Annotated in this window: 104 protein-coding genes and 1 pseudogene (1 of these 105 cut by a window edge); 63 read left to right on the top strand and 42 right to left on the bottom strand. The window is 71.5% G+C overall.

All coding sequences use genetic code 11. The features are described 5' to 3' along the window. A protein-coding gene (locus IF54_RS0100525) for a phospholipase D-like domain-containing protein (protein WP_030313245.1) crosses the window boundary here: on the bottom strand, window positions 1–968 show its 5' portion. It extends 28 nt beyond the left edge of the window; only the first 968 of its 996 coding nucleotides appear in the window; its start codon is at window positions 966–968; its stop codon lies beyond the left edge, outside the window. Between the two features lie 274 nt (window positions 969–1,242). On the opposite strand from IF54_RS0100525, the gene IF54_RS0100520 reads away from it, so the two are divergent. The 6 genes from IF54_RS0100520 to IF54_RS0100495 all read left to right on the top strand — a co-directional run bounded on the left by IF54_RS0100520 (window position 1,243) and on the right by IF54_RS0100495 (window position 11,252). Further along, window positions 1,243–3,126 (top strand): gamma-glutamyltransferase family protein, encoded by a 1,884-nt coding sequence (locus IF54_RS0100520; RefSeq protein ID WP_030313244.1) that lies wholly within the window; start codon window positions 1,243–1,245, stop codon window positions 3,124–3,126. Window positions 3,127–3,329: 203 nt separating this feature from the next. Then, window positions 3,330–4,175, top strand: coding sequence for an inositol monophosphatase family protein (locus IF54_RS0100515; protein ID WP_030313243.1), 846 nt, complete (start codon window positions 3,330–3,332; stop codon window positions 4,173–4,175). Between the two features lie 201 nt (window positions 4,176–4,376). After that, complete coding sequence (locus IF54_RS0100510) at window positions 4,377–5,789, top strand: phytoene desaturase family protein (protein WP_030313242.1); 1,413 nt, start codon at window positions 4,377–4,379, stop codon at window positions 5,787–5,789. Between the two features lie 71 nt (window positions 5,790–5,860). Beyond that, window positions 5,861–6,364 (top strand): O-acetyl-ADP-ribose deacetylase, encoded by a 504-nt coding sequence (locus tag IF54_RS0100505; protein ID WP_030313239.1) that lies wholly within the window; start codon window positions 5,861–5,863, stop codon window positions 6,362–6,364. Window positions 6,365–6,569: 205 nt separating this feature from the next. Further along, window positions 6,570–7,148 (top strand): hypothetical protein, encoded by a 579-nt coding sequence (locus IF54_RS0100500; RefSeq protein WP_030313238.1) that lies wholly within the window; start codon window positions 6,570–6,572, stop codon window positions 7,146–7,148. Between the two features lie 243 nt (window positions 7,149–7,391). Continuing rightward, window positions 7,392–11,252 carry a glycoside hydrolase family 2 TIM barrel-domain containing protein gene (locus IF54_RS0100495; RefSeq protein WP_030313236.1) on the top strand — a complete coding sequence of 1,287 codons (3,861 nt, stop codon included), beginning with the start codon at window positions 7,392–7,394 and terminating at the stop codon, window positions 11,250–11,252. 54 nt (window positions 11,253–11,306) lie between these two features. On the opposite strand, the gene IF54_RS0100490 is transcribed toward IF54_RS0100495, so the two are convergent. After that, the gene (locus IF54_RS0100490; protein WP_030313234.1) at window positions 11,307–11,675 is read right to left on the bottom strand and encodes an ArsR/SmtB family transcription factor; all 369 of its coding nucleotides are present in this window, start codon (window positions 11,673–11,675) and stop codon (window positions 11,307–11,309) included. A 35-nt stretch (window positions 11,676–11,710) separates the two neighbouring features. Between IF54_RS0100490 and IF54_RS0100485 the strand changes: the two genes are divergently transcribed. From IF54_RS0100485 to IF54_RS0100465, 5 genes are all read left to right on the top strand, one after another. Then, on the top strand, window positions 11,711–13,708 hold the full coding sequence (locus IF54_RS0100485) for a heavy metal translocating P-type ATPase (RefSeq protein WP_030313232.1): 1,998 nt from the start codon (window positions 11,711–11,713) through the stop codon (window positions 13,706–13,708). A gap of 130 nt (window positions 13,709–13,838) precedes the next feature. Then, window positions 13,839–15,359 (top strand): AlkA N-terminal domain-containing protein, encoded by a 1,521-nt coding sequence (locus IF54_RS0100480; RefSeq protein ID WP_030313231.1) that lies wholly within the window; start codon window positions 13,839–13,841, stop codon window positions 15,357–15,359. 9 nt (window positions 15,360–15,368) lie between these two features. Beyond that, window positions 15,369–15,851 carry a methylated-DNA--[protein]-cysteine S-methyltransferase gene (locus IF54_RS0100475; RefSeq protein WP_030313229.1) on the top strand — a complete coding sequence of 161 codons (483 nt, stop codon included), beginning with the start codon at window positions 15,369–15,371 and terminating at the stop codon, window positions 15,849–15,851. Between the two features lie 143 nt (window positions 15,852–15,994). Continuing rightward, a complete protein-coding gene (locus tag IF54_RS40395; RefSeq protein WP_078851827.1) occupies window positions 15,995–16,783 on the top strand; it encodes an FHA domain-containing protein in 789 nt (262 codons plus the stop codon). A 20-nt stretch (window positions 16,784–16,803) separates the two neighbouring features. Continuing rightward, window positions 16,804–17,187, top strand: a complete 384-nt coding sequence (locus IF54_RS0100465) for a hypothetical protein (protein ID WP_030313224.1) — start codon at window positions 16,804–16,806, stop codon at window positions 17,185–17,187. A 44-nt stretch (window positions 17,188–17,231) separates the two neighbouring features. On the opposite strand, the gene IF54_RS0100460 is transcribed toward IF54_RS0100465, so the two are convergent. From IF54_RS0100460 to IF54_RS0100450, 3 genes are all read right to left on the bottom strand, one after another. Then, window positions 17,232–17,969, bottom strand: a complete 738-nt coding sequence (locus IF54_RS0100460) for an SIR2 family NAD-dependent protein deacylase (RefSeq protein WP_030313222.1) — start codon at window positions 17,967–17,969, stop codon at window positions 17,232–17,234. Between the two features lie 90 nt (window positions 17,970–18,059). Beyond that, entirely contained in the window at window positions 18,060–18,557 is a 498-nt protein-coding gene (locus IF54_RS0100455) for an NUDIX domain-containing protein (protein ID WP_030313220.1), read from the bottom strand. A gap of 255 nt (window positions 18,558–18,812) precedes the next feature. Further along, a complete protein-coding gene (locus IF54_RS0100450; protein ID WP_030313218.1) occupies window positions 18,813–19,886 on the bottom strand; it encodes an ADP-ribosylglycohydrolase family protein in 1,074 nt (357 codons plus the stop codon). Between the two features lie 211 nt (window positions 19,887–20,097). On the opposite strand from IF54_RS0100450, the gene IF54_RS0100445 reads away from it, so the two are divergent. Continuing rightward, window positions 20,098–21,216 (top strand): glycerate kinase, encoded by a 1,119-nt coding sequence (locus tag IF54_RS0100445; RefSeq protein WP_030313216.1) that lies wholly within the window; start codon window positions 20,098–20,100, stop codon window positions 21,214–21,216. 146 nt (window positions 21,217–21,362) lie between these two features. Here IF54_RS0100445 and IF54_RS0100440 read toward each other — a convergent pair whose 3' ends face one another. Continuing rightward, window positions 21,363–22,592 (bottom strand): PucR family transcriptional regulator, encoded by a 1,230-nt coding sequence (locus IF54_RS0100440; RefSeq protein WP_030313214.1) that lies wholly within the window; start codon window positions 22,590–22,592, stop codon window positions 21,363–21,365. Window positions 22,593–22,773: 181 nt separating this feature from the next. Here IF54_RS0100440 and IF54_RS0100435 point away from each other — a divergent pair, with 181 nt between their 5' ends. From IF54_RS0100435 to IF54_RS0100415, 5 genes are read left to right on the top strand one after another with little or no spacing between them, the layout of a single operon-like run. Then, complete coding sequence (locus IF54_RS0100435; RefSeq protein WP_030313212.1) at window positions 22,774–23,568, top strand: ABC transporter ATP-binding protein; 795 nt, start codon at window positions 22,774–22,776, stop codon at window positions 23,566–23,568. Window positions 23,569–23,572: 4 nt separating this feature from the next. Then, window positions 23,573–24,337, top strand: coding sequence for an ABC transporter ATP-binding protein (locus IF54_RS0100430; protein WP_030313210.1), 765 nt, complete (start codon window positions 23,573–23,575; stop codon window positions 24,335–24,337). Further along, on the top strand, window positions 24,334–25,224 hold the full coding sequence (locus IF54_RS0100425; RefSeq protein WP_030313208.1) for a branched-chain amino acid ABC transporter permease: 891 nt from the start codon (window positions 24,334–24,336) through the stop codon (window positions 25,222–25,224). The genes IF54_RS0100430 and IF54_RS0100425 overlap by 4 nt, the downstream gene beginning before the upstream one ends. Further along, complete coding sequence (locus IF54_RS0100420; RefSeq protein WP_037819011.1) at window positions 25,217–26,308, top strand: branched-chain amino acid ABC transporter permease; 1,092 nt, start codon at window positions 25,217–25,219, stop codon at window positions 26,306–26,308. The genes IF54_RS0100425 and IF54_RS0100420 overlap by 8 nt, the downstream gene beginning before the upstream one ends. Next, on the top strand, window positions 26,305–27,576 hold the full coding sequence (locus IF54_RS0100415; RefSeq protein ID WP_030313204.1) for an ABC transporter substrate-binding protein: 1,272 nt from the start codon (window positions 26,305–26,307) through the stop codon (window positions 27,574–27,576). The genes IF54_RS0100420 and IF54_RS0100415 overlap by 4 nt, the downstream gene beginning before the upstream one ends. A 60-nt stretch (window positions 27,577–27,636) precedes the next feature. On the opposite strand, the gene pssA is transcribed toward IF54_RS0100415, so the two are convergent. From pssA to IF54_RS0100370, 9 genes are all read right to left on the bottom strand, one after another. Further along, entirely contained in the window at window positions 27,637–28,455 is an 819-nt protein-coding gene (pssA, locus tag IF54_RS0100410; RefSeq protein ID WP_030313199.1) for a CDP-diacylglycerol--serine O-phosphatidyltransferase, read from the bottom strand. 22 nt (window positions 28,456–28,477) lie between these two features. Next, window positions 28,478–29,134, bottom strand: a complete 657-nt coding sequence (locus tag IF54_RS0100405) for a phosphatidylserine decarboxylase (RefSeq protein WP_020133354.1) — start codon at window positions 29,132–29,134, stop codon at window positions 28,478–28,480. A 170-nt stretch (window positions 29,135–29,304) separates the two neighbouring features. Continuing rightward, window positions 29,305–30,510: an acyl-CoA dehydrogenase family protein gene (locus IF54_RS0100400; RefSeq protein ID WP_020133353.1), complete on the bottom strand. Its 1,206-nt coding sequence runs from the start codon at window positions 30,508–30,510 to the stop codon at window positions 29,305–29,307. Window positions 30,511–30,515: 5 nt separating this feature from the next. Next, complete coding sequence (locus IF54_RS0100395; protein ID WP_007385824.1) at window positions 30,516–31,022, bottom strand: MaoC family dehydratase; 507 nt, start codon at window positions 31,020–31,022, stop codon at window positions 30,516–30,518. Between the two features lie 5 nt (window positions 31,023–31,027). Beyond that, the gene (locus tag IF54_RS0100390) at window positions 31,028–31,987 is read right to left on the bottom strand and encodes an HpcH/HpaI aldolase/citrate lyase family protein (RefSeq protein WP_020119114.1); all 960 of its coding nucleotides are present in this window, start codon (window positions 31,985–31,987) and stop codon (window positions 31,028–31,030) included. Continuing rightward, window positions 31,984–34,032 (bottom strand): protein meaA, encoded by a 2,049-nt coding sequence (locus IF54_RS0100385; RefSeq protein WP_030313190.1) that lies wholly within the window; start codon window positions 34,030–34,032, stop codon window positions 31,984–31,986. Before IF54_RS0100385 ends, IF54_RS0100390 begins: the two co-directional genes overlap by 4 nt. 17 nt (window positions 34,033–34,049) lie before the next feature. Next, the gene (gene ccrA / locus IF54_RS0100380) at window positions 34,050–35,387 is read right to left on the bottom strand and encodes a crotonyl-CoA carboxylase/reductase (RefSeq protein WP_030313188.1); all 1,338 of its coding nucleotides are present in this window, start codon (window positions 35,385–35,387) and stop codon (window positions 34,050–34,052) included. Between the two features lie 395 nt (window positions 35,388–35,782). Then, on the bottom strand, window positions 35,783–36,598 hold the full coding sequence (locus IF54_RS0100375; protein ID WP_037819097.1) for a TetR family transcriptional regulator: 816 nt from the start codon (window positions 36,596–36,598) through the stop codon (window positions 35,783–35,785). 157 nt (window positions 36,599–36,755) lie between these two features. Next, window positions 36,756–38,561 (bottom strand): 3-hydroxyacyl-CoA dehydrogenase family protein, encoded by a 1,806-nt coding sequence (locus IF54_RS0100370; protein WP_030313183.1) that lies wholly within the window; start codon window positions 38,559–38,561, stop codon window positions 36,756–36,758. Between the two features lie 377 nt (window positions 38,562–38,938). On the opposite strand from IF54_RS0100370, the gene IF54_RS0100365 reads away from it, so the two are divergent. Next, entirely contained in the window at window positions 38,939–39,514 is a 576-nt protein-coding gene (locus tag IF54_RS0100365) for an adenylosuccinate lyase (RefSeq protein ID WP_030313181.1), read from the top strand. A 116-nt stretch (window positions 39,515–39,630) separates the two neighbouring features. On the opposite strand, the gene IF54_RS0100360 is transcribed toward IF54_RS0100365, so the two are convergent. The 4 genes from IF54_RS0100360 to IF54_RS0100345 all read right to left on the bottom strand — a co-directional run bounded on the left by IF54_RS0100360 (window position 39,631) and on the right by IF54_RS0100345 (window position 43,401). Then, window positions 39,631–40,164 (bottom strand): GNAT family N-acetyltransferase, encoded by a 534-nt coding sequence (locus tag IF54_RS0100360; RefSeq protein ID WP_030313179.1) that lies wholly within the window; start codon window positions 40,162–40,164, stop codon window positions 39,631–39,633. Between the two features lie 40 nt (window positions 40,165–40,204). Continuing rightward, complete coding sequence (locus IF54_RS0100355) at window positions 40,205–40,603, bottom strand: RidA family protein (protein ID WP_030313177.1); 399 nt, start codon at window positions 40,601–40,603, stop codon at window positions 40,205–40,207. A 56-nt stretch (window positions 40,604–40,659) separates the two neighbouring features. Next, window positions 40,660–42,228 (bottom strand): alpha/beta hydrolase, encoded by a 1,569-nt coding sequence (locus IF54_RS0100350; RefSeq protein ID WP_030313175.1) that lies wholly within the window; start codon window positions 42,226–42,228, stop codon window positions 40,660–40,662. A gap of 135 nt (window positions 42,229–42,363) precedes the next feature. Then, the gene (locus IF54_RS0100345) at window positions 42,364–43,401 is read right to left on the bottom strand and encodes an Rv2578c family radical SAM protein (RefSeq protein WP_030313173.1); all 1,038 of its coding nucleotides are present in this window, start codon (window positions 43,399–43,401) and stop codon (window positions 42,364–42,366) included. 134 nt (window positions 43,402–43,535) lie between these two features. On the opposite strand from IF54_RS0100345, the gene IF54_RS0100340 reads away from it, so the two are divergent. From IF54_RS0100340 to IF54_RS0100325, 4 genes are all read left to right on the top strand, one after another. Continuing rightward, window positions 43,536–43,979 (top strand): SRPBCC family protein, encoded by a 444-nt coding sequence (locus IF54_RS0100340; RefSeq protein ID WP_030313171.1) that lies wholly within the window; start codon window positions 43,536–43,538, stop codon window positions 43,977–43,979. Window positions 43,980–44,127: 148 nt separating this feature from the next. Further along, window positions 44,128–46,485: an MFS transporter gene (locus IF54_RS0100335; protein WP_030313169.1), complete on the top strand. Its 2,358-nt coding sequence runs from the start codon at window positions 44,128–44,130 to the stop codon at window positions 46,483–46,485. 132 nt (window positions 46,486–46,617) lie between these two features. After that, window positions 46,618–49,083: a SpoIIE family protein phosphatase gene (locus IF54_RS0100330; RefSeq protein WP_030313167.1), complete on the top strand. Its 2,466-nt coding sequence runs from the start codon at window positions 46,618–46,620 to the stop codon at window positions 49,081–49,083. Window positions 49,084–49,218: 135 nt separating this feature from the next. After that, on the top strand, window positions 49,219–49,944 hold the full coding sequence (locus IF54_RS0100325) for a class I SAM-dependent methyltransferase (protein ID WP_030313165.1): 726 nt from the start codon (window positions 49,219–49,221) through the stop codon (window positions 49,942–49,944). 22 nt (window positions 49,945–49,966) lie between these two features. On the opposite strand, the gene IF54_RS0100320 is transcribed toward IF54_RS0100325, so the two are convergent. Continuing rightward, window positions 49,967–51,109, bottom strand: a complete 1,143-nt coding sequence (locus IF54_RS0100320) for an acyltransferase family protein (protein WP_030313163.1) — start codon at window positions 51,107–51,109, stop codon at window positions 49,967–49,969. A gap of 146 nt (window positions 51,110–51,255) precedes the next feature. Between IF54_RS0100320 and IF54_RS0100315 the strand changes: the two genes are divergently transcribed. From IF54_RS0100315 to IF54_RS0100290, 6 genes are all read left to right on the top strand, one after another. Further along, the gene (locus tag IF54_RS0100315; RefSeq protein WP_030313161.1) at window positions 51,256–52,089 is read left to right on the top strand and encodes a M55 family metallopeptidase; all 834 of its coding nucleotides are present in this window, start codon (window positions 51,256–51,258) and stop codon (window positions 52,087–52,089) included. Continuing rightward, the gene (locus IF54_RS0100310) at window positions 52,082–53,386 is read left to right on the top strand and encodes a M20/M25/M40 family metallo-hydrolase (RefSeq protein ID WP_030313159.1); all 1,305 of its coding nucleotides are present in this window, start codon (window positions 52,082–52,084) and stop codon (window positions 53,384–53,386) included. The genes IF54_RS0100315 and IF54_RS0100310 overlap by 8 nt, the downstream gene beginning before the upstream one ends. A 16-nt stretch (window positions 53,387–53,402) precedes the next feature. Beyond that, window positions 53,403–55,352 (top strand): LpqB family beta-propeller domain-containing protein, encoded by a 1,950-nt coding sequence (locus IF54_RS0100305; RefSeq protein ID WP_030313157.1) that lies wholly within the window; start codon window positions 53,403–53,405, stop codon window positions 55,350–55,352. After that, window positions 55,349–56,272, top strand: coding sequence for a S66 peptidase family protein (locus tag IF54_RS0100300; protein WP_030313155.1), 924 nt, complete (start codon window positions 55,349–55,351; stop codon window positions 56,270–56,272). Before IF54_RS0100305 ends, IF54_RS0100300 begins: the two co-directional genes overlap by 4 nt. 102 nt (window positions 56,273–56,374) lie before the next feature. Further along, window positions 56,375–56,614 carry a LapA family protein gene (locus IF54_RS0100295; RefSeq protein WP_030313153.1) on the top strand — a complete coding sequence of 80 codons (240 nt, stop codon included), beginning with the start codon at window positions 56,375–56,377 and terminating at the stop codon, window positions 56,612–56,614. 17 nt (window positions 56,615–56,631) lie between these two features. After that, window positions 56,632–57,195 carry a GNAT family N-acetyltransferase gene (locus IF54_RS0100290; protein ID WP_030313151.1) on the top strand — a complete coding sequence of 188 codons (564 nt, stop codon included), beginning with the start codon at window positions 56,632–56,634 and terminating at the stop codon, window positions 57,193–57,195. On the opposite strand, the gene IF54_RS0100285 is transcribed toward IF54_RS0100290, so the two are convergent. Beyond that, window positions 57,167–57,514 (bottom strand): DUF6204 family protein, encoded by a 348-nt coding sequence (locus IF54_RS0100285; RefSeq protein ID WP_030313149.1) that lies wholly within the window; start codon window positions 57,512–57,514, stop codon window positions 57,167–57,169. The two genes, IF54_RS0100290 and IF54_RS0100285, sit on opposite strands and share 29 nt — an antisense overlap. A 58-nt stretch (window positions 57,515–57,572) precedes the next feature. Between IF54_RS0100285 and IF54_RS0100280 the strand changes: the two genes are divergently transcribed. The 3 genes from IF54_RS0100280 (at window position 57,573) to IF54_RS40825 (ending at window position 61,354) form a co-directional block, all read left to right on the top strand. Further along, window positions 57,573–58,472 carry an arginase family protein gene (locus tag IF54_RS0100280; RefSeq protein ID WP_030313147.1) on the top strand — a complete coding sequence of 300 codons (900 nt, stop codon included), beginning with the start codon at window positions 57,573–57,575 and terminating at the stop codon, window positions 58,470–58,472. Between the two features lie 40 nt (window positions 58,473–58,512). After that, window positions 58,513–60,441 carry a DUF5107 domain-containing protein gene (locus IF54_RS0100275; protein WP_030313145.1) on the top strand — a complete coding sequence of 643 codons (1,929 nt, stop codon included), beginning with the start codon at window positions 58,513–58,515 and terminating at the stop codon, window positions 60,439–60,441. Window positions 60,442–60,479: 38 nt separating this feature from the next. Further along, window positions 60,480–61,354, top strand: a protein-coding gene (locus tag IF54_RS40825; protein ID WP_107047773.1) for an IS5 family transposase whose coding sequence is annotated in 2 segments (ribosomal slippage) — window positions 60,480–60,624 and window positions 60,624–61,354 — 876 coding nt in all. Because the reading frame shifts where the segments join, the coding sequence is not laid out codon by codon here. Here the strand turns inward: IF54_RS40825 and IF54_RS0100265 are convergent. Together IF54_RS0100265 and IF54_RS0100260 are read right to left on the bottom strand one after the other, a co-directional pair. After that, complete coding sequence (locus tag IF54_RS0100265; protein ID WP_030313140.1) at window positions 61,349–62,218, bottom strand: alpha/beta fold hydrolase; 870 nt, start codon at window positions 62,216–62,218, stop codon at window positions 61,349–61,351. The genes IF54_RS40825 and IF54_RS0100265 overlap by 6 nt on opposite strands. A gap of 536 nt (window positions 62,219–62,754) precedes the next feature. Next, entirely contained in the window at window positions 62,755–63,105 is a 351-nt protein-coding gene (locus IF54_RS0100260) for a VOC family protein (RefSeq protein ID WP_020133328.1), read from the bottom strand. A gap of 128 nt (window positions 63,106–63,233) precedes the next feature. On the opposite strand from IF54_RS0100260, the gene IF54_RS0100255 reads away from it, so the two are divergent. After that, window positions 63,234–63,734: a phage holin family protein gene (locus IF54_RS0100255; protein ID WP_030313138.1), complete on the top strand. Its 501-nt coding sequence runs from the start codon at window positions 63,234–63,236 to the stop codon at window positions 63,732–63,734. A gap of 33 nt (window positions 63,735–63,767) precedes the next feature. Beyond that, window positions 63,768–64,784: an SDR family oxidoreductase gene (locus IF54_RS0100250; RefSeq protein WP_030313136.1), complete on the top strand. Its 1,017-nt coding sequence runs from the start codon at window positions 63,768–63,770 to the stop codon at window positions 64,782–64,784. Window positions 64,785–64,862: 78 nt separating this feature from the next. Here the strand turns inward: IF54_RS0100250 and IF54_RS0100245 are convergent, their stop codons facing one another. Continuing rightward, a complete protein-coding gene (locus IF54_RS0100245) occupies window positions 64,863–65,954 on the bottom strand; it encodes an enolase C-terminal domain-like protein (protein WP_030313134.1) in 1,092 nt (363 codons plus the stop codon). A 3-nt stretch (window positions 65,955–65,957) separates the two neighbouring features. Beyond that, window positions 65,958–66,917 (bottom strand): LLM class F420-dependent oxidoreductase, encoded by a 960-nt coding sequence (locus IF54_RS0100240; protein ID WP_030313132.1) that lies wholly within the window; start codon window positions 66,915–66,917, stop codon window positions 65,958–65,960. A gap of 139 nt (window positions 66,918–67,056) precedes the next feature. On the opposite strand from IF54_RS0100240, the gene IF54_RS0100235 reads away from it, so the two are divergent. Genes IF54_RS0100235 through IF54_RS0100175 form a run of 13 tightly spaced genes read left to right on the top strand, consistent with a single transcriptional unit; the run spans window position 67,057 to window position 77,079 of the window. Further along, window positions 67,057–68,886: an NAD(P)/FAD-dependent oxidoreductase gene (locus tag IF54_RS0100235; protein ID WP_030313128.1), complete on the top strand. Its 1,830-nt coding sequence runs from the start codon at window positions 67,057–67,059 to the stop codon at window positions 68,884–68,886. Further along, window positions 68,883–70,730, top strand: coding sequence for a transketolase (locus IF54_RS0100230; RefSeq protein ID WP_030313126.1), 1,848 nt, complete (start codon window positions 68,883–68,885; stop codon window positions 70,728–70,730). Before IF54_RS0100235 ends, IF54_RS0100230 begins: the two co-directional genes overlap by 4 nt. Continuing rightward, window positions 70,727–71,656, top strand: coding sequence for a non-homologous end-joining DNA ligase (ligD, locus tag IF54_RS0100225; RefSeq protein WP_030313124.1), 930 nt, complete (start codon window positions 70,727–70,729; stop codon window positions 71,654–71,656). Before IF54_RS0100230 ends, ligD begins: the two co-directional genes overlap by 4 nt. A 45-nt stretch (window positions 71,657–71,701) precedes the next feature. Further along, complete coding sequence (locus tag IF54_RS39295) at window positions 71,702–72,070, top strand: gas vesicle protein (RefSeq protein WP_030313122.1); 369 nt, start codon at window positions 71,702–71,704, stop codon at window positions 72,068–72,070. A 55-nt stretch (window positions 72,071–72,125) separates the two neighbouring features. Next, complete coding sequence (locus IF54_RS0100215; protein ID WP_028808892.1) at window positions 72,126–72,551, top strand: gas vesicle structural protein GvpA; 426 nt, start codon at window positions 72,126–72,128, stop codon at window positions 72,549–72,551. Continuing rightward, window positions 72,548–73,318 carry a GvpL/GvpF family gas vesicle protein gene (locus IF54_RS0100210; RefSeq protein WP_030313118.1) on the top strand — a complete coding sequence of 257 codons (771 nt, stop codon included), beginning with the start codon at window positions 72,548–72,550 and terminating at the stop codon, window positions 73,316–73,318. The genes IF54_RS0100215 and IF54_RS0100210 overlap by 4 nt, the downstream gene beginning before the upstream one ends. Window positions 73,319–73,324: 6 nt before the next feature. Next, window positions 73,325–73,588, top strand: coding sequence for a gas vesicle protein GvpG (locus IF54_RS0100205; protein WP_030313116.1), 264 nt, complete (start codon window positions 73,325–73,327; stop codon window positions 73,586–73,588). Then, window positions 73,585–74,316 carry a hypothetical protein gene (locus IF54_RS42615; protein ID WP_030313115.1) on the top strand — a complete coding sequence of 244 codons (732 nt, stop codon included), beginning with the start codon at window positions 73,585–73,587 and terminating at the stop codon, window positions 74,314–74,316. Before IF54_RS0100205 ends, IF54_RS42615 begins: the two co-directional genes overlap by 4 nt. Then, entirely contained in the window at window positions 74,316–75,515 is a 1,200-nt protein-coding gene (locus IF54_RS0100195; protein WP_030313114.1) for an SRPBCC family protein, read from the top strand. The genes IF54_RS42615 and IF54_RS0100195 overlap by 1 nt, the downstream gene beginning before the upstream one ends. Then, a complete protein-coding gene (locus IF54_RS0100190; RefSeq protein WP_020133314.1) occupies window positions 75,512–75,847 on the top strand; it encodes a gas vesicle protein in 336 nt (111 codons plus the stop codon). The genes IF54_RS0100195 and IF54_RS0100190 overlap by 4 nt, the downstream gene beginning before the upstream one ends. Beyond that, window positions 75,844–76,614 (top strand): GvpL/GvpF family gas vesicle protein, encoded by a 771-nt coding sequence (locus IF54_RS0100185; RefSeq protein WP_030313113.1) that lies wholly within the window; start codon window positions 75,844–75,846, stop codon window positions 76,612–76,614. The genes IF54_RS0100190 and IF54_RS0100185 overlap by 4 nt, the downstream gene beginning before the upstream one ends. Further along, entirely contained in the window at window positions 76,611–76,793 is a 183-nt protein-coding gene (locus IF54_RS0100180) for a gas vesicle protein (protein ID WP_020133312.1), read from the top strand. Before IF54_RS0100185 ends, IF54_RS0100180 begins: the two co-directional genes overlap by 4 nt. A gap of 1 nt (window position 76,794) precedes the next feature. Further along, window positions 76,795–77,079 (top strand): gas vesicle protein K, encoded by a 285-nt coding sequence (locus tag IF54_RS0100175; protein WP_020133311.1) that lies wholly within the window; start codon window positions 76,795–76,797, stop codon window positions 77,077–77,079. A gap of 36 nt (window positions 77,080–77,115) precedes the next feature. On the opposite strand, the gene IF54_RS0100170 is transcribed toward IF54_RS0100175, so the two are convergent. Next, window positions 77,116–77,286 carry a hypothetical protein gene (locus IF54_RS0100170; RefSeq protein ID WP_030313111.1) on the bottom strand — a complete coding sequence of 57 codons (171 nt, stop codon included), beginning with the start codon at window positions 77,284–77,286 and terminating at the stop codon, window positions 77,116–77,118. 42 nt (window positions 77,287–77,328) lie between these two features. Beyond that, on the bottom strand, window positions 77,329–78,174 hold the full coding sequence (locus IF54_RS0100165; protein ID WP_030313109.1) for a class I SAM-dependent methyltransferase: 846 nt from the start codon (window positions 78,172–78,174) through the stop codon (window positions 77,329–77,331). 122 nt (window positions 78,175–78,296) lie between these two features. Between IF54_RS0100165 and IF54_RS0100160 the strand changes: the two genes are divergently transcribed. Then, window positions 78,297–79,919 carry an ABC-F family ATP-binding cassette domain-containing protein gene (locus IF54_RS0100160; protein WP_030313108.1) on the top strand — a complete coding sequence of 541 codons (1,623 nt, stop codon included), beginning with the start codon at window positions 78,297–78,299 and terminating at the stop codon, window positions 79,917–79,919. Between the two features lie 30 nt (window positions 79,920–79,949). Here the strand turns inward: IF54_RS0100160 and IF54_RS0100155 are convergent, their stop codons facing one another. Beyond that, window positions 79,950–81,065, bottom strand: a complete 1,116-nt coding sequence (locus IF54_RS0100155; RefSeq protein ID WP_030313107.1) for a Vms1/Ankzf1 family peptidyl-tRNA hydrolase — start codon at window positions 81,063–81,065, stop codon at window positions 79,950–79,952. Window positions 81,066–81,131: 66 nt separating this feature from the next. Here IF54_RS0100155 and IF54_RS0100150 point away from each other — a divergent pair, with 66 nt between their 5' ends. After that, entirely contained in the window at window positions 81,132–81,413 is a 282-nt protein-coding gene (locus IF54_RS0100150; protein WP_030313106.1) for a DUF6158 family protein, read from the top strand. A 198-nt stretch (window positions 81,414–81,611) separates the two neighbouring features. Here the strand turns inward: IF54_RS0100150 and IF54_RS0100145 are convergent, their stop codons facing one another. The 5 genes from IF54_RS0100145 to IF54_RS0100125 are packed head-to-tail and all read right to left on the bottom strand — an operon-like array spanning window position 81,612 to window position 85,792. Continuing rightward, window positions 81,612–83,756, bottom strand: a complete 2,145-nt coding sequence (locus tag IF54_RS0100145; protein WP_030313105.1) for a catalase — start codon at window positions 83,754–83,756, stop codon at window positions 81,612–81,614. Further along, on the bottom strand, window positions 83,756–84,298 hold the full coding sequence (locus tag IF54_RS0100140) for a type 1 glutamine amidotransferase domain-containing protein (RefSeq protein ID WP_030313104.1): 543 nt from the start codon (window positions 84,296–84,298) through the stop codon (window positions 83,756–83,758). The genes IF54_RS0100145 and IF54_RS0100140 overlap by 1 nt, the downstream gene beginning before the upstream one ends. Before the next feature lie 5 nt (window positions 84,299–84,303). Beyond that, entirely contained in the window at window positions 84,304–84,960 is a 657-nt protein-coding gene (locus IF54_RS0100135) for a hypothetical protein (RefSeq protein WP_037819001.1), read from the bottom strand. Next, the gene (locus IF54_RS0100130) at window positions 84,957–85,409 is read right to left on the bottom strand and encodes a CBS domain-containing protein (protein ID WP_030313102.1); all 453 of its coding nucleotides are present in this window, start codon (window positions 85,407–85,409) and stop codon (window positions 84,957–84,959) included. The genes IF54_RS0100135 and IF54_RS0100130 overlap by 4 nt, the downstream gene beginning before the upstream one ends. Further along, window positions 85,406–85,792, bottom strand: a complete 387-nt coding sequence (locus IF54_RS0100125) for a DUF2795 domain-containing protein (protein ID WP_030313100.1) — start codon at window positions 85,790–85,792, stop codon at window positions 85,406–85,408. The genes IF54_RS0100130 and IF54_RS0100125 overlap by 4 nt, the downstream gene beginning before the upstream one ends. A 150-nt stretch (window positions 85,793–85,942) precedes the next feature. On the opposite strand from IF54_RS0100125, the gene IF54_RS42890 reads away from it, so the two are divergent. Both IF54_RS42890 and IF54_RS0100115 read left to right on the top strand, forming a co-directional pair. Continuing rightward, window positions 85,943–86,098, top strand: a complete 156-nt coding sequence (locus IF54_RS42890) for a hypothetical protein (RefSeq protein ID WP_199821159.1) — start codon at window positions 85,943–85,945, stop codon at window positions 86,096–86,098. A gap of 105 nt (window positions 86,099–86,203) precedes the next feature. Continuing rightward, window positions 86,204–87,037: an alpha/beta fold hydrolase gene (locus IF54_RS0100115; RefSeq protein ID WP_030313098.1), complete on the top strand. Its 834-nt coding sequence runs from the start codon at window positions 86,204–86,206 to the stop codon at window positions 87,035–87,037. Window positions 87,038–87,083: 46 nt separating this feature from the next. On the opposite strand, the gene IF54_RS0100110 is transcribed toward IF54_RS0100115, so the two are convergent. Then, a complete protein-coding gene (locus IF54_RS0100110; RefSeq protein WP_030313096.1) occupies window positions 87,084–88,880 on the bottom strand; it encodes a thiamine pyrophosphate-requiring protein in 1,797 nt (598 codons plus the stop codon). Between the two features lie 252 nt (window positions 88,881–89,132). Here IF54_RS0100110 and IF54_RS0100105 point away from each other — a divergent pair, with 252 nt between their 5' ends. The 4 genes from IF54_RS0100105 to IF54_RS0100090 all read left to right on the top strand — a co-directional run bounded on the left by IF54_RS0100105 (window position 89,133) and on the right by IF54_RS0100090 (window position 93,436). Next, the gene (locus IF54_RS0100105) at window positions 89,133–89,930 is read left to right on the top strand and encodes an RNA polymerase sigma factor SigF (protein ID WP_030313094.1); all 798 of its coding nucleotides are present in this window, start codon (window positions 89,133–89,135) and stop codon (window positions 89,928–89,930) included. Window positions 89,931–90,261: 331 nt separating this feature from the next. Beyond that, entirely contained in the window at window positions 90,262–90,954 is a 693-nt protein-coding gene (locus IF54_RS0100100) for a hypothetical protein (protein ID WP_030313092.1), read from the top strand. Window positions 90,955–91,145: 191 nt separating this feature from the next. Beyond that, window positions 91,146–92,390 carry an aminotransferase class I/II-fold pyridoxal phosphate-dependent enzyme gene (locus IF54_RS0100095; protein WP_030313090.1) on the top strand — a complete coding sequence of 415 codons (1,245 nt, stop codon included), beginning with the start codon at window positions 91,146–91,148 and terminating at the stop codon, window positions 92,388–92,390. Beyond that, window positions 92,387–93,436 carry an MBL fold metallo-hydrolase gene (locus IF54_RS0100090; RefSeq protein WP_030313088.1) on the top strand — a complete coding sequence of 350 codons (1,050 nt, stop codon included), beginning with the start codon at window positions 92,387–92,389 and terminating at the stop codon, window positions 93,434–93,436. Before IF54_RS0100095 ends, IF54_RS0100090 begins: the two co-directional genes overlap by 4 nt. A 106-nt stretch (window positions 93,437–93,542) precedes the next feature. Here IF54_RS0100090 and IF54_RS0100085 read toward each other — a convergent pair whose 3' ends face one another. Beyond that, on the bottom strand, window positions 93,543–94,163 hold the full coding sequence (locus IF54_RS0100085; protein WP_030313086.1) for a DedA family protein: 621 nt from the start codon (window positions 94,161–94,163) through the stop codon (window positions 93,543–93,545). Next, window positions 94,160–94,933 carry an MBL fold metallo-hydrolase gene (locus IF54_RS0100080; protein ID WP_030313084.1) on the bottom strand — a complete coding sequence of 258 codons (774 nt, stop codon included), beginning with the start codon at window positions 94,931–94,933 and terminating at the stop codon, window positions 94,160–94,162. Before IF54_RS0100080 ends, IF54_RS0100085 begins: the two co-directional genes overlap by 4 nt. Before the next feature lie 83 nt (window positions 94,934–95,016). On the opposite strand from IF54_RS0100080, the gene IF54_RS0100075 reads away from it, so the two are divergent. The 7 genes from IF54_RS0100075 (at window position 95,017) to dnaK (ending at window position 104,534) form a co-directional block, all read left to right on the top strand. After that, window positions 95,017–95,418: a hypothetical protein gene (locus IF54_RS0100075; RefSeq protein WP_030313082.1), complete on the top strand. Its 402-nt coding sequence runs from the start codon at window positions 95,017–95,019 to the stop codon at window positions 95,416–95,418. Between the two features lie 151 nt (window positions 95,419–95,569). Next, entirely contained in the window at window positions 95,570–97,540 is a 1,971-nt protein-coding gene (locus IF54_RS0100070) for an alkaline phosphatase family protein (RefSeq protein WP_420790351.1), read from the top strand. Window positions 97,541–97,697: 157 nt separating this feature from the next. Further along, the gene (locus tag IF54_RS0100065) at window positions 97,698–98,759 is read left to right on the top strand and encodes an ATP-binding protein (RefSeq protein WP_030313079.1); all 1,062 of its coding nucleotides are present in this window, start codon (window positions 97,698–97,700) and stop codon (window positions 98,757–98,759) included. A 56-nt stretch (window positions 98,760–98,815) separates the two neighbouring features. Continuing rightward, window positions 98,816–100,549 (top strand): DUF2201 family putative metallopeptidase, encoded by a 1,734-nt coding sequence (locus IF54_RS0100060; protein WP_234438902.1) that lies wholly within the window; start codon window positions 98,816–98,818, stop codon window positions 100,547–100,549. Between the two features lie 63 nt (window positions 100,550–100,612). Then, window positions 100,613–101,041, top strand: coding sequence for an OsmC family peroxiredoxin (locus IF54_RS0100055; protein WP_020133291.1), 429 nt, complete (start codon window positions 100,613–100,615; stop codon window positions 101,039–101,041). 83 nt (window positions 101,042–101,124) lie between these two features. After that, complete coding sequence (locus IF54_RS0100050) at window positions 101,125–102,507, top strand: hypothetical protein (protein ID WP_030313075.1); 1,383 nt, start codon at window positions 101,125–101,127, stop codon at window positions 102,505–102,507. Between the two features lie 140 nt (window positions 102,508–102,647). After that, window positions 102,648–104,534 carry a molecular chaperone DnaK gene (gene dnaK / locus IF54_RS0100045; protein WP_030313073.1) on the top strand — a complete coding sequence of 629 codons (1,887 nt, stop codon included), beginning with the start codon at window positions 102,648–102,650 and terminating at the stop codon, window positions 104,532–104,534. 12 nt (window positions 104,535–104,546) lie between these two features. Here the strand turns inward: dnaK and IF54_RS0100040 are convergent, their stop codons facing one another. The 4 genes from IF54_RS0100040 to IF54_RS0100025 all read right to left on the bottom strand — a co-directional run bounded on the left by IF54_RS0100040 (window position 104,547) and on the right by IF54_RS0100025 (window position 108,023). Beyond that, window positions 104,547–105,011, bottom strand: coding sequence for a nitrate reductase molybdenum cofactor assembly chaperone (locus IF54_RS0100040; protein WP_030313071.1), 465 nt, complete (start codon window positions 105,009–105,011; stop codon window positions 104,547–104,549). A 275-nt stretch (window positions 105,012–105,286) separates the two neighbouring features. Beyond that, window positions 105,287–106,081 carry an SAM-dependent methyltransferase gene (locus IF54_RS0100035; protein WP_030313062.1) on the bottom strand — a complete coding sequence of 265 codons (795 nt, stop codon included), beginning with the start codon at window positions 106,079–106,081 and terminating at the stop codon, window positions 105,287–105,289. A 35-nt stretch (window positions 106,082–106,116) separates the two neighbouring features. Beyond that, a complete protein-coding gene (locus tag IF54_RS0100030; RefSeq protein WP_078851823.1) occupies window positions 106,117–106,980 on the bottom strand; it encodes a helix-turn-helix domain-containing protein in 864 nt (287 codons plus the stop codon). A gap of 218 nt (window positions 106,981–107,198) precedes the next feature. Beyond that, on the bottom strand, window positions 107,199–108,023 hold the full coding sequence (locus IF54_RS0100025; protein WP_030313058.1) for a helix-turn-helix domain-containing protein: 825 nt from the start codon (window positions 108,021–108,023) through the stop codon (window positions 107,199–107,201). A gap of 242 nt (window positions 108,024–108,265) precedes the next feature. Here IF54_RS0100025 and IF54_RS0100020 point away from each other — a divergent pair, with 242 nt between their 5' ends. Then, window positions 108,266–108,571: a 4a-hydroxytetrahydrobiopterin dehydratase gene (locus tag IF54_RS0100020; RefSeq protein ID WP_020133284.1), complete on the top strand. Its 306-nt coding sequence runs from the start codon at window positions 108,266–108,268 to the stop codon at window positions 108,569–108,571. A 4-nt stretch (window positions 108,572–108,575) separates the two neighbouring features. Further along, entirely contained in the window at window positions 108,576–109,319 is a 744-nt protein-coding gene (locus IF54_RS0100015) for a class I SAM-dependent methyltransferase (RefSeq protein WP_030313054.1), read from the top strand. A 31-nt stretch (window positions 109,320–109,350) separates the two neighbouring features. On the opposite strand, the gene IF54_RS0100010 is transcribed toward IF54_RS0100015, so the two are convergent. Beyond that, complete coding sequence (locus IF54_RS0100010) at window positions 109,351–112,008, bottom strand: cellulose binding domain-containing protein (RefSeq protein WP_030313052.1); 2,658 nt, start codon at window positions 112,006–112,008, stop codon at window positions 109,351–109,353. A gap of 269 nt (window positions 112,009–112,277) precedes the next feature. Beyond that, window positions 112,278–113,644, bottom strand: a pseudogene (locus IF54_RS39290) (glycoside hydrolase family 48 protein); the annotation flags it as partial.

The following is a 113,644-nucleotide window of genomic DNA, read 5'->3' as shown; positions in this document are numbered from 1 at the left end:
CCCGCGAAGGTGGTCTCGATCGTGGTCGCCACGGACTGGGCCACCCCGGTGCCGGTGAGGACGATGCCCAACTCACGGTTGGCGGTCAGGGAGTTGCTGCTCAGGTTCATGGAGCCCGCCTCCACCTCCTGGCCGGCGAGGCCATAGTCGGCGACCATGGCCTTGGCGTGGATGTAGAAGCCGTTCGGATCGGAGTACCCGACGACCGTGCCGCCGGCCGCCTTGATCTCGGAGACCTCGCTCGCGTAGTCGCCCGGCGTCTCCAGCACCACCCGCACCTTCACTCCCGCCTTCGCCCGTGCCGCGACGGCGTCGACCACCGCGCTGTCGCTGAACTCCAGTTCCTCGACGTCGAGCGTCTTCGTGGCCGCGTTCACCACGGACAGCAGCCGGTCGCGGGAGTCCGTGGGCGACCAGAGCAGATGGTCGCCGTCGGTGGGGGTGACCGAGGTGCCGGCGTAGTCCGCGGCGAACACCTTCTCGATCGCGGCGACATCGCGGCTGTCGTCGGTGAACACGCCGTAGTCACGGCCGGTCGCGTAGTACTGGGAGGTCAGATTGCCGGTCAGGACAAGGGACTTGGTGCCATCCACGGTGATCGTCTTCTGGTGCGTGTAGACGAAGCCCGACGGCGACCACACCACGCCCACACCCGCATTGGTCAGTGCCGTGTAGGCGGAGCCGTTGGCGCTCTGGTGCGCGCGGTCCAGCACGACCCGGACGGTGACGCCCTTGTTCTTCAGAGCGATCAGGTCATTGACGGCCGTGGTGTCCTCCAGCTCGTACATAGTCATGTCGAGGGACGTGGTGGCGGAGTCGATGAAGTCGTAGATCGTGGGTTGCGTGGTGCCGCTGCGCGAGAAGGCGAAGGCGGTGTAGGTCGCGGCGTCGGCGGGGACGGAGGCGGCGAGGACCGCGGCGCAGGCGGCGAGCGTGACACCAGCGCGGGTGAGGACCTTCGGCAACATGCGTGACTCCTGGTCGAGTTGGGGCCCACGTGGGGGTCGCAGGCGTTCGCATCGCACCACGCGCGTAGAACCCGGAGGAAGGGCAGGCCGGTGAACTCGGGGTTACCGACGGTCCGAGCAGCCGGGCAAAAGGGACTCCGTGCAGGTGGCGGGTGGTTCATGGAGTTCTCGTGCACTCGCAAAGACTTCGTAGACAGGTCGGTGGGGGATGAAAGGATCCCCACAGGCGACCGCTTCGGACCGGCCGAGGCGGGCCCGACGCGCGAGGTGAGAGATGTCGTTCACCACCCGGCCGACCCTCCAGGGCACCTTCGGCATGGTGTCCTCCACCCACTGGCTGGCCTCGCAGTCGGCGATGGCGGTGCTGGAGGACGGCGGTAACGCCTACGACGCCGCGGTGGCCGGCGCGTTCGTGCTGCACGTCGTCGAGCCGCACCTGAACGGCCCCGCCGGTGAGGTGCCGATCCTGCTCGCGCCGGCCGGCGGCGAGGTGCGGGTGCTGTGCGGACAGGGCGTCGCACCGGCCGGGGCGACCGTGGCCCACTACCGGGGGCTCGGCCTGGACCTCGTGCCCGGCACCGGTCCTCTCGCCGCCGCCGTACCCGGCGCCTTCGACGCCTGGATGCTGCTCCTGCGCGACCACGGCACCAAGTCCCTCGCCGACGTCCTCCGGTACGCCATCGGATACGCCGAGGACGGGCACGCGCCCGTGGAGAACGTCGGCGCGACGGTGGAGAGCGTGCGGGAGCTGTTCGAGACGGAATGGACCTCGTCGGCGGAGGTCTATCTGCCGGGCGGCAAGGCCCCGCGACCCGGTGAGCTGTTCCGCAACCCCGCCCTGGCCGCCACCTGGCGGCGGCTGATCGACGAGGTGGCGGACGCGGGGGACCGGGTGGCACAGATCGACGCGGCCCGCGAGGTGTGGCGTACCGGATTCATCGCCGAGGCGCTCGTCCGGCAGGCCCGGCGGCCCACCCTCGACACCAGCGGCACGCGCCACACCGGCACGCTCTCGGCCGCCGATCTCGCCGGGTGGTCCGCGAGCTACGAGGCGCCGGTGACGTACGACTGGAACGGCTGGACCCTGTGCAAGGCCGGCCCCTGGAGCCAGGGCCCGGTCCTCCTCCAGCAGCTCGCCCTGCTGCCGCCCGAGCTGCCCCGGTACGGGTCCGCCGAGTACGTCCATCTGCTGGTCGAGGGCTGCAAGCTGGCCATGGCCGACCGGGAGGCCTGGTACGGGGACGCGGCCGAGGTGCCGCTGAAGGAACTGCTCTCGGCGGAGTACAACGCCGGCCGGCGCGCCCTCGTGGGCGACAAGGCCTCGCACGAGCTCCGGCCCGGCAGTCCCGGGGGGCGCGAGCCGCGGCTCAGCGCGCACGCGCGCGTGATCGTCACCGACGAGCCCGGCTTCAGCCCGATGGGCGTCGGCGAGCCCACGGTCGCCAAGAACCCCACGTCCCCCGTGCCGGGCGAGCCCACGGTCCACCCCGTGCCGGGCGAGCCCGCGGTCCACCCCGTGCCGGGCGAGCCCGGGGTCCTCTCCGACGGCACGACCCGGGGCGACACCTGCCACCTCGACGTCGTCGACCGCTGGGGCAACATGGTCGCAGCCACGCCCAGCGGAGGCTGGCTCCAGTCCAATCCGGTCGTGCCCGAACTGGGCTTCCCGCTGGGCACCCGGCTCCAGATGACCTGGCTGGAGGAGGGCCTGCCGAACTCCCTCACCCCCGGCCGCCGCCCCCGCACCACCCTCACCCCCTCCGTCGCCCTGCGCGACGGCGTGCCCGTCCTGGCCTTCGGCACGCCCGGCGGGGACCAGCAGGACCAGTGGCAGCTCCACTTCTTCCTGGCCCTCGCCCTGCGCTCCCCGGTCCGCGGCGGCCTCGACCTCCAGGGTGCGATCGATGCCCCGAACTGGCACAACGACAGCTTTCCCGGCTCCTTCTATCCGCGCGGCATGCGGCCCGGGAGCGTCACGGTGGAGGCCCGGACGCCTCCCGAGGTGGTGGCGGAGCTACGGCGACGGGGGCACGACGTGACGGTGGGGGACCCGTGGTCGGAGGGCAGGTTGTGCGCGGTGGCGCGGGACCCGGAGACGGGGGTGCTGTCGGCCGGGGCGAACCCGCGCGGGATGCAGGGGTACGCGGTGGGGCGGTGAGGGGGCAGGCCGTCGGGGCGTGCGGTGACAGCGGCGGGCCCCCAAGGGTGCGTGCGGTGACGCCGGGTCCCCAAGGGTGCGTGCGGTGACGTGGACGGGGCGGTTCGGCGAACGGCTTCCTCGGAACCCGGTGTTCACGGTAATTCCATACGGCGTCCATCAGGCGGGTGGGGATTGTCAGTCCCGCGTGCTCTCATGGACTCATGATCGGAGACACGGAAACCATCGACGAGTTTCTCGACCTGCACGCCGGCGACGTGGAAGAGGCGGTGCGCAAGGCGGCCGCGGCCGAGGTCATGCCCCGGTTCCGGCGGCTCGCCGCACACGAGGTCGACCAGAAGGCGGGCCCGCACGACCTGGTGACGGACGCCGACCGTCTCGCCGAGCAGTACCTCACCGAGGCGCTCGGCGCCCTGCTGCCGGGCTCGGCCGTGGTCGGCGAGGAGGCGGTGCACGCCGACCCGGCCTCGTACGAGGCGATACAGGGCGACGCCCCCGTCTGGATCGTCGACCCCGTCGACGGCACCCGGCAGTTCGTGCACGGCGACCCCGGCTTCTGCATGCTGGTCGCGCTGGCGAAGGGCGGTGTCCTGCTGGCCTCCTGGATCTACGCACCGGCGCGCGACCAACTGGCCACGGCGATACGGGGCCGGGGCGCGTTCCTCGACGGCGAGCGGCTGCACGCGGGCGCCCCCGAACCGGGCCGCGACCTCCAAGTGGCCACCTCCCACCCGGACTACACGACGGAGGACCAGAAGCGCGGGCTGCGGAGGCTGTGGACGGACGGCGTCGCACCGCGTGCGTGCGGCTCGGCGGGGCTGGAGTATCTCGCCGTCGCCCGCGGTGAGTTGGACGCGACCGCGTTCTCCTGGGAGGCGGCCTGGGACCACGCGGCGGGCCTGCTGCTGGTCGAGGAGGCGGGTGGCGCCCATCTGACCCTCACCGGCGAGCCCTTCCGTATCACGGGAGGCAACACCCTGCCCTTCACCGCGGCCCGGGACACGGCGACGGCGGGGAGGATACGGGGGGTGCTGGCGGGGGAGAGCTGACGGGGCGCCCACGGGGACCGGAGGTTCCTGGATCCGGGGCGGCAGTCTGCCGGAGCCGCGTGCTTGACCGCATCGGTCAGAGCTTCCTGGACGATGCGCCGCCTGCCTCCCGACGTACCCCCGAACCCCAGGACTGTCGGTCCCCCGGCATATCCTGATCCTCTGGCCATCGGCTGACGAAGGGGTCCGAAGGTGCCGTCGATGCTCGATGCGGTCGTGGTGGGTGCGGGGCCGAACGGACTGACGGCCGCCGTGGAGCTGGCCCGGCGCGGCTTCTCCGTGGCCGTGTTCGAGGCCCGCGACACCGTGGGCGGAGGCGCCCGCACCGAGGAGCTGACCCTCCCCGGTTTCCGGCACGACCCCTGTTCCGCGGCCCACCCCCTCGGCATCAACTCCCCGGCGTTCCGCGCGCTGCCCCTGGAGCGCTACGGACTGGAGTGGCTGCACGCGGAGCTGCCCATGGCGCACCCCTTCACCGACGGCACCGCCGCCGTCCTGTCGAGGTCGGTCGCCGAGACGGCCGCCTCCTTCGGACCGCGTGACGCGGGGACGTACCGAAGGCTCGTCGAGCCGTTCCTGCCCAAATGGGACACCCTGGTCCACGACTTCATGTCCCTGCCCCTGACCGCGCTGCCCCGCGACCCGGTCACCCTGGCCCGCTTCGGCCTCGCCGGGCTGCTCCCGTCGACCCTGCTGATGCGCCGCTTCCGCGATGAGCGGGCCAAGACCCTGTTCGCAGGGCTGGTCGCGCATGTCATGGCCCCGCTCAGCGGGTTCGCCACCGGCGCCATCGGCATGGTCTTCGCACTCGCGGCACACGCCCGCGGCTGGCCCGTCGCCCGCGGCGGCTCCCAGTCCATCTCCGACGCGCTCGCCGCGTACCTCAAGGACCTCGGCGGCAGCGTGCACACCGACTACGAGGTCAAGCGGCTGGACGACCTGCCACCGGCGCGCGCCTACGTCTTCGACACCTCACCCACCGCGCTGGCCCGCATCGCCGGCTTCGGCGACTACTACCAGGGCTACCGCTACGGCCCGGGCGTCTTCAAGGTCGACTACGCCCTCGACGGCCCGGTGCCGTGGACCGCGAAGGAGGCGCGCAGCGCCGGCACCGTGCAGATCGGCGCCGACAGCGCGGAGATCGGCAGGGCTCTGCGGGCCGCGTCCCGGGAGGGCCGGGCCCCCGACAGGCCGTTCATGATCACCGTGCAGCCGAGTGTCGTGGACCCGGGCCGGGCCCCCGCCGGAAAGCACGTGTTCTGGGCCTACGGCCATGTCCCCAGCGGCTGGACCGGCGACCTCACCGACGCCCTGGAGCGCCAACTGGAGCGCTTCGCACCGGGGTTCCGCGACCGGGTCCTCGCCCGCGCCACCGCGGGGCCGCCCGAACTGGCCGCCCGCAACGCCAACTACGTCGGCGGCGACATCGGCTCCGGCGCGGTCACCGGCCTCCAGATCATGCTGCGCCCCAAGCTCTCCCTCTTCCCCTACGGCACCCCCCACCCGGCCGTCTTCATCTGCTCGTCGGCGACCCCGCCGGGTCCCGGTGTGCACGGCATGTCGGGCCACAACGCCGCGAAGGCCGTGTGGCGACGGCTCCGCCAGGAGACCTGAAGCGCGGCCGACTCCTTGCGCACGTCCCATACCGAGCTGACCTCCGCGCACCGTGCTGGAAGAGTGGGTGCATGACCACCATTCGACTCGTCCGGGGCGACATCACTAGGGAGAGCGCCGACGCGATCGTCAACGCCGCGAACTCCTCCCTTCTCGGCGGCGGAGGCGTCGACGGTGCCATCCACCGGCGCGGCGGCCCCGCGATCCTGGCGGAGTGCCGCAGGCTGCGCGCCGGGCACTACGGCAAGGGCCTCGCCACGGGCCAGGCCGTCGCCACCACGGGCGACCTGGACGCGCGCTGGGTGATCCACACCGTCGGCCCCCGGTACAGCCACGAGGAGGACCGCTCGGCACTGCTGGCCTCCTGCCACCGGGAGTCCCTGCGCGTCGCCGATGAACTCGGCGCCCGGACGGTCGCCTTCCCCGCCGTCTCCGCCGGCATCTACGGCTGGCCGATCGACGACGCCGCCCGGATCGCGGTGGAGACGGTGCGGGAGGCGACCACGGTCGAGGAGGTCCGGTTCGTGCTGTTCGACGAGAAGGCGTACGACGCGTTCGCCCGGCAGCTCGACTGACACCCGAGTCCCGTGACGGTGATCCTGGGTCCCCTGACGGCGGAACGCGCTCAAGAGCGCGCAGCGGGCCTGTGTCTCAGGAAAATACCTGGTCAGAGCCGTCCGGCCAGGGGGTGAAGGGCGGGGGCGGGTCACCTGACCGGTTGCGCGCCACGCGGGCGCTTTCCACGGTGGGGCCAACGAAGTCATTTCGAAAGGAACATGCATGCGCCCCCTCGTCTCCCGCGGCCGTCTCCTGCCGCCCCTGGTCTGTGCCGCGCTGATCCTGGGCCCGGTCGGCACCGCGGCCGCCGTCACCGACGCGGGCCGCGCAGCGTCGGACCCCGGGGTGTCGCAGCCGGCCGTCCCGTCCGACACCGCCACCCTGGTGGACCGCCTCGACGCACTGGACCGGGCCGAGCACGGCACCGTCCTCGCACCGCTCCTGGACGCGGTCACCGACGTCACCGCGCTGGACGCCACCACCCTCGACGCGGACAGCGCGGCCGCCCACGCCAAGGCCGTGGCGGCCGCGAACGCGCGGGTCCAGCAGGAGCTGCGGCGGCTGAGCGTTACAGACCGGTCCGCGGTCGCCGCCGCCGACCCGGTCTCCGACCTCCTGGCCTCGCTCCAGTCCACAGTCGACGACCTCCTCGGCTCGCTCACCTCGCTGGACCTGGGCGGCGTCCTGAGTGCGGTCACCGGACTCCTCGGCGACGTGCTCGGGGCCGTGACCGGCCTCCTCGGCGGCGGCCTGCCCGCGCTGCCCTCACTGCCCGCCCTGCCGGAGCTGCCGGCCACCTGACCCACCGGCACCACTTCGCACAGCACCACGGCACCCCCGCGTGATCGCACGCGGGGGTGCCGTCTGTCGTCATCTCCCCAGGACCTCACAGAATCCTGCACAGTCATTGCCAAGTCATTGCCTGGCGGGCCTTCGGGATCTAGGTTGAGTCGCATCCTGTGCCTCAAAGTCACCATTAGCGCACAGGAATTGACGCTCCCTCAGTACGTACACCGCACTGTCGTCCCGAGGAAGGTTCCGCTCATGCCCCACCCGTACCTGCCCGCCCCCATCAGCCGCAGGCGCCTGCTGGAGGGAGGGGCGGCCGTCCTGGGCGCCCTCGCCCTCTCCTCCGGGCCCCTGGCCGGCCGCGGCCACGCGGCGGACGGTTCCCCGGAGTGGAACGGCGCCATCGACCTCTTCCGGGTGGGAACCGAGCCCCCGCACTCCACCCTGATGCCGTACGCCACCGTCGGCCAGGCGCTCGCCGCCGACCGCACCCGCTCGCCGTACCGGCTCAGCCTCGACGGCAGGTGGAAGTTCGCCTACGCCGACCGGCCCGCCGACCGCGACACCGACTTCTACCGCACCGACCTGGACGACAAGGACTGGGACACCATCCCCGTCCCTTCGGCATGGCAGGTGCATGGCTACGACTTCCCGATCTACGTCAACATCACCTACCCCTGGTGGGGCCCCAACGGCCTGGGCGAGGAGGCCCAGCCGCCCGCCGCTCCCACCCGCTACAACCCCGTCGGCCAGTACCGGCGCACCTTCACCGTGCCCAAGGACTGGTCGGGGCGGCGGACCTTCCTGCACTTCGAGGGCGTCAAGTCGGCTCACTACGTGTGGATCAACGGCGAACTCGTCGGCTACCACGAGGACTCCTACACGGCCGCCGAGTACGACATCACCCCGCACCTGAAGCCCGGCACCAACCGGATAGCCGTCGAGGTCTACCGCTACTCCGACGGCGACTGGCTGGAGGACCAGGACATGATCCGGCTGAGCGGCATCTTCCGCTCGGTCTACCTGTACTCCACCCCGCCCGTCCACCTGCGCGACTTCAAGCTGGACACCCCGCTCGGCGACGACTACACCTCGGCGCAGCTCTCCGTGACCGCGAGCGTCCGCGACTACGGCGGCGGCGACGCGGGCCGCTACACGGTCGAGACGCAGCTCTACGACAGCGGCGGCCACGCCGTCTGGTCCCGGCCCCTCCAGCAGGCCGTGACCCTCGACGCCGGCGCCGAGACGACCGTACAGGCGTCAAAAGCCGTGCCCTCGCCGAAGCTGTGGTCGGCCGAGCATCCGAACCTCTACACCGCCGTCCTGCGGCTGCGCGATCCCGCGGGCAAGGTGATCGAGACGCTCTCGCACCGGGTCGGACTGCGGGAGTTCGCGCTCAAGGACGGGCTCATGCGCATCAACGGCAAGCCCGTCTCCTTCCGCGGCACCAACCGCCACGAGATGCACCCCGACCGCGGCACCGCGCTCACCCGCGCGGACCTCGTGAAGGACATCACGATCATCAAGCGGATGAACATCAACTCGGTGCGCACCTCGCACTACCCCAACAACCCGCAGTGGCTCGAACTCGCCGACGAGTACGGCCTCTACCTCGTCGACGAGACCAACCTGGAGACCCACGGCATCCGCGGCGAGTACCCCGGGAACCACCCCGACTGGAGCAGGGCCTGTGTGGCCCGCGCCCAGAACATGGTCCACCGCGACAAGAACCACGCCTCGGTGGTCATCTGGTCACTGGGCAACGAGGCCGGCGGCGGCAGCACCTTCGTGAACATGCGCGACTGGATCAAGTCGTACGACCCCACCCGCGTCGTCCAGTACGAGGGCGACGACCGGCCCACCATCAGCGACATCCGTTCGGAGATGTACGACAGTCCCGCACGGGTCGAGCAGCACGCCAGGAACACCGCCGACACCCGGCCGTACGTGATGATCGAGTACTGCCACGCGATGGGGAACTCCAACGGCAACTTCAAGAAGTACTGGGACATCATCCGCCGCTATCCCGTCCTCCAGGGCGGCTGGATCTGGGACTTCGTCGACCAGTCCCTCACCGAGCCCGTCCCGGTGCGCCAGTTGCTCACCGAGAGCGGTCCGGGTGCGCTGACGGGTGAAGTCCTGCCCGCGAGCGCCCGGTTCGACCGCGACAAGGGGGTCTCCGGGGCCACCGTCTTCGCCCGAGACCCAGGCCTCGACCTGACCGGCTCGCTGACCCTGGAGGCCTGGGTCACCCCGAAGGTGACGGGCTATCACCAGCCCATCATCGCCAAGGGCGACACCCAGTACTGCCTCAAACAGTCCGACAGGACACTGGAGTTCTTCATCTACGGCGGCGGCCAGTGGATCACCGCCACCTGGGCGCTCCCGGACGACTGGACGGGCCGGGAGCACCACGTGGCCGGAGTCTTCGACGCGACCGCGGGTACCCTGACCCTCCATGTCGACGGCCAGGTCAGGGCCACCCGGACCACCACCCAGAGGCCCAGCCGCACCACCGCCCCGCTCGCGCTGGCCGTCGACGTCGACAACCCGACCAGGGAGTTCAGCGGCACGATCAGGAAGGCGCGCGTCTACGCCCGTGCCCTGAGCGCCGCCGAACTGGCCTCCGACAGCCGGGAACCCGGCGACGAAGGCGTCCGGTTCTGGTTCGACGCGGCGACCGTGCGGCTCACGGAGAAGCGGGCCGCGCAGAAGACCTTCTTCGCGTTCGGCGGCGACTGGGGCGACAACCCCAACGACGGTGCCTTCGTCGCGGACGGCATCGTCACCGCCGACCGCGGCCACACCGGCAAGGCCGCCGAGGTCAAACGGATCTACCAGGCGATCCAGGCGAGTCGGGCCCCGGGCGGGACGGCGGTGACGCTCACCAACGAGAACCTCTTCACCAACCTCCGAGAATACGGCGGCAGTTGGACGCTCTCCGCCGATGGCAAGGTCGTCCAGCGCGGCAGGCTCACCCGGGACCAGCTGGATGTGGCCCCACTGTCGAGCAAGGACATCACCGTCCCGTACCGGCTCCCGAGCGCCCCCGCTCCCGGCACCGAGTACTTCCTCCGGCTCTCCTTCACCACCAGGGAGTCCACGCCCTGGGCCCCGTCCGGCTTCGAGGTCGCCGCACAGCAGCTAGCCGTGGACGCGGGAAGCCCGGCGGTGACTCCGGTCCCGCTCGCGAAGGTGCCGGTGCTGTCGTACAAGGACACCTCCGCCCAAGTGGCCGTCAACGGCAAGGACTTCTCCGTCGTCGTCGACAAGGGCAGCGGGACCATCACGTCGTACAAGGCGCACGGCACCCGATTGCTCACCTCCGGTCCCGTGCCCAACTTCTGGCGGGCGCCCACCGACAACGACCACGGCAACGGGCAGCACGTCCGCAACCAGACCTGGCGCGACGCCGGGACCCACCGCACGGTGACCGGCGTCAGCGTGCGCGCGGTGGGGGAGCGGGCCGTCGAGATCAAGGTGAGCGGCACCCTGCCGACGACCACCGAGTCGTCGTACACCACGACCTACACGGTCTTCGGCAACGGTGAGATCAAGGTGGACAACACCCTGCACCCGGGGGCGAGTTCACTGCCGTACATCCCGGAGGTCGGCACGATCCTGCTCCTGCCGCGCGGGCTCGACCGGCTGCACTACTTCGGCCGCGGCCCCGAGGAGAACCACTGGGACCGCAACGACGGTACGGACGTGGGTCTTTGGTCCGGGACCGTGGCCGAGCAGTGGACGCCCTACATCCGCCCGCAGGAGAACGGCAACAAGACCGACGTCCGCTGGGCCGCGCTCACCGGTCGCGACGGTGTGGGACTACTGGTCTCCGGCGAGCCGCTGCTTGAGGTCAACGCCTCACACTTCACCCCGGAGGACCTGTCCAACGGGGTGCGCCACGACTACCAGCTCACCCCGCGCGACGCCGTGGTTCTCAGGGTGAACCACCGGCAGATGGGTGTCGGCGGTGACAACAGCTGGGGCGCGCACACCCATGACGAGTACAAGCTGTTCGCCGACCGGGACTACGCGTACACCTACCGGCTGCGGCCCCTGACAGATGTGAGCCACGCCACGGCAACCTCGCGGCGGCCGACGGCAACCAACTGATACGACAGGAAGCACGCGGCGTGCGAGGAGTGAGGCGTCCCGCTCAGGGGCGCCTCACTCTGTTTCCGCCTCGGTCGGGTCGCTCAGCCCCAGCCTCAGGTGCTCCACGTGGTAGACGGCCTGGTCGAGGAGTTCGGCGACATGGTGGTCGTGCAGCGCGTACACCACCGACCGGCCCTGGCGCTCGCCCACGACAAGACCGAGGTTGCGCAGCAGCCGCAGCTGATGCGAGCACGCCGACTGCTCCATGCCCACCTCGGCGGCCAACTCCGTAGCGGGCAGCGGCCCTTCGCGCAGCCTGGCGAGGATCAGCAGCCGGGACGGCGTGGAGAGGGCCTGGAGCGTGGTGGCCACCTTGGCGACATTGGCCGCGTCCAGGCGTACCCGCTCGTCGTCGGTGGTGGTGACGGCTCCATGACCCATGCGCGGTATCTTACCCACCACACATGAACAGATGAATGAGTCTTCATGTGTTCCTGTATGGTGCTGGGGTGTCCACGACTCTCGCCCCCGTCCGTGTCCCCCCGGCCGTTCACCAGGAGCCCCGGCGCCGCACCCGCGTCCTCGCCCTGGCCGAGGCCCGCTGGGCGCTGGCCTCGACCGTCTCGTTCCTGCTCGGTCTCACGGTGGACCTGAGCGGCATGCCGTGGTGGGCGTACGGCCCGCTCTACGCAGTCGCCTATGCGACCGGCGGCTGGGAGCCGGCCCTGGAAGGGCTCAGGGCGCTGCGCGAGCGGACCCTGGACGTCGATCTGCTGATGATCGTCGCGGCGCTGGGCGCCGCCGCGATCGGACAGGTCCTGGACGGCGCCCTGCTGATCGTCATCTTCGCCACGTCGGGCGCCCTCGAAGCCCTGGCCACCGCCCGTACGGCCGACTCGGTGCGCGGCCTGCTCGACCTCGCGCCGACGACGGCGACCCGGGTGACACGGGACGGCGAGGAGACGGTCCCGACATCCGAACTCACCGTGGGAGACGTGTTATTGGTCCGCCCCGGCGAGCGCATCGGCGCCGACGGCGTGGTGGCGGACGGGGCGAGCGAGGCCGACCAGGCCACCATCACCGGCGAACCCCTGCCGGTCGCCAAGGGGCCCGGCGACGAGGTCTTCGCCGGCACCCTCAACGGCACCGGAGCGCTGCGCGTCCGCGTCGGACGCGACCCCGCCGACTCCGTCATCTCCCGCATCGTGACGCTCGTGGAGGAGGCCTCCCGCACCAAGGCACCCACCCAGCTGTTCATCGAGAAGGTCGAGCAGCGGTACGCGGTGGGGATCGTCGCCGCCACCCTGGCCGTGTTCGGGGTGCCCCTGCTGTTCGGCGCCGACCTCACGGACGCGCTGCTCCGTGCGATGACCTTCATGATCGTCGCCTCGCCGTGTGCGGTCGTCCTCGCGACCATGCCGCCCCTCCTCTCCGCCATCGCCAACGCAGGCCGGCACGGCGTCCTGGTGAAGTCCGCGGTCGCGATGGAGCGGCTCGGGGAGGTGAACGCCGTGGCCCTCGACAAGACGGGCACGCTGACCGAGGGGGCGCCGGAGCTGACGGCCGTACGACTGCTGCCGGGGGCCGGCCTCGACGAGGACGAGCTGCTCGCCCTGGCCGCCGCGGCCGAGCACCCCAGTGAGCATCCGCTGGCCCGGGCGATCGTCGGGGCGGCAAGGGCCAAGGGGCTGCGGATCGAGCATGCGACGGACTTCGTGGCCGTGCCGGGGCGTGGGGTGACGGCGGTGGTGGACGGCCAGGAGGTCGAGGTCGGCCGGGAGACCGAGGTCGGCCGGACGAGCCCGGAGGACGTCTCCGGCCCCGATGACGCCCTCGCGGGCGGGGATACCGTCGTCCTCGTGACCCGGGACGGTGTCCCCCTCGGGACCCTCGCCCTCGCCGACCGGCTGCGCCCCGGCGCCCCCGCCATGACCGCCGCGCTCACCGCCCTGACCGGCACCGCCCCCGTCCTGCTCACCGGGGACAACGCGCGAGCCGCCGCCCGGGTCGCCGAGGCCACCGGGCTCACGGACGTCCGCGCGGACCTGCTGCCCGAGGCCAAGGTGGACGCCGTACGGGAGCTTCAGGACGCCGGGCGCAAGGTGCTGTTCGTCGGCGACGGAGTCAATGACGCGCCCGCGCTCGCCGCCGCCCACTCCGGCGTCGCGATGGGCAGGGCGGGCTCCGACCTGGCGCTGGAGACGGCGGACGCGGTCGTCGTGCGCGACGAGCTCGCGACCGTCGCCGCGGTCGTACGGCTGTCCCGGACCGCCCGCCGGCTGGTGGTCCAGAACCTGGTGATCGCGGGGACCTTCATCACCGGACTCGTCCTGTGGGACCTCCTCGGCCATCTGCCGCTGCCGCTCGGCGTCGCCGGGCACGAGGGCTCGACGGTGCTCGTCGGCCTGAACGGGCTGCGGCTGCTGCGGGAGTCCGCATGGCGGCCCGGACCGGCCCGGGGTCCGCGAGGCTGAGCGGGCCGGACCGGCCCGGGGTCCGCGAGGCTGAAGGCGTCCCGGTCCGGTCGAAGGCCCGCGAGGCCGGGGCGAGGTTGATGTCGGATTCTCGCCAGCCCGGGCTCGGGCCGTGGCCGATGCTGGACGTATGCAGACGGGGATGTACACCGAGACCGAGCGCTGTGTGCGCGCCGTGCAGTCCAAGGACGCACGGTTCGACGGCTGGTTCTTCACGGCTGTTCTGACGACCCGCATCTACTGCCGGCCGAGCTGTCCGGTCGTCCCGCCCAAGCCCGAGAACATGACGTTCCACCCGAGCGCGGCGGCCTGCCAGCAGGCGGGTTTCCGGGCCTGCAAGCGGTGCCGGCCCGACACCAGCCCGGGCTCGCCCGAGTGGAACCAGCGGGCCGACCTGGTGGCCCGCGCGATGCGGCTCATCGCCGACGGGGTGGTCGACCGCGAGGGCGTACCGGGCCTCGCCGCCCGGCTCGGCTACAGCACCCGGCAGATCGAACGCCAGCTGCTCGCCGAACTCGGCGCGGGCCCGCTCGCGCTTGCCCGCGCCCAGCGGGCCCAGACGGCGAGGATCCTCATCGAGACCACCCCGCTCCCGATGGCGGACGTCGCCTTCGCGGCCGGCTTCTCCGCGATCCGCACCTTCAACGACACCGTGCGGGAGGTCTTCGCGCTCTCCCCGAGCGAGCTGCGTACCCGGGTGCGGGGGAGGGCGGCGGCGACCGCGGTGGCCGACCCGGTGCCGCGGGCGGCCGGTCCCGGCACCCCCGGTGTGCTGAACCTGCGGCTGCCGTTCCGCGCCCCCCTCAACCCCGACAACCTCTTCGGCCACCTCGCGGCCACCGCCGTCCCGGGCGTGGAGGAGTGGCGAGACGGTGCCTACCGACGCACGCTGCGGCTGCCGTACGGACACGGCGTCGTGGCCCTCTCCCCGCGGCCCGACCACATCGCCTGCCGGTTGCGGCTGAGCGACCTGCGGGACCTGACCGTCGCCATCAGCCGCTGCCGCCGCATGCTCGACCTGGACGCCGATCCGGTCGCGATCGACGACCAGCTGCGCACGGATCCGCTGCTGGCCCCGCTGGTGGACAAGGCACCCGGCAGACGTGTCCCGCGCACCGTGGACGAGGCGGAGTTCGCCGTACGGGCCGTGCTGGGGCAGCAGGTCTCCACAGCGGCGGCCCGGACCCACGCGGGCCGTCTGGTCACCGCCCACGGCGAGCCGGTGGACGACCCGGAGGGCGGCCTCACCCACCTCTTCCCCACGCCCGAGGCCCTGGCCGCGCTGGACACGGCCTCCCTGGCGATGCCCCACACCCGCAGGACCACCTTCACCACCCTGGTGCGGCAACTGGCCGACGGCACACTTCAGTTGGGGGTCGAGTGCGACTGGTCGGACACACGGGCCCAGCTGCTCTCGCTGCCCGGCTTCGGCCCCTGGACGGTCGACGTCATCGCCATGCGCGCCCTCGGCGACCCGGACGCCTTCCTCCCGACCGACCTCGGAATCCGCCGTGCTGCGCAGGAGTTGGGCCTGCCCTCCACCCCGGCCGCGCTGACGGCCCGCGCCGCGGCCTGGCGACCCTGGCGGGCGTACGCGGTCCAGTACCTGTGGGCGACCGACAGCCACCCGATCAACTTCCTTCCCGTGTGAGGACGTTCCGTGAAACAGCACACCGTGATCGACAGCCCCTACGGCCCGCTGACCCTCGTCGCCGACGACGGCGTCCTCTGTGGCCTCTACATGACCGACCAGCGCCACCGCCCCCCGGAGGAGTCCTTCGGTGAGCCGGACGCCAGTCCCTTCAGGGAGGCCGAGGAGCAGCTGCACGCCTACTTCGCGGGCGAGTTGAAGGAATTCACCCTCGAACTACGCCTTAACGGAACGGCGTTCCAGGACGCCGTCTGGCAGGAACTCCGCAGGATCCCGCACGGCGAGACCCGCAGCTACGGCCAACTCGCCGACGCCCTCGGCAACCCGGGCGCCTCCCGAGCGGTCGGCCTCGCCAACGGCAAGAACCCGATCGGCATCATCGTCCCCTGCCACCGGGTCGTCGGAGCGGACGGCGGCCTCACGGGGTACGGCGGGGGGCTGGAGCGGAAGCGGCGGTTGCTGGACTTCGAGCGGGGTGCGTCACTGTTCTGAACGGTACCGCCGAGCAGGGAGTCCACTCGGCACTCCCTGCTCGCCGGTGTATTATGACGATGAATGGCACGTTATGAGCGGTTCATTCATCAACCGCCATCGACAAGACGAATCCTCCGTCCACTCCTCACGGGGGTGGGATCATGGCGACTTCTCCGGATCGCTCCGGTCCCCAGCTCACTTTCCTTCGTCCCTCGCATCTGTACGGATCCCCGCTCCCCCTGTCCGCCGCGAGATCGGTGCTCGGGAGGGATCCCGGCTGCGACATTCGGATAGACGATCCGTATGTGAGCGGGAGACACGCGATCCTGAGCCGTTCGGGCGCGAGCGTGGTCCTGGAAGACCTCGGCTCCGCCAACGGCACGTCGGTGAACGACCGTCCGCTCGCCGCCCCGCAGACCCTGCACGACGGCGATGTGCTCACCCTGGGGAGCGTGAGCATGCGCTACGAATGGCCGGCAGGTGCCGCGCGAGAGCGTGAGGCCGCACTGGGCACCGTGATGATGCCGACGGTGGGCAGTACCCCGCGATTCGACGTGGGCGGGCAGTACGGGGCCAACATCAACAATGTGGGCGGTCACCAGTACGTCGACCAGCGACAGGAGAGCTTTCTCCGGCAGATCGCGGCAGCTCGCACCAGAGCCCGAAGAGTCATTCTGTTCGGATTCGTACTGTGTTTGATCGGCTGCGCTGTCTTCGCCTACGGAATTCTGCGATTCATGGGCCGTATCGGGGAGCCGGTGTCCGACAACCCCGATGAATGGCCCGATCCGGGAGACATGTTCGGCACGGAGATCGGTGGCTTTCCGGTGTTCCTTCTCGGTTGGGTGGCCGCCGGCATCGGCTCGGTCCTGATGATGACCGGGCTGGTGATGCACATCGTCGCCGCATCGCGTCAGCGCTCGTTCGACGCGGCCGTGCGCCGCCAGTGACTCATGCGAGAGGACATCCGGTGACCTTCCATATCGGCAGCCAACAGGGCAACATCAACAACGTCGCCGGCGACCAGACCATCCACGGCGGCCAGCACGGGCAGTTCGCCACGGCCACGGATCCGCGTGCCATGCTCGGCGTGCTGCGTACGGAACTCGACCGGCTCGCCCTTCCGCCCGACGTCGCGCGTCAGGTGAACACCGAAGTCGAGTCCCTCGACGCCGAACTCGCTTCCCCTGCTCCGGATCGCCCCACCATGGCCGACCGTCTGGTGCGGATCACGAGGCTGGTGACCGCCGCGGGTGCGGCCGTCACCGCCGGCGGGACCCTCGCGGGAGCCCTCACCTCCTTGGCGGCCTGGCTGGGGCCGATCGGTGACTCCGTCCTCCGTGTCATCGGGTAGTGCTCGCGGTACGGGTCGCAAGACCCGCCGCCGGGCCGTGTCGGTCACGGACCCCCGAACGCCGAGATCCTGTGCAGGAGTTCCGGCAGCGCCGTCCCGATCGGTTCTCGGATCACCTCGTGGGCGCGGTCGTCGTACGGGGTCGGGTCCGCGTTGACGACGACGAGCCGGGCGCCGTGGTCGGCGGCGACTCCCGCGAGGTCCGCCGCGGGCTGGACCTGGAGCGTGGTTCCGACGGCGACGAAGATCTGGCAGGCCTTGCTGATGGCTGCCGCCTGACCGAGGACGACCGGGTCCAGGCGCTCGCCGAACATCACGGTCGCCGACTTCAGGATGCCGCCGCAGGACAGACACGGCGGGTCCGGTTCACCGGCCTCGACCCTGCGGAGCGCGTCCTCCATCGGCCCGCGCGCGTGACACTTCGTGCACACCACCTGGCGTGCGGTGCCGTGCAGTTCGAGGACCTTGCGGGCGGGCATCCCGGCGAGCTGGTGCAGCCCGTCCACGTTCTGCGTGATCACCCGTACCGGTACCCCGGAACTCTCCAGCTCGGCGACCGCCACGTGCGCGGCGTTCGGCTCGGCGTCGAGGGCCCGGTTCGCGCGCCGCATCTGCCACGAGCGGCGGCGGATCTCCGGGTCGCCCATGTAGTAGTCGTACGTCACGAGCTTCTCGGCCTCGGGGTCCTTGCGCCACAGCCCGTTCGGACCGCGGTAGTCGGGGATCCCGGAGTCGGTGGAGACACCGGCGCCGCTGAGGATCGCGACGAGGGGCTTGGTCATGGTGGCGAGGGTAGGCCCGGTGATCCCGGTGCGGCGAGCGGATATCCCGTCCCCGGGTGCCGGCAGCCGTGGACGCCGACGGGCGCGGGATCAGCCCACCCGGTACCCGTCCTCCAGTTCCACCGCCCCGGCCCCCTCCTCCAGGACCTCCAGCGCGGTCAGGACCCGGCGGCCGAGGGCGCCCAGCAGATGGTCGGTGAGTTCCTCGCGCGGGACGAGGCGCCAGGACAGCAGCTCCTCCTCCTGGAGGCGGATCGCCTTGAAGTCGCTGTCGGCGAGGACTCCGCCGTCGTACAGGTAGGCGACCAGCGGCGGCCGGGCCTGCGTACCGGGCACCCAGTCCACCGCCAGCAGGCTCCCGGGTTCGCGGTCCAGGCCGATCTCCTCCGCGGTCTCGCGGCGCGCGCCCTGGCGCGGGGTCTCGCCCTGGTCGGACTCGACCGTGCCGCCGGGAAGCGCCCAGCCCTCCCGGTAGTTGGGCTCGACGAGCAGCACCCGTCCCTCGGCGTCACGGAAGAGGGCGGCGGCACCGGCGAGGACCCGGGGGAGACCGGCGATGTACGCGGCGAAGTCAGGGGTGATGGTCATCCTCGAAGGGTAACCAGCATGCGCGGCCGCCTTCATCGGCGCAGCAGGTCGTCACGGGGCTCAAGGGCGCCCCCTACGGCTCCGGCACGCCCCCCCCGGCCAGCCTCAGCCCCCCCGGCCAGCCTCAGCCCCCCGGCCAGCCTCAGCCCCCGTCGGCCGCCTCAGCCCCGCGCCTGTCGCCGCATTCCCCGTCCCGTCGGCTCACCCCCCCGGCAGACCGCCTCAGCCCCCGCCCGTCGCCTCACCCCCGGCATCTCAGGCCCCGGCCTCCACCAACCGCACCGTCCGCTCCGCCAGTTCGCTGATGTGTGCCCCGTCGAAGCCGAACACCGCGCTGCGCACCCGGTCCTCCAGCGGCTCCGTCCACTGCGCCGGAATCGCCTCCGCGCCGGTGAGCACCCCGGTCACCGAGCCCGCGGTCGCGCCGTTGGAGTCGGTGTCCAGGCCGCCCCGGACCGTCAGCGTGATGGAGCGGGTGAAGTCGCCGTCGCCGTAGAGGAGGCCGGCGGTCAGGACGGCCGCGTTGGGGATCGTGTGGATCCAGCCGAGCCCCGCGGTCTCCTCCGCGACCGTGGTCAGCGTGTCCTCCCAGGTCATCCTGGTGTCGTGCAGGGACGCCACCCGGCGAACCGTGCGGGCGAGGCGACTGCTCGCCGGGATCACCGCGAGCGCCTGGTCCACGGCCTGCCGCACGGTGTCCACCGTGAACGCGGCCGAGATCAGCGCCGCCGCCCACATCGCCCCGTACACGCCGTTCCCCGTGTGCGAGAGCACCGCGTCCCGGCGGGCCAGCGAGGCGGCACGGCGCGGGGCACCCGGGCAGGTCCAGCCGTAGATGTCGGCGCGGATGAGGGCCCCGATCCACTCCTGGCAGGGGTTGTCGTACGTCGCCGTCAGCGGCGGTTTCAGCCCGTTGGCGAGGTTGCGGTAGGCGGCCCGCTCGGCGGTGAACGTCTGGAGGTACGGCAGCCTCAGCAGCCACAGGTCGCCGACCTGCTCGGTGCTGAAGTCGAAGCCGTGGGTCTCCAGGAGGTGCAGGCCCAGGATGGCGTAGTCGACGTCGTCGTCACGGCAGCTGCCGTGGATGCGGCCGCGCACGCACTCGCGCCACTCGGGCCGCAGCTCGAGCCCGTCGTCATCGCCGACGGGCTCGGGAAGATAGTCGGTCAGGGGCAGGGCGGCGGCCTGCCGCAGATAGCGGTCGATCCGGTCCCGCGTCCACAGGTCGCCCTGCTCGACCGGTTTGCCGAGCATGTTGCCCGCGATCCGGCCCAGCCAGCCCCCGAGGACGCGGTCGGCGAGCTCTTGCTCGGTGCCCACAGGGGTCATAGCTCCGGTTTACCCCATTCCGGCGAGCCGCACAGAGGGTCCGCGGTGACTTCGCAGTGCCGTCTCAGTGCCTTCCCGGTGCCGTCGCAGCGCCTCTCAGGGACTGGGCGGTGCATGACGCCGAGGGCGGTCTCCGGTTAAGGTCGCAGCGGCGCGACTGGCCTTGACGTGCGCGAGGCCCGGAGAGCAAGGGGAAAACGTGACACAGCGCGTGCTCATCGCCGCGGACAAGTTCAAGGGCTCGCTCACGGCCGTACAGGTCGCGGAGCGGGTGACGGCGGGGCTGCGCCGGGTCGTGCCGGACCTGGAGGTCGAGGCGCTGCCCGTCGCCGACGGCGGCGACGGCACCGTCGCCGCCGCGGTCGCGGCCGGTTTCGAGCGCCGGGAGGTGGCGGTCGCCGGGCCCCTCGGGCAGGAGATCACCGCCGCCTTCGCGGTGCGCGCGGAGACCGCCGTCGTGGAGATGGCCGAGGCCAGCGGCCTTCAGCGGCTGCCCGCCGGCGTCTTCGCCCCGCTCACGGCGTCGACGTACGGATCCGGCGAACTGCTGCGCGCCGCGCTGGACGCGGGCGCCCGCACCATCGTCTTCGGGGTCGGCGGCAGCGCCACCACGGACGGTGGCGCCGGCATGCTCTCGGCCCTCGGCGCGCGCTTCCTGGACGCCGACGGCGAGCCCGTCGCCCCCGGCGGCGGAGGCCTCGCCGACCTCGCCACGGCCGACCTGTCGGGCCTGGACCCGCGGCTCGCGTCCGTCGAGTTCATCCTCGCCAGCGATGTCGACAACCCGCTGACCGGCCCCAAGGGCGCCCCCGCGGTCTACGGCCCGCAGAAGGGCGCCTCCCCGGACGACGTCCAGGCCCTGGACAGCGCTCTCGCCCACTACGCGAAGGTCCTGGAGGGCGCCGTCGGCGCGAAGGCCGCCGAGTACGCGGCCTCGCCGGGCGCGGGTGCGGCCGGCGGCATCGGCTACGGCGCCCTCCTCGTCGGGGCCCGGTTCCGCCCCGGCATCGACGTCATGCTCGACGTCCTCGGGTTCGCGCCCGCGCTGGAGTGGGCCGACCTGGTGATCACCGGTGAGGGCTCGCTCGACGAGCAGACCCTGCACGGCAAGGCCCCGGCGGGCGTCGCCGCGGCCGCCCGTGCCAAGGGCAAGGAGGTCGTCGCCGTGTGCGGTCGCCTCGCCCTGCCGCCGGAGGCCATCGGCAGGGCGGGCATCCGCCGTGCCTACCCGCTCACCGACGCCGAGCCCGACATCCAGAAGTGCATCTCCGAGGCGGGCCCGATCCTGGAGGACGTGGCGGAGCGGATCGGCCGGGACTTCCTGGTCTGAGACCGGCCAGGTCGCTCGCCGGTGGGACTCCCACTCTCCGAGCCTGCCGCCTCACCCCTGCCGGCCGTCTCACCCCCGGCTGGCTCTCTCGCCCCCGGCCAGGACCGAGGCCGGGGCCGCAGCAGGCGAGACCGGCCCTTGCCGGGTCAGCCCGTCGGCTGCACTCCTCGCCCGAGCTCGGCGCGCCGGCCGCCCGACAACCGGTACGCGTCGAGCGCCAGCGTCATCTCGATCAGGTCCCGTGGCCGGGCCAGCGACCGGGACGTCAGCTGCTCCAGCCGCCGTAACCGGTTGAAGACCGTGTTGCGGTGGCAGTACAGGCGGCCCGCGGCCCGCCCCGCCGAGCCCTCGCACAGCAGCCACACGTCGAGGGTCTCCAGGAGCACGGCCCGGTCGGCGGGCTCCAGCTCCAGGAGCGCCCCGAACACGTCCGACACCAGCCGGTCGGCCAGCTCCGGCTGGCTCACCACGAGCGCGGTCGGCATCCGCTGATCAAGGCGTACGACCGCGCTGTCGTCCGGCGGACACGTGCGCAACGCCAGCTCGGCGAGCCGCCGGGCCCGCCCCAGCTCGGCCAGGCCCGGCACCACCGGACTGATCCCGCCCGGCCCCGAACAGCGCCCCTCCAACGCGCGCGCCACTCCGTCCAGGCCCTGACCGGGCGCGAGCGCCACGACCGCGACCTCGCTGTCGGCCCGCATCCGCCAGATGAACCGGAACCCGGCACCCCGCAGCGGCCGCTCGGCAGACTCCCGCCGCTCGGCCCGCAGCACCACCACCGCGTACGGCCCGTGCTCCGGCAGATCGAGCCCCGCCGCCGCCCGCGCGGCGAGCCCGGGCGTGGCCTGCCCCTCCAGCAGCGCGTCCAGGAGCGCCTGCAACTGCTCGTCCGTACGCCGCCGAAGCTCCGCCTCGGTCGCCCGGTACGCCTCCGAGGCCGCCTGCGCCTGCGCGTCCACCGCCGACCACACCATCGTCGTCGACCGCATCAGCGCCGCGAGCCGCTCCGGCTCCCGCCCGGTCGCGCCCTCCACGAGCGCGTCCCACACCAGGTAACCGGCGTTGCGGTAGGCGTGCACCAGGAGGTCCAGCGGCAGCCCCTGGTGCGCCCGGCGGCGGCCCGCGTCCTCGGCGTACTCCAGGTCGCGGCGCGGTGAGTCCCGGGGCGCGGAGATCGTCTCGATACCGATCCGTATCGCCTCCTCGGCCTCCCGCCACTGCTGGTCGTACGGCAGCACCTGCCCGTAGACGCGGGAGTGGTCGGTGAGTTGTCGCAGGTGCTCGTCGACGAGTTCCGGCACCCGTTCCAGCAGAGCCGTGCAGGACTCCGCGAGCAGCTTCCAGTCATGACCGGTCCGCGGCCGTCGCCCTCCCATTCCCGGAGGATGCCATCGGCACACCGCCTCGCACAGGCCCCTGACACGCGGTGTTGTGCGCACGCACAACGACGGCATCGGCCCGGTGGGCACGCGCAGCGATTCCGCCGGGGCCCGTGGACGGACGCCTCCACCGGGTGCTGGGGTGAGCGCCACACCGAGAGCGGACAAGGGGGAGCCCATGATCGGAGCCGGACTGGCCGTCCAGGGCCTGTCGGTCGGATACGGTCCCGTGCGCGCCCTGCGCCGGGTGTCCCTGGAGGTGCCGGAGGGGGCCGTGGTGACGGTGCTCGGTGGCAACGGCGCGGGCAAGTCCACCCTGCTCAGGGCGATCAGCCGGACCCTCTCCTTCCACGGCGGCGCGGTCACCGAGGGCACGGTGGCCCTGGACGGCCGCCGCCTCGACACCCTGGCGCCGGACCGGGTGGTCGCCGCCGGGGTCTCCCAAGTGCCGGAGGGCAGACGGGTCTTCGCCCGCATGACGGTCGCCGACAATCTCCGCGCGGGCGCCCTCGGCGGCAGCGGATCCGGGCGCGGGCAGGCCCTGGACCGGGTCCACGCGCTGTTCCCCGTGCTCGCCGAACGCGCGAACCAGCGCGCCGGGCTCCTGTCCGGCGGCGAACAGCAGATGCTCGCCGTCGCCCGCGCCCTGATGGCCGCGCCCCGGGTCCTGCTCCTCGACGAACCCTCCCTCGGACTCGCCCCGCTCATGGCCCGGCGGATCGCCGACACCGTCCGCGAGATCAACGCCCAGGGCACCTCGGTCCTCCTCGTCGAACAGAACGCGGCACTCGCCCTGCGCCTCGCGACGCACGCGTACGTCCTCGAGGTCGGCGAGATCACCCTGTCGGGCCCGGCCGGGGAACTCGCCGCCTCCGACGAGGTCCGCCGCCGCTACCTGGGCGTGGTCGACGAGGACGCGGCGGCGGACGCGGAGACGACCGGCGCACGGACCCTCACCCGGTGGAAGGGATGACCCGGTGGACCCCCTCGACATACGCGATCTGACCGTCCGCTTCGCCGGGCTCACCGCCCTCGACGCCGTCTCCTTCACCGTCCGCCCCGGTACCGTCCACGCTCTCATCGGCCCCAACGGGGCGGGAAAATCAACCTGCTTCAACGTCCTGTCCGGCGTCTACCGCGCCACTTCCGGCAGCGTCCGCTTCGGCGCGCACGAGCTCACCGGAATGCCCGCGCACCGCATCGCCGCGCTCGGGGTCGCCCGCATCTTCCAGAACCTCGCCCTGCCGCCCCATGCCTCGGTCGAGGACTGTCTGCTGCTGGGCCGCCACCGGCTCACCCGAACCGGTTTCCTGGCCGCGGGACTTCGGCTGCCGTCGGCGGCCAGGGAAGAGCGCCGGCACCGCCAACGCGTCCGGGAGATCGCCGAGTTCGTCGGCATCGCGGACTGTCTGGAGCGCCCGGCGGGCTCGCTCCCGTACGGACAGCAGAAGCTCGCCGAACTCGCTCGCGCGCTCTGCATGGAACCCCGTCTGCTGCTCCTCGACGAACCGGTCGCGGGCATGACCGCCGACGAACGGCGCCGGACGGCCGCGGTGATCGCGGGAGTCCGGGACGGCCTCGGTATCTCGATCGTGCTGGTGGAACACGACATGGGGGTGGTGATGCGGCTCGCGGACGCGGTGACCGTACTGGACTTCGGGCGCCGGATCGCCGACGGCGCCCCCGCCGACGTACAGAACGACCCGGCCGTCGTACAGGCCTACTTGGGGGCGGCGTCATGAGCACCTTCGCCGAGCTCCTGCTGAACGGCGTCTCGTTGGGGTCGGTGTACGCGCTGATCGCGCTCGGCTTCGTGGTGATCTTCCGGGCCACCGAGGTCGTCAACTTCGCCCACGCGTCCCTGCTGCTGGCGGGCGGATACGTCACCGCGACCCTCCACGACGACCTCGGCTTCTGGCCCGCCCTGCTCGTGGGGATCGTGGGTGCCGCGCTGGTGGGGGCCGCCGTGGAGTTCCTGGTGATGCGGCGGTACCGGGGGAGCGACCACAGCGTGCTGGCGATCGTCACCATCGGCGTCGACATCCTGCTCACGACCGAACTGACCCGCCGTATCGGCACCGACGTGCTGACGCTCGGTGACCCGTGGGGCGACGCCGTCCTGAGAATCGGGCCGGTCTCCCTGGCGCACACCCGGATCGCCGCCTTCGTGGCCGCCGCGCTGCTCATCACGGCCTTCCTGCTGGCCTTCCGGTACACCTCGTGGGGCGTGGCGATGCGGGCGGCGGCGGAGAGCGCTGAGACGGCCGCGCTGATGGGCGTGCGGCTCGGGCGGGTGTCGCTCGGGGCGTGGGCGGTGGCGGGCGGACTCGCCGCCGTGGCCGCCCTGTTCCTCACCGTCTTCCCGACGCCGGGCCTGGAGCGGGCGACCTCGCTGGCCGCACTCAAGGCGTTCCCGGCCGCCATCCTCGGCGGGCTGGACTCCACGACGGGCGCGCTGGTGGGCGGGCTGCTGGTCGGGGTCACGGAGTCCCTCGCCACCGGCTACCAGAGCCATCTCACCTTCCTGGGACGGGGGTTGGGGGACCTGGCCCCCTACCTGGTGATGGTCGCGATCCTGCTCGTACGCCCCTCGGGGCTGTTCGGCACCAAGGAGCTCGCCCGTGTCTGAGGCCCTGGTGAGACCGCTCAGGCTCCTGAGCGCACGGACGTACCTCTGGACCGCGGTGGCCGTTCTGCTCCTCGCCCTGCCCTTCTACCTGGACCGGTTCTGGCTCCAGGCGGGCCTGTTCGCGATGGCCGCGGCGATCGGGGCGATCGGCATCAACCTCCTCACCGGCGCGACCGGCCAGCTCTCCATGGGCCACGCCTTCTTCCTCGCCGTCGGGGCCTACGGCTACTGCGTGTTCGCGGCCGACGGCGGTGACGGACTGGCCGGGCTCGGCCTGCCGACCTGGCTCGCGGCCGTGCTCGCGGTCCTCGTCACCGGGGTCGCCGGCGGGCTTTTCAGCCCCATCTCGGGGCGGCTCAGCGGCGCCTACCTCGGCATCGCCACGCTCGCGCTCGTCTTCATCGGCCAGCACGTGATGTTCAACGCGCACGATCTGACCGGCGGCGCCAACGGCCGGGACGTACCGCCGCTGAGCCTGTTCGGCCTGACCTTCGACGACAGCGAACTCCTCGTCGCCGCCGTGCCGTTCGGCTCGGCGGAGAAGCTCTGGTACGCGGGTCTTGCCCTGCTGACGGCCGGCGCGCTGTTCGCCAGGGGTGTCCTGCGCGGCCGCCCGGGCCGGGCGATGAACGCGATCCGGGACCACCGCGTAGCCGCCGGCGTGCTCGGTGTGCCGGTCGCCCGGCACCGGGCCGCGGTCTTCGTGCTGTCCTCGATGTACGCGGGCCTGGCGGGCGTCCTGCTCGCGCTGGTCTTCCAGCGGACGGTGCCCGACTACTTCGGCATCACGCTCTCGCTCGAATACCTCGCGATGATCGTCATCGGCGGCCTCGGCTCGGTCTCCGGAGCGGTGGCCGGGGCCGTCTTCGTCTCGGTGCTCCCGCAGCTGCTGACCCGCTGGAGCGACGCGCTGCCGCTCGTCTCCGCACCCGGCACGGGCGGGATCGCACCGGGCGAGGCCTCCCGGTACCTCTACGGCGCCGCCGTCGTGCTGGTGGTGCTCTTCCTGCCCGGCGGCCTGGTCGGCACGGCCGCCCGGCGCCGCACCGGAAACGACACGGGAACCCACACGGAGGAACGATGAGCACGACGACGTACGTGACCAGGACCGCGGCCGGTGCCCTCGCCGCCCTGCTGCTGGTGGCCGGGTGCAGCTCCAAGGCCAAGGACTCCGACGGGGACGGCGACAAGGCGGGTGCGGGCGGGGTGAAGACCGGGGAGGGCGTCTCCGGGAAGACGATCACCCTCGGCGCGCTCACCGACATGACCGGCGTCTACGCGACCCTGGGCAAGAGCGTCACCCAGGCCCAGCAGCTGTACGTGAAGCAGCTCAACGCCGCCGGGGGCGTCTGCGGCTACCAGGTGGCCCTGTCGGTCCGCGACCACGGCTACGACCCGCAGAAGGCCGTCTCCGGCTACACCGAGCTGGAGCCGAAGGTGCTGGGCTTCACCCAGTTCATCGGCTCGCCCTTCGTCGCGGCGGTCAAGCAGCGGATCGACGGCCAGGACAAGGCGCTGGTGCTGCCGCAGGCCTGGTCCTCCGCACTGCTGGGCAGCCCCTACATCCGGGTCATCGGGTCGACCTACGACGTCGAGACGATCAACGCCGTCGACTTCTTGATCAAGGAGAAGGGGATCAGGAAGGGCGACAGGATCGGCCACGTCTACTTCGAGGGCGACTACGGCGAGAGTGCGCTGGCCGGTTCGAAGCACATCGCGAAGGAGGCCGGGCTGACCGTCGTCGAGCAGAAGATCAAGCCGACCGACAACGACATGACGGCCCAGGTCACCGCGCTCAAGCAGGCCGGGGTCAAGGCGGTCGTGATCAGTGCGGGGCCGCGGCAGGCGGCCTCGCTGGTGGGAGTGGCGGCGGCGAGCGGCTTCGACGTGCCGGTGATCGGCAACAACTCGGCGTTCGCGCCGCAGTTGCTCGCGACCCAGGCGGGTCCGGCCCTGATGAAGAACTACTACGTGGCCTCGCCCTCGCTCCCCATCGGCGCGGACACCCCGCAGGCGAGGAAGCTGGTCGCCGACTACCGCTCCGCCTACCCGGACGACGCCCTGGACAACGGCATCGTCGCCGGCTGGACGGCGGCGTCCGCCTTCGGCGAGGCCCTGAAGAAGGCATGCACCAGCAAGGACCTCACCCGGGAGGGCGTCGACAAGGCCCTGCTGTCGATCAACTCCTACGACATCGGCTTCGGCGTCACCCAGGACTTCACCGACCCGGCCTCCCCGTCCTCCCGGGAGAGCGTGATCCTCCAGCCGGACAAGGACGCGACGGGCGGCATGAAGGTCGTACGGGAGGCGGGGGCCTCGCAGGCGGCGCAGGCGTACACACCGAGGGCCTGAGAACGGCTGAGGGGCTCGGACCGGAATCGGTTCGAGCCCCTCACGCACGCACTGTCATCGCTACGGCAGCTGCGCTGCCCGAGCCTCGCGCCTGTTGTCGCGGAAGTTGTTCACCCGGCGGGCCGTGGCGAACAGGGGGATCACCGCGCCCATGACCAGCTGGAGCGCGCACCCCGTCTGGAGCAGCAGCTGGCCGCCCGGAGCGCCGAACGCCCAGGCCGCGAGGAGGCCCATGCCCAGGACGATCCAGGAGAGCATCCCGACCGCGAGGCGCCCCCGCGGCTTCGGGTACTCGACCCGGCTCACCATCAGCCACGCCGTCCCCAGGATCGCCAGGAGCGTCGCCACGAACGGCAGCTCCAGCAGGACGATCGACACCACGGTCAGCGCGCCGAACGGCGACGGCATGCCCTGGAAGGTGCCGTCCTTCACCGTCACACAGGAGAACCGCGCGAGTCTCAGCACCACCGCTAGCAGCACCACCACGGCCCCGACCGCGGCCACCTTCTGCGAAGCGTCGTCCGCCACCATGCCGTAGACGAGGACGAAGTACGCCGGCGCGAGGCCGAAGCTGATCAGGTCGGAGAGGTTGTCCAGCTCCGCGCCCATCGGCGAGGACCGCAGCTTGCGCGCCACCAGGCCGTCGAACAGGTCGAAGACCGCCGCGCACAGCATCAGGATGACCGCGGTGGCCGCGCTGTTGCGCGCCATGCCGGATTCCTGGCTGTCGGTGAGGTGCGGGATCAGGATGCCGGTGGTGGTGAAGTACACCGCCATGAAGCCGCACGTGGCGTTGCCGAGGGTGAGGGTGTCCGCTATCGAGAGGCGGAGAGAAAGAGGCATCTCCTCGTCGTCGTCGACGTCGTCGGCCTCGGGCACCCAGCCTGCCTGGGTCTCGGGATCAATCACGGTCAATGCGAGTCACCCCAGCCACCGTCTTCTGTCCGACCTCGACCGCGACCTCCACGCCCTCGGGCAGGTAGATGTCGACACGCGAGCCGAAGCGGATCAGCCCGATGCGGTCACCCTGCTCGACCTTCGTCCCCTGCGGGATGTACGGCACGATGCGGCGGGCCACCGCGCCGGCGATCTGGATCATCTCGATGTCACCGAGTTCGGTGTCGAAGTGCCAGACGACGCGCTCGTTGTTCTCGCTCTCCTTGTTGAACGCCGGAACGAACCCGCCGGGGATGTGCTCGACCGACGTCACCGTGCCGGAGAGCGGCGCGCGGTTGACGTGGACGTTGAGCGGGCTCATGAAGATCGCGACGCGGGTGCGACCGTCCTTCCACGGCATGATGCTCTGCACCACGCCGTCGGCCGGGGAGATGACCCGGCCCGGGGCGATCTCGCGCTCGGGGTCGCGGAAGAACCACAGCATGCCCGCCGCGAGCGCGGTGGTGGGCACGGCGACGGCCTTCGCGACGCCGGAGCGGCGTGCGCGCAGCAGGCTGACGGCTGCGGTGGCGACGGTCGGAAGAAGCCACGGCGATGCTCCGCGGGCCAGGCGTACGCCTGCCAGGCTGTCGCGAGGTGCAGAGGTTTGGCTGTGGGGCATGGATGACCTTCGTAGCGGATGATGCCGCGCACTAGACGGGGGACGGCGGCTTTCCGGGATCGTACCGGGCGCGGGCCACAACTGGGCAAGCCAGGAAGCCGAGTCGGCGGCCGAAGCCCATCGACGGGGTGTGATCTTCTTCTCCAAGAAAACACCCCGTATCCGGACATCTAACCCTGGAACCGATACTCTTCGAGCAGCCTGCGACCGATGATCATTTTCTGGATTTCGGCGGTACCTTCACCGATCAGCAGCATCGGGGCCTCACGGTAGAGACGCTCGATCTCGTACTCCTTGGAGAAGCCGTAGCCGCCGTGGATCCGGAAGGCGTCTTCCACGACCTCCTTGCAGTACTCGGAGGCGAGGTACTTCGCCATCCCTGCCTCAAGGTCGTTTCGCTCCCCGGAGTCCTTTTTGCGTGCCGCGTTGACCATCATCGCATGCGCGGCCTCGACCTTGGTAGCCATCTCGGCCAGCTTGAACTGAATCGCCTGGTGCTGGGCGATCGGCTTGCCGAAAGTGTGACGCTGCTGGGCGTACTGGACGCCCAGTTCGAAGGCACGCTGAGCGACACCGCAACCACGCGCCGCCACATTCACGCGGCCCACTTCCACGCCGTCCATCATTTGGTAAAAACCTCGGCCGGTGGTCCCGCCGAGCACCCGATCGGCCGGAAGCCGCAGGCCATCCATGATCAGCTCGGTGGTGTCGACGCCCTTGTAGCCCATCTTGTCGATCTTCCCGGGGATGGTGAGGCCCGGACGGACCTCTCCGAAGCCGGGCTCCTTCTCGATCAGGAAGGTGGTCATCGACTTGTGGGGCGCGGTGCCCTCAGGGTGTCCTTCATCACTTCGGACGAGAACGGCGACCAGACTTGACGTTCCACCGTTCGTCAGCCACATCTTCTGGCCGTTGAGGACGTATTCGTCACCGTCCTTGACCGCCTTGGAGGTGATGGCGGACACGTCCGAGCCGAGACCCGGCTCCGACATCGAGAAGGCGCCCCGGATGTCGCCGGCCGCCATCCGCGGCAGGAAGTGGTCCTTCTGCTCCTGCGTACCGTGCTGCTTGAGCATGTACGCCACGATGAAATGGGTGTTGATGATGCCGGACACCGACATCCATCCACGGGCGATCTCCTCGACGCACAGCGCGTACGTCAGGAGGGACTCGCCCAGGCCGCCGTACTCCTCGGGGATCATCAGGCCGAACAGGCCCAACTCCTTGAGCCCGTCGACGATCTGCTGCGGGTACTCGTCGCGGTGCTCCAGCTCGGTCGCGACCGGGATGATCTCCTTGTCCACGAAGTCGCGGACCGTGGACAGGATCTCCTGCTGGATGTCGGTCAGACCGGCGGTCTGGGCGAGGCGTGCCATCGGGCTCAGCCCTCCTGAAGTTCCGGGCGGCCGGGCTGCTCGCCGCCGCGCTCCTTGATGTAGGTCTCGGTGGGCACCATGACCTTGCGGCGGAACACGCAGACCAGCGTGCCGTCCTGCTTGTAGCCCTTGGTCTCGACGTAGACGATCCCGCGGTCGTTCTTCGACTTGGAGGGCCACTTGTCGAGCACGGTCGTCTGACCGTAGATCGTGTCGCCGTGGAAGGTCGGCGCCACGTGCTTCAGCGACTCGATCTCCAGGTTGGCGATGGCCTTCCCGGAGACGTCCGGCACCGACATGCCGAGCAGCAGGGAGTAGATGTAGTTGCCGACCACCACGTTCTTGCCGAAGTCGGTCGTCTTCTCGGCGTAGTTGACGTCCATGTGGAGCGGGTGGTGGTTCATGGTGAGGAGACAGAAGAGATGGTCGTCGTACTCCGTGACCGTCTTCCCTGGCCAGTGCTTGTAGACCGCCCCGACCTCGAACTCCTCGTAAGTGCGTCCGAACTGCATGGCGCTCAGCCCTCCGGGATCTCGAACTTGGAGGTGCGCTGCATGCCGGCCGCGCGACCCTTGCCGGAGATGACCAGCGCCATCTTGCGGCTGGCCTCGTCGATCATCTCGTCGCCGAGCATCGCCGAGCCCTTCTTGCCGCCCGCCTCGGACGTGTAGTAGTCGTACGCGTCCAGGATCAGCTCGGCGTGGTCGTAGTCCTCCTGAGAGGGCGAGAAGATCTCGTTGGACGCCTCGACCTGGCCCGGGTGCAGCACCCACTTGCCGTCGAAGCCGAGCGCAGCGGCGCGCTGGGCGACCTCGCGGTAGCCGTCGATGTTGCGGATCTGGAGGTACGGGCCGTCGATCGCCTGGAGGTTGTTGGCTCGGGCGGCCATCAGGATCTTCATCAGGATGTAGTGGTAGGCGTCCGCCGGGTAGCCGGGCGGCTGCTCACCGACCACCAGCGACTTCATGTTGATCGACGCCATGAAGTCGGCCGGGCCGAAGATGATCGTCTCGACGCGCTGGGAAGCCGTCGCGATCTCGTTGACGTTGTTGAGGCCCTGGGCGTTCTCGATCTGCGCCTCGATGCCGATCTTGCCGACCTCGAAGCCCATGGTCTTCTCGATCTGCGTCAGCAGGAGGTCGAGCGCGACGATCTGCTCCGCAGTCTGCACCTTCGGCAGCATGATGCAGTCGAGGTTCTGGCCGGCCCCCTCGACGACCGTGACGACATCGCGGTACGTCCACTCGGTCGTCCAGTCGTTGACGCGCACGACCCTCGTCTTGCCGGTCCAGTCACCCTCGTTGAGGAACTTGACGATGGTGTGCCGCGCCTCGGGCTTGGCGAGCGGGGCGCACGCGTCCTCCAGGTCGAGGAAGACCTGGTCCGCCGGGAGGCCCTGCGCCTTCTCCAGGAAGCGGGGGTTGCTTCCCGGTACCGCGAGACACGAGCGGCGGGGACGCAGACGGTTGACGGTCATGCGGGGACCTCCAGGGGGTCGAGCTTGTTCGCGTTGCGGATCTCGTCGACGATCCGGCCGATGATTCCGGTGATGTCGAAGTCCTTCGGGGTGAAGACCGCGGCCACTCCGGCTGCCCGCAGCTGTTCGGCGTCACCATTCGGGATGATGCCACCGGCGATCACCGGTATATCTGTGGCACCGGCCACACGGAGCCGCTCCAGGACGTCCGGCACCAGCTGGGCGTGCGAGCCGGACAGGATCGACAGGCCGACCGCGTGCACGTCCTCCGCGAGGGCCGCGTCCACGATCTGCTCCGGGGTGAGCCGGATGCCCTGGTAGACCACCTCGAAGCCGGCGTCACGCGCGCGGACCGCGATCTGCTCGGCCCCGTTGGAGTGCCCGTCCAGGCCCGGCTTGCCGACCAGGAAGCGCAGCTTGCCGACGCCGAGGTCCTTCGCCGTGACGTCGACCTTGCGGCGGACGTCGGCCATGGCCGAGCCCTCCTCCGCAGGGACCGCCACCGGCGCCGAGGAGACGCCCGTGGGCGCCCGGAACTCGCCGAACACCTCCCGCAGGGCACCGGCCCACTCCCCGGTCGTCGCGCCCGCGCGGGCGCACTCCAGGGTGGCCTCCATGAGGTTGCCGGTGCCGCGCGCGGCCTCCTTCAGCTTGTCCAGCGCCTTGCAGGGGCGCGGGTGGTTGAAGGGCGGCTGGTAGCGGGTGTCACGCCAGTTCTGGAGCGACGAGATGACCCGGGCCTCGACAGCCGGATCGACCGTCTGGATGGCTTGGTCGAGATCGGCCGTCAGGGGATTGGGCTCGGTCGTGTTGAAGATGTTGACGCCCACGATCTTCTCTTGACCGGACTCGATACGAGCGCGCCGCTCGGCGTGCGAGGAGACCAGCTGCGACTTCAGGTAGCCCGACTCGACGGCGGCCATCGCGCCGCCCATCTCCTGGATCCGCTCGATCTCCGCGAGCGACTCCTCGACGAGCCTGCTCACCTTCGCCTCGACGACGTGCGAGCCCTCGAAGATGTCCTCGTACTCCAGCAGGTCGCTCTCGTACGCCAGCACCTGCTGCATCCGCAGCGACCACTGCTGGTCCCAGGGCCGGGGCAGCCCCAGGGCCTCGTTCCAGGCCGGCAACTGCACGGCACGCGCGCGTGCGTCCTTCGAGAGGGTCACGGCCAGCATCTCGAGGACGATCCGCTGGACGTTGTTCTCCGGCTGCGCCTCGGTCAGCCCGAGGGAGTTGACCTGGACGCCGTACCGGAAGCGGCGGTGCTTGGGGTTCTCGATGCCGTAGCGCTCGCGCGTGACCTTGTCCCAGATGCGGCCGAAGGCGCGCATCTTGCACATCTCCTCGATGAAGCGGACGCCCGCGTTCACGAAGAAGGAGATCCGGCCGACCACGTCGCCCATGCGCTCCTGCGGCACCTGACCGGAGTCCCGGACGGCGTCCAGGACCGCGATCGCCGTGGACATCGCGTACGCGATCTCCTGGACCGGCGTGGCGCCCGCCTCCTGGAGGTGGTAGCTACAGATGTTGATCGGGTTCCACTTCGGCATGTGGGAGACCGTGTACGCGATCATGTCCGTCGTCAGGCGCAGGCTCGGCCCCGGCGGGAAGACGTGCGTCCCCCGGGACAGGTACTCCTTGACGATGTCGTTCTGGGTCGTGCCCTGGAGCTTGGTGATGTCCGCACCCTGCTCCTCGGCGACGACCTGGTAGAGCGCCAGCAGCCACATGGCGGTGGCGTTGATCGTCATCGAGGTGTTCATCTGCTCCAGGGGGATGTCCTGGAACAGCCGGCGCATGTCACCGAGGTGCGCGATCGGCACGCCGACCCGGCCCACCTCGCCGCGGGCGAGGATGTGGTCGGAGTCGTAGCCGGTCTGCGTCGGCAGGTCGAAGGCCACGGAAAGGCCCGTCTGCCCCTTGGCGAGGTTGCGCCGGTACAGCTCGTTGGACGCCTCGGCCGTGGAGTGCCCGGCGTACGTGCGCATGAGCCACGGCCGGTCCTTCTCCCGCGCGCCTTCGGCGGGCTGACGCTCAGTCATCTATGACCCCGGGTGTCTCAGACGTTGCGGAAGCGGTTGATGGCGTCGATGTGCGTGGCGCGCATCTCCTCGTCGCGCACGCCGAGACCTTCCTCGGGGGCCAGGCAGAGCACGCCGACCTTGCCCTGGTGGAGGTTGCGGTGCACGTCGTAGGCCGCCTGGCCGGTCTCCTCCAGGGAGTAGACCTTCGACAGGGTGGGGTGGATCTTGCCCTTCGCGATGAGCCGGTTGGCCTCCCAGGCCTCGCGGTAGTTGGCGAAGTGCGAGCCGATGATCCGCTTCAGGGACATCCACAGGTAGCGGTTGTCGTACTCGTGCATGTAGCCCGAGGTCGAGGCGCAGGTGGTGATGGTGCCGCCCTTGCGGGTGACGAACACGGAGGCGCCGAAGGTCTCGCGGCCCGGGTGCTCGAAGACGATGTCGATGTCCTCGCCGCCGGTGAGCTCGCGGATGCGCTTGCCGAAGCGCTTCCACTCCTTGGGGTCCTGGGTCCGCTCGTCCTTCCAGAACTTGTAGCCCTCGGCGTTGCGGTCGATGATCGCCTCGGCGCCCATCGAGCGGCAGATGTCCGCCTTCTGGTCGCTGGAGACGACACAGATCGGGTTGGCGCCGCCGGCGAGGGCGAACTGCGTGGCGTACGAGCCGAGTCCACCGCTCGCGCCCCAGATCAGGACGTTGTCGCCCTGCTTCATGCCGGCGCCGTTGCGGGAGACGAGCTGCCGGTACGCGGTCGAGTTCACGAGCCCCGGGGCGGCGGCCTCCTCCCAGCTGAGGTGGTCCGGCTTCGGCATCAGCTGGTTCGACTTGACCAGTGCGATCTCCGCGAGGCCGCCGAAGTTGGTCTCGAAGCCCCAGATGCGCTGCTCGGGGTCGAGCATCGTGTCGTTGTGGCCGTCGCTCGACTCCATCTCGACCGACAGACAGTGCGCGACGACCTCGTCACCGGGCTTCCAGGCGTTGACGCCGGGGCCGGTGCGCAGCACGACGCCCGCGAGGTCGGAGCCGATGATGTGGTACGGCAGGTCGTGGCGCTTGGCCAGGTCGTTGGTACGGCCGTAGCGCTCGAGGAAACCGAAGGTCGACAGCGGCTCGAAGATCGAGGTCCACACCGAGTTGTAGTTGACACTCGATGCCATCACGGCGACCAGGGCCTCGCCCGGGCCGAGTTCGGGCACGGGAACGTCGTCGAGGTGGATCGACTTGCGCGGGTCCTTGTCGCGGGTCTCCAGGCCCGCGAACATCTCCGTCTCGTCCTTGTGCACGGTGATCGCGCGGTACGACTCGGGGAGCGGCAGAGCGGCGAAGTCGGCCGGAGTCGAGTCCGGCGACTGGATCGCGTCCAGGATGTCCTTCACGGTCACGGTGTTGCCTCCGGCGAATGGCGTCTTGAGGGGAGACGCTGAGGGTTACGTCGGTGCCGTCGGTTCGGCGGTCTTGCTGTGCGGCAGCGCTTTGTGGCGCGGGAGGTTGCCTGTGACGCAGGCGTCCGGGCGGGCAGCTCGATGAGTTGCTGGGACAGCCGACGTGCGAAAGGTCTCTGCACGCCGGCCGCCCGGACACCCTCAACGTAAGACACCGCGTGCCACCATGCAAGGCACTGAGTGCCAGAGATTGCTCTCAGATGAAATCTTTACGTAACAAATGAGCGATGATCGATCGAACGGCGGCTGAAAGCTGCCTGAAATGGGTCCCTGACATGCCAAAACGGCCACCCCGAAGGGTGGCCGTCATCACAGCGGGGAAGCGCCGCTCAGCGCTCCTTGAGCGCCTGCTCGATGGCCCGCATCACCTCGTCGAGCGGCGCGTCGGTGTGCGCGACGGTCACCAGCACCTCGCCCTGGGACGTCACCGAGGCGGGAGCCGACCGCGGTGCGGTGGTGGTGTCCCGGCCCGCTCCGATGCCCGTCCCGAAGGTCTTGCGCACGATGGCGAAGGCGTGGTCCAGCTGCGCCTCCACGTCGCCCTGTCCGCCCGCCCGCAGCCATCTGCGCAGCACGTGGTTGTGGGCGGTGACCACGGCGGACGCGGCGACCTCGGCCAGCAGCGGATCGTCGTTGGCGTCGTCGTCGTGCGCGTGCTCGTCGAAGTGCCCGAGCAGATACCGCGTGAACAACCGCTCGTAGCGGGCCACCGAAGCGATCTCCGCCTCCCGCAGCGTCGGCACCTCGCGCGTGAGCTTGTAGCGGGCGACCGAGATCTCCGGCCGGCCCGCGTACATCTTCATGACTTCCTTGATGCCACGGCACACCGTGTCCAGCGGATGCTCGTGCGCCGGGGCCGCGTTGAGCACCGCCTCGGCGCGGATCAGGGTGTCGTCGTGGTCGGGGAAGATCGCCTCTTCCTTGGAGCGGAAGTGGCGGAAGAAGGTGCGACGGGCGACCCCGGCCGCGGCCGCGATCTCGTCGACGGTGGTCGCCTCGTACCCCTTGGTGGAGAACAGCTCCATCGCGGCGGCCGCCAGTTCGCGGCGCATCTTGAGCCGCTGGGCGGCCGCGCGGCTGCCGGCGGCACTCTCCGGCGCGTCGGGTGTGGCTGGCGTACGGGACGACTTGGCGGGCTGGGGCATGCCCCGAACGTACTGCATGTGTGCAGGTTGGTGCGCGTGTCCGGGGTTTGTCCCGCCCCGGGCCGGCGCAGAGCCGCCCGCCCAGGGCGGCGGGGGCGGGCCGCCCGGGCCGAGCAGCCCGCCCCAGTCCTCGCCGCCGAACCAGTCGCCGGCGTGCTCAGCGGCGGGCATATTCGCGGAAGCCACGGCCGGTCTTGCGGCCGAGGCAGCCCGCGGCCACCAAGTGCTCCAGGAGCGGGGCCGGGGCCAGGCCCGGGTCGCGGAACTCCCGGTGCAGGACCTTCTCGATCGCGAGCGAGACGTCGAGCCCGACGACGTCGAGGAGCTCGAAGGGCCCCATCGGGTAGCCGCCGCCGAGCTTCATCGCCGCGTCGATGTCGTCGAGCGACGCGTAGTGCTCCTGGACCATCTTGATCGCGTTGTTGAGGTACGGGAAAAGCAGGGCGTTGACGATGAAGCCGGCCCGGTCCCCGCAGTCCACCGCGTGCTTCTTGATCCGGACGCAGACCTCGCGGACCGTCGCGTGGACGTCCTCGGCCGTGAGCACCGTACGGACGACCTCGACCAGCTTCATCGCGGGCGCCGGGTTGAAGAAGTGCATGCCGATCACGTCCTGCGGGCGCGAGGTGGCGCGGGCGCAGGCGACGACGGGCAGCGAGGAGGTCGTGGTCGCAAGGATCGCGCCCGGCTTGCAGACCTTGTCCAGCGCGGCGAACAGCTGCTGCTTGATCTCCAGGTCCTCGGCGACGGCCTCGACCGCCAGGTCGACGTCCGCGAAGGACTCGTAGGAACCCGCCGGGGTGATCAGGTCCAGGGTCCGCGCGGCGGCCTCGGCGGTCATCCGGCCCTTGTCGACAGAGCGCGAAAGCGACTTGCCGATACGGGCCTTCGCCGTCTGCGCCTTCTCCTCGCTGCGGGCGGCGAGCACGACCTCGTAGCCCGCCTTGGCGAACACCTCGGCGATGCCGGACGCCATGGTCCCGGAACCGGCGACCCCGACCGAGCGGACCTCGCGGCCCGCGACCTGCTCCGAGCTCTCCAGCGGCGTCAGCGCGTCCCGCACGACCGTCGCGCTGCCCGGGGCCTCGTACGTGTAGAAGCCGCGTCCCGACTTACGGCCCGTCAGTCCCGCCTCGCTGAGCTGCTTGAGGATGGGGGCGGGAGCGTGCAGCCGGTCGTGGGACTCGGCGTACATGGCCTCCAGGACCGTGCGGGCGGTGTCGACGCCGATCAGGTCGAGCAGGGCGAGGGGGCCCATCGGCAGACCGCAGCCGAGTCGCATCGCCGCGTCGATGTCCTCGCGGGAGGCGTACTTCGCCTCGTACATCGCGGCCGCCTGGTTGAGGTAGCCGAACAGCAGCCCGTCGGCGACGAACCCGGGCCGGTCGCCGACCGCGACGGGCTCCTTGCCGAGGTCGAGGGCGAGGTCGGTGACCGCGGTGACCGCGGCCGGCGCGGTGAGCACCGAGGAGACGACCTCGACCAGCTTCATCGCGGGCGCCGGGTTGAAGAAGTGCAGGCCCAGCACCCGCTCCGGGCGGGCCGAGTCGGCGGCCAGGCGGGTCACGGACAGCGCGTTGGTGCCGGTCGCGAGGATCGCGTCGGGGCGCACGATCCCGTCGAGCTCGCGGAAGATCTGGTGCTTGATCTCGTACGACTCCGGAGCCACCTCGATGACGAGGTCGGCGTCGGCCGCCGCACGCAGATCGGTGGAGGTGCGGACGCGGGCGAGGACGTCGGCGCGCTCCTGCTCGGTGAGCCGGCCGCGCTCCACGGCACGGGCGGTCGCGGTCTCCAGGGCGGCGACCGCCTTGGCGGTCTGCGCCTCGCTGATGTCGATGCCGACGACCTCGCGGCCCGCCTTGGCGAGGACCTCGGCGATACCGGTGCCCATGGTGCCGAGGCCGACGACGGCGATCGTCCTGAGCGGGGACAGGGAGGGGTCGGACAGGGGAGTGGCCATCGCGGAACTCCAGGAATGAGGGTGACGACTGGGAGCGCGACCCGGTACGCCGAGGGGCGTACCGGGTGCGTGAGGCGTTGCGGAATGCGGGTGTTGCCGGGCTGCGAGCGCACACGCCCGGGCCGTCGTCGCGGGCGCTGCACACGCCCGGAGAACGGGAGAAGCCGACCGGCCCTGTCCCAGACCGGGTCGTACTGGTGGTACCCGAGGTACCGAACCGACTGCTCTCACGGTGGCTGCGTCACCAGGCCACCGCAAGGAGTTCCGCGAGTGGGTAACTCGCTCGTCTGAGCTTAACCGGTGGGTAACGAGCGCGCCAGCCCCCGGATTTGTGATGTACGTCCCGTGCCCCGGGCCGTCCCCCTAACCTCGGGTTCATGGACGAAGAGTTGCGATCGCTCACGGAGCGTTTACGGCGGGAGGCGGGAGCGTCGGCCGCCCTGGACCGGCTGGCGGCGACCGGGGACCTCGACGAACTGGCCGAGGTGCTCACCGCGCCCGGGCAGCCGTTGTGGGCCAGGGAACTGGCCGCGTTCCGGCTCGGACTCGCCGGGGACCGCCGGGCCTTCGAGGCGCTCGTCCTGCTGCTCAACCACCGTGATCCGCCGCGCTGTGCCACTGCCGCGTACGCGCTCGCCCGACTGGGAGACCCGCGCACCGCCCGCGCGGCCGCCGCCCTCGCCACCAACGAACTCCGGGTCGCCTACGCCCTGCACCCCGTGCGCCTCCTTGCGCAACTGCGCGCCCCCGAGTCGGTGCCCGCGCTGATCACCACGCTGGAACGGCGACTGAATCCGCACGACCCCTATCGCCGGGTCGCCCTGGCCTGTGTGGAGGGGCTCGGCACCCTGGCCGACGCGCGGGCCAGACCCGTACTGAACGAGGCCCTCGCGCACCCGGTGCTGGCGGAGGCGGCGGTGCGGGCGCTGGCGCGGATTCCCCGGCAGCGGTGAGCCGTCGAGAGTTCCAGGGCAGCGGCGAGGCGTCGAGGATCCCAGGGCAGCGGTGAGGCGTTGCGGATTGCGACCTAGCGGAGAGCCGTCGCGGATTCCGACCCGCCGGTGAGCCGTCAGGGGGTGAGGGGCCGGACGTACCGCACCTCCGGCACCGGGACGCCGTCTGCCTCGAAGGGCTCCTCGGTGCCGTCGGCCTCGAAGCCCGCCCGCTCGTAGAAGCGGCGGGCTCGGGTGTTGTCCCTCAGGACCCACAGGTACATGCGGTCGTGTCCGAGAGCCGTGCGGTTCCACAGGGCTTCCCGGAGCAGGGCCTGTCCGATGCCGGTGCCGTACCGCCGCGGGTCCACGTAGACGGCGTACAACTCGGCGTCGGCGGTGCGGACCTCGCCGTCGCGGTACGGGCCGTGACAGGCCCAGCCCACGACGTCGCCGTCCCACTCGGCCACGAGGTTCACGATGTCCGGGTCCCCCTGCGCGAAGCGGGCCCGGTGCCGTTCTGCGTCCCCCGCAGGGCTCATCGCGTCGAGGTACGACTGGGGGACCAGGCCGCGGTAGGCGCTACGCCAGCCGCGGACGCGGATCTCGCCCACGCGGTCGCAGTCGTCGAGGGCCATGGGGCGGACGAGGAAGCGGTCATCGTCGATCATGACGGCACCCTAGACACGCCGACCCGCTCCGGGCTCCGCATTATTCGGCGAGCACCGCGAACGCCTCGACCTCCATGAGGAACTCCGGCCGCACCAGCCCCGCCACCTGCACGGCGGAGGCCGCCGGCAGCCGGTCGTCGGGTATGTGCTCGGCGCGGGCCGCGCGCAGAGCCGGCATGTCTTCCAGGTCCGTGACGAAATACGTGAGCTTGACGACGTCGTCGAAGCTCGCGCCCGCGGCGGCCAGACAGCGGCGGAGGTTCTCGAAGACCTGGCGGGCCTGGGCCTCGGCGTCGCCCTCGCCGACCAGCTCGCCGTTCTCGTCCAGGGCCACCTGGCCGGAGATGGCGACGAAACGGCCGCGGCCCAGCACCACATGGGAGTACTGGGCCGCGGGGGCGACCCCGTCGGGGGCGGGAATCCTGGTCAGCTCGGTCATGGGGCCATGGTGGACCACGCCACTGACAACGCCGTCCCTGACGGAGTCTCGGGCGCTCAGCCGCGGAAGCCCAGCAGCCCGTGCAGCGTCGATCCCCGCGAGGACGTCGACGCGGCCTTGGCGGTCAGCGGCTTGGGGCCGGGCAGCGCCTTGCACACCGCGTCGGCCTCGCCGTGACCGCGCGGCACCCTGCCGTCGGTCAGATACGCGGCCAGGTGCTTGTCCAGGCACGCGTTCCCGCTCAGCGTGATGCCGTGGTTCTCGCCGCCCTGCTCGACGACGAGGCTGGAGCCGGCCAGCAGACGGTGGACCGTCGCGCCGCCCTGGTACGGGGTGGCCGCGTCGTTCGTCGCCTGGAAGAGCAGCACCGGCGGCAGCTTGCCGTTGGCGATGTTCACCGGCTTCAGGGAGTCCGTCGGCCAGAACGCGCACGGCGCGTTGTACCAGGCGTTGCTCCAGGTCATGAACGGCGCCTCCTCGTGCACCGCCCAGTTGTCCTTCTGCCACTGCCGCCAGTCGCGCGGCCAGGAGGAGTCGCGGCACTGCACGGCGGTGTAGACGCTGTAGCCGTTGTCACCGGAGGCGTCCACGGCGGCGAAGTTCTCGTACGCCTCGACGAGCGGGTCGGCGTTCTTCTTGTTCACGTACGCCGAGAACGCCTCGGCCAGATAGGGCCAGTAGCCGTTGTAGTAGCCGCCGGGCATGAAGGTGTCCTCCAGCTCGGAGGCACCCACCTTGCCGCCCGCGGGCTTCCGGGCGAGGGCGGCCCGCATGGCGTACCACTTGGCCTCGATCCGTTCCGGGTCGGTGCCGAGCCTGTACGTCCTGTCGTACTTGGCGATCCACGTCATCAGGGCGCGGTGCCGGTCGTTGAAGGCGTAGTCCTGGCCGAGGTTGTCCTCGTACCACACGCCGGTCGGGTCCACGATGGAGTCGAGGACCAGGCGGCGCACCTGGTGCGGGAAGAGCTTGGCGTAGACCGCGCCCAGGTAGGTGCCGTAGGAGTAGCCGAAGTAGTTGATCCGCCGGGCGCCGAGTGCCTGGCGGATGGAGTCCATGTCCTGCACGGCGCTGACGGTGTCGATGTACGGCAGCACGCTCGCGTACTTCCGGCCGCAGGCGGCGGCGAAGGCCTCGACCCGGTCGAGGTTGGCCTTCTCGATCGCGGGCGTGACCGGCACGGAGTCGGGGCGCACCGGGTTGAAGTAACCCGGCTTGCAGTCGAGGGCGGGCTTGCTCCTGCCGACGCCGCGCGGGTCGAAGCCGATGACGTCGTACTGCGCCGCGACCGCCTTGGGCAGTGCGCCCGCGACGAACGCGGCGAGGGTCAGGCCGCTGCCGCCCGGGCCGCCCGGGTTGACCAGCAGCGGGCCCTGGTACGTCTTCGCGGTGTGCGGGACCCGGGACAGGGCCAGGGTGATCTGCCGCCCGCGCGGGTTCGCGTGGTCGAGCGGCACCTTGAGCGACGCGCACTGGAGCGTCGGGTGGTCGTCGGTGCCGCACTTCTTCCAGGCGAGGGCGACGGCTTGCGGGGGCTGCGAGGAGCCGGCCTCGGCGGGGACCGCGGTGACGGACCCGGCCACGACGACCGCGGCGCCGCACAGCACGGCTGCGCGTTTTCTCATGAAGTCCTCCCAGGACGGAGGGTTTCTGGCCGCGAGGGTCACGGTCCACGCCGTATCGTCCCGGAAAGTACGTCCGGAAGAACCTGATCTGACAATAGTTGACCCGATTGGGCCGAATGATGCGCTCGAACGCTCTCAGAGCAACGTGAGTTGAGTCGGTTCGGACACCGGCTCGGCCTCGGGCTCCGGTTCCCGGATCCGCCGCGGCATCCCTGCGCCCGCCGGACCGATGCCGTACTCCCGGGCCAGCTCGTGGACCTGACGGGTGATCCGGCGCTGGTACCACTTCGGGGCGTAGGCGCCGTCCGCGTACAGCCGCTCGTACCGGCGCACCAGATACGGGTGCTCCCGGTCCAGCCAGGCCATGAACCACTCACGGGCGCCCGGCCGCAGATGCAGCACCAGCGGGGTGACCGAGGTGGCCCCCGCGGCGGCGATCGCGCGCACGGTGGCCCGCAGCTGGGCCGGATGGTCGCTCAGGAACGGGATCACCGGCGCCATCAGCACCCCGCATCCGATGCCGTGCTCGCCCAGTGTCCGTACGACGTCCAGGCGCCGCTCCGGCGCGGGGGTGCCCGGCTCCACGGTGCGCCACAGTTCGCGGTCGGTGAAGCCGACCGACACCGAGACGCCGACGTCGGTCACCTCGGCGGCCTGCTTCAGCACGTCCAGGTCGCGCAGGATCAGCGTGCCCTTGGTCAGGATCGAGAAGGGGTTCGCGTGGTCGCGCAGGGCGCCGAGGATGCCCGGCATCAGCCGGTACCGCCCCTCCGCGCGCTGGTAGCAGTCGACGTTGGTGCCCATCGCTATGTGGTCGCCCGTCCAGCGGCGCGAGGCCAGCTGCCGGCGCAGCAGCTCGGGCGCGTTCACCTTGACCACGATCTGTGAGTCGAAGCCGAGACCGGTGTCCAGGTCCAGGTAGCTGTGGGTCTTGCGGGCAAAGCAGTACACGCACGCGTGCGTGCAGCCCCGGTACGGGTTGACCGTCCACTCGAAGGGCATGCGGGAGGCGCCCGGCACCCGGTTGATGATCGAACGGGCCCGGATCTCGTGGAACGTGATCCCGGCGAACTCGGGGGTGTCGAACGTCCGGCTGACCACCGCGTCGGCGCCGAAGAGGGCGGCGTCGGCCCGTCCGTGTTCCGCGGACTCGGTGAGGTTCTCCCAGCGCATGAGGCCTCCTCGGTAGCACTGCCCTTCGAGTGAAACACTTGTTCGAATTTTCGTGCAACCCCGATTTGGGAGGCCGTGGGCCGGGGTGGTTGGCTTGCCCCGACCCCGAGAACTTGAAGTCCTGGAGGAAGTCGATGGCGCAGGTCGAGGCCACTACGGAGCGGATCGTCGCGGCGGACGCGGAGAAGGTGTTCGACGCCGTCGCCGACTACAGCGGCACCCGCGGCAAGGTGCTGCCCGAGCAGTTCAGCGAGTACGAGGTCCGCGAGGGCGGCGACGGCGAGGGCACCCTCGTGCACTGGAAGCTCCAGGCCACCAGCAAGCGGATCCGGGACTGCCTCCTGGAGGTCACCGAGCCCACCGACGGCGAGCTCGTCGAGAAGGACCGCAACTCCTCCATGGTCACCACCTGGCGGGTCACCCCGGCCGGCGAGGGCAAGTCCCGCGTCGTCGTGACCACCACCTGGGACGGTGCCGGCGGCATCGGCGGCTTCTTCGAGAGGACCTTCGCGCCCAAGGGTCTCGGCAGGATCTACGACGCCCTCCTCGACCGGCTCGCCGCCGAGGTCGAGAAGTAAGTCGTCCGCACGCGGCGGATGTTGATCTCGGTCACCTGATCGAGTGGATCTCCGTCCGCCCCGCCGATCTGCCGTAACCCGTCACGCCTGTTCGTAGTTGTCGCCCAAAGCGGGAATTGCGTGACAGGCGTGACGAGGGGAGCGGCAGGTGGGCGTGACGACTCCGGCGTACCAGGAACGGGTCGAGGCGGCGCCCCCGCCGGCTCCCGTGCGCAGCGCCGAACTCGGGCCGCGCCGCGTCCGGTTGGTCTTCTTCGGGCTCATGCTCGCGCTGCTCCTCGCCGCGCTGGAGCAGATGATCGTCGCCACCGCGCTCCCGAAGATCGTCGGTGAGCTGCACGGCCTGGACCGGATGTCCTGGGCGATCACCGCCTACCTGCTCACCGCCACGATCGGACTCCCGGTCTACGGCAAGCTCGGCGACCTGCTCGGCCGTAAGGGCGTCTTCCAGTTCGCCATCGTCGTCTTCGTCATCGGCTCGGCACTGGCCGGACGGGCGAAGACCATGGACCAGCTGATCGCCTTCCGCGCGGTCCAGGGCGTCGGCGCAGGCGGCCTCATGATCGGTGTGCAGGCGATCATCGCCGACATCGTGCCGCCCCGTGAGCGCGGCCGCTTCATGGGACTGATCGGCGCCGCCTTCGGACTCGCCTCCGTCGCGGGACCGCTGCTCGGCGGCTACTTCACCGACCACCTCTCCTGGCGCTGGTGCTTCTACGTCAACGTCCCCTTCGGGCTCCTGACCCTGGCCGTCGTCACCGCCGTCCTGAAACTGCCCCGGCCCACCGCCAGGCCCCGCTTCGACGTCCTCGGCACGCTCCTGCTCGCCGCCGCCTCCACCTGCCTGGTGCTGCTGACAAGTTGGGGCGGCACCGAGTACGCCTGGGACTCCCGGGTCGTCCTCGGACTCGGCGCCGGAGCGGCCGCCACCGCCCTGCTCTTCGTGGTCGCCGAGCACTTCGCCGCCGAACCCCTCATCCCCCTGCGGCTGTTCCGGGACTCCGTCTTCAACGTCACCAGCCTGGTGGGCCTGGTGATCGGCGTCGCGCTCTTCGGCGCGGCCAGCTATCTGCCGACCTTCCTCCAGATGGTCGACGGCGTCAGCGCCACCGAGTCCGGACTGCTGATGCTGCCCATGATGGCCGGGATCGTCGGCGCCTCCGTCGTCTCCGGACAGCTCATCAGCCACACCGGCCGCTACAAGATCTGGCCGGTCCTCGGCAGCGCCCTGGCCGTGCTCGGCATGTGGCTGCTGTCCCGCCTCGAAGCCGACACGCCCCGGCTGCACTACAGCCTCTGGATGGCCGTCCTCGGCGCCGGGATCGGCATGGTGATGCCGGTCCTGGTCCTCGCCGTGCAGAACTCCGTCCGCCCCGCCGACCTCGGCACCGCGACCAGCGCCAACACCTACTTCCGGCAGATCGGCGGCAGCGTCGGAGCGGCGGTCTTCGGCACGCTGTTCGCCCACCGGCTCGCCGACGCGCTCGCCGCCGAACTGCCGGCAGGCACCGGGCTGCCCGACTCCGAGTCCCTCACCCCGCAGCTCGTCCACACCCTGCCCCCGGCGCTGCGCGACGGCTACGTCCGGGCCTACGCCGACGCCATGCCGAGGATCTTCCTCTACCTCGTCCCGGTCCTCGTCCTCGGCCTGCTCATCGCCTTCTTCCTCAAGGAGAAACCGCTGATGTCGCACCACGCCCCCGAGGCGGAGACCGCGCCGGTCCCGCAGGCGCGGGCGTCGCACTCCGGCCGGCTCCTCGTGCACGCCACCGTCCGGCACTCCGACGGCACCCCCGTGACGGGGGCCGCCCTCACCCTCATCGACGTGGCCGGGGCGCAGATCGGGCGCGTCACCGGCGGTCCGGACGGGCGGTATGCACTGTCCACGCCCGGACCGGGGCCGTACGTCCTCATCGCCGCCGCGGGCGGCCACCAGCCGCAGGCGGTCTCCGTGACCGTGGGCGAGCGGCCGGTCGAACTCGAGATCGTGCTCGGCGGCGCCGGGCGGCTCACGGGCCGGGTGCGTACGGCCGACGGCACCCCCGTGCGGGACGCCGCCGTCACCCTCACCGACGCGCACGGCGAGGTCGTCGCCACCACCCGCAGCGGGCCGGACGGCACCTACGTCATCACCGAACTGCTCGCCGGGGAGTACACCCTCGCCGCCGGCGGGGCCGGACTGAGCCCCGCCGCGCTCCCGGTCACCGTCCGGGCCGCCCGGGAGACCCGCCAGGACGTCGAGCTCACGGGCGGGGCCGTGCTGCGCGGCACCGTACGGGCGGGCGGAGCGCGCCCGGTCGAGGACGCGCGTGTGACCCTCCTCGACGCGGCGGGCAACGTCGTCGACACCCTCACCACCGGGCCCGACGGCACCTTCCGCTTCCTCGGCCTGGCCGCCGGCGACTACACCGTGATCGCCACCGGCTACCCGCCGGTCGCCACCGTGGTGCGCATGGCCGGAGGCGACCGCGCGGAGCGGGACGTCCGGCTGGGCCACGAGGACTGACAGGGCGTCAGCGCGGGGCGTGCGCCGGGGCGGACCGGACCGGACCAATTCCCGCATTGCCGCACACCGTGACCGACCGGCGCCGTACGGTGGAGCAGGCGGCACAGATCTTGCGGAGAGAGGGCCTGGGCCATGGACCGAGGCACCGAGCGGGGCGCACCTCCCAGCCGCGGGGCTGGACCGGGCGCGGCGGACGGCCACGCCCCGGCCGGACGCGTACCGCTGGCCGTGGTGGTGGTCGACCGCGTCGGCCTGGTGTCCCACTGGAGCCGGGGCGCGGGGCGGCTGTTCGGCGTGACCAAGGAACAGGCCATAGGCCGTCCAGCCGCCGACCTGCTGCCCGTCTCGGGAGCGCTCCCCGACGACGAGGACACCCCGCTCCACGGCCACGCGGTCCACGACGGACTGGGCCCCGACCTGGAGTCGTCCCTCGACGGCGGGCTCTCCTACCCGGCCGCCGGCCGCGCCCGGCTCACCGTGCCGGGAGCGGCTCGTGTCGACGTCCTGTGGTGGGCCTATCCGCTGGTGGGCCCCGGCCCGGAGCGCCTGCTGGTCCTCGCCGCCGACGCGGACGCACTGCGGCAGGACCTGGAGCTGGACGACGGTGCCGTCGCGGTCGAGCGGATCGCGCCCGCCTTCGCCCTGCACACCGACTTCCCCGGCGCCGACGAACTCGCCCGCAGGCTCCCCGAGATCCTGCCCAGCATGAGCGTCGGCGAAAGCGCCCGCATCGTCGCCCAGATCCTCGAACTGGGCTATCCCGTAATGGAGTTCAGCCAGAACGACCGGGTGCCCGTGACCCCCGACTGGGGCGTGCCGCGGCGCGCCGAGCGCAAGGCCCGCCGCGAGCGGGCGGCGCGGGCGGCGGCCGAGGGACGGCCCGTGCCGCCGGACGAGACGGACGAGGGCGAGGACCTCGAGTACGTCGCCGTGCGCGAGCGTCTGGAGTTCCTCAACGAGGTCAGCGGGAGGATCGGCACCTCCCTCGACCTGTCCCGCACCATCGTCGAGGTCAGCAAGGCGGTCGTGCCCCGCTTCACCGACGTCGCCGGCACCTATCTGCGCGAACAGGTCGTCGCCGGCGAGGGCTTCCCCGACGGCGTGCCCGACACCACCACCATGTGGCACCGGGTCGCCCTCGAACACACTGACGAGCCCGGCCGCTGGGACGATGTGGTGCCGGTCGGCGAGGCCATGCCGTTCCCCGCCCACACCCCGTTCTTCCAGTGCATGACCAGCGGCGAACCCGTGCTGGTGCCGCGGATCAGCGAGCAGATGGGCCACGCCATCGCCTCGCAGTTCGAGAAGCGCGACATCAGGCCGCTGATCACCGGCCGCTCGATGCTCGTCGTCCCGCTCAAGGCCCGGAACGTGGTCCTCGGGTTCATGATCCTGCTGCGGCACCCCGAGCGTGTCGAGTTCAACGACATGGACCGCGTCACCGGCGCCGAACTCGCCGCCCGCGCGGGCCTCGTGCTCGACAACGCCCGCATGTACACCTTCCAGGAGTCCGTCGCCGAGACCCTCCAGGACAGCATGCTGCCGCACATCCCGCCGCGCATGGCGGGCTGCGACATCGCCACCCGCTATCTGCCGGGCACGCTCCTCGGCCGCGTCGGCGGCGACTGGTTCGACTCCGTCAAGCTGCCCGGCGCCCGCACCGCCCTGGTCGTCGGCGACGTCATGGGCCACGGGCTCAACTCCGCCGCCATGATGGGCCAGTTGCGGACGGCCGTGCAGACCATGGCCGCGCTCGACCTGCCGCCAGGACAGCTGCTGCGCAACCTCGACGACCTCGCCCAGCGACTCGGCGACACCTACCTCGCGACCTGCCTCTACGCCGTCTACGACCCGATCGCGGGCGAGCTGCTGATCGCCAACGCGGGCCACATCCCGCCGGTGATCGTGCGGGCCTCGGACGGGCGCAGCGAGCTGCTCCAGCTGCCCACCGGTGCGCCCATCGGCGTCGGGGGAGTGCCCTTCGAGGCCGTACGCGTGCGCGTGGAGCCCGGCGACCGGCTGCTCATGTGCACCGACGGGCTGGTGGAGGTACGCGGCGAGGACATCGGGGTGGGGCTCGCGACGCTCACCGAGTCCGCCGCCCACCCGGCCGCGTCCATGGACGACGCCTGCGATGCGATCATCCGGGCGCTCAACACCCGCGGCGGCCGCAAGGACGACGTGGCCCTGCTGATGGCCCGGCTCAACGGCATCGAGCCCGACGACGTCGCCGAGTGGCGGATCGCCCTGGACCCGGCCGAGGTGGGGCGGGCCCGGGCGGTGGTGCGGGAGCAGCTCCACGACTGGGGGCTGGCGAAACTGGCCGACGGCGCCGAGCTGATGGTGAGCGAACTGGTCACCAACGCCGTACGGCACGCGCACCGGCAGCCGGTCCAACTGCGGCTCGTGCGGGGGGACACCCTGCTGTGCGAGGTGGACGACGACGACCACGACCTGCCGAACCTGTCGAGCGCCGGACCCGCCGACGAGCGGGGGCGGGGGCTGCGGGTGGTGAGCACGCTGGCGCGGGAGTGGGGCACGAGCCGTACGAAGACGGGGAAGACCGTGTGGTTCGAACTGACCCTGCCGCGGCGCTGAGCAGGCCCGCGAAGGGCACGTTTCTCGAACTGACCGTGAAGGTATACGCCTTGCGCTTGTTCGGGTGACCCCGGCGCGATACACCGTACTGGCCCGCCAAGTGTGGCGGGTTTGTCACTTCCTGGGGAGTTGGGCATGAGCGTGACGGGTCGGTACCGGGAGTCCTGGGAGGGGTTCTGGCGGGAGGCTCCGGGGCGGCAGGGGGCCGTGTTCTGGGACGCGGAGCCGGTGTTGACCTCCGGGGTCCACCTCGCCCACTTCGAGCCGCTGCTGCTCGATCCCGGGCTGCCGCTCGTGGACCTGGGCTGCGGCAACGGCACCCAGAGCCGCTTTCTCGCCGCCCACTTCAGCCAGGTGATCGGCGTCGACCTGTCCGCCGCCGCCCTCGACCGCGCACGGGACGCCGACCCCGACGAACAGGTGACCTACCGGCAGCTGGACGCCTCGGATAAGGGCGAGCCGGAGAACCTGCACGCCGAACTCGGGGACGTCAACGTGTACATGCGCGGTGTGCTGCACCAGGCCGCCCCCGAGGACCGGCAGCAGATGGTCGACGGGATCGCCAGCCTCGTGGGGGAGAGGGGCCGGGCCTTTGTCGTCGAGCTGTCCGAGGCGGCCAAGCCCGTCCTCCTGGGGCTCGCGCAGAGCCCCGACGGACCGCCCGACAAGCTGGCGCCCATATTCCGCCACGGCATCGCGCCCGGCGAGGTGGCCGACGACGCGGTGCCCGTGTACCTCGGCGCGGCCGGGCTGAAGATCGTGGCGAGCGGTGAACTCCCGCTGATCACCACGGAGTACCGCGCCGACGGCACCCGGATCGAGCTGCCGTCGAAGTGGTGGGTGGTGGGACGCGCCGCCTGACGGTCCGGCCGGGGGCCGCGCTCTACCGGCGACCCTGGGCCGGCACCGGCGCCCCGCCGGCCTCGGACGGGGCCTTGCGGAACGCCCACTCCATCTGCGGTTCCATCACGCACCGGAAGACCCGCCGCACCGGTGCGGTGCACAGCGCGGTCACCACCGCCCCGGCGACCAGGGTGACGGCGATCTCGCCGAGCGGGCTGTGCGGCCACCGGTGGGCCGTCCAGTCGACGTGGTTGCCGGCCTGGACGACGAAACCGTGCAGCAGATAGCCGTACAGCGTGCCCGCGCCCAGGGTCGTGAACCACATCCGGCGCCCCGGCACCCAGGACAGGAAGCAGGCGACGAGGACCAGGGAGCAGCCGAAGAGGCCCAGGGTCATCAGCGGGCCGTACCAGGAGGGCACGCCGAAGTGCTCGGCGGCGTCGCGGTGGAAGAACCACGCGTAGTCCATGCGCGGCACCGCCCAGTACGAGAACAGCACCGCACCCGCGAACACCGGGACCGCGAGCAGCCGAACCCGCCACCGCCGCACCAGCGAGAAGTGCTCGGGCCGCAGACACAGGCCGAGCACGAAGTAGGGCAGGAACTGGAGGGTGCGCTGGAGGTCGAGGTCGTCGCCGATGGACGGGCTGAGGGTGGCCAGCGCGGCGACCGCGAGGGCGATCGGCAGCGGCCACCGCAGGCTCCGCCAGATCGGCGTGGTCAGCCGCCAGATGAACAGCGCGGCCAGGAACCAGGTCAGGTACAGCGGGTCGAGCAGGCTGATCGGGCGGTCCGGGACACCGTCGGACCAGCGGGTGAAGAGGGTGTACGCCGTCTCGAACACGACATAGGGGACGACGACCCCGGTGACCAGCCGCTTGATCTTCGCCGGGCTCGCGTCGAAGGTGCGGGAGAAGTAGCCGGAGATGATGATGAACGCCGGCATGTGGAAGGCGTAGACGAGCGTGTAGAGCGCGGTGACGGTCCGGCTGCCGGAGCGCAGCGGCTCCCAGGCGTGGCCCATCGCGACCAGCACGATCGCCAGGTACTTGGCGTTGTCGAAGAACGCGTCGCGCTGCTTCGGGCGGCCCTGCGGGTTCCCCGGCGCCGGCGCGGCGGTCGCCGGGGGCGTCGCCGTCGTCCGTCGTACCGACTGCTGTGCGGGCTGTGCGGTGTCGCTCACGCTTCTCCCTGTCCGTCTCCTGTGGAACCCGCGAGGGAGAATACGCGTCTTCCATGAGTGGCCTGTGCGGCAGGGGTGAGCCGTGTGCGACTCGCCTCACCCCGCGCGGGCGACGTAAACCTCTTCGCCGCGTAACGTGGCGCACCATGAAGATCCTGATCAGCGCCGACATGGAGGGCGCCACCGGCGTGACCTGGCCGGCCGACGTGCTGCCGGGGACGCCGCAGTGGGAGCGGTGCCGGTCCCTGTTCACCTCGGACGTGAACGCGGCCGTGCTGGGCTTCTTCGACGGGGGCGCCGACGAGGTCCTCGTCAACGAGGCCCACTGGACCATGCGCAACCTGCTCCTGGAGCGGCTCGACGAGCGCACCGAGATGCTCACCGGGCGGCACAAGGCGCTGTCCATGGTCGAGGGCGTCCAGCACGGCGACGTCGACGGCATCGCGTTCGTCGGCTACCACGCCGGAGCGGGCCAGGAGGGCGTCCTCGCCCACACCTATCTCGCCAACTCCATCACCGGGGTCTGGCTGAACGACGTCCCGGCGAGCGAGGGGCACCTCAACGCGCACGTGGTCGCCGAGTACGGCGTGCCCGTCGTTCTCGTCACGGGCGACGACGTGGCCTGCGAGGACGCCCTCGGCTACGCCCCCGAGGCGCTGAAGGTCGCGGTCAAGGACCACGTCTCGCGGTACGCCGCCGTGTGCCGCACACCGGCCCGCACCGCGGCCGACATCAGGGCCGCCGCCAAGGAGGCCGCACGGCTGGCGGTCCGTCAGGAGCCCGTCCAGGCGGGCCCCTTCACCATCGCCGTCGAGTTCGACGCCGAGCACCTCGCCATGGCCGCCACCGTGGTGCCGGGCGTCGAGCGGATCGGGGCGCGGAAGGTGGCGTACACGAACGACACCATGTACGCGGGAATCCGCACCTTCAAGGCGGTCACCACCATCGTCTCGGCCGCCGTGGAGGAGCAGTATGGCTGACCAGCAGGCACTGGACGAGGTCGTCCGGTTCACCTCCGACCTCATCCGCATCGACACCACCAACCGGGGCGGCGGGGACTGCCGGGAGCGGCCCGCCGCCGAGTACGCGGCCGAGCAGCTGGCCGGGGCGGGCCTGGAGCCCCTGATGCTGGAGCGCACCGAGGGCCGTACGAACGTCGTCGCCCGGATCGAGGGCAGCGACCCCTCGGCGGACGCCCTGCTCGTCCACGGTCATCTGGACGTGGTGCCCGCCGAGGCCGCCGACTGGAGCGTGCACCCCTTCTCCGGGGAGATCCGCGACGGGGTCGTCTGGGGGCGCGGTGCGGTCGACATGAAGAACATGGACGCGATGATCCTGGCCGTGGTGCGGTCCTGGGCCCGGCAGGGCGTACGGCCCCGGCGGGACCTCGTGATCGCGTTCACCGCCGACGAGGAGGCCAGCGCCGAGGACGGCTCCGGGTTCCTCGCCGACGAGCACCCCGAGCTCTTCGAGGGCTGCACGGAGGGGATCAGCGAGTCGGGGGCCTTCACCTTCCACGACGGCGCCGGCCGGGAGATCTACCCGATCGCGGCGGGGGAGCGCGGCACGGGCTGGCTCAAGCTCACCGCGCGAGGCCGGGCCGGACACGGCTCCAAGGTGAACAAGGAGAACGCGGTCACCCGGCTCGCCGCCGCCGTGACCCGCCTCGGCGAGCACGAGTGGCCGCTCCGGCTCACCCCGACCGTCCGCGCGGCCCTCACCGAACTCGCCGCGCTCTACGGCATCGCCACCGACCTCACCGACGTGGACGCGCTCCTGGAGAAGCTGGGCCCGGCGGCCAAGCTGGTCGAGGCGACCGTGCGCAACAGCGCCAACCCGACCATGCTGGAAGCCGGTTACAAGCTCAACGTCATCCCGGGGGAGGCCGTGGCCTACGTCGACGGCCGTTATCTGCCCGGCGGCGAGGACGAGTTCCGCACCACCCTCGACCGGCTCACCGGCCCCGACGTGGAATGGGAGTTCAGCCATCGCGAGGTCGCCCTCCAGGCACCGGTCGACTCGCCGACGTACGCCAACATGCGGGCCGCGGTGGAGGAGTACGCCCCCGAGGGGCACGTGGTGCCGTACTGCATGTCCGGCGGTACGGACGCCAAGCAGTTCTCCCGGCTCGGCATCACCGGCTACGGGTTCGCACCGCTGAAGCTTCCGGAGGGCTTCGACTACCAGGCCCTCTTCCACGGCGTCGACGAGCGCGTCCCCGTGGAGGCCCTGCACTTCGGGGTCCGGGTGCTCGACCGCTTCCTGCGGACGGCCTGAACGAGTGGGGGAGAACATGCAGACGTCGCCGTACGGTTCCTGGCCCTCGCCCATCGACGCGGCCCTCGCCGCCGCGCACGACGGACACCCGGAATGGCTGGGCTTCGTCGGGGACGAGGTCTGGTGGACCGAACCCCGTCCCACCGAGGGCGGCCGCCGCACCCTGGTGCGCCGGCGCGCCGACGGCACCGAGGAGTCGGTGCTGCCCGCGCCGTGGAACGTGCGCAGCCGGGTCATAGAGTACGGCGGCCACCCCTGGGCCGGCGTGGTCGTGGCGGGCGAACCGCTCGTCGTGTTCGTGCACTTCGCCGACCAGCGGCTGTACCGGTACGAGCCCGGGAGCGAGCCGGTGCCCCTGACGCCCGTCTCCCCGGTGGGCGGCGGACTGCGCTGGGTGGAGCCGCAGGTGCGGCTGGACCTGGGCGAAGTGTGGTGCGTCCTGGAGGAGTTCACCGGCGACGGGCCCACCGACGTGCGCCGGGTCCTCGCCGCCGTCCCGCTCGACGGCTCCGCGGCACAGGACCGGGACGCGGTGCGCGAACTCACCGGCGAACGGCACCGGTTCGTCACCGGCCCCCGCCTCTCGCCGGACGGCTCCCGCGCCGCCTGGCTCGCCTGGGACCACCCGAGGATGCCCTGGGACGGCACCGAACTGATCGTCGCCGAGGTGCGCGATGGCACGCTCAGGGAACCCCGCACGGTGGCGGGAGGCCCGGAGGAGTCCGTCGCGCAGGCCGACTGGTCGCACGACGGCCGGCTCCTGTACGCGAGCGACCGCACCGGCTGGTGGAACCTCTACCGCGACGGCGAGCAACTCTGCCCGCGCGAGGAGGAGTTCGGCGGCGCCCTGTGGAAGCTCGGCCACCGCTGGTTCGCCCCGCTGGACAGCGGCCTGATCGCCGTCGTGCACGGCACCGGCTCGACCGCCCTCGGCATCCTGGACCCCGAGACCGGCGAACTCGTCGACGCGGCAGGACCCTGGACCGAGTTCGCCCCGACCCTCGCAGTGCACGGGGAACGGGTCGTCGCCGTGGGCGCCGGCCCGCGCACCGCCTACGAGGTCGTCGAACTGGACGCCCGCACCGGCCGGGCCCGGGTGATCGGCGCCGCACACGAGGACCCCGTCGACCCCGCCTACTACCCCGAGCCCCAGGTCCGCACCTTCACCGGACCGGACGGCCGGGACATCCACGCCCACGTCTACCCGCCGCACCGGCCCGGTTACCTGGCCCCCGGCGACGAACTGCCGCCCTACGTCGTGTGGGCGCACGGCGGACCGACCGGGCACGCGCCCCTCGTCCTCGACCTGTCGATCGCCTACTTCACCTCGCGCGGCATCGGCGTCGCCGAGGTCAACTACGGCGGCTCCACCGGGTACGGGCGCGAGTACCGCAACCGGCTGCGCGAGCAGTGGGGCGTGGTCGACGTCGAGGACTGCGCGGCCGTCGCGCTCGCCCTCGCCGACGAGGGCACCGCCGACCGCGACCGGCTCGCCGTCCGCGGCGGCAGCGCGGGCGGCTGGACCGCCGCCGCCTCGCTCACCTCGACCGACGTCTACGCCTGCGGCACCATCGTCTACCCCATCCTCGACCTGGCCGGCTGGGGCACCGGGGAGACCCACGACTTCGAGTCGCAGTACCTGGAGAGCCTGGTCGGACCGCTCGCCGAGGTCCCGGGCCGGTACGCGGAACGCTCGCCCGTCGAGCACGCCGACCGGGTCACCGCGCCGTTCCTGCTGCTCCAGGGCCTGGACGACGTGATCTGCCCGCCCGCGCAGTGCGAGCGGTTCCTGGAGAGGATCGCCGGGCGGCGGATCCCGCACGCCTACCTCGCCTTCGAGGGGGAGGGCCACGGATTCCGCCGCGCCGACACCATGATCCGCGCCCTGGAGTCCGAACTCTCCCTGTACGCCCAGGTCTTCGGGTTCGACCCGCCCGGCGTCCCGACCCTGGAGCTCATCAAGTGACCGCACTGGTACGGCCGTCCCGGCTCGCCCCCGGCGCACGCGTGGCCGTCGTCGCACCGAGCGGCCCGATCGTGGAGGAACGGCTCCAGGCCGGGCTCGACATCCTGCGCGGCTGGGACCTCGACCCGGTTGTGACCCCGCATGTCCTGGACCGGCACGGCGAGTTGGGCTACCTCGCCGGATCCGACGCGGACCGCGCCGCCGACCTCCAGGCGGCCTGGTGCGACCCCGCGGTGGACGCGGTGCTGTGCGCCCGGGGCGGCTACGGCGCCCAGCGGATGGTCGACCTGCTCGACTGGGACGCGATGCGGGCGGCCGGCCCGAAGCTGCTCGTGGGCTTCAGCGACGTGACCACGCTCCACCAGGCCTTCGCCACCCGCCTCGGCCTGGTCACCCTGTACGGGCCCGCCGCGGCCGGTGCCGACTTCGTCAAGAACGCCCTCACCCAGGAACACCTCAGGGCCACGCTGTTCGCCCCGGAGACGGTCCGCACCCTCACCTCCCGGGGACCCGCCCTGGTCCCCGGCCGGGCCCGCGGAGTCACCCTCGGCGGCTGCCTCAGCCTGCTCGCCACCGACCTCGGCACCCGGCACGCCCGCAGCGGCGCCCGGGACGGACTCCTCCTGATCGAGGACGTGGGGGAGCAGCCGTACCGCGTGGACCGCCTGCTGACCCAACTCCTGCGCACCGGCTGGCTGGACGGCGTCCGGGGGATCGTCCTCGGCTCCTGGGAGAGCTGCGGGCCGTACGACGTACTGCGGACGGTCCTCGCCGAGAGGCTCGCCGGACTCGGCGTGCCCGTCGTCGAGGAGTTCGGATTCGGGCACTGCGAGGGGGCCCTCACCGTGCCCTTCGGAGTGGCGGCCGAACTCGACACCGAGGCAGGCACGTTGACGCTGGACGAGCCCGCCCTGCGCTGAGTCCGCGCGTCGGACCCGGGGGCGGCGGGCACGGCGGCGGCCGGTCACCCGGAAGGCAGCGCCCGCCGTGCGGGCCGCGGGCCCCGGGCTCACCCTGGTCGCATGAGCCCGAAGACCGCCGAGAGCGGCACGACCAGAGGCAGCAGCGGGGCGGTGACCCCCGCGCGGCTCGCCGTCCTGCTGCTCGCCGCCCTCGCCCTGACCTTCGTCTTCGAGAACACCCGGGCGACCAGGATTCGGCTGCTGGTCCCCGAGGTCACCATGCCCCTGTGGACCGCCCTGCTCGCCACCGGCCTGATCGGCGCCCTGTGCGGGGCGTACGCCATGAGGCGGCGGGGGTAGCGCCGTAGGCTGGCGGGATGCCGCACACCGCTTCCCGCTATCTCGCCGAAGGCCCCCGCGTGGGCATACGCCCCTTCACCTACGAGGATGCCGCCGAGTTCACCGCCCGGGCCCGGGAGAGCAAGGAACTGCACCAGCCCTGGCTGTTCCCGCCGGACAGCGAGAGCGCCTACCTCGCCTACGCGGGCCGGCTCATCGAGGACCGGACCAAGGCCGGGTTCCTGGTCTGCGAGAAGGACGGCGAGCGGGGCGACGGGGCCATCGCCGGGTTCATCAACATCAACAACATCGTCGAGGGCGGCTTCCGGTGCGGAGCCCTCGGCTACGGCGCCTTCGCGCACGCCGCCGGACGCGGGCTGATGCGCGAGGGGCTGAACCTCGTGGTCGACCACGCCTTCGGGCCCATGCGGCTGCACCGACTGGAGATCAACGCACAGCCCGGCAACACCGGCTCCCTCGCCCTCGCCCGCAGCTGCGGCTTCCGCCTCGAAGGGTTCTCCCCGAAGATGATCTGGATCGACGGGGACTGGCGCGACCACGAGCGCTGGGCGATCACCGCCGAGATGCGGGCTTCCGGTTGATCTTCATGGTGTCGAGGTCGGTGACCGTCGACCTCAGATCCCGGAAGCCGTAGCCGCGAGCGCGCAGGGCCGTCTCCGCGCGGTCCTCCGCGAGCGCGCCCGCCATCTCCTCGCCGTCCGCCGCGTCGGAGACCACCACGTACCGCATCGAGAAGTGCTTCAGCGGCGCCGGCTCGTACGACAGCGAGCCCTCCTCGCAGAACCGCATGCTCGCCATGCCGTGGTCAGCCGCCTCGGCGAGGAGCCGGGCGCGGGCCTCCTCGGTGAGCCCGTCCCAGGTCCCCCGCACGATCACCCGGTAGGTGTGCTGCTCACTCACTGTCGCTCCCTCGCGTATTCCGTGGACGGTCGAGGGTACGTCGGCGAGGATGATCCGCATGCGGAATATCGTCGTGCTGGACGCCCCCTCCAACCTCGGCCTGCGTCCCCCCGCCCCCGGCACCGTCCCCGGCTGCCACAAGCTCGCCGGCGCCCTGCGGGAGCAGCGGATCGTGCAGCGGCTGGGGGCGCTGGAGGGCGGGGTCGTGGTGCCGCCGCGCTACGACCGGGGGGACTGGCAGGAGGGCGACGGGGTCTTCAACGCCGCCGCCATAGCCTCCTACACCGTCAAACTCGCCGACCGCGTGGAGCGCCATGTCCGCGCCGGTGACTTCCCCGTGGTCCTCGGCGGCGACTGCTCCATCCAGCTCGGCGCCTCCCTCGCCCTGCGCCGCGTCGGCCGCTACGGCCTGGCCGCGATCGACGCCTCACCGGACTTCCGGCACACCGGCAACTCCGACCGGATGGGCGCTGCGGGCGGTGAGGAGGTCGCGCTGGCCACCGGGCGCGGGCAGGACGACCTGACGGACCTGGAGGGGCTGAAACCCTATCTGCGGGACGAGGACGTGCGGTTCTTCGGGATCCGCGACGCGTTCGAGGAGGACCGGGCCGAACTCGCCGCCCTGAAGATCCCGGTCGTCACCGTCGGGGACCTCCGGGAGTGGGGTGCCGACGCACTCGCCCGGGCCACCGCGCAAGCCTTCGAGATCCCGGAGATCGACGGATTCTGGGTGCACCTGGACGCCGACGTCCTCGACCCGTCCGTCATGCCCGCCGTCGACAGCCCCGACCCCGAGGGCCTCCAGCCCCGCGAACTCACCGACCTCCTCAGGCCGTTGCTCGCCTCCCCCGCCTGCGTCGGGCTCAACGTCACCATCTACGACCCCGATCTGGACCCCGACGGCACGGCGGGCGCGCTTCTCACCGACATCGTCGTGGACGCCTTTGCGCAATCCTGACCGGTAGCTCCCCTGGCCGACTCGGTGCCGAGCGGCTTCCATGGTGATCGTGACGACGATCCGGCGAGACGTACTCACCCTCCCCGCCGCACCGCTGGGCCCGGACAACCCGCTGCCGCCGCTGCGCCTCCCGCACGAGGTGCACCGCGTCGACGTACGGGACCGGGCCGACCTGCCCCGGGACATGGCCCGGCAGGCCGGCTACGGGCCCCTTCGGAGCCTGCTGCCGGTGCCCGTCCGGGACGGCTACGGCAGAGCGCGCGAGCCGCGCGAGTTCGAGACGATCGTGATCGAGAACGACCGGCTCAGGGCCACCGTCCTGCCCGCTCTGGGCGGCCGGATCGCCTCCCTCCTCCACAAGCCGACCGGGCGTGAACTCCTGTACCGCAACCCGGTGTTCCAGCCCGCGAACTTCGCCCTGAACGGCGCCTGGTACTCCGGCGGCATCGAGTGGAACATCGGCGCCACCGGACACACCACCCTTGCCTGCGCACCCCTGCACGCCGCCCGCGTGGCCGCCCCCGACGGCGGGGAGATGCTGCGCCTGTGGGAGTGGGAGCGGCTGCGCGACCTGCCCTTCCAGGTCGACCTGTGGCTGCCGCGGGACTCGGACTTCCTGTATGTCGGCGTCCGGATCCGCAATCCGCACGAGCGGCCGGTGCCGGGCTACTGGTGGTCCAACACCGCCGTACCGGAGGGCCGCCGGGTGCTCGCCCCGGCCGAGGAGGCCTGGCACTTCGGCCATGAGCGCCACCTGCGCCGGGTGCCCGTCCCGGCGGACCCGCAGAGCAGCCCCTGCGCCGCCGACTGGTTCTACGACCTGCCCGACACCCGGCGCCGCTGGATCGCCGCTCTCGACGCCGACGGCCACGGACTCGTGCAGACGTCCACCGACGCCCTGCGCGGCCGCAAGCTGTTCGTGTGGGGGACCGGCACGGGCGGTCGCCGCTGGCAGGAGTGGCTCACCGAGCCCGGCACCGGCGGTTACTGCGAGATCCAGGCCGGACTCGCCCGCACCCAGCTGGAGCACGTACGCCTGGACCCGGAGAGCGAGGTCTCCTGGCTCGAGGCGTACGGGCCGCTCAGCGCGCCCCTCGCGGTGTCCGAGGCGGAGGCCCGCCTGGAGGCCGCACTGCCACGGGCCGCCGTCGACGAGGCTCACGCCGCCTGGAAGCCGTACGCCGACGCCGAACCCGGCGAGATCCTGGCCTCCGGCTCCGGCTGGGGCGCCCTGGAGGTGCTGCGGGCCGGCTGGAAGCTGCCCGGCACGCCCTTCGAGGAGAGCACGCTCGGCGAACCGCAGGCGCCCTGGCTGGAGTTGCTGCGCACGGGGTCCTTCCCCGAGCCGCGCCGGGTACGGCCGCCCGGCGGGACCCTGGTCGCGCCGCACTGGCGGGACATGCTGGAGACCGCACCCGCCACCCCGCTCACCGAGTACCACCTGGGCGTCGCCCAGTGGCACGCCGGTGACCGGGCCCAGGCGGTGCGCAGCTGGGAGCGCGGGCTCGAACTCGCCCCGTCCCGCTGGCCGTTGCTGCGCTGCCTCGCCGTCGCCGACCAGGAGGGCGGCCACCGGGAGCGGTCCGCGGAGCGGTACGCCGAGGCCTTCGACGACCTGTGCCAGGAGCGGCGCGACGACGGCGAGTCGTGGACGGCGGCGACGGCCGCGCTCGGCCGCGAGGCACTGGCGGCCCTGCTCGCGGCCGGGCGCACGGCCGAGGCACGCGCGGTGTGGGAGCGGCTGCACGCCTCGACCCGGACCCGCGGGCGGTTCCGGCTGATCGAGGCGCGGCTGCTGCTAGCCGAGGGGCGGCCCGAAGCCGCCCGGGCCGTCTTCGACGAGGGCTTCGAGGTTGCCGACCTGCGGGAGGGCGCCGAGGCGATCGGCGCCCTGTGGAACCGTCTGGGCGACGAACCGCTCCCGCCCGCCTACGACTTCCGTATGCGCCCGGAGGACGGGTCGCCGTAGGTCGTGTCTCTTCGATCAGGTAGTTCGTTGTTCTGGTCATGCTCAGCAGGGGCGATCTGACTGACACCGAGTGGGCTGTGTTGGAGCCGCTGTTGCCGGTGAGCGACAATCGATGCGGCCGTTGGCGGGATCACCGTCAGGTGATCAACGGGATCATTCACCGGCTCGGCACTGGCGTGCACGGCGTGAACTGCCCGAACGCTTCGGGCCATGGAAGACGGTCCACAAGCGGCATTTGCTGTGGTCGGCAGACGGCACTTGGGAGATGCTCCTTCAGCACGTCCAGGCCGCTGCCGACGCCGACGGCGACATCGACTGGAACGTCAACGTCGACTCCACTTCCGTGCGGGCCCACCAGCACGCCGCCGGCGCTCCCAAGAGGCCGCCACCTACTTCACCCAGCTCCTCAAAAGGGGGCACCAGCAAGATCAGTTCATGCCCACGCGCACACCACCTTGCACCTCCTGGTGGAGGAAGCGGAGCGCCGGGCGAAGCCCTTGGCCGCTCCCGCGGCGGGCTCACCACCAAGGTCCATGTCGCCGCGGAGGGTCGCTGCCGACCGCTGACCCTGCTCATCACGCCGGGCCAGCGGGCGGACTGCACCCAGTTCGAGCCGGTGATGGACAAGATCCGCGTTCCCCGCATGGGGCTCGGGCGTCCCCGTCGCACTCCGGACAGCGTGGGCGCCGACAAGGCATACAGCAACCGCAAGATCCGCACCTACCTTCGCAAGCGCGGTATCCAGCACGTCATCCCGGAGAAGAAGGACCACAAGGCCGCCCGGCTGCGCCGGGGTTCACGCGGCGGACGGCCTAAGCAGTTCAGAGCCGTCGCTACCCGATATGACAAGCGAGGGTACGTCTACCTCGGCACTGTCACCGCCGCTGCTCTCCTCATCTGGCTCCGATCATGATCCGCTGGGCGAGAGCGAGAGCGTGGCGAGTTCGCCCAGAACCCGGGCGGCCGGTGCCGGGTCTACCAGCCACTTCAGGTGGCTGCTGGTGAGTGTACGGACGTCGTAGGGGTTGTCCGGCGTCAGTGCGTTGCCCTCGCGGATCATCCGGTCCTGCATGGCGAGCGGCACGCTGGTGTCCTCGGTCAGCCGGATGTATGTCTTGGGGATCCGCCCCCAGGTGTCGGCCTGTGCCCGGTCCTTGGGTGTGCCGGCGTCGAGGTTCTCGTCGGGTTGGAAGGTGTTGAGGAAGACCATGAACTCCTCGTCCGTCCCGTCGGCGAGGAAGGCCGCCTTGAAGGCCGCGAGGACACCGGGGTCGGCGGTGCGGAAGTTGGAGCGCAGCAGCCCGAGCTGGGCAGGATTCCCGACCATCGCCGATGCCAGCCCTGTGGCGTCGACCGTGGCCATCTCGGGCTCGGCATAGTAGGCGCTGACGTCGAGGTCGACGGGGCACCAGGCGGAGACATAGACGATGCGGTCGACCAGGTCGGGCCGCTGGTTGGCCGCGACGGTGGCCGTCATGCCGCCGCGACTGTGTGAGACGAGGATGACGGGCCCGTTCCGCTTGGCCCGCTCCAGGATCCCGATGAGGTGCGCGGCGTTGTCGGCGAGCGTGACGCCCTTGATGGCCCCGGGCGCGTTGGCGAGCCCCTCGAGGTCCTGCGGAGCCTGGTAGGCGCGCGGGTACGTCGCGGCGAACCCGTGCCCGGGAAGGTCGACTGCGACGGAGCGGTGTCCGAGGAGGCCGAGTTCGGCTTGGAGCGGTGCGAAGGAGAAGGAGTTCGCGAAAGCTCCGTGAACCAGTACGAACGTCGGTTGCATCTATCTGCTCACTTTCTGGCCCTGCGCGGCGTCGGCAGCACGCGCATCGCCCGTTCCGGCGCCGCGAACCACCTCGCGACCGAGGCCGGGGAACGAGTCGTCGTCCCGCAGCGCACCATCCCCGCCGCAGAAGCGTCTTCGTGCATGGCAAACGCCAGCGGTCAAGCGCGGAGTCACGAGGGCGGCTTACGACAGCTGCCCATCCGATGCTTCACAGTACTCAGTGAAAGATCATCCGCACTACTCGTATGAGTCCTTCCGCTTGTGCACTTCGCCGCCCGCACGACCTTGGCTTCGACGGACGGGCCTTCTCATCACCGCTGTCGTGCGGGGGCCATGTCCATCATCTCCTTTATGCGGGAAATTCAGTGTGAAGCGGTGGGACCCTGGCCACTGTGATCGGGCAGCCCGACGCCCCCTAGGGCCTGTCGTTTGGATCATCCCGGTGCCGCGGAGTCTGGCACGCGCATCTGACCCCGCTCGGGTCGGCTGACAGGCACCGCACCTCACAACCAACCTGATCCAAACGACGGGCCCTAGGTGACGTTGCGGTCGACGTACTCGTACACCACGCCGTCCGGGTGCATCGCGATCAGGTTGCGGCCCACCGGGGTCGGCACCGGGCCCGCGATGATCCGGGCGCCCAGCTCGTCGAGGAGCCGGCGGGCCTCGTCGACGTCCTTCACGGCGATGGTCGCCGCGACCTTGCGCAGCACCTCCAGCTCCGCCTCCGGCCCGCTCATCAGCAGGAAGCAGCCCACCGCGGCCACCTGGACGCCGCCGCGCTCGAAACGGAGGGCCGTGGCGCCCGCGAGCCGTTCGTAGAAGACGACCGCGCTGTCCAGGTCGTCGACGCAGACACGCAGCGTGGTTCCCAGAATTTCCATGAGCCGAGCCTAGTTCGGCCGGCCGGCCGCGGGAGATCGTTTCACGCGATCCTCCCGACCCGGCCGCCGGTGCCGCACAGCCGGCCCGGCGGGCGTTACGCGTACGCCCGTACGGGTACCCGGCGGCCATGGACCGCTTGGATCACCTGGAGCATCTGGACAAGCATCTGGTCGACGAGCTGGCGCAGGTGGCACGCGAGACCGTACGGGACGAACTGCGCGAACAGACGCGCAAGCAGCGCCGTACGGCCATGCTGTACGCCGCGTCCGGTGCCGTCGCCCTGTACGCGGGCGCCGCCCTGGCCCTGGCCGTGGGTCTCGCCCTCGCCCTCGGGCTGCCCGACTGGGCCGCCGCCCTGATCACCGCTGTCATCCTGGGCGCCGTGGCCTATGTGCTGCGCGGCGCGGCGAGGCCCGGAGGGTCCCGGCCCGAGGCCGGGCAGGGCGCCGGTGCGGGTGTCGGTGCGGGCGTCGGAGGCACCGCCCCGGTGGCCGCCCCGCCGGCCGGGCCCGGCACGCCGTACCCGCCCATGCCGCCGGTCGCGCCCGGAGCGACGGGCACGCCGGAGCCCGGTGCGGCGCCGGCGCAGGCCGGTACCGATCCCGAGCAGCCGCACCACCGCGCGTAACGCCCGGTGCCCGACCCATGGGAGGAATCGCGCGTGAAGCACGGCAAGGTCGTGGTGGTGACCGGAGCCAGCGGCGGGGTGGGACGGGCCACGGCCCGGGCCTTCGCCGAGCGCGGCGCCCGGGTCGCCCTCCTCGCCCGGGGACGCGAAGGCCTCGCCGCGGCGGCCGACGAAGTGGAGCGGGCCGGGGGTGAGGCGCTCGTCGTGAGCGTCGACGTGTCCGACGCGAAGGCCGTCGAGGACGCCGCACAGCAGGTCGTGGACGCCTTCGGGCACATCGACGTATGGGTCAACAACGCCTTCACCGGCGTCTTCGCCCCGTTCACCGAGATCACCCCGGACGAGTTCCGGAGGGTCACCGAAGTGACCTACCTGGGCTATGTGTTCGGCACCAGGGCCGCCCTGCGGCACATGCAGCCCCATGACCACGGGACGATCGTGCAGGTCGGCTCGGCGCTGGCCTACCGGGGCATCCCGCTCCAGTCGGCGTACTGCGGGGCCAAGCACGCCATCCAGGGGTTCAACGAGTCCCTGCGGTGCGAGCTGCTCCACGCGGGCAGTGGCGTGCGCACGACGATGGTGCAGCTGCCCGGCCTCAACACCCCGCAGTTCGACTGGGTGTTGAACCGGATGCCCGGGCGGGCCCGGCCGGTGGCGCCGGTCTACCAGCCGGAGATCGCCGCCCGCGCGGTCGTGCACGCGGCCTTCCACCCGCGGCGGCGCGAGTACTGGGTCGGCGGGTCCACGGCGGCCACGCTCGTCGCCAACGCGGTGATGCCGGGGGTCCTGGACCGCTACCTCGCCCGCACCAACATCGAGGCGCAGCAGGAGGAAGGCGAGCACAGCGGTCCCGGAAACCTGTGGGCCCCCGCGGACGGACCGCACGGACGGGACCACGGCGCGCACGGCCGCTTCGACGAGGAGGCCGTGCACCACAGCCCCCAGGACTGGCTCTCCCGCAACCGCGCCCGGATGGGCGTGGGGCTCGTGGCGGCCGCGGCCGGAGCGCTGGGGGTCGTCGCGACCTCCGGGATCCGCCGACGGGGCTGAACGCAGGGACGCATGGACGCACGAGGAGCGGCGGGAGCCAACGGCCCCGCCGCTCAGGGTTGTTCGGCGTGTCCGTGGCTACGCCACCCGGTACTCCTCCACCTCCTCCGTCCGCAACGTCAGCCCATGCCCCACCCCCGCCAGCGGCCGGACCGTGCCCCCTGTCGGGTCGAGGGCTCCGTCGAAGAACATGTCCTCGATGCGGACGTGGTCGTGGAACCACTCCATGTGGCGGATGTTGGGGATCGAGGCGGCCGCCGCCGCGTGGGCGTGCGGAGCGCAGTGCGTCGAGACCTCCAGGCCGTGCGCCTGGGCCAGGGCCGCCGCGCGCAGGAACTCCGTGAGGCCGCCGCAGCGGGTCGCGTCGATCTGGAGACAGTCGACCGCGCCGGCCGCGATCATGCGGGCGAAGTACGGGAGGTCGTAGCCGTACTCGCCGGCCGTCACATCGCACACGAGCGCGTCGCGGACCAGCCGCAGCCCGGTCAGGTCGTCCGAGGACACCGGCTCCTCGAACCAGCCGACACCCTCCTCCACCAATGCCCCGCCCACCCGGACCGCCTGCTTGCGGGTGTACGCCCCGTTCGCGTCGACGTACAACTCCGCGTCGGAGCCGATGACTTCACGGGCCGTGCGGACCCGGGATAGGTCCCGGGCCACCGCCCGGCCCCAGCTCTCGCCGATCTTCAGCTTGACGCGCGGGATGCCCTGGCCGTGCACCCAGCCGTTGAGCTGCGCGGCCAGATGCGTGTCGTGGTACGTCGTGAAGCCGCCGCTGCCGTAGACCGGGACCCGCTCCCGGGCCACGCCCAGAAGGCGGGCCAGGGGGAGTTCGAGGATCCGGGCCTTCAGGTCCCACAGGGCGATGTCGAGCGCCGAGATCGCGCCCGCCGCGATGCCCGGACGGCCCGCGTTGCGGACCGAGCGGCACATCGCGTCGTGCAGCGCGGGGATGTCCAGCGGATCGCGGCCCTCGACCAGCGGTCCGAGGTGCTCGGTGAGGAAGTCACCGACCGCGGCCGGGCCGTACGTCCAGCCCGTGCCGGTCTCCTCGCCCGTGGACACCTCGGCGATCACCATGGTCGTGGTGTCCCACGCGAGCGTCCCGTCCGCCTCGGGGGCGTCCGTCGGGACCGTGTACACCGAGACGACGGGCCTGAGCAGTTTCATCGCTCATCCCTGCTGGAGCTGGGGCAGCACCTTCGTGCGGTAGAAGTCGAAGAAGCCGCGCTGGTCGGGGCCGATCTGGTTGACGTAGATCCGGTCGAAGCCCGCGTCGGCGAAGGCGCTCAGCGCGGACACGTGCTCGTCGACGTCGTCCCCGCACACCGTCTTCTCGGTCACCATGTCCTCGGTGACCAGCGGCCCCAACTGCTCGAAGTGGCTCGGCGAGGGCAGGATCTGGCCCATCTCGCCGGGCAGGAACTGGTTGAACCACAGCTTGCGGACGGTCCGGACGCACTCCGCGCGGTCGGTGCCGTAGCAGACCTTGGTGCCGCCGCTGACCGGCTTCCCGGCCCCGCCGCCCTTGCGGTACTGCTCGACCATCGACTCGTCGGGCATCATCGTGATGTAGCCGTCCCCGACCCGGGACGCCAGCGCGGTGGCCGCCGGGCCGAAGCCGGAGATGTCGATGGGGACGGGCTCGTCCGGGACCGTGTAGAGGCGGGCGTTCTCGACCGTGTAGTGCGTGCCGTGGTGGTTGACCTCCTCACCCGTGAACAGGCGCCGCATCACCTGGATCGACTCCTCCAGCATCTCCAGCCGGATGTGCGCGGGCGGCCAGACATGGCCGAGGATGTGCTCGTTCAGCGCCTCGCCGGAGCCCACGCCGAGCCGGAAGCGGCCGTTCGTCATGACGGCCGAGGTGGCCGCGGCCTGCGCCACCACCGCCGGGTGGATCCGCACGGTCGGGCAGGTCACGGCCGTCTCGATGGGCAGCGACACCGCCTCCGAGAGCGCGCCGATCACCGACCAGACGAAGGGGCTCTGGCCCTGCGCGTCGTTCCACGGGTGGTAGTGGTCGGAGATCCACAGCGCGGTGAAACCGGCCTGTTCGGCCATTCGCGCCTGTTCGACCAGCTCCGCGGGTCCGAACTCCTCGCACGACAGGAAATAGCCGTATTCGGGCATGGGGGGTACCTCCGGCGGTTCCGCATACAACGGGCTTGCCCCGAGTACCCGGCGACCCGTGCGGAAACCGGCGTTTGGGCGTCCTGGCCAGGGGGACGCGGAAGGCTCCCGAGGTACGCGACAGCCCCGGAGGCGAACCGTGAGTCGACCCCGCATCGTGATCGTCGGTGCCGGCTTCGCCGGGTACCGGACGGCCAAGGAACTGTCCCGAAAAGCCCGCGGCAAGGCCGACATCACCCTGCTCAACCCGACCGACTACTTCCTGTACGTGCCCCTGCTGCCCCAGGTCGCCGCCGGCGTCCTGGAACCCCGGCGCGTCACCGTCTCCCTCTCCGGCACTCTGCCCCGGGTGCGGCTGGTGCTGGGCGAGGCCGACGGCGTCGACATGGACGCCGGGACCGTCCACTACACCGGTCCGGAGGGCGAGCGCGGGAGCCTGCCCTACGACCGGCTCGTGCTGGCCGTCGGCAGCGTCAACAAGCTGCTGCCCGTTCCCGGGGTCGCCGAGTACGCGCACGGCTTCCGCGGGCTGCCCGAGGCCCTGTACCTGCGGGACCACGTCACCCGCCAGGTGGAACTCGCGGCCGCCGCGGAGGACCGTGCCGGCTGCGAGGCCCGCTGCACCTTCGTGGTGGTCGGTGCCGGTTACACCGGTACCGAGGTCGCCGCGCACGGGCAGCGCTACACCGACGCGCAGGTCCGCAAGCACCCCCTGCGGAACGGCATCCGGCCGCGCTGGATCCTTCTCGACATCGCCGACCGGGTGCTGCCCGAACTCGACGAACACCTCTCCACCACCGCCGACCGTACCCTGCGGGAACGCGGGGTGGAGGTGCGCATGGGGACCTCCGTGAAGGAGGCCACGCCGGACGGGGTGCTGCTGACCGACGGCGAGTTCGTCGCGACCCGCACCCTGGTGTGGTGCGTCGGCGTACGGCCGGACCCCCTGGTGGAGTCGACCGGCCAGCCCCTCGAACGCGGACGGCTCCTCGTCGACCCCTACCTCCAACTCCCTGGCCGCCCCGAGGTGTTCGCCTGCGGGGACGCGGCCGCAGTGCCGGACCTGGACGACCCGGGCGGCTTCACGCCGATGACCGCGCAGCACGCCTGGCGGCACGGGAAGACGGTGGCCCACAACATCGCCGCCTCCTTCGGGGACGGTGAGCGGCAGCCCTACCGGCACAGGGACCTGGGCTTCGTCGTGGACCTCGGGGGCGCCAAGGCCGCCGCCAACCCGCTGCACATCCCGCTGTCCGGGGTCGCGGCCGGGGCGGTCACCCGCGGCTACCACCTCGCAGCGATGCCCGGCAACCGCGTCCGCGTGGCCGCCGACTGGCTCCTGGACGCCGTACTCCCGCGTCAGGCCGTGCAGTTGGGCCTCGTGCGGTCCTGGTCGGTGCCGCTGGAGTCGGACTCGCCGGAGCTGGCCCGGGTACCGGGGCGGCCGGGCGCCCGCGAGGAGGCGGAGGCACGTTCAGGACCGGGAGCGGCGACGGCCCGGGACACGCAGCCGGGTCCGGGAGCGCTGGAGCAGGACGATCCGGGGCCGGCGAAGGGGGCGGGGGAAGCGCGGAAGGCGAAGGAAGAGCAGGAGGCGAGCGCATTGCAGGAGGCCGGAGAAGTGCAGGAGGCGAGGGAAGTGAGGGACGTCGAGCCGAGCGCGGGTGAGGCGGTGATCGCCGAGGCGAAGGCCCGCGAGGGCGCGCAGCACCGGTCCGGAGACGGTCCCGCGCACAACCGGTCCCCCCACGAACCCGCGACGAACCAGCCCGGCGGGGAACCCGCCAGGAATCAGCCGGGCGGGGAACCCGCCAGGAACCAGCCGGGCGGGGAACCCGCCAGGAATCAGCCGGGCCCTGCGCCCGGTGAGACGCAGGGCGGCGGGGAGTCGCGGCCGAGCCCCGGCCCCGATGCAGGCCCCGCCCCCGTCCAGCACACCGACGCGGACTCCTCGGAAGGAGACTCATGAATACCGGTGAACTCGTCGAACTCGCCCAGCAGTTGCGCGTGGACAGCGTCCGCGCCTCCGCCGCCGCGGGCTCCGGGCACCCCACCTCCTCGATGTCCGCGGCGGACCTGATGGCCGTTCTCTTCGCGCACCACTTCCGCTACGACTTCGACCGCCCCGCCCACCCGGCCAACGACCGCTTCGTGCTGTCCAAGGGCCACGCCTCACCGCTGATGTACGCCGTCTTCAAGGCGGCCGGTGCCCTCGACGACGAGGAGCTGCTGACCTTCCGGAAGCTCGGCAGCCGCCTCGAAGGACACCCGACCCCGCGCCGGCTGCCCTGGGTCGAGACGGCGACCGGTTCGCTCGGCCAGGGGCTGCCCGTGGGCGTCGGCATCGCGCTGGCCGGGCAGCGCCTGGACCGCAGCGGCTACCGCGTGTGGGTGCTCTGCGGCGACAGCGAACTCGCCGAGGGCTCCATCTGGGAGGCCGCCGAACAGGCGGGAGCCGAGCACCTCGACAACATCACCGCGATCATCGACGTCAACCGGCTCGGCCAGCGCGGCGAGACCCGGCACGGCCACGACCTCGACGCCTACGCGCGCCGCTTCCAGGCGTTCGGCTGGCACACCGTCGAGGTCGACGGACATGACGTGGACGCCATCGACCGCGCCTACGGGGAGGCCGCGTCCACCAAGGGCCAGCCCACGGCCGTCATCGCCCGCACCCTCAAGGGCAAGGGCGTCGAGGACGTCCAGGACCGCGAGGGCCTGCACGGCAAGCCGCTGAAGAACGCCGACGACGCCATCGAGGAACTCGGCGGCGTCCGCAACCTCCGCGTCCGGGTGCAGGAGCCGCCGGCCGCCCGCATCCTGCACGCCGTGCGCGCCGGGCACGTCGAACTGCCCAAGTGGGACAAGGGAGAAGAGGTCGCCACCCGGGACGCCTACGGCCACGCCCTCACCGCCCTCGGCACCGGACGCGGCGACGTCGTCGCCCTCGACGGCGAGGTCGGCGACTCCACCCGCACCGAGTTCTTCGCCAAGGAGCACCCCGAGCGCTACTTCGAGTGCTACATCGCCGAACAGCAGATGGTCGCGGCCGCCGTGGGCCTCGCCGCGCGCGGCTGGGTGCCGTACGCCGGAACCTTCGCCGCCTTCCTGACGCGCGCCTACGACTTCGTGCGGATGGCCTCCATCAGCGGGGCCGGCATCAACCTGGTCGGCTCGCACGCGGGCGTCGCCATCGGGCAGGACGGGCCCAGCCAGATGGGTCTGGAGGACCTGGCGATGATGCGGGCGGTGCACGGCTCGACCGTGCTGTACCCGTGCGACGCCAACCAGACCGCGCACCTGGTCGCCGCCATGGCCGACCTGGAGGGCATCCGCTATCTGCGCACCGGCCGCGGCGAGAGCCCGGTGGTCTACGGGCCCGACGAGGAGTTCCCGATCGGAGGCAGCAAGGTGCTGCGGTCCTCCGCCGACGACCGGATGACGATCGTCGCGGCGGGTGTCACCGTGCCCGAGGCGCTCAAGGCCGCCGACGCGCTGGACCAGGAGGGCATCCGGGTGCGGGTGATCGACCTCTACTCGGTCAAGCCCGTCGACCGGGACACCCTGCGCCGGGCCGCCGAGGACACCGGCTGTCTGCTCACCGTGGAGGACCACCACGAAGAGGGCGGCCTCGGCGACGCCGTCCTCGACGCCTTCACCGACGGCCGTCCCGTCCCGCGGCTGGTGCGCCTCGCCGTGCGGTCGATGCCGGGCTCGGCCTCGCCCGAGGAGCAGCTGCACGCGGCCGGTATCGACGCCGAGTCGGTCGCGGCCGCCGCACGGCTCCTGGTGGAGCAGGCGATCGTGCCGTGAGCAGCGACGACGTACGGACCGTACGCGCGGGCAAGCACACCGTAGAGGTGCACCGGCCCGACAAGGTGCTCTTCCCCGGCGGGGACGGCGCCAAGGAGTACACCAAGGGCGACCTCGTCGCGTACTACCGGTCCGTGGCGCCGTTCATGCTGCCGCACCTGCGCGGCCGTCCGCTGATGCTGGAACGGCATCCGGACGGCCTCGCGGGCCCCCGGTTCATGCAGAAGAACACCCCGGACTCGTATCCGGAGTGGATCCACCGGGTCGAGGTGACGAAGGAGGGCGGCACCGTCTGCCACACCGTCTGTGACGACACCGCCACCCTCCTGTACCTCGCCGACCAGGCCGCCCTCACCGTGCACCGCTGGCTGTCCCGGGCCGGCAGCGTGGAGCGCCCGGACCGGATGGTGTTCGACCTCGACCCGGCAGGGGACGACTTCGAGGCGGTGCGCGAGGCGGCCCGGCTGCTCGGGGAGCTACTGGACGAGCTGAGGCTGCCCTCCGCGCTGATGACCACCGGCTCGCGCGGACTGCATGTCATCGTTCCCCTCAACGGCGGCCACGACTTCGACGAGGTGCGTGAGTTCGCCAAGGACGTCGCCGACACCCTGGTCGCCGGGCACCCCGAGCAGTTCACCACCGCCGCCCGCAAGAAGGACCGCGGTGACCGCCTCTACCTGGACGTCCAGCGCAACGGCTACGCGCAGACGGCCGTCGCCCCCTTCACCGTACGGGCGAAACCAGGAGCTCCCGTGGCCACGCCGGTGAGCTGGGCCCAGCTCGACGATCCCGGACTGGACGCCCGCCGCTGGACCGTCGCCGACGCCGTGGAGCAGGCCCGCACCGATCCCTGGGCCGGGATTCTGGCGGGAGGACGGGCTCTCGGACCGGCCCGGCGCAGGCTGAACGCGTTGATGTCGTCCTGAAGGTTTGGCGAACGTGTGAACGGCCACCCGAGGTGAGAGGTGGCCATGGCGAACACAAGAGACACATCAGCATCACAGGATTCACGGAAGCCCCCCAGAGGGGAAGAAAAGGACACGGACGAGAACGTGACGGACCAGCGACGGCCCAAGCCGATGGAGGTGCTGCGCCAGGCGCGCGCCCAGCTCTCCGAGCTGACCGGCATGACGGCCGAGAACGTCTCCTCCTTCGAGCAGACCGAGGACGGCTGGTCGGTGGAGGTCGAGGTCCTCGAACTCTCCCGTGTTCCCGACACGATGAGCCTGATGGCGAGCTACCAGGTCGAGCTCGACCCCGAGGGTCAGCTCACCGGCTACCGCCGCATCCGCCGCTACGAACGCGGGCGGGCCGACGCACACAGGCAGGGCGGTCGCTAGACCGCCCGCATCGGACATCCGTTCACGACACCACCGACAAGGAGGCATGGTCGGCATGACCGTCGTTCCGGCACAGCAGGGCGGTGGAGGCGGCTCCAGCGGTCTCTACGACGTCCTTGAACTGGTCCTCGACAGGGGGCTCGTCATCGACGCATTCGTTCGAGTCTCCCTCGTGGGCATCGAGATCCTCAAGATCGACGTACGGGTCGTGGTGGCCAGCGTCGACACCTATCTGCGCTTCGCCGAGGCGTGCAACCGACTCGACCTGGAGTCCGGGCCGCACAAGAGCCCGGGCCTGCCCGACATCATGGGCGAGATCACCGAGTCCGGCGCGCGCGGCAAGTCCAAGGGGGCGCTCTCCGGCGCCGCGGAGACCATCTCCGACGCCTTCAAGCAGGCGCGTGAGGGGGACGGTCAGAGCGAGTCGCGGCCGCGCACCCGTAAGTCCACCGCCTCGCGCAGGAAGGAGGAGCAGGAGTGAGCACGTACGTCTACGGCATCATCGCCGCCTCCCACCCCGACCTCCCCGAGGGGCTGGCAGGGGTCGGCGATCCCGCGATGCCGGTGCGGGTGCTGAAGGAGGGCGAGCTGGCGGCCGTCGTCAGCGAGGCCCCCGAGGGGCTGCGGCCCAAGCGCCGTGACCTGCTCGCCCACCAGAACGTGCTGAGCGAGGCGGGCGCGGAGGGTTCCGTGCTGCCCATGCGGTTCGGCAGCGTGGCACCGGACGACGACACCGTCACCTCGGTGCTCGCGGAACGCGCCGACCACTACCAGGAGCGGCTGCGCACCCTCGACGGCAAGGTCGAGTACAACGTCAAGGCCACGCACGACGAAGAGGCCGTACTGCACCGCGTGATGTCCGACAACCCGGAGATCCGCTCCGCCACCGAGGCCAACCGGCAGGCGGGCGGCGGCAGTTACGAGGACCGTCTCCGGCTCGGCGAGATGGTCGTGGCCGCGGTCAAGGCCCGTGAGGCCGAGGACGCGGAGGAGGTGCGCCAGGTCCTGGAGCCGGCTGCCGAGGCGATCAGCGTCGGGCCCGAGTCCAGCGGCTGGCTGGCCAACGTGTCCTTCATGGTGGCGCGCGACGACGCCGCGTCCTTCCTCGAGGAGGTGGACCAGCTCCGCAAGAGCCATCCGCACCTCGACCTGCGGGTCAACGGCCCGCTCCCGCCGTACAGCTTCGTCGAACCCGGACCGGGTGAGCCGGCGGGCACCACGGTGGGCATCGACCACGCGGAGGAGTGAGCCGGTGTGGGTCTCATCGGAGAGGTTCTGCTCCTGCCCTTCGCCCCGGTGCGCGGCAGCGCCTGGGTGATCAGACAGGTGCTGAACGAAGCGGAGCGCCTCTACTACGACCCGGCAGCGGTCCGGGCCGAGCTCGCCCGGCTCGAGGAGCGTCTTGAGGCGGGCGAGATCGACGAGGAGGAATTCGACCGACAGGAGGACGAGCTCCTCGAACGACTGGAGATCGGCCTGCGCGGCGGCGCGGGGACTGGCGACGGGACGACACGATGAACCGAGTGGGAATGGGCCTCGCGGTAGGGGCCGGATATCTCCTGGGACGTACGAAGAAACTGAAACTGGCCTTCGCGGTCGGCTCGATCGTGGCCGGCAAGCGGATGCACCTCAGCCCGAAGATGGTCGCTGACCTGGTCTCCCAGCAACTGCTGAAGAACCCGCAGTTCAAGGAGATAGGCGACACCCTCCGCGAGGATCTGAGGGGCGTCGGCAAGGCGGCCTCCGGGGCCATGGTGGAGCGGCAGCTCGACGCGATCGCCGACCGGCTGCACGGCCGGACCGCCCAGGTCCGCGACCAGCTCTCCGATGTGGCGCCGGAGGTGCCCGGCCTCCAGGACGACGACTCCGAGGAGGACGAGGAGCCGGACGAGGAGGAGACTGGCACCAGGGGCGGCAAGGACGCCGAGGCCGACGACGAGGTCGACGACGACGCCGAGGCGGAAGCCGACGACGAGGCCGACGACGAGTCGGACGAGGCCCCGGCCGCCGCGAAGAGGACGGCCAAGAAGGCCCCCGCCAAGAAGTCGGCGGCCAAGAAGGCCCCCGCGAAGAAGGCGCCGGCCAGGAAGGCGCCGGCCAAGAAGGCGTCCCAGAGCCGGACGGCCGGCCAGAAGACCGCGGCCAAGAAGACCACGGCGAAGAAGACGGCCGCCAAGAAGACGACCGCGGCCAGGGGAGCCGGCCGAGGCACCCGGGCCCGCATGCCGAAGGGAGGCGATGAGTGATGACCGATACCGTCGGATCCGCACGCGACGCCACCGACAAGGCGAAGAGCAACCCGCTGACCGAGGTGGCCCACAGCGAGGCCGCAGACCGGCTCAAGGCCGAGGTGCAGGAGTACGTCGCCGCACAGGCCCAGCGCATGCTGGTCGGCGTCGGCCGCAAGCTGGGCGAGACCACCGGCAAGCTGAACGACATCGCCGAGGGCAACAGCCCCGGGTTCGCCAAGCTCGCCCTCGACGGCGGCAAGAAGCTCGCCGAGGGCAAGGGGCCGCTGCGCAGCGCGCTGGAGCTCGGAGCGGGCAAGGCCAAGGACAGCGTGGTCGGCGCCTTCAAGAACCTCGGCGGCGGCAAGGGCAAGAAAAAGGGCGGCTCGGGTCAGAAGCCCACGGTGATCATGGAGTTCATTGACGTGGGCGTGGATCTGCGCACCGCCTACGACCAGTGGACGCAGTACCAGGACTTCTCGACCTTCGCCAAGGGCGTCAAGAGCGCGAACCGCGCCGACGACACCCACACCGACTGGCAGGCGAAGATCTTCTGGTCCTCCCGGAGCTGGAAGGCGACGACCACCGAGCAGGTCCCCGACGAACGGATCCAGTGGACTTCGGAGGGCGCCAAGGGCAGCACCAAGGGCGTTGTCTCCTTCCACAAGCTCGCCGACAACCTCACCCGCGTCCTGCTGGTGATCGAGTACTACCCCAGTGGCCTTTTCGAGAAGACCGGCAACATCTGGCGCGCCCAGGGCCGTCGGGCCCGCCTCGACCTCAAGAACTTCGCCCGGTTCATCACCCTCAAGGGCGAGGCCGAGGACGGCTGGCGCGGCGAGATCCAGGACGGCGAGGTCGTCAAGAGCCACGAGGACGCGGTGGCCGAGGAGGAAGAGGAGAACGCCCAGGACGACGAGGGCGCCGAGGCCTCCGAGGACGAGGACACCGAGCCGGACGACGAGTTCCAGGACGAGGAGGAAGAGGACGGGGAAGCCCCGGACGGGGAAGCCGAGGACGAGTACGAGGAGTACGACGAGGAGGAGCCGGAGGACGAGCTCGCCGAGGACGAGGAGCCTGAGGACGAGCTGCCCGAGGACGAGGAGGCCGAGGACGAGCTGGCCGAGGACGAAGAGCCCGAGGACGAGCTCGCCGAGGACGAGGAAGAGGCTCCGGAGGACGAGGAAGAGTACGCCGAGGGCGGGAGCCGTCGATGAGCATGCCCAGCCGGCTCCCGGACCCGTACGGCCAGGGGAGCGGAGCGAACCTGGCGGACATCCTGGAGCGAGTGCTGGACAAGGGCATCGTGATCGCGGGTGACATCCGCATCAACCTGCTCGACATCGAACTGCTCACCATCAAACTGCGGCTGATCGTCGCCTCGGTCGACAAGGCCAAGGAGATGGGCATCGACTGGTGGGAGGACGACCCGGCCCTGTCCACCAAGGCCCGCCGCGACGAACTGTCGCGGGAGAACGCCGAGTTGCGCGAGCGGCTGGCCCGGTTGGAGGAACTCGAGCCCCGCCGGGCCCAGGAGGAGGGTTCATGACCGGACTGCGTTACGTCTACGCCGTGTGCCGTCCCTTCGGCGCCGCCCTCCAGTCCCAGCTGACGGGACTGGGGGGCGATCCGCCGCGGCTGCTCACCCACCACGGTCTGATCGCCGTGGTGAGCCATGTTCCGGAGCGGGACTTCGCCGAAGCCCCGCTCCGGGCCCATCTGGAGGACCTCGAGTGGCTGACCGCCACCGCGCGGACCCACCAGCTGGTCATCGACGCGCTCACCGCCGTCACCACCCCGCTGCCGCTCCGGCTCGGCACCGTCTTCCGGGACGACAGCGGCGTACGGACGATGATGGAGGCGCGCGAGGAGGACTTCCACCGCATCCTCGACCGGGTGCAGGGCCGGGTCGAATGGGGCGTGAAGGTCTACGCCGAGTCCGAGAAGCACGAGCCGGAGCGGACGAAGCCCGCGCAGCCGGCGTCCGGCCGTGACTATCTCCGGCTGCGGCGGCAGCAGACCAGGGCGACCGAGGACAGCTGGCAGAAGGCGGAGTCCTTCGCGACCCGTATTCACGACATGCTGTCCGCCCACGCCGAGGATTCCCGACTGCACGCCCCGCAGAACGCCACGCTTTCCGGTGCCCCCGGACGGAACGTCCTCAACGCCGCTTATCTCGTACCGCGCACGGCTTCCGAGGAATTCGTGGAACTGGTGGACCACATGAAGGACGACACTCCGGGAATGCGCGTGGAACTCACGGGCCCGTGGGCCGCGTATTCCTTCACGCAGCTCAGTGAGGAGGAGCGCCCGTGACCGTGATCGAACGGCGCGAGGTGGCCCTGGTCGACCTCCTCGACCGGCTGCTGGCCGGCGGGGTCGTCATCACAGGGGACATCACCCTGCGCATCGCGGACGTCGACCTCGTCCGCATCGACCTGAACGCGCTGATCAGCTCGGTCAACGCGCAAGTGCCCTCACCCTGGGGAGACTGACGTGACGGCCCGACCCAACCGGCTGGACCTGGAGCCCGACACCGTCGAGCGGGACCTGGTCAAGCTGGTCCTGACCGTGGTGGAGCTGCTCCGGCAGCTCATGGAGCGCCAGGCGCTGCGCCGGTTCGACGAGGGCGACCTGAGCGAGGAGCAGGAGGAGCGGATCGGGCTCACCCTGATGCTGCTCGACGACCGCATGACCGAGCTGCGCGAGCGCTACGGCCTGCGGCCCGAGGACCTGAACCTGGACCTCGGGCCGCTGGGACCGCTGCTTCCCCGGGAGTGACGCCGGAAGACTCCGGAGGCACGGTTCCGGGGTCCGTCACCACCTGTACCAGCGGCCTCTGCCGCCGCCCGATGTGGTCCCACGCATCAGGAATCCCAGCAGCCACAGGACCAGCAGGGCCAGCGCGATCCACCAGAGAATCTTCACTGCGAATCCGGCACCGAAGAGAATCAGTATCAGAAGCAGTACGAGCAGGATGGCAATCATGATCTGAACCTCCTGCATTCCAGGTTTCCCTATTGCGGTGTTTCAGGCGTCTTTCTTGGCTTCTTTTCTGCACAGGATTTCCCCGTGCAGAACACAGAACCAGCCGTCCTCCTGTTTTCCCCATTCCCGCCAGGCGTCCGAGACGGCCCGCAGTTCCCGTCCGGTGGCGTGGCCGCCCTCGGTGGCCCGCTCCGCGTACGCGGAGGCCAGCGTGCGGTCCGCCCACAGCCCGCTCCACCACTGGCGTTCCTCGGCGGTCGAGTAGGTCCAGGTGCTGGAGGTCGCCGTGACGTCCGTCAGCCCGGCCCGCAGCGCCCAGGACTTCAGCCGGCGCCCGGCGTCCGGCTCCCCGCCGTTGGCTCGGGCCACCCGGCGGTACAGGTCCAGCCAGTCGTCGAGCCCCCCGGAAGCCGGGTACCAGGTCATGGCGGCGTAGTCGCCGTCGCGGACGGCGATGTAACCGCCCGGCTTCGTGACCCGTGCCATCTCCCGCAGCGCCCGCACCGGGTCGCCGACGTGCTGGAGCACCTGGTGGGCGTGGACCACGCAGAAGGTGTCGTCGGGGTAGTCGAGGGCGTGCACGTCCGCTACCGCGAAGTCGATGTTGGCCAGGCCCCGCTCGGCCGCCGTGGCCCGTGCCTGGTCCAGGACGCCCGGCGCGTGGTCCACGCCGGTGACGTGCCCGTCGGGGACCAGCGCGGCCAGGTCGGCGGTGATCGTGCCCGGACCGCAGCCGATGTCGAGGATCTTCATGTGGGGCTTCAGCGAGCCGAGCAGATAGGCCGCCGAGTTGGCGGCGGTGCGCCAGGTGTGCGAGCGGAGCACGGACTCGTGGTGCCCGTGGGTGTAGACGGCTGTCTCCTGCGGTCTGTCCTGAGGATTCGACATGACTGAACGGTACGCCCGCATGTCGCATGGTGAGACCCATGTATTGCCATGTGGACTGACGGCTCGTCAGGCAGGGGATATGGGTTTGCCCGTCTCCTGTCCTCCCCCTGACAATGCCGCCCATGGGACATCTGGAAGCCGCGCACCTCGAGTACTACCTCCCGGACGGGAGGGCCCTGCTCGGCGATGTGTCGTTCCGGGTGGGGGAAGGGGCCGTCGTGGCGCTCGTCGGGCCCAACGGGGCCGGCAAGACGACGCTGCTGCGGCTGATCTCCGGGGAGCTGAAACCGCACGGCGGGACCGTCACCGTCAGCGGCGGCCTGGGGGTGATGCGCCAGTTCGTCGGGTCCGTACGGGACGAGACGACCGTACGGGACCTGCTGGTGTCGGTGGCGCCGCCGCGGATCCGCGAGGCCGCCCAGGACGTGGACCGGGCCGAGCACCTGATCATGACCGTCGACGACGAGGCCGCCCAGCTGAAGTACGCGCAGGCCCTCTCCGACTGGGCCGAGGCCCGCGGCTACGAGTACGAGACGCTGTGGGACGTGTGCACCACGGCCGCGCTCGGGGTGCCGTACGACAAGGCGCAGTTCCGGCAGGTGCGGACGCTGTCCGGCGGTGAGCAGAAGCGGCTCGTCCTCGAGGCGCTGCTGCGCGGCACCGACGAGGTGCTGCTGCTCGACGAGCCGGACAACTACCTCGACGTGCCCGGCAAGCGCTGGCTGGAGGAGCGCCTGAAGGAGACCCGCAAGACGGTCCTCTTCGTCTCCCACGACCGCGAGCTGCTGTCCCGGGCCGCCGAGAAGATCGTGTCGGTGGAGCCCTCGCCGACCGGCGCGGACGCCTGGGTGCACGGCGGCGGTTTCTCCACCTACCACGAGGCACGGAGTGAACGTTTCGCCCGCTTCGAGGAGTTGCGCAGGCGCTGGGACGAGAAGCACGCCCAGCTGAAGAAGCTGGTGCTGAACCTCCGTCAGGCCGCCTCCATCAGCCATGAGTTGTCCTCCCGCTACCAGGCCGCCCAGACCCGCCTGCGCAAGTTCGAGGAGGCCGGGCCGCCGCCCGAGCCGCCGCGCGAGCAGGACATCACGATGCGGCTCAAGGGTGGCCGTACCGGCGTAAGGGCCGTCACCTGCAAGGGGCTTGAGCTCACCGGGCTGATGAACCCCTTCGACCTGGAGGTGTTCTACGGCGAGCGGGTCGCCGTCCTCGGCTCCAACGGCTCCGGCAAGTCGCACTTCCTGCGGCTGCTGGCCGGGGACCCGACCGTGGCGCACACGGGGGAGTGGAAGCTCGGCGCGCGGGTCGTGCCGGGGCACTTCGCGCAGACCCACGCCCACCCCGAGCTCTTCGGGCGTACCCTCCTCGACATCCTGTGGAAGGAGCACGCCCAGGACCGCGGCGCCGCGATGTCCCGGCTGCGCCGCTACGAGCTGACCGGACAGGCCGAGCAGAGCTTCGACCGGCTCTCCGGGGGCCAGCAGGCCCGCTTCCAGATCCTTCTCCTGGAGCTCCAGGGCGTCACCGCGCTCCTCCTGGACGAGCCCACGGACAACCTCGACCTGGAGTCCGCGGAGGCCCTCCAAGAGGGCCTGGAGGCCTTCGACGGCACGGTCCTCGCGGTCACCCACGACCGCTGGTTCGCCAAGTCCTTCGACCGCTACCTGGTCTTCGGCTCGGACGGACGCGTGCGCGAGACCGACGAGCCGGTGTGGGACGAGCGGCGCGTGGAAAGGGCCCGGTGACCGTCGGCCACCGGGCCCTTCCGGGGCGTCTCAGGCCCAGCGCAGCAGCGCGCCGAGGCCGCCCACCGGCGCTTCCCCGGCCGAGGCGCCGTCGGCCGGCGTGACCGAGAGCGCGGGCGCGCCCGTCGCCACCGCCGACCTGATCAGCGCGTCGTCCGCACGGGCCGACCAGGAGTTCTGCTCGCCGAGGATCTTCAGCTCCGTACGGCGGACCGCCAGCTGGTCGGGGTCCTCGCCGATCCACACCGTGCGGTGCGCGTCGGGGCCGTCCGGTCGGACGAGGAGTTCGTGGATACGGTGCTCACGCGCCGCCTCGACCAGCGCGGGCACGCCCTCCACGGCGCCGGGACGCCCGTCCTCGCCCGGCGCGCGGGCCGCGAGGAACCGTTCCAGCTCCCGTTCCGCGCGCTGCCGCACCTGACCGGTGCGGGCCCGCTCCACGTCCTCGTCGAGCAGCCTGCTGCCGGCGCCGTGCTCGGCCTCGACGACCAGGTCGTGCAGCCGCTTCGGGAGCCGGTCGTGCACCGACCGCTTCTCGCGCTCGTCACCGACCAGGATCAGCAGGTCGGCGCCGGTCTCCTCCTGGCAGACGGCCAGTGCGTCGGCGATCTCGGCCGCGTTGTGCTCCCAGGTGTTCTCCACCCGCAGCTGGAAGTGCCGCTCCGACCAGTCGGCCGTGCCCGTGCGGTGCACCGGCCACTGCTTCCCGGTCACCGAACCGGCGTCCTCGCGGCCCAGCGCCCCGCGCAGCTCGAAGTCGGCGCCCTTGCGGTCAACGTACGCCACCACGCAGACCGGGTCCTCCCCGGCCAGCTCCAGCAGCGGCGCGGTGTGCGGCAGCGTGCCCCAGCGGACCACGTCGGCCTCGGGGGACCTGGTCAGCGGGGGTTCGAGGACCACCTCGCCGGCCCGGGCGAAGACGGCCCTGCCGTGCGGCTCCGCCGAGGGCCGCAGCTCCTCCAGTGCCTCCCGCACCGCCACGCAGGTGTCCTCGTCGGCCCCCTGCCTGGACAGTTCCCGGGCGACCGCGACCGCCGCGAGATGCCGTTCGTGGGGGGCGTCCTCCGTGCGGGGCGGGGTGCCGACGTACACGGAGGCCCAGGGGCCCTGATGTTCGTAGAGTGGATGCAGAAAGGCGAGATCCATGATTTCCCTCCCGGATGCCGTTCGGGGGCAGTGCGGTAGTGCTCGCCGGGCGGGTACCCGAAGCGCATGGACGAACACGACGAGCGGGGTACCACCATGAACGGAGTCGACCCCAGCCGGTTGGACGATCAGCAGCTGATGAAGGAGCTGGAGACGATCCACCGCACGCGGCACGACACACTGCTCTACGGCTCGAACGACGCGCTCCGGGCGCACAACGACCGCATGGCGGGCCTGGAGGGCGAGTACCTGCGCCGCAACCCCGACCGGACCGTGGCCGCGGGCCGCACCCGGGAGGGGGCACGGGAGCGGAAGCCGGGGGAGTCGGTTACTCCGGGGGAGGACTGACCGGGCATCCCGGCGAGGCCGGAAGCGACACGCTCGCGAGGCCGGAAGTGACACGCTCGCGAGGCCGGGAGTGACACGCTCGCGAGGCCGGGAGTGACACGCTTGCGAGGCCGGGCGCGGCAGTCCCTGGCCCGGAACGGCGAACGGTGACCCGCCGATCGCATGATCAGCAGGTCACCGTCGACGTGCCACGAGGGCTCAGTGACGCGTGGGCGGCCGGTCCCAGTGCCGGTGCGCGGCGATCGCGGCCACGAACGCGTCCAGGAACTCCTCGCCCGCCGCACCCGGCGACGTCTCCGTGACCACGCCCAGGTCGGACTCCACGTGGTGGAACTCGGCGGACAGCCGCAGCCCCTCCGGCTCCAGGGCCGACAGGATCCCCACGCCCGAGCCGAGCGCGCCGATCGGCTTGCCGTGCCGGTAGGCGTCCCGGACGAACCGCATCGCGTCGGGGTCGGCGGCGGCCGGCGGGGTGCCCACGGGCCCGCCCGGCAGCAGGACGGCGTCGTACAGCACCGACGCCACGGTCGGCAGCGCCCGGTCGACGGTGTACAGCTCGCCGTCGGCCCCCCGCACCTCCCCGTCGACCGGGGCCAGCGCCTCCACGATCGCGCCCTCGGCGGCCAGCCGCTCCCGCACCGAGGTCACCTGCTCGGCGTCGATCCCGTCGGTGACCAGGACCGCGATCTTCCGGGTGCGGATCGAGCCGTCGCCGCGCTGCTGTTCCAGGCTGAGCGCGGGAGAGGCGGACTTGGAGGCCGAGGCGGCTTCGGCGGCCTCGGCGGCGGGTCCCGACGGCTGCGGCACGCCGATGCCACGGGCCACCTCGGCCGCCAACTCGCCGTTCACCTTGGCCAGTTGCTCAACCGTCCGGGCCCGCACCGCCCGGGCGTCCACCTTGCCCAGCTCGAAGCGGAACGCCTCGACGATGTGCTGCTTCTCCCAGTCGCTCATGCTGTTCCAGAACAGCGCCGGCTGGCTCCAGTGGTCCTGGAAACTGGGGCTGCGCCGCCGGATCTTGTGCCCGTCGACGCGCTCGGTGTAGTGCGTGAAGGCCTTCCCGTCGACACCGGCGTGGGCCGGGCAGCCACCGCCGAGGGAGTTCGGGAAGTAGTTCGTGCCCCGGTGGATCGCGCTCTGGTGGGCGCCGTCGCGCTGGTTGGTGCGCACCGGCGCCACCGGCCGGTTCACCGGCAGCTGCGCGAAGTTGGGACCGCCGAGGCGGGTCAACTGGGTGTCCAGGTAGGAGAAGTTGCGGGCCTGGAGCAGCGGGTCGTTGGTGAAGTCGATGCCGGGCACCACGTTCGCGGTGTGGAAGGCGACCTGCTCGGTCTCCGCGAAGAAGTTCTCCGGGTTGCGGTCGAGCACCATCCGGCCGATCGGCCGTACCGGCACCTGCTCCTCCGGGATCAGCTTCGTGGCGTCGAGGAGGTCGAAGTCGAAGGCGAACTCGTCCTCCTCCGGCACCAGTTGCACCCCAAGCTCCCACTCCGGGTACTCGCCGGCCTCGATGGCGTCCCACAGGTCACCCCGGTTGAAGTCCGGGTTGCGGCCCTGGCACTCCTGCGCCTCGTCCCACACCAGCGAGTGCGAGCCCAGCCTCGGCTTCCAGTGGAACTTCACGAAGGTGCCCTTGCCCTCCGCGTTGACGAAGCGGAAGGTGTGCACGCCGAAGCCCTGCATCATGCGGTAGCTGCGCGGGATCGCACGGTCCGACATCAGCCACATGATCGCGTGCAGGGTCTCCGGCTGGAGCGACACGAAGTCCCACAGGGTGTCGTGCGCGGAGGCGCCGGTGGGCATGTCGTTGTGCGGCTCCGGCTTCACCGCGTGCACGAAGTCCGGGAACTTGATGCCGTCCTGGATGAAGAAGACCGGGAAGTTGTTCCCGACCAGGTCGTAATTGCCCTCGGACGTATAGAACTTGGTGGCGAATCCGCGCACGTCCCGCACGGTGTCCGCGGAGCCCTTCGGCCCCTGCACGGTCGAGAACCGCACGAAGACTGGGGTGCGGACCGCCGGGTCCTGGAGAAAGGCGGCCCGGGTGAACTCGGCGCAGGACTCGTACGGCTGGAAGTACCCGTAGGCGCCCGCGCCGCGCGCGTGCACCACCCGCTCCGGGATCCGTTCGTGGTCGAAGTGGGTGAGCTTCTCCCGGAAGTGGAAGTCCTCCATCAGCGTCGGACCGCGCTCACCCGCAGTGAGCGAGTCGTCGGTGTGGTCGACCTCGACGCCCTGGTCGGTGGTGAGCGGCCCGGCGGCCGGGTCGTCGGCGTGGAAGTCCTCACGCTGACGCTGCTTGCGGTCGGCGGACGCGGTGGCGTCCTGGTCGGTGCGGTCCATCAGGCGGCCTCCTGGGCGAACACATCGAGGAACGTCTGGCAGAACGCCTTGAGGTCGTCCGGCTTGCGGCTGGTGACCAGCTTGTTGTTCCCGTGGTCGCAGACCTTCACCTGCTCGTCCACCCAGGTGCCGCCCGCGTTGCGGATGTCGGTCTCGAGACTTGGCCACGAGGTGAGCACCCGGCCCCGGACCACGTCCGCCTCGATCAGCGTCCAGGGCGCGTGGCAGATCGCGGCCACCGGGCGCCCCTGGGTGAAGAAGTCCCGCACGAACGCCACGGCCTTCTCGTCCGTCCGCAGGAAGTCGGGGTTGGCCACTCCGCCGGGCAGCACGAGGGCGCCGAAGGAGTCCGCGGACGTCTCACCCACGACCTCCTGCACGGGGAAGGTGTCCGCCTTGTCGAGGTGGTTGAACGCCTGGATCTTCCCCGGCTCCGTCGAGACGAGCACGGGCTCGTGGCCCGCGTCCACCGCGGCCTGCCACGGATCGGTGAGCTCGATCTGCTCGACGCCCTCGGGTGCGGTCAGAAACGCGATGCGCATGATGGTCAACGTCCTTTCTTGGAAAGCTTTTTCCTTGCACGAGCCGTGCGCGCGCAGCGCAGCAGCTCCTCCCCGTACGGCAGCAGCACGCACGCCCCGATCGCGGCGCCGATGCCCGTCAGATAGCCGGGGGACAGCGGCCGCCTGCGCGGCACCAGCCGCCAGGCGTCCTTGTGGCCCCTTCCGCCCCGCGCCAGCGACTTGACCTGGTCGGCGTGCAGACACATCAGGGCGGCCAGCGCGCCGAACGGCAGCGACTCCAGGAAGCTGTGGATGTGCTGCTCCAGCGGCCTGACCTCGCGGTCGCTGTCGACGGCCGTCCTCACGTCCCACAGCGCGGTCGCCTCGTGGACCGCGGCCCCGCCCAACTGCACGGTCAGCAGCAGGGGGTTGACCTCGTAGCGCAGGGTCAGCGCGATGGGCAGGCCCACCTCGGCCATCATCAGGGTGGGGGTGCCCCCACGTCCTTTCGGGCAGTGGGGGAGGATGAGGGATTCCTTGGTTCCCGAGGTGTCCTCGATGCGGGTGCGCCGGTGCATCACCCAGTCCGCGAGCCCCGGCTCGAACCAGCCGGGCAGCAGGCCGTACAGGAGATAGCGGGTGGTGACGTCGCCGACGTCCACGGTCGTCCCGGCGGCGATCTCCGCGGCCCGGTCCCTCACAGCAGGTCCCTGGGGTCGGCCCCGGGCTCCGGGTCGGGCTCCGCGCGGCTGATGTCGGCGAGCGCCGAGCCGGGGTCCCGGTCCGCGGCGAGGTCGCCGAGGCTGACCATGCCGACGGGCAGACCGTCCTCCACGACCGGCAGCCGCCGCACGGCGTGCGCCCGCATCAGCGCCGCCGCCTGCGTCACCGGGTCGCCCGGGGCCACCGTCACCGGATCCGGGGTGCACACCGACCGGGCGCTCACCGTCGACGGGTCGGTGCCGTCGGCGACGGCCCGGATCGTGATGTCCCGGTCGGTGAGCACCCCGACGACCTCCTGGCCGTCGGCCACGACCACGTCGCCGATGTCCTGCGAGCGCATCAGACGCGCCGCCTCGACCAGCGAGGCGTCCGGGCGGACGGCCACCACCCCGGGCGTCATCACGTCCCGCACGAGCGCGGCCGTCACGGCGTGCCCTCCGTTCCGGTGAGTGCCCGCGCGAGCTCCTGGACGTTGGCGTAGTGCTCCTTGGGCGGCAGCCCCGCCACCGCCTCGGCGAGGGCGTCGGGGGCGTTCTGGCGGCGCAGCACCCGCACCAGCTCCACGGGGCCGGCGGGGAACGAGGTGCGGCCCAGGATCCGGGCCAGTTCCAGTCGGACGCCCTCCAGGGACGCCCCCGCGCCGCCCGGTACCACGGGGCCTCCCCAGACCTGCGGATCGTCGTCGGCGGTCGGCTCCGGGTCGTTCCACTCCTCGCTCCGGGTGGGGTGCCCGGAGCGGAGCAGACCCTGGAGTTCGTGCTTCATCTCGTCGTCGCGGTGGCGGCTCAGCCGGTCGCTGCCTCGCTGCATGTCTCCACTCCAGATCTTCGGGTCCGCACCGCGTACCCGAGGACCGGAGGCCGACACGGGGTTTGTCCGGCCGAAGCAGGGGGTTTGTCCGGCGGAAGCGGGGAGACCCGATGCAGACCCCCCGCGCACCTCCCCTGGGAAGGACTGGCGATGGTCGTCCTCGCCGCGCTCATACCGATCCTGATGCTCGCAGCCCTGCTCGCGCTCGGCCGCTACGAGGAGCTGATGCTCCCGGCTCCGGAGGCCGACCGGCTCGAACCGGCCGCCCTCCCGGTCGGACCGAAGGAAACAGTTCGATTCCCTTGACCTTGACCTTGACCTGGGAGCTCAGCTCTTGTGGGGCGTGGAGACGGTTGCTCGGCTGAGGCTTTCGCTTGACACCCTCACCATATCGGTAACAGTGTATCCATTATGACTCCCTGGTCTGAGCCCCAGCCCGATTCCCGGTTCGCCGAGGTGGACGGCCTGCGGATCCACTACAAGCGTGCAGGGCACGGCCCGGCACTCGTACTGCTGCACGGCAGTGCCTCATCCCTCCAGCACTTCGACCGCGCGACGGATCTGCTGTCGGAATCGTTCGACGTCATCCGTCCCGACCTGCCGGCGTTCGGACTGACGGGCCCGCGCAAGGACCGCGACTACCGCGTTCCGGTGTACGCCGCGACGGTGGCCGGCTTCCTGGAGGCGCTGGGCGTGCCGCGCTACGCGGTGGCCGGCAATTCCCTGGGCGGCAACATCGCCTGGAACCTCGCACTGGATCATCCGGAGCGGCTGACCGGCCTGGTCCTGGTCAATGCCACCGGCTATCCGGAGAAGACGGTGCCCGCGGGGATGCGCCTGACCCGCAACCCGCTGGTGCGGCCGCTGCTGAGGCGGGTGATGCCACGCGGGGCGCTCGAACGCAACCTGCGCGAGGCCGTCGGGCCGCATTCGCGGATCGTGGACGACGCCATGGTGGACCGCGCCCATCAGCTCATGAGCCGCCCCGGTAACCGCTCGGCCTTCGTCGACTTCTGCAACACCGACCAGCCGGACCGCAGCGCGCAGATCCCCCGCGTCACGGTGCCCACGCTGGTGCTGCGCAGCGCGCGCATCGACGGCCAGCACTTCGCCCGCGACATCCCCGGCGCCCAGGAACTCGTCCACCCCCACGGCGGACATCTGCTGCCGGAGGAGGAACCGCAGTGGGTCGCGGACGTGATGACGAAGTTCCTCGGCTCCTGCGCCGACACCCCCGCGAACTGAGAACAAGGGGGCCCGAGGACGGGGATGCGGTCCCTCCGTGGCTACTTCACTTCTTCTCCCGCCCCGGCAGGAACTCCTGCACCTTCGCCTTGAAGCCCTGCTTCACCATGGATCCGGCGTCGGCGTCACCCTTGAGGATCGCGGCGGCCGTGGCCTCCATCTGCTCCCAGGTCGCGTGCGGCGGGATCGGCGGTACGGCCGGATCCGTCAGGAACTCCAGCACCGCGGGCCCGTCCGCCGCGAGACCGGCCCGCCAGGCCGCCTCGACGTCCTCCGGCTTCTCCACCCGGATCCCGGTCAGGCCCAGCGAGCGGGCGAACGCGGCGTACTGCACGTCCGGAAGCTGCTGCGAGGGCAGGAACGACGGAGCGCCCTCCATGGCCCGCATCTCCCAGGTCACCTGGTTGAGGTCGTGGTTGTTCCAGACGGCGATGATCAGCCGCGGATCCTCCCACAGCTCCCGGTACTTGGCCGCCGTGATGAGCTCCGCCATGCCGTTCATCTGCATCGCCCCGTCCCCGACCAGGGCGATCGCCGGCCGGTCCGGGTGCGCGAACTTCGCGCCGATCGCATACGGCACTCCCGGGCCCATCGTGGCCAGCGTGCCGGACAGCGAGGAGCGCATGCCCGGCCGCATGGTCAGGTGCCGGGCGTACCAGTTGGCGGTGGAGCCGGAGTCCGAGGTGACGATCGCGTCGTCCGGCAGCAGCGGGTCCAGCGCCCGGGCCACGTACTCGGGGTTGATCGGGTCGGCCGACTGCTGCGCCCGCCGGTCCATCACGTCACGCCAGCGTTTGACGTTGTCGCACACGGTCGCGTACCACTTGCGCTCACCGCGCTCCGCGTCCAGCATCGGGATCAGCCGCTGGAGCGTCGCCTTCGCGTCGCCGACCAGGTTCACCTCGTAGGGATAGCGCATCCCGATCATGTGCGGGTCGATGTCGATCTGCACCGCCCGCGCCTTGCCGAACTCCGGCATGAACTGCGTGTAGGGGAACGACGACCCGATGGTCAGCAGGGTGTCGCAGTCCCGCATGAGTTCGTACGACGGACGCGTGCCCAGCAGCCCGATCGAGCCGGTGACGTACGGGAGTTCGTCGCTCAGGACGTCCTTGCCGAGCAGCGCCTTGGCGACCCCCGCGCCGAGCATCTCGGCCACCCGCTCCACCTCGGCCCGCGCCCCGGCCGCGCCCTGACCGATCAGGATCGCGGGCTTCTCACCGGAGTTGAGGATCTCCGCGGCCCGCTGGAGCGACTCCTCGGAGGGCACCGTGGTCCAGTTGCTGCGGCCCAGGCTGGACGGCACCATCTTGAACTCGTGCGTGGGCGGCGCGTAGTCGAGCTCCTGGACGTCCCCCGGGATGATGATCGCGGTGGGACAGCGACGGGCGTACGCGGTGCGGATCGCCCGGTCCAGGACGTTCGGCAGCTGCTCCGGGACCGTCACCGTCTCCACGAACTCCGAGGCGACGTCCTTGAACAGGGTGTGCAGATCGACCTCCTGCTGGTACGACCCGCCCATCGCCGTGCGGTGCGTCTGGCCGACGATCGCCAGCACCGGCACATGGTCCAGCTTCGCGTCGTACAGGCCGTTGAGCAGATGGATCGCCCCGGGCCCCGACGTGGCCGCGCACACTCCGATGCGCCCGCTGAACTTGGCGTAACCGACCGCCTCGAACGCGGACATCTCCTCGTGCCGGGACTGCACGAACCGCGGCTGGTTGCCGGCCCGTCCCCAGGCCGCCAGCAGACCGTTGATGCCGTCGCCCGGATAACCGAAGACATGGTCCACACCCCACTCGCGCAGCCGCTCGAGGATGTGATCGGACACCTTGGTGCTCATGTGCTGACCTCCCGGACATAGATGGCACAGGCAGCAGCCCTACGAGTCACCCTGCGTGCTCCGGGAAAACCTTCCCCCGGTGTTTGGCGCGAGGGGCCGGGGGCAGGCGCAGTCCCAGTGCTTCGGACCGGAGGCACACCCGTGGGAGCGGCCCCCCTGCCGCCACGGTCGCGCCCGTCCGGTCACCCCTCGCGGACGCGCTCCCACCCCCGATCGTCCACCCAGAGCACGATCTAGGGAGTTGCGACGCTGATGCCCACTTCAGTGAGCGCGAAGCACCACCCGCACGACGACGCCCCCGACACCGCCGAGGCCTTCCGCAGGCTCGCCGAACTGCCCCCGGGGCCCGAGCGAGACGCCCTGCGCGGACGGCTCGTGGAGGCCTGGCTGCCCATGGCCGACCGGCTCGCCGGCCGCTTCCGCAACCGTGGCGAGACCCTCGACGACCTGCGCCAGGTCGCCGCGCTCGGCCTGGTCAAGGCCGTCGACCGCTACGACCCCGGCCTCGGCAACGCCTTCGAGAGCTACGCCGTGCCCACCATCACCGGCGAGATCAAGCGGCACTTCCGCGACCACATGTGGACACTGCACGTGCCGCGCCGGGTCCAGGACCTGCGCAACCGGGTCCGTTACGCCGTCCAGGACCTCTCGCAGACCATCCCGGGCCGCGGGCCCACCGTCCCCGAGATCGCCGCGCACGCGAGCATGAGCGCGGACGAGGTCCTGACCGGCCTGGAGGCCCTGGAGAGCTTCACCGCGCTCTCCCTCGACGCCGAGCTGCCCGGCAGCGAGGACGGCTACTCGCTCGCCGACGCCCTCGGTTCGGCCGACCCCGCGCTGGACACGGTCGTCGACCGCGAGTCCGTCAAGCCCCGCCTCGCCGCGCTGTCCGAGCGGGAGCGGACGATCCTCTACATGCGGTTCTTCGCCGACATGACCCAGAGCCGCATCGCCGAGCAGCTGGGCATCTCCCAGATGCACGTCTCCCGCCTGATCAGCCGCTGCTGCGGCCGGCTGCGGGAGCAGATCATGCGGGATACGGGGGCGTGAGCGCGGGGGGTGTTCCCTGAGGGGAGCGCCGAGGGTGGTTCTGCCCGGGAGTGGGGGCGGCGTGAGTGGGCCTGCCGATGACGGGCGGGGCAGATTCTGTCGTCGGCCCGGGTCCGGCGGTGGTCGCGCCTGTGGGATGCGGGGCGGTCTCCGTCGGCTTCTTGTCACCCGGTCGGCCCCCGCCGTCCCGCCAATGGACTCCGGCCGCGCGCGGGACGGGGGAGGGCGGGCTGTGATGGCTGCGGGTGCGACCGTCGTGCCCCGGCCCAGTCGTCGTATCCCCGACGCCCGACGACGGGCCCCGCAGCCGTCGGCCGAAGGAGTCCGCCCCATGCGCCGCACCGCCCGTCTCCGGGCCCTGTCCGTCGTCCTTCCCGTGCTAGGGATCGCCCTGGGCGGCACCGCGCACAGCGCATTCGCGGATCCGTCCGCAGAGGTCAGCCCCGGCAGTGTCCAGCCGGGCGGCAGCGTCACGGTGTCCGTGTCCTGCGACCCCGGCACCGGTACGCCCCCCGCCACCCTCGACGCCACCTCCGAGGCCTTCGAGACGGAGACCGTACGGCTGCAACTGGTGCCCGGCAACGAGGACGCGGTCACCGGCCCCGCCTACAGCGGCACCGCGCAGGTCTCCGCCGACCAGGAGCTCCAGGACGGCGCCGGCGGTGTCGGACCGGACTCCGCGTGGACCGTCGACGGCACCTGTCCCACCGCCGACCGCGCGCCCGGCAAGGCCTGGAGCGCCACGTTCACCGTCACCCGGGGCACCGGCACCGGAACGGGTACCGCCACCGACAGCCACCGCCCCTGCGCCGAGCCGAGCGTGGAGCCGTACACCACGCAGCACACCGAGCCACGCACCGACGCCTGCGCCGCCGCCGTCGTCCAGCGTCCGGTCCGGGCCGGCCAGGGTGGCAGCTTCACCGACAGCGTGCCCGCCCTGGTCGCCGGAGGACTGCTGATCACGGGCGCCGCCGGCGGCGCCGTGTACCGGCTGCGCCGCAAGGTCCCGACGAGAGACACCTGACAGGCCCCACGGGCCGGGCAGGCCCCGGCCGAAACGTCAGGACGGTGTGACGGGCGCAACCCGCACGGGCGGCCATGGCCCCTCGGCACCGTGGGTACTCAGATCGCGAGGAGCGCGACAGACGCGACAGGCGGGGCAGGACGAGACGGCGGACCCGACGAGCCACCGCGGAGCGGCTGACGGAGGTGACCATGCGGACCGACCCGAAGGACCACGGCCCCGTCCGCTACGGCCCCCCGCTCCCCGACGACGGACTGCCCGTACTGCCCGAGCTCACCGCAGTCCTCGCCGCCGCGGCCGCCCGCCCCCGGGCCGAACCGGTCGGCGGCGGCACCCCGCTCCTGGAGGCCGCCTGCGACTACACCGCCCGGCGCGGCCTGCTCGTCCGGCCCGACCATGTGGCCGCCGCCCCCGGCGCCCCAGCCCTGCTGCTCGCCCTGACCGCCGCGCTGGGCGGTGACGTCCTGGTGCCGCGGCCCTGTGCCGCCTGGTGGGCGCCGTACGCGCGCCTGCTGGGCAGGCCCGTCTTCCACGTGGCGACACCTGCCGAGTGCGGCGGTGTCCCGGACCCCTACGCCCTCCTGGAGACCGTGCGCCGGGTGCGCGCCGAGGGCGGTGACCCGCGGCTGCTGGTGCTGTCCGTCGCCGACGACCCCACCGCCACCGTCGCCCCGCCCGAGCTCCTCCACGAGACCGTCGAGGCCGCAGCGGGCGAGGGCCTGCACCTGGTCAGCGACGAGACCTGGCGCGACACCGTGCACGCCCCGCACGAGACGGTCCCGCTCAGCCCCGCCGACATGCTGCCCGACCGGGTCACCGTCGTCACCGACCTGGCCGGGGCTCTGCTGCCGACCGGCTGGCCCGCCGCGATCGCCCGCTTCCCGGCGAACGGCAGCGGGGACGGCCTCCGCGCGCGCGTGCTGGACGTCCTGACCGCCCTGGGTGCCCGCGTCGCCGCCCCGGTCGCCGCGGCCGCGGCCCACGCCCTCACCGAGCCCGAGACGGTCACCGCGCACCGCGCGGCCGTCGTGAAGCTCCACGCGCGCGTGGCAGCCGCCGCGCACGCCGCCGTCGTCGGCGCGGGTGCCTTCTCGCTGCCCCCGCGGGCCGGCCGCCACCTCTACGTCGACCTCGGCCCGCTGCGCCCCGCCCTCACCGCCCAGGGCGTCGGCGACGCGCAGGACCTGGAGGACCTCCTCACCACCCGGCTGGGCATGCCCGCGCCCGGCGGCCACCGCTTCGGCGACGACCTCGGCGCCCTGCGCGTAAGGCTGGCCACCGGCCCGCTGCTCGGCGACTCCGACGAGGAACGCGCGGAATGCCTCACGTCACCCGCCCCGTTGGAACTGCCACACGTGCAACGCAAGTTGATGACCTTGAAGTCGGTCTTCGACGACCTCCGCGACGACGCTCAGCGATGGGAGCCTCCTCGATGACGCAGCAGTCCGAGTCGACCACCAGCACCCGGGTGGCCGACGAACCCCCGGCCCCGTCCTCCGTCGCGCCCGCAGCCCCGCCACTCGCCGAGCCCCGACCCCTGGGTGAGCGCAGAGTGTGGCCGCGGTCCTTCCACGACCGACTGACCGCCCCGCTGCCCGGCCTCAAGGCCATGGCCCGCTTCGCCCGCGAAGGCGCCGTACGCCCCGGCCCCGAGGGTCTCGCCGACATCCCGAAGCTGCCCTACGCCCCCGCCCCGCTGCCCGCCGTCGATGCTCGCACGGTCGCCGTCTCCTGGGCGGGACACGCCAGTTGGGTGGTCCGGATCGGCGGGCTGACGGTCCTCACCGACCCCGTCTGGTCCCGCCGAATCCTCGGCACCCCGGCCCGGGTCACCCCGGTCGGCATCGACTGGCACGCACTGCCCCGCGTCGACGCCGTCGTCATCAGCCACAACCACTACGACCACCTCGACGCCCCGACCCTGCGCCGCCTGCCGCGCGACACCCCGGTCTTCGTCCCGGCCGGTCTCGCCCGCTGGTTCCACCGCCGCCGCTTCACCGCGGTCACCGAGCTGGACTGGTGGGAGGCGGCCGAACTCCGAGGTGTCCGGTTCGACTTCGTCCCCGCCCACCACTGGTCCAAGCGCTCCCTCACCGACACCTGTCGCACGCTGTGGGGCGGCTGGGTCCTCACCGCGCAGGACGGACAGCGCGTGTACTTCGCCGGCGACACGGGCTACGGCCACTGGTTCTCCCGCATCGGCGACCGCTACCCCGGCATCGACCTCGCCCTTCTCCCCATCGGCGCCTACGACCCCCGCTGGTGGCTCAGCGACGTCCACTGCGACCCGGAGGAGGCGGTCCGGGCGGCCCAGGACCTGGGCGCCCAGCGCATGGCCCCGATGCACTGGGCCACGTTCGTCCTGTCGGCGGAACCGGTGCTGGAGCCGCTCACGCGGGTGCGGGCGGCATGGGAGAAGACGGGCCTCGATCGTGAGAACCTGTGGGATCTGCCGGTGGGGGGTTCCCGAGTGCTGTCGTAGCAAGGGGCGAGCGGGATCTACCTAGGGGCGCGGGGCTGTATCGATGTGCGGCTCCGCCGCGTGGGCGCGACCAGCCCCCCACGTCGCCGCACCCCGCGACGAACCCTCAGTCCCCAGTCCGAACCCGCTTCCACACACTAGGCGCCACACTGATCGTCACGGTCAGCACCACCGCCGCCAGCACACCCTCCCAAGGCTCCTCGAACAACGAACCCCCGAGAATCCCGATCAACTGATACGTCACCGCCCACGCCAGACACGCCGGCAGATTCCCGCGCACGAACCGCCGCAGCGGCCACTCCGCCATCAGACACGCCAGCATCACCGGAATCCGCCCGGCCGGCACCAGCCGGGACAGCACCAGCAGCGCGATCCCGTGGTCCGCCAGCTTCCCCTGCGCCTGCGCGAGCCGCTCCTCAGGGGCCCGGCGCCGGATCGCCTCCAGCCACCGCGAGCCGTTCTTCGACCGCATCCCGCGCCGCCCCAGCCAGTACAGCGCGATGTCCCCGAGGAACGCGGCGAGCGAGGCGGTGACGAACACCAGCGTCAGGCTCAGCGGCTCGGTCCGGTGGAAGGCCACCACCGCGGCCGAACTCACCAGCGCCCCCGTCGGCACCACGGGCACCAACGCCCCCAGAAACACCAGCAGGAACAGCGTCGGATAGCCGATCGCCTGCCCCGCCGCCCCCGGCGCCGCCCCCGTGGAGGCGGCTGCGAGCCACGTCACCGCGCGACCTCCAACCGCACACTCTCCCCGTGTTCGAGCCGGTGCACGTCCACCTCCGGCGCGAACTCGGCCGCCCACCGCACGAACTCGGCGCCCGGCGCGTGGAATTCGTGCGGCCGCACCGCGTCCATCCCGATCGGCCAGTACGTCCCGTAGTGCACCGGCACCGCACTGCGCGGCGAGAGCTGCGCCAGCGCCCGGGCCGCGCGCCCCGCGTCGAGATGCCCCTCCCCGAGGTACGGCCCCCACCCGCCGACCGGCAGCAGGGCCACGTCGACCGGGCCGACCTCCTTGGCCATGTCGTCGAACAGCCCGGTGTCCCCGGCGAAGTACGTCCGTGCCGAGCCCTCGACGACGTAACCGAGCGCGGGGGAGCGGTGCGGGCCCACCGGCAGGCGCCGCCCGTCGTGCAGGGCGGGAACCGCGCGTATCAGGAGGTCGCCGATCCGGCGTTCGTCCCCCGGCGCCACCTCGTCCACCCGGAGGTGGGTGAGCCGGCGCAGCCCCGGCACCTGGCGTGGTGCGCCCCGGGGCACGAGCAGGTGCGTGCCCGGCGCGAGCCGGGCCAGCGAGGGAACGTGCAGATGGTCGGCGTGCAGATGGGAGACGAGCGCGACCTCCGCCTGCCAGGCGTCGGGGGGCGGTACCGCTCCGCGGCGGCGGCGCAGATGCGCGAGCCGGCGTGCGAACAGGGGGTCGGTGAGCACACGTACGTCCGCATCCGTGACCGTGCAGGTCGCGTGACCCCACCAGGTGATCTCCACCGGCACCTCTTTGCCTCCTCCGCGCGACTCCCCGAAGCCTACGGGCTGGAGTAGGGTCGGCGGCGAAACCCGGAGGTGAGGGGGACACCATGGGATCGGTCCGTGTCACGGCGATCGCGAGTCTGACGCCGTTGGAAGAGCTGGACGCCGATCCCTTCCTGGTGGACTCCCGCAGTCAGCACGCGATGTGCGCGCGCTGGGCCGCCGAGCGCGGGTACACCGTGCGGCGGGAACTGCTGGTGCGGGGGCTCAGAGCCGACCACTGCGTGCTGTGGGACGGAGTGCGGGCCGGCAGCGACCTGTTCGTCGCACCCAGCCGCCGGGTCCTGGAGAGCGCCCTGTCGTCCGTGGAGGAGTTCGCCGCGGAGTGCGCCCGGCGCGGGGTGCGGGTGGAGACGGTGGGCTTCGCCGAGCCCCGCTACGACGCCCAGATGAAGGCCAGCGTGCACCGCAGGCTGTCGATGCCGACGGCGGGATACGACGGACGGTGACTGTCCGACCCGTGTGACACGCTGGTCCCAGCGCCCGCACCGACGACGGGCCAGGACGTGAGGTGTACCGGGCGTGGTGGCGGGGCGTTGGCAGCGGGTGGCCAGTCAGGTCGGGCGGAGCGTCACGGTGTGGGCGGTCTCCACGCTCACCATGCTCGTGCTGGCCGGCATCCTGCCGGACTTCCAGATCCAGTCCCCCGACGGGGACAGCGCCACCCGGATCGCCGTCACGGCCGCGTTCGGCGCGGGCGCCTTCGGCCTGCTGTCGGCCGTGGTGTGGCCGCTGCTCGTGCGGCTCTTCCTGCTCGTGCCCACCCTCGTCCTCGGGCTGCTGGTCTTCGTGCTCAACGGCTCCCTGCTGCTGCTCGCCCTGCGGCTCAACCCGTCCGGGCGGGGCGAGGTGGCCCCCGAGACGGCCGTGGTGGTGGCCGCCGTGATGTCGGCCGTGGCCTCCGCCACCGGCGGCGCGCTCGCGGTACGCGACGACGACGCCTACCGGCGCCGGCTCTACCGGCTCGCCGACCGCCGACGAAGAAGCCACCCGCCCGGCACCGCCACCCCCGGCACCCTCTTCCTCCAGCTCGACGGCGTCGGGCACGACGTCCTGCTCGACGCCGTCGGCAAGGGCCTGATGCCCACCGTCGCCCGCTGGCTGGAGCGCCCCACCCACCGGCTCACCGCCTGGCGCACCGACTGGTCCAGCCAGACCGGCGCCAGCCAGCTCGGCATCCTGCACGGCAGCAACCACGACGTCCCCGCCTTCCGCTGGTACGAGAAGGACCGCGGCGAGGTGATGGTCTGCAACCGGCCCACCAGCGCCGTCGAGCTCCAGCGACGGGCCGTGGAGCGGGCCGGACACGGCGGACTGCTGGCCGTGGACGGCGCCAGCCGCGGCAACCTCTTCTCGGGCGGTGCCGAGGAACAGGCCCTCGTCCTGTCCATCGCCACCCGCCGCCGCAGCCGCGAGACCCGCTCCCGCGCGGGCTACTTCGCCTACTTCTCCGACCCCGCCAACGCGGTCCGCACCGCCCTGTCCTTCTTCGCCGAGGTCGGCCGCGAGATCGGCCAGTCCGTCCTCGCCCGCGCCCGCAAGGAGCGCCCGCGTGTGAGCCGCGGGGGCCTGTACCCGCTCGTGCGGGCCTTCGCGACCGTCGTGGAACGGGACGTCGTGGTCGCCGCCGTCATGGGCGACATGCTCGCCGGGCACACCGCGATCTACGCCGACCTCGTGGCCTACGACGAGGTCGCCCACCACTCCGGACCCATGAGCCGGGACGCCGGGAAGGTTCTCCAGCGCCTCGACCGTTCGCTCGCCCTGATCGAGAACGCTGCCGAGCACGCCCCGCGCCGGTACCGGATCGTGCTCCTCTCCGACCACGGCCAGAGCCCAGGCGAGACCTTCCGCACCCGCTACGGCCTGACCCTCGCCAACCTGGTCCGGGCCGGCTGCGGGCTGCCCGTGCCGCGCAAGGCCGAGCGCACCCACAGCGGGGCCGAGGCCCGCGCCGCCGTCCGGGCCGCACTGCGCCGGCCGGGCAAGGAAAGCCGCGAGCAGTACCGGCCTGCGCGGGACTCCGAGCCGATCGTGCTGGCCTCGGGCAACCTCGGGCTGGTGTCCTTCCCCGATGTGCCCCACCGGATGAGCAAGGAGGAGATCGACGCACGGCACCCGGCCCTGCTGACCACGCTCGCCAACCACCCCGGCATCGGGTTCCTCCTGGTGCGCAGCGAGGAGCACGGCGGGGTGGTCCTCGGACCCTTCGGCACCGAGATACCGCTGGACCGACTCGACGAGAACCCGGGGCCGTTGGCCGACTTCGGGCCCGGCGCGGTCGAGGCGGTGCGCCGTACGCACTCCTTCCCGCACACCGCCGACATCATGGTCAACTCCTGGTACGACCCGGCCGAGGGCGAGGTGCTGGCCTTCGAGGAGCAGATCGGGTCCCACGGGGGGCTGGGGGGCGCACAGGGGAAGCCTTTCCTGTTGTCGCCGCTCGCCTTGTCCGCGCCGCCGGAGGGGCTCGCCGGGGCGGAGGGGGTTCACCGGGTGCTGCGTCGGTGGCTGGATGAAGCGGGGGGTCCTCAAGTGCCGGTGACTGCGCCAGAGGAGACGGCCGCGTAGTTGTCTGGCTGCGGGCCCGTGGGGGGCTTGTCGCGCAGTTCCCCGCGCCCCTGAGTGGGTACAGGCACCCTGCGAAAATTCAGCTGCGTTCGTGTGGCCGGGCAACCACACTGTTCGAGTTGCACCTCCCTTTTCGAACACCCCTGGAGCCACCGCTTTGCAGGCTGCCGTCACCGTCACGCCCTCTCGTATCCCCGAACTCCTCCTCGGCCTCGCCACCGTGCGGCCCGTCTTCGTCTGGGGTGCCCCCGGCATCGGGAAGTCCTCCCTGGTCCGGGAGTTCGCCGCCTCGCTGGGGCTGGAGTGCGTGAGCCTCATCGGTACGCAGCTCGCTCCCGAGGACCTCATCGGGGTGCCGCAGATCCGCGACGGCCGCTCCGTGTTCTGCCCGCCGGAGTCCATCGCGCGCGACGAGCCGTACTGCCTGTTCCTGGACGAGCTGAACGCGGCCACCCCGGACGTGCAGAAGGCGTTCTACTCGCTCATCCTGGACCGCCGGATCGGGGATTACGAACTCCCCGAGGGCTCCATCGTCATCGGCGCCGGCAACCGGGCCACCGACAATGCGCTGGCCCGCCCCATCGCCTCCGCCCTCGTCAACCGCCTCACCCACGTCCACCTGGAAGTCTCCGCGAAGGACTGGCTGGTGTGGGCCGGCGAGCACGGCATCCACCCCTGGATCCTCGACCACCTCACGGACCGGCCCGACCACCTGTGGTCCAAGCCGCCCAAGACCGAGGAGCCCTTCTCCACGCCCCGCTCCTGGCACATGCTCTCCGACGCGCTGCACTCCTTCGGCCGGGACCTCGACGAGGAGACCCTCCAGGTCCTCGCGCACGGCACGCTCACCCCCCGGCACGCCACCGCGTTCTGCGGCTACGTCAAGATCGTGCGCAGCCGGTTCGGCATCGAGGCCATCATCAAGGGCGAGGCCCGCTGGCCGAACCGCCTGGAGGACCGGGACCTGCTCTACTACCTCGCCGAGTCCTTCCGCGGCCGTCTCATCAAGGAACTCCCGGCCGGAAAGGAGCACATGTCGGCCGCCGGCCGCCAGACCGCCTACCGCGCCAAGTCGCTGCTCGTCCAACTCGCCGAGATCTCCGTCGAGGTGGCCCAGACCGTCATCGCCTCCGACGAGGACGGCAACCCCGTCCTGCCCTCCTGGTTCCTCGTCGAGGCGGCCCGGGACATGCCCAGGCTGGTGGAGGCGCGGCGGTGAAACAGCAGCCCGCCAAGAAGAAGCGGGACCTCGCCGCCGAGGCCTTCGCGGAGGGGATGCGGCTGCTGAAGGCCAACCCGGCGCTCGCCGCGGTCGAGTTCGACGTCTGCCGCGACGAGAAGTGCGAGTACGCGCCCCGGGACGGGCTCGTGGCCGTCGACTCCCACGGCGAACTGCACGTCCACCCCCACCGGTTGGCCGAGCCCGCGGCCTGGGCCTGGGCCCTCGCCCACGCCGTCCTCCACCTCGGCTTCGGGCACGTCCCGGCCGCCAAGGGCCCCCGCGTGCAGCCGGACCGGTTCGACCTCGCCGCCCGCTGTGTCGTCGTCAACCGCTTCCTGCTCGGCTTCCCCGTGGGCGAGGCCCCCGAGGACCTGCCCGCCTCCTACCCCGACGGCGACGAGGAGCAGCTCGCCGCCCGCTGGCGGCGCCACGGGCTGCCCGCCGCGTACGAGCGCTGCGGCACCGCCCATGACCGCCCCGACCAGGTGCTCATGCCGTGGTACGGCTATTCCGTACCGCCCCCCGACCACCAGCTGGCGTTCGCCACCGCGCTCACCCGGACCGTCTCGGCGGCCATGGACGTGGCCGGCGGCCGCCGCGACTCCCTGACCGGCGAACGCCCGCCCCGCCGCCCCTGGGAGCGGGCCCTGAGCTGGTTCATCACCTCCTACCCGCTGCTCGGCGGCATCGCGGCCGGCATCGAACTGGTCGCCGACGCCGAACTCGCCCGCGCCCACGGCATCGCGATCGCCGCCGTGAACACCGAGGCCGCCGAGATCTACGTCAACCCGCTGCGCCGCTTCGAGGACGAGGAATGGCGGTTCATCCTCGCCCACGAGATGCTGCACGCCGCACTGCGCCACGGCGACCGCTGCGGCACCCGCGACCCCTACCTCTTCAACATCGCCTGCGACTACGTCATCAACGGCTGGCTGAACGAGATGCAGATCGGCACCATGCCCGAGGGCCTGCTCCACGACCCGCAACTGGCCGGACTGTCCTCCGAGGAGGTCTACGACCGCATCGCCGGCGACCTGCGCCGCATGCGCCGGCTGGCCACCCTGCGCGGCAAGGGCGTCGGCGACATCCTGGGCGGCCCCCTCGGCTCGCCCCGCGACTACGTCGACCTCGACGAGTTCTACCGCCGTGGCCTCGCCCGGGGCCTGGACCTGCACCAGCAGCAGGAGCGCGGCTTCCTGCCCGGCGGACTCGTCGAGGAGATCCGCGCGCTCAGTCACCCACCCCTGCCCTGGGACGCACAACTCGCCCGCTGGTTCGACGAGTTCGTGCCGAGCCCGCACCCCCAGCGGTCCTACGCCCGTCCCTCGCGCCGCCAGTCCGCCACCCCCGGCATCCCGCGCGCCGGACGCTGGTTCCCGCCCGAGGAGATCGCCCGCTGCACCTTCGGAGTCGTCCTGGACACCTCCGGCTCGATGAGCCGCACCCTGCTCGGCAAGGCGCTCGGCGCGATCGCCTCGTACGCCGAGGCCCGGGACGTACCGGCCGCGCGGGTCGTGTTCTGCGACGCGGCCCCGCACGACGCCGGCTATCTGCCCGTGACCGAGATCGCCCAGCGGGTCCGGGTGCACGGCCGCGGCGGCACCGTCCTCCAGCCCGGCATCGACCTGCTGCACCGCGCCGACGACTTCCCCGCGGGCGCGCCCGTGCTGGTGATCACCGACGGCTGGTGCGACGTCCTGCGGGTCCGGCGCGAGCACGCCTACCTCATCCCGCAGGGGGCCCGGCTGCCGTTCACCGCCCGCGGGCCGGTCTTCCGGGTGAGCTGAGCCGTAGTGTGATCGGATGGGTTCCGCAACCCCCGTCAGCGGGACCACAGGAAAGGACTGATCGTGGCTACCACGCGCTCCGCACACACCGTCTGGGAAGGCAACCTCCTCGAGGGGAGCGGTGTCGTCGACTTCGACTCCTCCGGTGCCATCGCGGCACAGCCGGTCACGTGGGCCTCGCGCTCCCAGGACGCCAACGGCAAGACCAGCCCCGAGGAGCTGATCGCCGCCGCGCACTCCAGCTGCTTCTCGATGGCGCTGTCGCACGCCCTGAGCGGCGCGGGCACCCCGCCCACCAAGCTCGTCACCTCGGCCGACGTCAGCTTCCAGCCGGGCGAGGGCATCACCGGCATCCACCTCACCGTCGAGGGCACCGTGCCGGGCCTCGACGAGGAGGGCTTCGCCGCCGCCGCGGCCGACGCCAAGGCCAACTGCCCGGTCAGCCAGGCCCTGAAGGCCGTGCCGATCACCCTGGATGCGAAGCTGGCCTGAACCCTTTCGCGCAGGCCGCTCGTCCGGGGCGGTCTGCGCGAAGTCCGGTCCGGCACCGGACCGGTGGTGTGAAAGGAAGCGCGATGATTCCGGGAACGGCCGCCGGTACGACGGCACTGGACTCCGGCACCCGTGAACTGACCCGTGTCGTGGCGCTGTTCAGCCTGACCGGACGGCTGGACCCCGGGCTGCCCTCGCCGGGCAGCCTCGTCGACACCTTCGACTTCGGCCGCTTCGCCCTGCACCTGGCGTCCAGCGAGGCCGTGCTGCCCGTGCCGGTGCTCGTCGAGGACGTGCCGCCCGCGGAACTCGGGCTGCCGCACGGCGACCACGGCCTCGACCTCGCCTCCCTCCAGATCGCCGTCGTCGCCACCCCGCGCGGGGACGTCACCCTGGCCCTGGACTGCGGATTCGCCGGGCAGACACCGCCCGAGGGCCTCGCGGCCTGGCTCGCCGACACCTGTTTCCACCGGGACCGGATCACCCTCGGCGCCGCCGGCCTGCTCGACTCGCTCAACGGACGGCTCACCCCGGCCGAACCGCTCGCCTTCGGCCAGAACGTCCACCAACTGGTCTTTCCCGGCGGCGAGTTGAAGCGCGACCTGCTGGACCCCGACGAGATCCGGCAGGCCGCCCTGCTCCACGAGATCGTGTACCGCGGCCGGTCCTCCACCTCCGGGCCGCCCCACCTCATGAGGAACGGCCGCACCCTGTCCGCCCACGGCCGGGGGGTCTCCGTGCACGCCGGATGGGCCGAACACGTGGAGAACGGGCTGACCCTGGTGGCGGTCGGCATGGTCTCCGCGCTCGCCGTCCTCCAGCGCACCCGGCTGGCCGCCTTCGGGACCATGCGCGCCAACGAACGGGCCGCGGCCGAGTCGCCGTACGAGATCCGCAGGCTGATCTCCCGGCTCTCCGACGGGGTCAACGAACTCCAGCTGGACCTGGCCTTCGGGGTCGAGGCGTACGTCGACGGCCTGCTGATCCCGGAGACGGTCATGCAGTCCTTCCAGTCCTCGCTGCGGGACGCCCTCGGCATCCCCGCCGGCCTGGACAACTCGGCCCGTATGGTCGAGCGCCTGACCTCGGTGATCAGCGCCCGCTCCGCGGCCCTGGACGCCCAGCTCGCCGAGCGCGACGACCGCAGGGACCGTACGGTCTCGGCGCTCGCCGCGGTGGCCACCGGTATCGCGCTGCCGCCGACGCTGCTGCTCGGGTTCTTCGGGGCCAACGCCTCCACCGTGGACAACCGGCGCTCCATCTTCGACGCCCACTACCTCCCGGCCTATCTGCTGGCCTGGCTGCCCTTCATCGCCCTCGCCGTGATCGGGTACCTGCTGCTCAGGCGGGTCAGCCGGCGTTCCGGCTCCTTCCTGGCCACCTCGCAGGTGAACAGGTCCGTACCGGTGCCCGCCCCCCGGCCGCGGGGTACTCGTTCCCCTGAGCGGGACCCCGCGCGCCATTGACAAGAACGCGCTCAAGTTTTGTGCTGGAGTGCGGGAAGGCTCCCTGACGGGACTCCTGGCGCAAGCGGAACTCCTGGCGCAAGCGGGACTCCGGGCGAAGCGGAACTCCTGGGCGGAACTCCTGGTGGAAGGGGACGGCGATGGGACGGGCGGTCGGGATCGATCTCGGGACCACGAACTCGGTGGTGGCCGTGCTGGAGGGCGGTGAGTCCACGGTCGTCGCCAACGCGGAGGGGGCCAGGACCACACCGTCGGTCGTGGCCTTCGCCAAGAACGGCGAAGTGCTCGTGGGCGAGGTCGCCAAGCGGCAGGCCGTCACCAACGTCGAGCGCACCGCGCGCTCCGTGAAACGGCACATGGGCGACGGGAACTGGCGCTTCCCGGACCAGGGCTCGATCGACGGCACCCGGTACCGGGCCCAGGAACTGTCCGCGCGGGTCCTCCAGAAGCTGAAGCGGGACGCCGAGTCCTATCTGGGCGAGGACGTCACCGACGCGGTGATCACCGTCCCCGCCTACTTCGACGACACCCAGCGCCAGGCCACCAAGGAGGCCGGCGAGATCGCGGGCCTGAAGGTCCTCAGGATCATCAACGAGCCCACGGCGGCCGCGCTGGCGTACGGACTCGACCGGGGCGAGGAGCAGACGGTCCTGGTCTTCGACCTCGGCGGCGGCACCTTCGACGTGTCCCTCCTGGAGATCGGCGACGGCGTCATCGAGGTCAAGGCGACCAACGGCGACACCCGTCTCGGCGGCGACGACTGGGACCACCGGATCGTGGAACACCTGGTCAAGCGCTTCAAGGGGCAGTACGGCGTCGACCTCGGCAACGACAAGATGGCACTGCAACGACTCCGCGAGGGCGCCGAGAAGGCGAAGATCGAGCTGTCGTCGTCCTCCGAGACCACGATCAACCTGCCCTACATCACCGCCTCCGCCGAGGGCCCCCTGCATCTCGACGAGAAGCTGACCCGCGCCCAGTTCCAGGAGCTCACCGCCGACCTGCTCGACCGCTGCAAGACGCCCTTCCACCAGGCGGTCAAGGACGCGGGCATCAAGGTGGGCGCGATCGACCACGTGATCCTCGTCGGCGGCTCGACCCGGATGCCCGCGGTGACCGACCTGGTCAAGGAGCTCACCGGCAAGGACCCGCACAAGGGCGTCAACCCGGACGAGGTCGTCGCGGTCGGCGCGGCCCTCCAGGCGGGTGTCATCCGCGGCGACGTCAAGGACGTGCTGTTGCTCGACGTCACCCCGCTGTCCCTGGGGATCGAGACCAAGGGCGGCATCATGACGAAGCTCATCGAGCGCAACACCACGATCCCCACCCGGCGTTCGGAGATCTTCACCACCGCCGCCGACAACCAGCCCTCGGTGGGCATCCAGGTCTACCAGGGGGAGCGGGAGATCGCCGCGTACAACAAGAAGCTCGGCGTCTTCGACCTCACCGGTCTGCCGCCCGCGCCCCGGGGGGTTCCCCAGATCGAGGTGGCCTTCGACATCGACGCGAACGGGATCATGCACGTCTCGGCGAAGGACCTCGCCACCGGGCGCGAGCAGAAGATGACGGTGACGGGCGGCTCTGCGCTTCCCAAGGACGACATCGACCGCATGATGCGGGAGGCCGAGCAGTACGCCGAGGAGGACCACCGGCGCCGCGAGGCCGCCGAGACCCGCAACCAGGCCGAGCAACTCGTCTACCAGACCGAGAAGTTCGTCCGGGAGAACGACGACAAGGTGCCCGCCGACACGAAGACGGAGGTCGAGTCGGCGGTGGCGGACCTCAAACGCCTCCTGGAGGAGAACGCCGACACCGCCCCCCTCCGCGACGGCGTGGAGAAACTCGCCTCCGTCAGCCAGAAGATGGGCCAGGCCATGTATGCCCAGGCCCAGGCCACCCCGCAACAGCCGCCGCAGGACGAGCCGACGTCAGCGCCCCAGGACGAGGAGGGGGTCGTCGATGCGGAGATCGTGGACGACGACAGGAGCGAGACAGACGCGAACGACCGCAGGGGCGGGGCCGCCTGAGGAACCGGGGACCTAGCGCACCCTCGTCGGCAGTGCGGCGCACACGGCGTCCAGGACCGACGCGTACGGGGTGCCGGCAGCGGTGAGCCTGGAGCGCAGTCGCTCCAGGCCCTCCCGGTGTCCGGTGAGCAGGTCCGTGTCCCCGGTCCGGGCCGTGAACTCCAGCACCGCGGGCAGGAAGTCCGGCACCTGCTCACCGGTCAACTCCAGCCCGGCCGCCCGGAACACCTCCTTGAACCGCTTCCGGGTGCCGCCGTCCTGCCACCGGCTCAGGTACAGACTGTGCCGGTTCCCGGAGCCGAAGACCCGGTCGTAGTGCGCCGCCAGGTCCTGCGCGGACGTCACGGCCGCGTGGTCGGCGAACTCCCGCAGCTGCGGGGCCGCTTCCCGCAACAGCGGCAGCCGGGCGCGCAAGTCGTCGTCGGGATACGTCAGGCAGAGCGCCGCCGCCTGGTACAACACCGCATCCGAGGGCATCGGGCCGCCTCCTGAACGTGGTCGGTGGTCTGCCGTGGGCGCGCTGCGTGGAGACCCTCCACCGACACGAACGGCAGCTGTCTGCACCTCGGGCCTTCCGAGCCGGTCGGGGCCCGGCCGCGCGGTCGAGGCAGCTCCGCGTGCGGGTCGGCTGGGACATGCCACGTCCGCGGTGGTGTCCAGGTGTCGGTCACGCGTGCTCCCTCCTCGGCCCACGGGTCCTTCGAACCTAGGGCGGGGTGCGGGAGCGCACCCGGTATCCGCACCCGTACGGGTCAGGCCTTGCGCGCGACCCCCGCGTACACCGGCACGATGCCCTCCACCTGGGCCGCCACGTCCTCCGGGCCCGGCCGCCAGCCCGACACCGGGATCACGCCGGGCCCGAGCAGCTCCAGGCCGTCGAAGAACCGGGAGAACTCGGCCAGCGAGCGAGGGAAGAACGGCGTGCCGCTGCGACGGAACTGCTCGGCGGCCTTCTCGATGGCCTGGGGGCTGAGATCGGGCGTGACCTGCGAGAGGATCAGGAAACTGCCCGGGGCGAGCGCGTCGACGTACCGCGCGAGCAGGCCGTACGCCTCGTCGCCCAGATAGTGGGTCAGCGCGACCAGGGACAGGGCGGTCGGCTGCGAGAAGTCCAGGGTCTCGGCCGCCAGCCGCAGAATGGTGTCCGGCTCGCGGACATCCGCGTGGACGTAGTTCGTCGCCCCCTCGGGGGTGCTGTGCAGCAGCGCCTGCGCATGCCTGAGGACGATCGGGTCGTTGTCCGCGTACACGACCCTCGACGACGGTGCGACCTCCTGGGCCACCTGGTGCAGGTTGGGCTCGGTGGGGATGCCGGTGCCGATGTCCAGGAACTGGCCGATCCCGGCCTCGGCGGCCGTCCGCACCGCCCGCTGCATGAACCGGCGGTTGGCCCGCGCCCCGCGCACCACCGTGCCGTCCACGGCGAGGATCCGGCGAGCCAGTTCCTCGTCCACCGGGTAGTTGTCCTTGCCGCCCAGCCACCAGTCGTACACCCGGGCCGGGTGCGGCCGGCTGGTGTCGATCCTGGGCGCGTCGGATCCGGTCATGCGGTGTCTTCTCCCCTTCGTCAGGATGCCTGTGCTCAGAAGTCCGCGCGGCGCTCCCGCAGCAGCTTCTTCGTCCGCTCGGCCGACGCGGCCCGCGCCGACATGTGGTCCAGGACCTCCAGATGCGTGGCGACCTCCTGGCGGGAGTCCAGGTACAGCGCGCCGGTCAGGTACTCGGTGAACACCATGTCGGGCAGCTCCGGTTCGGAGAAACGGAACAGCGAGAAGGGCGCGTACGTCCCCGGGTGCGGGCCCTCCTCGAACTCGCACACCTGGAGCGTGATCCGGTCGCGCTCGGCGAACTCCAGCAGTTTGTCCAGCTGCTCGGCCATCACCTCGGAGCGGATGCTCACCGGGCGGCGCAGCACCGTCTCGTCCATGATCGCCCACAGGTGGGGCGGATCAGGGCGGTCCAGGAGCTTCTGGCGGGCCATCCGCAGCGACACGTGCCGCTCGATCGCCTCCGTCCCGGACTGCCCGATCGTCCCGGCCTCCAGGACGGCCCGCGCGTAGTCCTCGGTCTGGAGAAGGCCGGGCACGAAGTGCGGTTCGTAGGAGCGGATGATCGCGGCCGCGCCCTCCAGGCTCACGTAGAGGCTGAACCACTCGGGCAGCACGTCGTGGAAGCGCTGCCACCAGCCCGGCTGGTTGGCCTCCTCGGCCAGCCGGACGAAGTCCTCGACCTGGGCCGCGGGGACCCCGTACGTCTCCAGGAGCACCTGAACGTACGGGATCTTCAGGGCGACCTCGGCCATTTCCATCCGCCGCACGGTCGCGGGGGCCACCCGCAGGACCTGGGCCGCCTCCTCGCGCTTGAGGCCGGCCGCCTCCCGCAGTTCCTGCAACCGCCTGCCGAGCACCACTTGGCCCACGGTCGGCGCAGGTCGCCGCTCACTCACGCCACGCCTCCCCTACGCGTCGAAGCTTGCGTGCAGTGTGTCATGTCCCGGTGTCCCGCTCACCGGTCACGCTCGCTTTGCTCCTTACCACCAGCCTCCTTGCCACCAGCCTCCTTACCGCCAGCCCTCCTTACCTCCCGCGTCATCGACGCCGGCACGGGAGCGCGGGATCGTGGTTCCGAGGGTCCCGGGCCGGCGCACTCCGGCCCGGGACCCCCTCAGGGCAGCAGCGCGTGCAGGTACTTGACGGTCGCCGGGTCGGCCGGAAGGAACGTCTCGATGGCCAGCTCGGCGACGGTCACGTCCATGGGGGTGTTGAAGGTGGCCGTGGAGGAGATGAACGACAGCGTCCTGCCCTCGTGCTCGATCCGCATCGGCAGCGCGAAGTAGGGGACGGGCTCGTCCTGTTCGGCGCCGGTGTCCTCCTGCGGGTCCGGCACCGGATAGGCCGCCACCTCCTCGTACAGCTCACGCAGCTGCTCGGAGCGGCGCAGGGCGATCTGCCGCCGCATCTGTTCCAGCAGATGCCCGCGCCACTGAGGCAGATTGAGGATGCGCGGGGCGAGACCCTCCGGGTGCAGGGTGAGCCGCATGGTGTTGAGCGGCGGCCGCAGCAGCGACTCGGGGACGCCGTCGAGGAGCATCATGATCCCGCGGTTCGCGGCCACGACGTGGTACGACGCGTCGAACACCAGGGCCGGGTAGGGCTCATAGCCCTGGATCAGCCGCTCGATGCCCTCGCGCACGGCGTCCAGGGCAGGGTCGTCCAACGGGGTCTCGGGGAAGCGCGGAGCGTAACCGGCGGCCAGCAGCAGCGCGTTGCGCTCCCGCACCGGTACCTCCAGATGTTCGGCGAGGCGCAGCACCATCGCCTCGCTCGGCCGGGAGCGGCCCGTCTCGACGAAGCTGATGTGCCGGGCGCTGGAGTCCGCCCGCAGCGCCAACTCCAGCTGACTGACTCGCCGTTGCTCCCGCCAGGCGCGCAGCAGCGGGCCGACTCCCTGGTCGGAGGGGGTGGTTGTGGTGGAGGGGGCAGTGGTCATGAGGACGACCGTAGTCGAGGGTGCGAGCAGGTGACCGGGCCGTGGACCCGCCGTCCCTCTCCGTGGGACGGCCGTGATCCCCACGGTGGCGGACGGCCTCGCCGGGACGGCAAGCGGGTGAGCGGCCGGAGATCAGCCGGACCCGGGCCCGCCTCTCACCCGGGGGAACCCTCCGACCAGGACCGCGGCACCCGTCCTGTGGCAGCCTGGACAGAAAGCCGACCCCAGGAAGGAGCGAGGTCATGCCCGTCGAACCGCTGTCGCAGAAGGAGATCGAGGACCGGCTCGCGGAACTGCCGGGCTGGTCCGTCGACGACGGCCGCCTCACCCGCTCGTACCGGCTCGGCGACCACTTCGCCGCGACCGCGATGGTCGTGCACATCGCCCAGGTCCAGGAGGAACTCGACCACCACTCCGACCTCACGCTCGGCTACAACACGGTCGCGCTCGCCGTGCACACGCACAGTGCGGGCGGTGCCCTCACGGAGAAGGACTTCCAGCTCGCGCAGCGGGTGGACGCCCTCGCCGCCGGCCACGGAGCCCAGTGAGCCCGTGCTCGACTACGACAAGGAGGCCCACGCCTACGACGACACCCGCGGCGGCGAGCCCAGGGCCGCCGCGGCCGCCGACGCGGTGCTCGGCCTGGTCCCGCCCGGCACCCGACACCTCCTCGACGTGGGCTGCGGCACCGGAATCGTCACCCGCAGGCTCGCCGCCGCCCGGCCCGCGACCCGGGTCACCGGCGCCGACCTGACCTACGGCATGGCCCGCATGGCCGCCGTACGGCTGCCCGGCGCGGTCGTGCTCGCCGACAGCCGCGCGCTGCCGTTCCCCGACGGGGTGTTCGACGCGGTGACCAGCGTGTGGCTGCTGCACGTCCTCGACCGGCCCGAGGACGTCCGGGCCGCGGTCGCCGAGTGCGCCCGTGTGCTCAGACCCGGCGGGGTGTACGTCACCACCGTCGACAAGGCCGCCGCGCACGACGTCGGCAGTGACGTCGACGCCGTCCTCGCCCCGCGCCCGCGCCGCCCGGCCCCGGACGCGGCGCCGCTGGTGGAGTCGTACGCCGCCGCCCACCTCCTCCACCCGGCGGGACAGGCCCGTTTCCCGGGCCGGGGGCAGGGCCGCAGCCCCCGGCGCACCGCTGCGGACCTGCGACGCGGCTGGTTCACCCAGCTGCGGCCCGGCGAACCGCTCACCGAACGGTTCGCCGAGCAGCTGGAGGCCCTGCCCGACCAGGAACTCCCGCGCGCGGACCCGGTGTTCAGCGTCCGGGCCTTCCGGAAGGCCTACTGAAGTTACTTCGGCTTCGGCCCCCGCCCTGACCTCAGGACACCGTGCAGCTCCGGTCGCCTACCTTGAATGCCGTCGGCTTTCCGTTCGTGCCCGACCAGGTTCCCGTGAAGCCGAAGCCCACGGACGAGCCTGCTGCCACATTGGCGTTCCAGCCGACGTTCTTCGCGGTGACCGTCGAGGTGGACTGGGTGGTTTCGGCGTTCCAGGTCTGGGTGACCGTCTGGCCGTTGGGGAAGGCCCAGGCAAGTGCCCAGCCGGCCCAGGCGCTCGACCCCGTGTTGGTGAGTTGGACGTCTGCCTGGAAACCGCCCGACCACTGGTTGGTGATCTTGTACGTCACCGCGCAGGTGCCCGTCGGGGGCGGGTCGGTCGGATCCGTGGGGCCGCCCCCGCCGGTGTCGGAGGTGTCGCCGTAGATCACACCCCGGCCGTTCGTCGACACGTACACCCGGCCGTACACCCGGGGGTCGCCCGTGATGGCCGCACCCGTCCAACCCCACTGGTGGGCGTCGTCGTTGATGCGGGTCCAGCTCGCGCCCTTGTCCGTGGAACGGAAGATGCCCCGGGCCCCGCCGATCTTCGCGCTGGTGTAGAGCGTCTGGTACGACGCCCCCGGCGCCGCCTTCCCGAAGCCGACGGTGTCGGCCTGGTCGACGTTGGACAGGCTGGTCCAGCTCGCGCCGGAGTCGGTCGAGTGCCACAGGCCGTACGCCCCGTCGGCGGCGCCGCCCGCCAGCCACACATCGCCCTTCACCCCGGGCAGCGCCTTGAACCGTACGCTGTCACCGCTCGGCAGTCCGGTCGACGCCGAGGCCGTGAAGGTCGCGCCGCCGTCCGTACTCACGTAGAACTTCCCGGACTTGAAGCCGTAGAAGGTCTTCGCGTCGACCCGGTCCGACTCCACGATCGCCCCGGCCGGGATCCCGCTCGACGCGGACCACGACGTACCGAAACCCGTCGTGTACCGCACTCCAGCGCCGTCCGGGCTCCACACGAACCGGCCGCCGTCGGAGGAGGCGGCCACCGTGCCGCCCCCGCTCACCCCCGAAGGGTCGGTACCCGCGAACCAGTTGGCCCCGTTGTCGGTCGAGAACGCGATGTGCGGACCGGAGTCCAGGTTCCCCACCCGTACCACCGTGTTCGGGTTGGTCTCGGCGAAGTCCAGACTCGTGGTCGTGGTGAAGTTCGGCTGGGTGAACATCATCGGCGGGACCTTGGTGAGGTCCGTGTGCCGGAAACCGCCGACGTCACCGAGGGCGCTCAGCAGCGGGGCGCCGGACGGGGGCGACGCCAGGTCGTTGACCGCCGTCTCCTCCAGACCCTGGACCATCGGCTTGATGGTGAACTTGCCGCCGGAGTCCCAGTTCGTGAGGTTCTCCGTGCCGTAGAGGGTCGCTCCCGTGCCGTACATCATGCGGTTGGAGTTGAACGGGTCGATCTCCAACGACTCGGTCATCCAGCCGAGTTTGGGCGACTGCTCGGGCGGCGAAGGGTTCGCGCCCCAGGTCAGCCACGGGGAGGAGGAGACGTCGAGGGTGAAGCGGTTCGCGCGGTCGGGGTACGACGTGTAGTCCCACGCCTTCGTCCAGGTCGCCCCGCTGTCCGTGGAGCGGAAGATCTGGGTGTCCGGCCACCAGGCGCTGTAGGCGGTCGCCATGATCGTCTTGGGCTTCTGCCGGTCCACCGTCAGACCGCTGAAGCCGTAGGAGGTGTCCGCCTCCGCGACCGGGCTGATGTTCGTCCAGGTGCCGGTCGCGGTCGCGTACCGCCACACCTGGCCCTTGCCGCCGTCGTACGGCCCGCCCCTGTCGCTGTACGTGAGGTACAGATAGCCGTTCACCGCGTCCAGGACGCCCTTGTGCGCCAGGTACCCCGTCGGCTGCCCGGCGAGCCTGCTCCAGCTCGCGCCGCCGTCCGTCGACCGGTACACCGAGTTCTGGAGGTCGGCCACGCCGACGTAGATCGACCGGGTGGCCGTCCCTGACGTCCCCGTCGACTCGTCGAAGGTGACCCAGACGACGCCCTGGTTGTCGCTTGCGTAGCCGCTGGTGTCGCCCGGATCCTGCTGGTAGGTGCCGGGGTTGGGGAAGGCGGTCACCTGGGACCAGGTGACGCCCGAGTCGGTCGACCGCCACAGCCCCTTGCCGCTGGGCGCGCCCAGGTACAGCACGCTGTTCTTGTTCGGGTCGACGGCGAGCCGCTCGCCCATGCCCCGCCCCGGCATGTTGCCGCCGAGCTTGAAGGGCAGCACGGTCTTCTGCCAGCTCGCACCCCGGTCGGACGACCGCATGACCGCGCCGTTCTTCGGATCCCAGCTGTTCGTGTACGTCCCCACGGCCGCGTACACCTTGTCCGGGTCCACCGGGTCGGAGGCCAGGCCCACCACCCCCGTGTGCCCCCAGTCGTCCCAGCCGACCGAGTCCAGCAGCGGTGTCCAGGTCTTCGAGGACTCCTGCCAGCGATAGGCGCCGCCGATGTCCGTGCGGGCGTACGCGAGGTTCTTCTCCTTGCGGTTGAAGACGATGCCCGGCACGAATCCGCCGCCGTCGATCCGGGCGTTCTTCCAGGTGTACGTGTCGGCGGCGAGCGGGACCTCGGAGGTGTTGCCGGCGGCCACCACGGGTGGGGTGCCCGCGAGCAGCCCGGCCGCGAGCGCGAGCACCGCCGTCAGGATGCGGGTTCTTCGCACGGAGGAGTCCTTTCCGGAAAGGGGAGCGCACGGAGTGGGGGGAGCGCTTTCCGTTCACAGCGAGAAGCGCCGGGCGACCCCCAGTGCGGGAGGGGGCCGCCCGGCCGGTCGGCCCCGCCGTCAGGTGGCGGGGCCTATACGCGGAGCCTTCGAGCGGCTCCGAGGGAGAAACGGTGCCTGTAGCGCTTTCAGGGGCGCGGGGAACTGCGCGACCAGCCACAGCGGACCCGCAGTCGACAACGGTCTCCCCACGGAGTGCTCGGCGGGGGCTATTCGAGTAGCTCCGCGTACGAACCCATGGCCAGGGCGATGTCCGCCTGGGCCCAGAACCGGTGATACGTGAACGACGGCACCGCGCCGCCCGCGAGATACGCCTGGATCTTCGACCAGGCAGGGTCGTTCTTGTAGAAGGACCGGATGGACTCGAACGTCGACGAGGAGTTGATCGCGTCCCCGTTCGGCATGGTCCCGGTCCACCCGCTCGGCACGTACACCGAGTCGTCGAACCGGTTGTAGTCCGCACGGTCCTCCGGCACCGCCACCCCGAGGCTCCGGTAGGTGCCGTCCGGGTTGATGGTGGTCTTGGACAGCGCCCACTTGACCCACTTGTCGAGGACCGCCTTGGCCTGCGTGTTCCCCGTCTGCTGGTAGTACTCGGCGACGCGTTCCATCGACCAGGCCTGGAAGCCGAACCACTGGTTGGACGGCGGGTCGTGGTAGACGGGCTGCTCGTCGTAGTACATCCCGTAGAAGGTCGACTTGCCGGCCGGGGGAGTGGCGTAGCGGCCCGCCCAGCTGTTGGTCGCACCGCCCGCGATGGCACCCTCGTCGGACTGGAGCCAGCGGTAGAACTCCAGCTGCCGGGTCAGCGAGGTGTTCCAGTCCGCCGCGCCCGTCGCCGACTTGGGCTTCAGGTCGGCGTAGGAGCTCAGCGCGTACGCGGCCATCGGGTTCTGGTAGCCGCTGTGCGCGTGGCTGGAGCCGATGCGCCAGGCCCACCCCGCCGAGGTGTCCGTCGCGCCACCCCAGGCGTAGTACCAGGACAGCAGGTACATCGAGGAGTTCTTGCCGCTGCCGGCCGCGCAGGTGGACGGCCCGACACAGTTGCCGATCTTCTTGAAGTACTTGTCGTACATGGCGTACCGCAGGTAGTCGCCCATCTTCGCGGCCTTGCCCACGGTCGCGGAGACGTCGGAGCCCTTGCCCTGCTGCCTGGCCCAGATGTCCGCCCAGTACGCGGCCGAGGAGTCACCGGTGAACAGGTCCAAGTACCCGTTCTTGCCGCCGTACTTGAAGGCGTCGCAGGTCGGCTGCGGCACCGTCTCCCACACCGACTCCTGCGCACCGCGCTGGAAGGTGTTGATGTACGACGGTCCCGTGTCCGTGGGCCCCGCCTCGCACTTGGCCGTAGCCGTAGACGTTGTCGACGTCCTGGAGCCAGTGCATGCCGTAGATGTCGTCCGTGCCGTACGCCGACTTCAGCTCACCGGCGATCGGGTCCGACCCCACCGACACACCGCTGTCCAGCTTGGCCGGGTACTCGTTGGGGGTGTCCAGCTCGGGCGCGTAGGTGGCCGGCTTGGAGGCGTTGTAGAAGGAGTTGGTCGGCTGGTCGGCGTGGGTGGGGATCATGTAC

The organism is Streptomyces sp. NRRL B-3229 (assembly GCF_000719505.1).
Classification (GTDB): domain Bacteria; phylum Actinomycetota; class Actinomycetes; order Streptomycetales; family Streptomycetaceae; genus Streptomyces; species Streptomyces griseorubiginosus.
The sequence above is the reverse complement of the archived record's forward strand: the minus strand, read 5'-3'. Positions and strand labels throughout refer to the sequence as shown.

Coding starts and splice junctions, on each gene's coding strand:
- IF54_RS0100455 (WP_030313220.1), bottom strand. CDS start 18,557: ATGACCATCACCCCTGACTTCGCCGCGTACATCGCCGGTCTCCCCCGG.
- IF54_RS0100040 (WP_030313071.1), bottom strand. CDS start 105,011: ATGCCCTCGGATGCGGTGTTGTACCAGGCGGCGGCGCTCTGCCTGACG.
- IF54_RS0100405 (WP_020133354.1), bottom strand. CDS start 29,134: ATGCCCCACAGCCAAACCTCTGCACCTCGCGACAGCCTGGCAGGCGTA.
- IF54_RS0100360 (WP_030313179.1), bottom strand. CDS start 40,164: ATGATCGACGATGACCGCTTCCTCGTCCGCCCCATGGCCCTCGACGAC.
- IF54_RS0100365 (WP_030313181.1), top strand. CDS start 38,939: ATGGACGAAGAGTTGCGATCGCTCACGGAGCGTTTACGGCGGGAGGCG.
- IF54_RS0100245 (WP_030313134.1), bottom strand. CDS start 65,954: ATGAAACTGCTCAGGCCCGTCGTCTCGGTGTACACGGTCCCGACGGAC.
- IF54_RS0100325 (WP_030313165.1), top strand. CDS start 49,219: ATGAGCGTGACGGGTCGGTACCGGGAGTCCTGGGAGGGGTTCTGGCGG.
- IF54_RS0100400 (WP_020133353.1), bottom strand. CDS start 30,510: ATGGCACGCCTCGCCCAGACCGCCGGTCTGACCGACATCCAGCAGGAG.
- IF54_RS0100170 (WP_030313111.1), bottom strand. CDS start 77,286: ATGATTGCCATCCTGCTCGTACTGCTTCTGATACTGATTCTCTTCGGT.
- IF54_RS0100375 (WP_037819097.1), bottom strand. CDS start 36,598: ATGCCCCAGCCCGCCAAGTCGTCCCGTACGCCAGCCACACCCGACGCG.
- IF54_RS0100385 (WP_030313190.1), bottom strand. CDS start 34,032: ATGACTGAGCGTCAGCCCGCCGAAGGCGCGCGGGAGAAGGACCGGCCG.
- IF54_RS0100435 (WP_030313212.1), top strand. CDS start 22,774: ATGATCGGAGCCGGACTGGCCGTCCAGGGCCTGTCGGTCGGATACGGT.
- IF54_RS0100165 (WP_030313109.1), bottom strand. CDS start 78,174: ATGTCGAATCCTCAGGACAGACCGCAGGAGACAGCCGTCTACACCCAC.
- IF54_RS0100185 (WP_030313113.1), top strand. CDS start 75,844: ATGACCGGACTGCGTTACGTCTACGCCGTGTGCCGTCCCTTCGGCGCC.
- IF54_RS0100155 (WP_030313107.1), bottom strand. CDS start 81,065: ATGGATCTCGCCTTTCTGCATCCACTCTACGAACATCAGGGCCCCTGG.
- IF54_RS0100425 (WP_030313208.1), top strand. CDS start 24,334: ATGAGCACCTTCGCCGAGCTCCTGCTGAACGGCGTCTCGTTGGGGTCG.
- IF54_RS0100510 (WP_030313242.1), top strand. CDS start 4,377: ATGCTCGATGCGGTCGTGGTGGGTGCGGGGCCGAACGGACTGACGGCC.
- IF54_RS0100195 (WP_030313114.1), top strand. CDS start 74,316: ATGACCGATACCGTCGGATCCGCACGCGACGCCACCGACAAGGCGAAG.
- IF54_RS0100485 (WP_030313232.1), top strand. CDS start 11,711: ATGAGTCTTCATGTGTTCCTGTATGGTGCTGGGGTGTCCACGACTCTC.
- IF54_RS0100255 (WP_030313138.1), top strand. CDS start 63,234: ATGGACCGCTTGGATCACCTGGAGCATCTGGACAAGCATCTGGTCGAC.
- IF54_RS0100190 (WP_020133314.1), top strand. CDS start 75,512: ATGAGCATGCCCAGCCGGCTCCCGGACCCGTACGGCCAGGGGAGCGGA.
- IF54_RS0100215 (WP_028808892.1), top strand. CDS start 72,126: ATGACCGTCGTTCCGGCACAGCAGGGCGGTGGAGGCGGCTCCAGCGGT.
- IF54_RS0100460 (WP_030313222.1), bottom strand. CDS start 17,969: ATGACCAAGCCCCTCGTCGCGATCCTCAGCGGCGCCGGTGTCTCCACC.
- IF54_RS0100265 (WP_030313140.1), bottom strand. CDS start 62,218: ATGCAACCGACGTTCGTACTGGTTCACGGAGCTTTCGCGAACTCCTTC.
- IF54_RS0100495 (WP_030313236.1), top strand. CDS start 7,392: ATGCCCCACCCGTACCTGCCCGCCCCCATCAGCCGCAGGCGCCTGCTG.
- IF54_RS39295 (WP_030313122.1), top strand. CDS start 71,702: ATGGCGAACACAAGAGACACATCAGCATCACAGGATTCACGGAAGCCC.
- IF54_RS0100035 (WP_030313062.1), bottom strand. CDS start 106,081: ATGACCGGATCCGACGCGCCCAGGATCGACACCAGCCGGCCGCACCCG.
- IF54_RS0100505 (WP_030313239.1), top strand. CDS start 5,861: ATGACCACCATTCGACTCGTCCGGGGCGACATCACTAGGGAGAGCGCC.
- IF54_RS0100515 (WP_030313243.1), top strand. CDS start 3,330: ATGATCGGAGACACGGAAACCATCGACGAGTTTCTCGACCTGCACGCC.
- IF54_RS0100395 (WP_007385824.1), bottom strand. CDS start 31,022: ATGCAGTTCGGACGCACTTACGAGGAGTTCGAGGTCGGGGCGGTCTAC.
- IF54_RS0100520 (WP_030313244.1), top strand. CDS start 1,243: ATGTCGTTCACCACCCGGCCGACCCTCCAGGGCACCTTCGGCATGGTG.
- IF54_RS0100075 (WP_030313082.1), top strand. CDS start 95,017: ATGGGATCGGTCCGTGTCACGGCGATCGCGAGTCTGACGCCGTTGGAA.
- IF54_RS0100450 (WP_030313218.1), bottom strand. CDS start 19,886: ATGACCCCTGTGGGCACCGAGCAAGAGCTCGCCGACCGCGTCCTCGGG.
- IF54_RS0100110 (WP_030313096.1), bottom strand. CDS start 88,880: ATGAGCACCAAGGTGTCCGATCACATCCTCGAGCGGCTGCGCGAGTGG.
- IF54_RS0100350 (WP_030313175.1), bottom strand. CDS start 42,228: ATGAGAAAACGCGCAGCCGTGCTGTGCGGCGCCGCGGTCGTCGTGGCC.
- IF54_RS0100090 (WP_030313088.1), top strand. CDS start 92,387: ATGACGCAGCAGTCCGAGTCGACCACCAGCACCCGGGTGGCCGACGAA.
- IF54_RS0100125 (WP_030313100.1), bottom strand. CDS start 85,792: ATGCAGCGAGGCAGCGACCGGCTGAGCCGCCACCGCGACGACGAGATG.
- dnaK (WP_030313073.1), top strand. CDS start 102,648: ATGGGACGGGCGGTCGGGATCGATCTCGGGACCACGAACTCGGTGGTG.
- IF54_RS42890 (WP_199821159.1), top strand. CDS start 85,943: ATGGTCGTCCTCGCCGCGCTCATACCGATCCTGATGCTCGCAGCCCTG.
- IF54_RS0100500 (WP_030313238.1), top strand. CDS start 6,570: ATGCGCCCCCTCGTCTCCCGCGGCCGTCTCCTGCCGCCCCTGGTCTGT.
- IF54_RS0100415 (WP_030313204.1), top strand. CDS start 26,305: ATGAGCACGACGACGTACGTGACCAGGACCGCGGCCGGTGCCCTCGCC.
- IF54_RS0100105 (WP_030313094.1), top strand. CDS start 89,133: ATGCCCACTTCAGTGAGCGCGAAGCACCACCCGCACGACGACGCCCCC.
- IF54_RS0100020 (WP_020133284.1), top strand. CDS start 108,266: ATGCCCGTCGAACCGCTGTCGCAGAAGGAGATCGAGGACCGGCTCGCG.
- IF54_RS0100315 (WP_030313161.1), top strand. CDS start 51,256: ATGAAGATCCTGATCAGCGCCGACATGGAGGGCGCCACCGGCGTGACC.
- IF54_RS0100340 (WP_030313171.1), top strand. CDS start 43,536: ATGGCGCAGGTCGAGGCCACTACGGAGCGGATCGTCGCGGCGGACGCG.
- IF54_RS0100305 (WP_030313157.1), top strand. CDS start 53,403: ATGCAGACGTCGCCGTACGGTTCCTGGCCCTCGCCCATCGACGCGGCC.
- IF54_RS0100100 (WP_030313092.1), top strand. CDS start 90,262: ATGCGCCGCACCGCCCGTCTCCGGGCCCTGTCCGTCGTCCTTCCCGTG.
- IF54_RS0100115 (WP_030313098.1), top strand. CDS start 86,204: ATGACTCCCTGGTCTGAGCCCCAGCCCGATTCCCGGTTCGCCGAGGTG.
- IF54_RS0100095 (WP_030313090.1), top strand. CDS start 91,146: ATGCGGACCGACCCGAAGGACCACGGCCCCGTCCGCTACGGCCCCCCG.
- IF54_RS0100025 (WP_030313058.1), bottom strand. CDS start 108,023: ATGACCACTGCCCCCTCCACCACAACCACCCCCTCCGACCAGGGAGTC.
- IF54_RS0100490 (WP_030313234.1), bottom strand. CDS start 11,675: ATGGGTCATGGAGCCGTCACCACCACCGACGACGAGCGGGTACGCCTG.
- IF54_RS0100260 (WP_020133328.1), bottom strand. CDS start 63,105: ATGGAAATTCTGGGAACCACGCTGCGTGTCTGCGTCGACGACCTGGAC.
- IF54_RS0100280 (WP_030313147.1), top strand. CDS start 57,573: ATGCGGAATATCGTCGTGCTGGACGCCCCCTCCAACCTCGGCCTGCGT.
- IF54_RS0100310 (WP_030313159.1), top strand. CDS start 52,082: ATGGCTGACCAGCAGGCACTGGACGAGGTCGTCCGGTTCACCTCCGAC.
- IF54_RS0100140 (WP_030313104.1), bottom strand. CDS start 84,298: ATGCGCATCGCGTTTCTGACCGCACCCGAGGGCGTCGAGCAGATCGAG.
- IF54_RS0100480 (WP_030313231.1), top strand. CDS start 13,839: ATGCAGACGGGGATGTACACCGAGACCGAGCGCTGTGTGCGCGCCGTG.
- IF54_RS0100050 (WP_030313075.1), top strand. CDS start 101,125: ATGATTCCGGGAACGGCCGCCGGTACGACGGCACTGGACTCCGGCACC.
- IF54_RS40395 (WP_078851827.1), top strand. CDS start 15,995: ATGGCGACTTCTCCGGATCGCTCCGGTCCCCAGCTCACTTTCCTTCGT.
- IF54_RS0100060 (WP_234438902.1), top strand. CDS start 98,816: ATGCGGCTGCTGAAGGCCAACCCGGCGCTCGCCGCGGTCGAGTTCGAC.
- IF54_RS0100295 (WP_030313153.1), top strand. CDS start 56,375: ATGAGCCCGAAGACCGCCGAGAGCGGCACGACCAGAGGCAGCAGCGGG.
- IF54_RS42615 (WP_030313115.1), top strand. CDS start 73,585: ATGAACCGAGTGGGAATGGGCCTCGCGGTAGGGGCCGGATATCTCCTG.
- IF54_RS0100345 (WP_030313173.1), bottom strand. CDS start 43,401: ATGCGCTGGGAGAACCTCACCGAGTCCGCGGAACACGGACGGGCCGAC.
- IF54_RS0100230 (WP_030313126.1), top strand. CDS start 68,883: ATGAATACCGGTGAACTCGTCGAACTCGCCCAGCAGTTGCGCGTGGAC.
- IF54_RS0100070 (WP_420790351.1), top strand. CDS start 95,570: ATGCTCGTGCTGGCCGGCATCCTGCCGGACTTCCAGATCCAGTCCCCC.
- IF54_RS0100290 (WP_030313151.1), top strand. CDS start 56,632: ATGCCGCACACCGCTTCCCGCTATCTCGCCGAAGGCCCCCGCGTGGGC.
- IF54_RS0100440 (WP_030313214.1), bottom strand. CDS start 22,592: ATGGGAGGGCGACGGCCGCGGACCGGTCATGACTGGAAGCTGCTCGCG.
- IF54_RS0100390 (WP_020119114.1), bottom strand. CDS start 31,987: ATGACCGTCAACCGTCTGCGTCCCCGCCGCTCGTGTCTCGCGGTACCG.
- IF54_RS0100355 (WP_030313177.1), bottom strand. CDS start 40,603: ATGACCGAGCTGACCAGGATTCCCGCCCCCGACGGGGTCGCCCCCGCG.
- IF54_RS0100150 (WP_030313106.1), top strand. CDS start 81,132: ATGGACGAACACGACGAGCGGGGTACCACCATGAACGGAGTCGACCCC.
- IF54_RS0100145 (WP_030313105.1), bottom strand. CDS start 83,756: ATGGACCGCACCGACCAGGACGCCACCGCGTCCGCCGACCGCAAGCAG.
- IF54_RS0100370 (WP_030313183.1), bottom strand. CDS start 38,561: ATGGCCACTCCCCTGTCCGACCCCTCCCTGTCCCCGCTCAGGACGATC.
- IF54_RS0100160 (WP_030313108.1), top strand. CDS start 78,297: ATGGGACATCTGGAAGCCGCGCACCTCGAGTACTACCTCCCGGACGGG.
- IF54_RS0100240 (WP_030313132.1), bottom strand. CDS start 66,917: ATGCCCGAATACGGCTATTTCCTGTCGTGCGAGGAGTTCGGACCCGCG.
- IF54_RS0100330 (WP_030313167.1), top strand. CDS start 46,618: ATGGACCGAGGCACCGAGCGGGGCGCACCTCCCAGCCGCGGGGCTGGA.
- IF54_RS0100275 (WP_030313145.1), top strand. CDS start 58,513: ATGGTGATCGTGACGACGATCCGGCGAGACGTACTCACCCTCCCCGCC.